The organism is Glycomyces sp. YM15 (assembly GCF_016918015.1).
In the GTDB taxonomy this organism is placed as follows: Bacteria; Actinomycetota; Actinomycetes; order Mycobacteriales; family Micromonosporaceae; genus Glycomyces.
The window spans coordinates 57,186-170,891 of sequence record NZ_JAERMK010000011.1 but is presented as its reverse complement, the minus strand read 5'-3'; the positions used below and the strand labels follow the sequence as shown (position 1 = coordinate 170,891).

General features: G+C 69.5%; 101 protein-coding genes, 1 tRNA gene and 1 pseudogene. 57 read left to right on the top strand and 46 right to left on the bottom strand.

The genetic code is table 11. From position 1 onward, the window contains the following. Positions 1-48: 48 nt before the first annotated feature. The 4 genes from JHY01_RS14145 to JHY01_RS14130 are packed head-to-tail and all read left to right on the top strand — an operon-like array spanning position 49 to position 3,397. Positions 49-1,725 (top strand): nitrite/sulfite reductase, encoded by a 1,677-nt coding sequence (locus tag JHY01_RS14145; protein WP_205326289.1) that lies wholly within the window; start codon positions 49-51, stop codon positions 1,723-1,725. Then, positions 1,722-1,925 (top strand): hypothetical protein, encoded by a 204-nt coding sequence (locus tag JHY01_RS14140; RefSeq protein ID WP_205326288.1) that lies wholly within the window; start codon positions 1,722-1,724, stop codon positions 1,923-1,925. Before JHY01_RS14145 ends, JHY01_RS14140 begins: the two co-directional genes overlap by 4 nt. Before the next feature lie 25 nt (positions 1,926-1,950). Beyond that, the gene (locus tag JHY01_RS14135; RefSeq protein ID WP_205326287.1) at positions 1,951-2,661 is read left to right on the top strand and encodes a phosphoadenylyl-sulfate reductase; all 711 of its coding nucleotides are present in this window, start codon (positions 1,951-1,953) and stop codon (positions 2,659-2,661) included. Beyond that, complete coding sequence (locus tag JHY01_RS14130) at positions 2,654-3,397, top strand: sirohydrochlorin chelatase (protein WP_205326286.1); 744 nt, start codon at positions 2,654-2,656, stop codon at positions 3,395-3,397. Before JHY01_RS14135 ends, JHY01_RS14130 begins: the two co-directional genes overlap by 8 nt. Before the next feature lie 68 nt (positions 3,398-3,465). Here JHY01_RS14130 and JHY01_RS14125 read toward each other — a convergent pair whose 3' ends face one another. Beyond that, complete coding sequence (locus JHY01_RS14125) at positions 3,466-3,915, bottom strand: hypothetical protein (protein ID WP_205326285.1); 450 nt, start codon at positions 3,913-3,915, stop codon at positions 3,466-3,468. A 32-nt stretch (positions 3,916-3,947) separates the two neighbouring features. Here JHY01_RS14125 and JHY01_RS14120 point away from each other — a divergent pair, with 32 nt between their 5' ends. Both JHY01_RS14120 and JHY01_RS14115 read left to right on the top strand, forming a co-directional pair. Then, a complete protein-coding gene (locus JHY01_RS14120; RefSeq protein ID WP_205326284.1) occupies positions 3,948-4,901 on the top strand; it encodes a diacylglycerol kinase family protein in 954 nt (317 codons plus the stop codon). A gap of 814 nt (positions 4,902-5,715) precedes the next feature. After that, positions 5,716-5,979: a WhiB family transcriptional regulator gene (locus JHY01_RS14115; protein ID WP_205326283.1), complete on the top strand. Its 264-nt coding sequence runs from the start codon at positions 5,716-5,718 to the stop codon at positions 5,977-5,979. A 214-nt stretch (positions 5,980-6,193) separates the two neighbouring features. Here the strand turns inward: JHY01_RS14115 and JHY01_RS14110 are convergent, their stop codons facing one another. After that, on the bottom strand, positions 6,194-6,649 hold the full coding sequence (locus JHY01_RS14110; protein WP_205326282.1) for a hypothetical protein: 456 nt from the start codon (positions 6,647-6,649) through the stop codon (positions 6,194-6,196). Between the two features lie 254 nt (positions 6,650-6,903). Between JHY01_RS14110 and JHY01_RS14105 the strand changes: the two genes are divergently transcribed. Beyond that, positions 6,904-7,041, top strand: a complete 138-nt coding sequence (locus tag JHY01_RS14105; RefSeq protein WP_205326281.1) for a hypothetical protein — start codon at positions 6,904-6,906, stop codon at positions 7,039-7,041. Between the two features lie 66 nt (positions 7,042-7,107). Here the strand turns inward: JHY01_RS14105 and sodN are convergent, their stop codons facing one another. Beyond that, complete coding sequence (sodN, locus tag JHY01_RS14100; RefSeq protein WP_205326280.1) at positions 7,108-7,518, bottom strand: superoxide dismutase, Ni; 411 nt, start codon at positions 7,516-7,518, stop codon at positions 7,108-7,110. Positions 7,519-7,707: 189 nt separating this feature from the next. Here sodN and JHY01_RS14095 point away from each other — a divergent pair, with 189 nt between their 5' ends. Together JHY01_RS14095 and JHY01_RS14090 are read left to right on the top strand one after the other, a co-directional pair. Continuing rightward, positions 7,708-8,670 carry a zinc-binding dehydrogenase gene (locus tag JHY01_RS14095; protein ID WP_205326326.1) on the top strand — a complete coding sequence of 321 codons (963 nt, stop codon included), beginning with the start codon at positions 7,708-7,710 and terminating at the stop codon, positions 8,668-8,670. Between the two features lie 133 nt (positions 8,671-8,803). Continuing rightward, a complete protein-coding gene (locus tag JHY01_RS14090) occupies positions 8,804-9,298 on the top strand; it encodes a hypothetical protein (protein WP_205326279.1) in 495 nt (164 codons plus the stop codon). 111 nt (positions 9,299-9,409) lie between these two features. Here the strand turns inward: JHY01_RS14090 and JHY01_RS14085 are convergent, their stop codons facing one another. From JHY01_RS14085 to JHY01_RS14065, 5 genes are all read right to left on the bottom strand, one after another. Continuing rightward, complete coding sequence (locus JHY01_RS14085) at positions 9,410-10,303, bottom strand: carbohydrate ABC transporter permease (protein WP_205326278.1); 894 nt, start codon at positions 10,301-10,303, stop codon at positions 9,410-9,412. Position 10,304: 1 nt separating this feature from the next. Further along, positions 10,305-11,243 (bottom strand): carbohydrate ABC transporter permease, encoded by a 939-nt coding sequence (locus tag JHY01_RS14080; RefSeq protein WP_205326277.1) that lies wholly within the window; start codon positions 11,241-11,243, stop codon positions 10,305-10,307. Between the two features lie 21 nt (positions 11,244-11,264). Then, the gene (locus JHY01_RS14075) at positions 11,265-12,593 is read right to left on the bottom strand and encodes an extracellular solute-binding protein (RefSeq protein ID WP_205326276.1); all 1,329 of its coding nucleotides are present in this window, start codon (positions 12,591-12,593) and stop codon (positions 11,265-11,267) included. Between the two features lie 231 nt (positions 12,594-12,824). Next, positions 12,825-16,556 (bottom strand): multifunctional oxoglutarate decarboxylase/oxoglutarate dehydrogenase thiamine pyrophosphate-binding subunit/dihydrolipoyllysine-residue succinyltransferase subunit, encoded by a 3,732-nt coding sequence (locus JHY01_RS14070; RefSeq protein ID WP_374199531.1) that lies wholly within the window; start codon positions 16,554-16,556, stop codon positions 12,825-12,827. A gap of 342 nt (positions 16,557-16,898) precedes the next feature. Beyond that, positions 16,899-17,252 carry an STAS domain-containing protein gene (locus tag JHY01_RS14065; protein WP_143015085.1) on the bottom strand — a complete coding sequence of 118 codons (354 nt, stop codon included), beginning with the start codon at positions 17,250-17,252 and terminating at the stop codon, positions 16,899-16,901. 283 nt (positions 17,253-17,535) lie between these two features. Here JHY01_RS14065 and JHY01_RS14060 point away from each other — a divergent pair, with 283 nt between their 5' ends. The 3 genes from JHY01_RS14060 (at position 17,536) to JHY01_RS14050 (ending at position 21,346) form a co-directional block, all read left to right on the top strand. Then, positions 17,536-18,255 (top strand): response regulator transcription factor, encoded by a 720-nt coding sequence (locus JHY01_RS14060; protein WP_205326275.1) that lies wholly within the window; start codon positions 17,536-17,538, stop codon positions 18,253-18,255. Further along, positions 18,252-19,751 (top strand): cell wall metabolism sensor histidine kinase WalK, encoded by a 1,500-nt coding sequence (locus tag JHY01_RS14055; protein ID WP_205326274.1) that lies wholly within the window; start codon positions 18,252-18,254, stop codon positions 19,749-19,751. The genes JHY01_RS14060 and JHY01_RS14055 overlap by 4 nt, the downstream gene beginning before the upstream one ends. 161 nt (positions 19,752-19,912) lie before the next feature. Further along, positions 19,913-21,346, top strand: coding sequence for a S1C family serine protease (locus JHY01_RS14050; protein ID WP_205326273.1), 1,434 nt, complete (start codon positions 19,913-19,915; stop codon positions 21,344-21,346). Between the two features lie 135 nt (positions 21,347-21,481). Here the strand turns inward: JHY01_RS14050 and JHY01_RS14045 are convergent, their stop codons facing one another. Further along, positions 21,482-22,135, bottom strand: coding sequence for a restriction endonuclease (locus tag JHY01_RS14045; protein WP_307814445.1), 654 nt, complete (start codon positions 22,133-22,135; stop codon positions 21,482-21,484). A gap of 346 nt (positions 22,136-22,481) precedes the next feature. On the opposite strand from JHY01_RS14045, the gene rsmI reads away from it, so the two are divergent. Continuing rightward, on the top strand, positions 22,482-23,333 hold the full coding sequence (gene rsmI, locus JHY01_RS14040; protein WP_205326271.1) for a 16S rRNA (cytidine(1402)-2'-O)-methyltransferase: 852 nt from the start codon (positions 22,482-22,484) through the stop codon (positions 23,331-23,333). Positions 23,334-23,407: 74 nt separating this feature from the next. Here rsmI and JHY01_RS14035 read toward each other — a convergent pair whose 3' ends face one another. Both JHY01_RS14035 and JHY01_RS14030 read right to left on the bottom strand, forming a co-directional pair. Continuing rightward, a complete protein-coding gene (locus JHY01_RS14035) occupies positions 23,408-24,511 on the bottom strand; it encodes an ABC transporter permease (RefSeq protein ID WP_205326270.1) in 1,104 nt (367 codons plus the stop codon). Beyond that, positions 24,508-25,425 carry an ABC transporter ATP-binding protein gene (locus JHY01_RS14030; RefSeq protein ID WP_205326269.1) on the bottom strand — a complete coding sequence of 306 codons (918 nt, stop codon included), beginning with the start codon at positions 25,423-25,425 and terminating at the stop codon, positions 24,508-24,510. Before JHY01_RS14030 ends, JHY01_RS14035 begins: the two co-directional genes overlap by 4 nt. Before the next feature lie 190 nt (positions 25,426-25,615). Here JHY01_RS14030 and JHY01_RS14025 point away from each other — a divergent pair, with 190 nt between their 5' ends. The 3 genes from JHY01_RS14025 (at position 25,616) to JHY01_RS14015 (ending at position 30,568) form a co-directional block, all read left to right on the top strand. Further along, positions 25,616-27,031, top strand: a complete 1,416-nt coding sequence (locus tag JHY01_RS14025) for an MFS transporter (RefSeq protein ID WP_205326268.1) — start codon at positions 25,616-25,618, stop codon at positions 27,029-27,031. A gap of 156 nt (positions 27,032-27,187) precedes the next feature. Next, a complete protein-coding gene (locus JHY01_RS14020; RefSeq protein WP_205326267.1) occupies positions 27,188-29,242 on the top strand; it encodes a molybdopterin oxidoreductase family protein in 2,055 nt (684 codons plus the stop codon). Positions 29,243-29,425: 183 nt separating this feature from the next. Then, a complete protein-coding gene (locus tag JHY01_RS14015) occupies positions 29,426-30,568 on the top strand; it encodes an alpha/beta hydrolase (RefSeq protein ID WP_205326266.1) in 1,143 nt (380 codons plus the stop codon). Between the two features lie 191 nt (positions 30,569-30,759). Here the strand turns inward: JHY01_RS14015 and JHY01_RS14010 are convergent, their stop codons facing one another. The 6 genes and pseudogenes from JHY01_RS14010 to JHY01_RS27760 form a co-directional block, all read right to left on the bottom strand. Beyond that, the gene (locus JHY01_RS14010) at positions 30,760-31,371 is read right to left on the bottom strand and encodes a DUF1349 domain-containing protein (RefSeq protein ID WP_205326265.1); all 612 of its coding nucleotides are present in this window, start codon (positions 31,369-31,371) and stop codon (positions 30,760-30,762) included. A gap of 106 nt (positions 31,372-31,477) precedes the next feature. After that, complete coding sequence (gene ispH, locus JHY01_RS14005) at positions 31,478-32,437, bottom strand: 4-hydroxy-3-methylbut-2-enyl diphosphate reductase (RefSeq protein WP_205326264.1); 960 nt, start codon at positions 32,435-32,437, stop codon at positions 31,478-31,480. Between the two features lie 34 nt (positions 32,438-32,471). After that, entirely contained in the window at positions 32,472-33,488 is a 1,017-nt protein-coding gene (locus JHY01_RS14000) for a polyprenyl synthetase family protein (protein ID WP_205326263.1), read from the bottom strand. Positions 33,489-33,581: 93 nt separating this feature from the next. Continuing rightward, entirely contained in the window at positions 33,582-35,009 is a 1,428-nt protein-coding gene (locus JHY01_RS13995; RefSeq protein WP_205326262.1) for a family 2B encapsulin nanocompartment shell protein, read from the bottom strand. A gap of 81 nt (positions 35,010-35,090) precedes the next feature. After that, entirely contained in the window at positions 35,091-35,498 is a 408-nt protein-coding gene (locus JHY01_RS27765) for a hypothetical protein (protein ID WP_307814441.1), read from the bottom strand. Between the two features lie 1,144 nt (positions 35,499-36,642). Further along, a pseudogene (locus tag JHY01_RS27760) lies at positions 36,643-38,868 on the bottom strand (germacradienol/geosmin synthase); the annotation flags it as partial. Positions 38,869-39,178: 310 nt separating this feature from the next. Between JHY01_RS27760 and JHY01_RS13985 the strand changes: the two are divergent. The 5 genes from JHY01_RS13985 (at position 39,179) to JHY01_RS13965 (ending at position 45,477) form a co-directional block, all read left to right on the top strand. After that, entirely contained in the window at positions 39,179-40,600 is a 1,422-nt protein-coding gene (locus JHY01_RS13985) for an FAD-dependent oxidoreductase (RefSeq protein WP_205326260.1), read from the top strand. Beyond that, complete coding sequence (nirB, locus tag JHY01_RS13980; RefSeq protein ID WP_205326259.1) at positions 40,597-43,074, top strand: nitrite reductase large subunit NirB; 2,478 nt, start codon at positions 40,597-40,599, stop codon at positions 43,072-43,074. The genes JHY01_RS13985 and nirB overlap by 4 nt, the downstream gene beginning before the upstream one ends. Positions 43,075-43,079: 5 nt before the next feature. Continuing rightward, entirely contained in the window at positions 43,080-43,421 is a 342-nt protein-coding gene (gene nirD, locus JHY01_RS13975) for a nitrite reductase small subunit NirD (RefSeq protein ID WP_205326258.1), read from the top strand. Further along, the gene (locus JHY01_RS13970) at positions 43,421-44,575 is read left to right on the top strand and encodes a uroporphyrinogen-III synthase (protein ID WP_205326257.1); all 1,155 of its coding nucleotides are present in this window, start codon (positions 43,421-43,423) and stop codon (positions 44,573-44,575) included. The genes nirD and JHY01_RS13970 overlap by 1 nt, the downstream gene beginning before the upstream one ends. Positions 44,576-44,736: 161 nt before the next feature. Further along, the gene (locus tag JHY01_RS13965) at positions 44,737-45,477 is read left to right on the top strand and encodes a DUF2127 domain-containing protein (protein ID WP_205326256.1); all 741 of its coding nucleotides are present in this window, start codon (positions 44,737-44,739) and stop codon (positions 45,475-45,477) included. A gap of 48 nt (positions 45,478-45,525) precedes the next feature. On the opposite strand, the gene JHY01_RS13960 is transcribed toward JHY01_RS13965, so the two are convergent. Then, entirely contained in the window at positions 45,526-46,608 is a 1,083-nt protein-coding gene (locus JHY01_RS13960) for an NAD-dependent epimerase/dehydratase family protein (protein WP_205326255.1), read from the bottom strand. A gap of 142 nt (positions 46,609-46,750) precedes the next feature. Between JHY01_RS13960 and JHY01_RS13955 the strand changes: the two genes are divergently transcribed. The 3 genes from JHY01_RS13955 (at position 46,751) to JHY01_RS13945 (ending at position 48,354) form a co-directional block, all read left to right on the top strand. Then, the gene (locus JHY01_RS13955; RefSeq protein WP_205326254.1) at positions 46,751-47,107 is read left to right on the top strand and encodes a hypothetical protein; all 357 of its coding nucleotides are present in this window, start codon (positions 46,751-46,753) and stop codon (positions 47,105-47,107) included. A 28-nt stretch (positions 47,108-47,135) separates the two neighbouring features. Beyond that, complete coding sequence (locus JHY01_RS13950) at positions 47,136-47,822, top strand: endonuclease V (protein WP_205326253.1); 687 nt, start codon at positions 47,136-47,138, stop codon at positions 47,820-47,822. Positions 47,823-47,904: 82 nt separating this feature from the next. Further along, positions 47,905-48,354, top strand: coding sequence for a hypothetical protein (locus JHY01_RS13945; protein ID WP_205326252.1), 450 nt, complete (start codon positions 47,905-47,907; stop codon positions 48,352-48,354). A 34-nt stretch (positions 48,355-48,388) separates the two neighbouring features. On the opposite strand, the gene JHY01_RS13940 is transcribed toward JHY01_RS13945, so the two are convergent. After that, a complete protein-coding gene (locus JHY01_RS13940) occupies positions 48,389-49,030 on the bottom strand; it encodes an MOSC domain-containing protein (RefSeq protein WP_307814439.1) in 642 nt (213 codons plus the stop codon). 178 nt (positions 49,031-49,208) lie between these two features. On the opposite strand from JHY01_RS13940, the gene JHY01_RS13935 reads away from it, so the two are divergent. Continuing rightward, positions 49,209-49,601, top strand: coding sequence for a type II toxin-antitoxin system VapC family toxin (locus JHY01_RS13935; RefSeq protein ID WP_307814438.1), 393 nt, complete (start codon positions 49,209-49,211; stop codon positions 49,599-49,601). A gap of 63 nt (positions 49,602-49,664) precedes the next feature. Next, entirely contained in the window at positions 49,665-50,417 is a 753-nt protein-coding gene (gene recO / locus JHY01_RS13930) for a DNA repair protein RecO (RefSeq protein WP_205326250.1), read from the top strand. 39 nt (positions 50,418-50,456) lie between these two features. Here the strand turns inward: recO and JHY01_RS13925 are convergent, their stop codons facing one another. Next, positions 50,457-51,212 (bottom strand): alpha/beta hydrolase, encoded by a 756-nt coding sequence (locus tag JHY01_RS13925; RefSeq protein ID WP_205326249.1) that lies wholly within the window; start codon positions 51,210-51,212, stop codon positions 50,457-50,459. Positions 51,213-51,372: 160 nt separating this feature from the next. Between JHY01_RS13925 and JHY01_RS13920 the strand changes: the two genes are divergently transcribed. Next, a complete protein-coding gene (locus JHY01_RS13920; protein ID WP_205326248.1) occupies positions 51,373-52,158 on the top strand; it encodes an isoprenyl transferase in 786 nt (261 codons plus the stop codon). A gap of 45 nt (positions 52,159-52,203) precedes the next feature. Here the strand turns inward: JHY01_RS13920 and JHY01_RS13915 are convergent, their stop codons facing one another. Beyond that, positions 52,204-53,058, bottom strand: coding sequence for an ion transporter (locus JHY01_RS13915; RefSeq protein WP_205326247.1), 855 nt, complete (start codon positions 53,056-53,058; stop codon positions 52,204-52,206). Positions 53,059-53,150: 92 nt separating this feature from the next. On the opposite strand from JHY01_RS13915, the gene JHY01_RS13910 reads away from it, so the two are divergent. From JHY01_RS13910 to JHY01_RS13870, 9 genes are all read left to right on the top strand, one after another. Next, complete coding sequence (locus tag JHY01_RS13910) at positions 53,151-54,176, top strand: permease (protein WP_205326246.1); 1,026 nt, start codon at positions 53,151-53,153, stop codon at positions 54,174-54,176. Further along, a complete protein-coding gene (locus tag JHY01_RS13905; protein ID WP_205326245.1) occupies positions 54,173-54,880 on the top strand; it encodes a TIGR03943 family protein in 708 nt (235 codons plus the stop codon). The genes JHY01_RS13910 and JHY01_RS13905 overlap by 4 nt, the downstream gene beginning before the upstream one ends. A gap of 130 nt (positions 54,881-55,010) precedes the next feature. Next, positions 55,011-56,054, top strand: coding sequence for a metal ABC transporter solute-binding protein, Zn/Mn family (locus tag JHY01_RS13900; protein ID WP_205326244.1), 1,044 nt, complete (start codon positions 55,011-55,013; stop codon positions 56,052-56,054). A 15-nt stretch (positions 56,055-56,069) separates the two neighbouring features. After that, a complete protein-coding gene (locus JHY01_RS13895; protein ID WP_205326243.1) occupies positions 56,070-56,834 on the top strand; it encodes a metal ABC transporter ATP-binding protein in 765 nt (254 codons plus the stop codon). A gap of 17 nt (positions 56,835-56,851) precedes the next feature. Further along, the gene (locus JHY01_RS13890; RefSeq protein WP_205326323.1) at positions 56,852-57,733 is read left to right on the top strand and encodes a metal ABC transporter permease; all 882 of its coding nucleotides are present in this window, start codon (positions 56,852-56,854) and stop codon (positions 57,731-57,733) included. Between the two features lie 62 nt (positions 57,734-57,795). Then, entirely contained in the window at positions 57,796-58,113 is a 318-nt protein-coding gene (locus tag JHY01_RS27370; protein ID WP_270109143.1) for a helix-turn-helix transcriptional regulator, read from the top strand. A 26-nt stretch (positions 58,114-58,139) separates the two neighbouring features. Continuing rightward, positions 58,140-58,523 (top strand): transcriptional repressor, encoded by a 384-nt coding sequence (locus JHY01_RS13880; RefSeq protein ID WP_205326322.1) that lies wholly within the window; start codon positions 58,140-58,142, stop codon positions 58,521-58,523. Between the two features lie 10 nt (positions 58,524-58,533). Then, the gene (locus JHY01_RS13875) at positions 58,534-58,908 is read left to right on the top strand and encodes an antibiotic biosynthesis monooxygenase (protein ID WP_205326241.1); all 375 of its coding nucleotides are present in this window, start codon (positions 58,534-58,536) and stop codon (positions 58,906-58,908) included. Between the two features lie 170 nt (positions 58,909-59,078). Next, on the top strand, positions 59,079-59,867 hold the full coding sequence (locus tag JHY01_RS13870) for a hypothetical protein (protein ID WP_205326240.1): 789 nt from the start codon (positions 59,079-59,081) through the stop codon (positions 59,865-59,867). Positions 59,868-60,179: 312 nt separating this feature from the next. Here the strand turns inward: JHY01_RS13870 and JHY01_RS13865 are convergent, their stop codons facing one another. Beyond that, positions 60,180-61,628 carry a hypothetical protein gene (locus tag JHY01_RS13865; RefSeq protein WP_205326239.1) on the bottom strand — a complete coding sequence of 483 codons (1,449 nt, stop codon included), beginning with the start codon at positions 61,626-61,628 and terminating at the stop codon, positions 60,180-60,182. Between the two features lie 15 nt (positions 61,629-61,643). Then, entirely contained in the window at positions 61,644-62,918 is a 1,275-nt protein-coding gene (locus tag JHY01_RS13860) for a hypothetical protein (protein ID WP_205326238.1), read from the bottom strand. Positions 62,919-63,156: 238 nt separating this feature from the next. Between JHY01_RS13860 and JHY01_RS13855 the strand changes: the two genes are divergently transcribed. The 3 genes from JHY01_RS13855 (at position 63,157) to JHY01_RS13845 (ending at position 69,579) form a co-directional block, all read left to right on the top strand. After that, a complete protein-coding gene (locus tag JHY01_RS13855) occupies positions 63,157-64,968 on the top strand; it encodes an HSP90 family protein (RefSeq protein ID WP_205326237.1) in 1,812 nt (603 codons plus the stop codon). Between the two features lie 54 nt (positions 64,969-65,022). After that, positions 65,023-68,004, top strand: coding sequence for a tetratricopeptide repeat protein (locus JHY01_RS13850; RefSeq protein ID WP_205326236.1), 2,982 nt, complete (start codon positions 65,023-65,025; stop codon positions 68,002-68,004). Between the two features lie 198 nt (positions 68,005-68,202). Next, positions 68,203-69,579, top strand: coding sequence for a glycine--tRNA ligase (locus JHY01_RS13845; RefSeq protein ID WP_205326235.1), 1,377 nt, complete (start codon positions 68,203-68,205; stop codon positions 69,577-69,579). A gap of 18 nt (positions 69,580-69,597) precedes the next feature. On the opposite strand, the gene JHY01_RS13840 is transcribed toward JHY01_RS13845, so the two are convergent. Further along, on the bottom strand, positions 69,598-70,476 hold the full coding sequence (locus JHY01_RS13840) for a hypothetical protein (RefSeq protein ID WP_205326234.1): 879 nt from the start codon (positions 70,474-70,476) through the stop codon (positions 69,598-69,600). Between the two features lie 199 nt (positions 70,477-70,675). On the opposite strand from JHY01_RS13840, the gene JHY01_RS13835 reads away from it, so the two are divergent. Then, the gene (locus tag JHY01_RS13835; protein WP_205326233.1) at positions 70,676-71,698 is read left to right on the top strand and encodes a hypothetical protein; all 1,023 of its coding nucleotides are present in this window, start codon (positions 70,676-70,678) and stop codon (positions 71,696-71,698) included. A gap of 12 nt (positions 71,699-71,710) precedes the next feature. On the opposite strand, the gene JHY01_RS13830 is transcribed toward JHY01_RS13835, so the two are convergent. The 4 genes from JHY01_RS13830 to rpmB all read right to left on the bottom strand — a co-directional run bounded on the left by JHY01_RS13830 (position 71,711) and on the right by rpmB (position 72,843). After that, on the bottom strand, positions 71,711-71,902 hold the full coding sequence (locus JHY01_RS13830; RefSeq protein ID WP_205326232.1) for a hypothetical protein: 192 nt from the start codon (positions 71,900-71,902) through the stop codon (positions 71,711-71,713). Positions 71,903-72,129: 227 nt separating this feature from the next. Next, positions 72,130-72,435, bottom strand: coding sequence for a 30S ribosomal protein S14 (gene rpsN / locus JHY01_RS13825; RefSeq protein ID WP_205326231.1), 306 nt, complete (start codon positions 72,433-72,435; stop codon positions 72,130-72,132). Next, on the bottom strand, positions 72,435-72,605 hold the full coding sequence (rpmG, locus tag JHY01_RS13820; RefSeq protein WP_205326230.1) for a 50S ribosomal protein L33: 171 nt from the start codon (positions 72,603-72,605) through the stop codon (positions 72,435-72,437). Before rpmG ends, rpsN begins: the two co-directional genes overlap by 1 nt. Before the next feature lies 1 nt (position 72,606). Beyond that, a complete protein-coding gene (rpmB, locus tag JHY01_RS13815) occupies positions 72,607-72,843 on the bottom strand; it encodes a 50S ribosomal protein L28 (RefSeq protein WP_205326229.1) in 237 nt (78 codons plus the stop codon). 63 nt (positions 72,844-72,906) lie between these two features. Here rpmB and JHY01_RS13810 point away from each other — a divergent pair, with 63 nt between their 5' ends. After that, positions 72,907-74,196: a GTP-binding protein gene (locus tag JHY01_RS13810; protein WP_205326228.1), complete on the top strand. Its 1,290-nt coding sequence runs from the start codon at positions 72,907-72,909 to the stop codon at positions 74,194-74,196. Then, the gene (locus tag JHY01_RS13805; protein WP_205326227.1) at positions 74,193-74,450 is read left to right on the top strand and encodes a type B 50S ribosomal protein L31; all 258 of its coding nucleotides are present in this window, start codon (positions 74,193-74,195) and stop codon (positions 74,448-74,450) included. Before JHY01_RS13810 ends, JHY01_RS13805 begins: the two co-directional genes overlap by 4 nt. 226 nt (positions 74,451-74,676) lie before the next feature. On the opposite strand, the gene dusB is transcribed toward JHY01_RS13805, so the two are convergent. The 3 genes from dusB to JHY01_RS13790 form a co-directional block, all read right to left on the bottom strand. After that, positions 74,677-75,834, bottom strand: a complete 1,158-nt coding sequence (gene dusB, locus JHY01_RS13800; RefSeq protein WP_307814436.1) for a tRNA dihydrouridine synthase DusB — start codon at positions 75,832-75,834, stop codon at positions 74,677-74,679. 56 nt (positions 75,835-75,890) lie between these two features. After that, positions 75,891-77,168, bottom strand: coding sequence for a hemolysin family protein (locus JHY01_RS13795; protein WP_205326226.1), 1,278 nt, complete (start codon positions 77,166-77,168; stop codon positions 75,891-75,893). A gap of 97 nt (positions 77,169-77,265) precedes the next feature. Further along, the gene (locus JHY01_RS13790; protein ID WP_205326225.1) at positions 77,266-80,103 is read right to left on the bottom strand and encodes a hypothetical protein; all 2,838 of its coding nucleotides are present in this window, start codon (positions 80,101-80,103) and stop codon (positions 77,266-77,268) included. Between the two features lie 322 nt (positions 80,104-80,425). On the opposite strand from JHY01_RS13790, the gene dnaG reads away from it, so the two are divergent. Continuing rightward, the gene (gene dnaG, locus JHY01_RS13785) at positions 80,426-82,288 is read left to right on the top strand and encodes a DNA primase (protein WP_205326224.1); all 1,863 of its coding nucleotides are present in this window, start codon (positions 80,426-80,428) and stop codon (positions 82,286-82,288) included. 142 nt (positions 82,289-82,430) lie between these two features. Then, positions 82,431-83,399: a DUF4190 domain-containing protein gene (locus JHY01_RS13780; RefSeq protein ID WP_205326223.1), complete on the top strand. Its 969-nt coding sequence runs from the start codon at positions 82,431-82,433 to the stop codon at positions 83,397-83,399. A gap of 1,448 nt (positions 83,400-84,847) precedes the next feature. Here the strand turns inward: JHY01_RS13780 and JHY01_RS28140 are convergent. Both JHY01_RS28140 and JHY01_RS13765 read right to left on the bottom strand, forming a co-directional pair. Then, on the bottom strand, positions 84,848-85,048 hold the full coding sequence (locus tag JHY01_RS28140) for a DUF397 domain-containing protein (protein WP_374199530.1): 201 nt from the start codon (positions 85,046-85,048) through the stop codon (positions 84,848-84,850). 70 nt (positions 85,049-85,118) lie between these two features. Continuing rightward, complete coding sequence (locus JHY01_RS13765) at positions 85,119-86,177, bottom strand: acyl-CoA desaturase (RefSeq protein WP_205326222.1); 1,059 nt, start codon at positions 86,175-86,177, stop codon at positions 85,119-85,121. 182 nt (positions 86,178-86,359) lie between these two features. On the opposite strand from JHY01_RS13765, the gene JHY01_RS13760 reads away from it, so the two are divergent. From JHY01_RS13760 to JHY01_RS13740, 5 genes are all read left to right on the top strand, one after another. Further along, complete coding sequence (locus JHY01_RS13760; protein WP_205326221.1) at positions 86,360-87,313, top strand: ABC transporter ATP-binding protein; 954 nt, start codon at positions 86,360-86,362, stop codon at positions 87,311-87,313. Then, a complete protein-coding gene (locus JHY01_RS13755; protein WP_205326220.1) occupies positions 87,310-88,149 on the top strand; it encodes an ABC transporter permease in 840 nt (279 codons plus the stop codon). The genes JHY01_RS13760 and JHY01_RS13755 overlap by 4 nt, the downstream gene beginning before the upstream one ends. A gap of 10 nt (positions 88,150-88,159) precedes the next feature. Beyond that, positions 88,160-88,957 carry an ABC transporter permease gene (locus JHY01_RS13750; RefSeq protein ID WP_205326219.1) on the top strand — a complete coding sequence of 266 codons (798 nt, stop codon included), beginning with the start codon at positions 88,160-88,162 and terminating at the stop codon, positions 88,955-88,957. A 122-nt stretch (positions 88,958-89,079) separates the two neighbouring features. Beyond that, positions 89,080-89,994 (top strand): M23 family metallopeptidase, encoded by a 915-nt coding sequence (locus JHY01_RS13745; RefSeq protein WP_205326218.1) that lies wholly within the window; start codon positions 89,080-89,082, stop codon positions 89,992-89,994. Between the two features lie 22 nt (positions 89,995-90,016). Beyond that, positions 90,017-90,865, top strand: coding sequence for a ThuA domain-containing protein (locus JHY01_RS13740; RefSeq protein WP_205326217.1), 849 nt, complete (start codon positions 90,017-90,019; stop codon positions 90,863-90,865). A gap of 257 nt (positions 90,866-91,122) precedes the next feature. On the opposite strand, the gene JHY01_RS13735 is transcribed toward JHY01_RS13740, so the two are convergent. Beyond that, positions 91,123-91,740 carry a pyridoxamine 5'-phosphate oxidase family protein gene (locus tag JHY01_RS13735; RefSeq protein WP_205326216.1) on the bottom strand — a complete coding sequence of 206 codons (618 nt, stop codon included), beginning with the start codon at positions 91,738-91,740 and terminating at the stop codon, positions 91,123-91,125. Between the two features lie 48 nt (positions 91,741-91,788). Between JHY01_RS13735 and JHY01_RS13730 the strand changes: the two genes are divergently transcribed. The 3 genes from JHY01_RS13730 (at position 91,789) to JHY01_RS13720 (ending at position 95,004) form a co-directional block, all read left to right on the top strand. Beyond that, positions 91,789-93,099: an aminotransferase class I/II-fold pyridoxal phosphate-dependent enzyme gene (locus JHY01_RS13730; RefSeq protein ID WP_205326215.1), complete on the top strand. Its 1,311-nt coding sequence runs from the start codon at positions 91,789-91,791 to the stop codon at positions 93,097-93,099. A gap of 124 nt (positions 93,100-93,223) precedes the next feature. After that, on the top strand, positions 93,224-94,525 hold the full coding sequence (locus JHY01_RS13725; protein ID WP_307814435.1) for an MFS transporter: 1,302 nt from the start codon (positions 93,224-93,226) through the stop codon (positions 94,523-94,525). A gap of 14 nt (positions 94,526-94,539) precedes the next feature. Continuing rightward, on the top strand, positions 94,540-95,004 hold the full coding sequence (locus JHY01_RS13720; RefSeq protein ID WP_205326214.1) for an SAM-dependent methyltransferase: 465 nt from the start codon (positions 94,540-94,542) through the stop codon (positions 95,002-95,004). Here JHY01_RS13720 and JHY01_RS13715 read toward each other — a convergent pair. The 9 genes from JHY01_RS13715 to JHY01_RS13675 all read right to left on the bottom strand — a co-directional run bounded on the left by JHY01_RS13715 (position 95,001) and on the right by JHY01_RS13675 (position 107,178). Beyond that, positions 95,001-95,768 (bottom strand): SDR family NAD(P)-dependent oxidoreductase, encoded by a 768-nt coding sequence (locus tag JHY01_RS13715; protein WP_205326213.1) that lies wholly within the window; start codon positions 95,766-95,768, stop codon positions 95,001-95,003. The two genes, JHY01_RS13720 and JHY01_RS13715, sit on opposite strands and share 4 nt — an antisense overlap. Before the next feature lie 195 nt (positions 95,769-95,963). Further along, entirely contained in the window at positions 95,964-97,724 is a 1,761-nt protein-coding gene (locus tag JHY01_RS13710; protein WP_205326212.1) for an IucA/IucC family siderophore biosynthesis protein, read from the bottom strand. Next, positions 97,721-98,305, bottom strand: a complete 585-nt coding sequence (locus JHY01_RS13705) for a GNAT family N-acetyltransferase (RefSeq protein WP_205326211.1) — start codon at positions 98,303-98,305, stop codon at positions 97,721-97,723. Before JHY01_RS13705 ends, JHY01_RS13710 begins: the two co-directional genes overlap by 4 nt. Beyond that, positions 98,305-99,636: a lysine N(6)-hydroxylase/L-ornithine N(5)-oxygenase family protein gene (locus tag JHY01_RS13700; RefSeq protein WP_205326210.1), complete on the bottom strand. Its 1,332-nt coding sequence runs from the start codon at positions 99,634-99,636 to the stop codon at positions 98,305-98,307. The genes JHY01_RS13705 and JHY01_RS13700 overlap by 1 nt, the downstream gene beginning before the upstream one ends. Then, positions 99,633-101,036: an aspartate aminotransferase family protein gene (locus JHY01_RS13695; protein ID WP_205326319.1), complete on the bottom strand. Its 1,404-nt coding sequence runs from the start codon at positions 101,034-101,036 to the stop codon at positions 99,633-99,635. The genes JHY01_RS13700 and JHY01_RS13695 overlap by 4 nt, the downstream gene beginning before the upstream one ends. A gap of 458 nt (positions 101,037-101,494) precedes the next feature. Next, on the bottom strand, positions 101,495-102,166 hold the full coding sequence (locus tag JHY01_RS13690) for a response regulator (protein ID WP_205326209.1): 672 nt from the start codon (positions 102,164-102,166) through the stop codon (positions 101,495-101,497). Beyond that, complete coding sequence (locus JHY01_RS13685; protein ID WP_205326208.1) at positions 102,163-103,749, bottom strand: sensor histidine kinase; 1,587 nt, start codon at positions 103,747-103,749, stop codon at positions 102,163-102,165. Before JHY01_RS13685 ends, JHY01_RS13690 begins: the two co-directional genes overlap by 4 nt. A gap of 66 nt (positions 103,750-103,815) precedes the next feature. Then, positions 103,816-105,390, bottom strand: coding sequence for a DASS family sodium-coupled anion symporter (locus tag JHY01_RS13680; protein ID WP_205326207.1), 1,575 nt, complete (start codon positions 105,388-105,390; stop codon positions 103,816-103,818). A 111-nt stretch (positions 105,391-105,501) separates the two neighbouring features. Beyond that, the gene (locus JHY01_RS13675) at positions 105,502-107,178 is read right to left on the bottom strand and encodes a DUF885 family protein (RefSeq protein ID WP_205326206.1); all 1,677 of its coding nucleotides are present in this window, start codon (positions 107,176-107,178) and stop codon (positions 105,502-105,504) included. A 50-nt stretch (positions 107,179-107,228) separates the two neighbouring features. Between JHY01_RS13675 and JHY01_RS13670 the strand changes: the two genes are divergently transcribed. From JHY01_RS13670 to JHY01_RS13660, 3 genes are read left to right on the top strand one after another with little or no spacing between them, the layout of a single operon-like run. After that, positions 107,229-107,654: a hypothetical protein gene (locus tag JHY01_RS13670; protein ID WP_205326205.1), complete on the top strand. Its 426-nt coding sequence runs from the start codon at positions 107,229-107,231 to the stop codon at positions 107,652-107,654. Next, positions 107,617-108,186: an NADAR family protein gene (locus tag JHY01_RS13665; RefSeq protein ID WP_205326204.1), complete on the top strand. Its 570-nt coding sequence runs from the start codon at positions 107,617-107,619 to the stop codon at positions 108,184-108,186. The genes JHY01_RS13670 and JHY01_RS13665 overlap by 38 nt, the downstream gene beginning before the upstream one ends. A gap of 10 nt (positions 108,187-108,196) precedes the next feature. After that, on the top strand, positions 108,197-108,769 hold the full coding sequence (locus JHY01_RS13660; protein WP_205326203.1) for an HD family hydrolase: 573 nt from the start codon (positions 108,197-108,199) through the stop codon (positions 108,767-108,769). A 175-nt stretch (positions 108,770-108,944) separates the two neighbouring features. Here the strand turns inward: JHY01_RS13660 and JHY01_RS13655 are convergent, their stop codons facing one another. Further along, on the bottom strand, positions 108,945-109,442 hold the full coding sequence (locus tag JHY01_RS13655) for a hypothetical protein (protein WP_205326202.1): 498 nt from the start codon (positions 109,440-109,442) through the stop codon (positions 108,945-108,947). Between the two features lie 142 nt (positions 109,443-109,584). Further along, on the bottom strand, positions 109,585-110,592 hold the full coding sequence (locus JHY01_RS13650; protein ID WP_205326201.1) for a hypothetical protein: 1,008 nt from the start codon (positions 110,590-110,592) through the stop codon (positions 109,585-109,587). A gap of 577 nt (positions 110,593-111,169) precedes the next feature. Between JHY01_RS13650 and JHY01_RS13645 the strand changes: the two genes are divergently transcribed. Beyond that, positions 111,170-112,765 (top strand): LamG domain-containing protein, encoded by a 1,596-nt coding sequence (locus tag JHY01_RS13645; protein WP_205326200.1) that lies wholly within the window; start codon positions 111,170-111,172, stop codon positions 112,763-112,765. A 195-nt stretch (positions 112,766-112,960) separates the two neighbouring features. On the opposite strand, the gene JHY01_RS13640 is transcribed toward JHY01_RS13645, so the two are convergent. After that, positions 112,961-113,036, bottom strand: a tRNA-Asn gene (locus JHY01_RS13640). Positions 113,037-113,285: 249 nt separating this feature from the next. Between JHY01_RS13640 and JHY01_RS13635 the strand changes: the two genes are divergently transcribed. Continuing rightward, positions 113,286-113,618 (top strand): hypothetical protein, encoded by a 333-nt coding sequence (locus JHY01_RS13635; protein WP_205326199.1) that lies wholly within the window; start codon positions 113,286-113,288, stop codon positions 113,616-113,618. The last annotated feature ends 88 nt before the right edge of the window (positions 113,619-113,706 follow it).

The following is a 113,706-nucleotide window of genomic DNA, read 5'->3' as shown; positions in this document are numbered from 1 at the left end:
AAATCCTTCCGGCTTTCCGCCGACGAACCACGCCACACCTGTGTCCGCATGAGGAGAACTGTGCCAACGCCAACGCGCAAACCGTCCCGCCCGAAGGGCCAAGGCCAGTGGGCCATGGGCCACCGGGAGCCGCTCAACAAGAACGAGCAGTCCAAGAAGGACGACAACCCGCTCAACGTGCGGCAGCGCATCGAGGGTGTCTACGCCCACCGCGGCTTCGACTCCATCGACCCCGCGGACCTGCGCGGGCGCTTCCGCTGGTGGGGCCTGTACACCCAGCGCAAGCCCGGCATCGCCGGCGGCAAGACCGGCATCCTCGAAGAGGAAGAGCTGGACGACAAGTACTTCATGATGCGCGTGCGCATGGACGGCGGCCAGCTCAACCTGGCGCAGCTGCGCACCATCGCCGGGATCTCCAAGGAGTTCGGGCGCGACACCGCCGACGTCACCGACCGTGAGAACGTCCAGTACCACTGGATCCGCGTCGAGGACGTCCCGGAGATCTGGCGCCGCCTCGAGGCGGTCGGCCTCGACACGCAGGAGGCCTGCGGCGACTGCCCGCGCGTCATCCTCGGCTCCCCGGTCGCGGGCGTCTCCACCGAAGAGGTCATCGACGCCACCCCGCAGATCCAGGAGATCTACGACCGCTTCATCGGCGACCGCAGCCTCTCCAACCTGCCGCGCAAGTTCAAGTCGACGATCGGCTGGCTGCCCGACAGCCCGTACGAGACGAACGACATCTCGCTCATCGGCGCCCACCACCCCGAACTCGGCCCCGGCTTCGACCTCTATGTGGGCGGCGGCCTCTCGACCAACCCGATGTTCGCCCCGCGCCTCGGCGTCTGGGTCTCCCAGGACGACATCGTCGACGTGTGGGTGAACGTGGTCCGCATCTTCCGCGACTGGGGCTACCGCCGCCTGCGCACCCGCGCGCGCCTGAAGTTCCTCGTCAAGGACTGGGGCCCGGAGAAGTTCCGCGAGGTCCTCGAGTCCGACGCGTACCTCGGCCGCAAGCTCCCCGACCTCGAGCAGCCGCCCGTGCCGGAGAAGCTCCTCGACCACATCGGCGTCCACAAGCAGAACGACGGCAACTACTACATCGGCGTCGCGCCGGTCGTCGGCCGCGTCTCCGGGACCATCCTCGACCAGCTCGCGGACATCGCCGAGAAGTACGGCTCGGACCGCGTGCGCGCCACCCCGCTGCAGAAGCTCCTGCTCCTCGACGTCCCCGAGGACAAGGTGCGCGACGCCGTCGCGGACCTGCGCGCCATCGGGCTCGAGGCCGAGCCGTCGAACTGGCGCCGCGCCACCATGGCCTGCACCGGCATCCAGTTCTGCAAGCTCGCCATCGTCGACACCAAGGACCGCGCCCGCGACCTCGTCGAGGAGCTCGAGAAGCGCGTCCCCGAACTCGACGTGCCGATCTCCATCCACGTCAACGGCTGCCCGAACGCCTGCGCCCGCACCCAGACCGCGGACATCGGCCTCAAAGGACAGCTGGTCACGAACGAGGACGGCGAGCAGGTCGAGGGCTTCCAGGTGCACCTCGGCGGCGGCCACGCCTCCGCGGCGAGCCTGGGCCGCAAGTCCCGCGGCCTCAAGGTCGCCTCGGCCGACCTCGGCGACTATGTGGAACGCCTCACCCGGCGCTACCTCGCCGCCAGGTCGGAAGGCGAGACCTTCGCCCAGTGGGTCCACCGGACCGACGATGCGGAATTGCAGTGACCGCCCGCGTCGTTCCCTACTACTGCCCCTACTGCGGCGAGGAAGACCTCAGGCCGTACGAGCCCGATGCCGACAGCGACGTCGACATCAAGGGCGGATGGCATTGCGCGGACTGCACCCGCGTCTTCGCCGTCAAATACCACGGGATGGCCGCCGCATCGGTTCACGCGGCGCCGCCCACGGGCCCGACGCCCGGATGAAGTACCCCCCGATCGGAGTAGCAGCATGAGCAGCACAGGGAAAGAGAGAGACCCCTTCGAACTCCGTGACCTCGCGACGGACGCGGGGGAGCGCCTGGAAGACGCCACGGCCCACCAGATCCTCGAGTGGGCGGTCGGCGAGTTCGGCGAGCGCTTCTGTGTGACCTCCTCGATGGCCGACGCCGCCGTGGTCCACCTCGCCAGCGAGGTCGCCCCCGGCATCGACGTCGTCTTCCTCGACACCGGTCTGCACTTCCCCGAGACCCTCGAAGTCCGCGACTTCGTGGCGTCCACGATGAACGTCAACGTCCGCTCGATCCAGCCCGACCAGTCGGTGCTGGCCCAGGACGCCGAGTTCGGGCCGCGCCTGTTCGCGCGCTCCCCCGACGAGTGCTGCTCGCTGCGCAAGGTGCTGCCGCTCAACGCGGCCCTGGCCGACTACGACGGCTGGGCCACGGGCCTGCGCCGGGACGAGGGCCCGAGCCGCGCCAACACGCGCGTCGTCGACTTCGACCTGTCCCGCCGCAAGGTCAAGGTCTCGCCGATCGCGAAGTGGACCGAGGCCGATCAGCAGGCGTACATCGAGCGCTACAACATCCCGGTCAACCCGCTGCTCAAAGACGGTTTCCGTTCGATCGGCTGCTGGCCCTGCACCCGGCGCACCGCGCCGGGCGAGGACCCGCGCGCCGGCCGCTGGGCCGCGTTCGACAAGACCGAATGCGGGCTGCATGTCTGACGGGCACGCGCTGGACACCGACGCGGCTTTCGCCGTGTCGGCTTCCGGCGCAGCCCCTTCGGGTCTGCCGCGACCGGTCGTCCTGGTCGCCCACGGCAGCCCCGACCCGCGCTCCCCGGAGGCCGTCCGCGCCATCGCGCGGGCGGCCCGGGCGCAGGCGGGCTTCCTGGAGTTCAACGAACCGCACCCGGTCGAGGTCTTGACCGCCCTGGCGGACAAGGGCTTCGGGGAGGCGTTGGCGCTGCCGCTGCTACTGACCGACGCCTACCACTCGCGCACCGACCTTCCTGAGGTCGCGAAGCGCGCGCAGGAGGAACGTCCCGGGTTCACGGTGCGCGTGGGTCGCCCGGTGGGGGACCTGTCGCTCGCGAAGGCCCTGGTCCGCGGGCTTCCCGAAGGCATCGACGGCCTCGTGGTGTGCGCCGCCGGAACCCGGGTCGACGAGGGCCGCGCCCATGTCGCCGCGGTCGCGGCCGAAGCCGGACGCCTGCTCGGCGTCCCCGCCGGACCGGGATTCGCGTCCGGTCCAGGACCGACCGCGGGCGAGACCGTCGAAGCGCTGCAAGCCGACGGGGCTCGCCGCATCGCCGCCGTCTGCTACTTCATCGCGCCGGGGCTGTTGTGCGACAAGGCGATCGAATCGGCCCGCGAAGCGGGTGCCGTCCACGTGGGCGAACCGCTCGGCACGGCACCGGAACTGATCGACCTGATCGCGAACCACGCGGCAGCCGCGTAAGGCGATCCGGCCGCCAGAGCACCTGGTCGTGGTCCGGGCGATCGCGGAGGCAGGCCCGCTGTGCCGGCCTATTCGCCTCCGCCGAGGGGCCGCCGATCGCCGAACCCGACCGCTCGCCGCGAGGGCCCGCTGAGGACCAGGCCCACGATCGCCGCCGCCAGCGCCCAGGCCGCGACGCCGATCACCGGATGCGCGGCCTCGCGGAGGTAGTACCCGACCGGGAGCCAAAGGAGCCCTTGGAAGACGGCCTGCGCGACGATGTCCTCCATCCGCAGCAGCCTGCGTCCGATGAACCAGTAGTAGAGGGCCCCGAGGAACGCGATCAGGGCGACGCCGACGGCACCGCCGACGGTCTCCACCTGGCCCGTCGCGATCTGTGTCAGGCCCCACACCCCCATGGCCGCGAGTCCCGTTGCGAGGAGCCGGAACAGGATCGCCGCGGCGGTCAAGGTCCAAGGACGGTCACCGGAATCGGGGGTTTCGGTGACCGCGCCCATGTCGGCATCGGTTTCGTTCACACGCCAACCGTATCGCGGGCTACGCTGCGCCTATGCGCGACCTGAAAGCAGCGCCACAGCGTGGTCTGCTCATCGTGAACCCGAAGGCCTCCACCGGCTCGCGCCGTCGCACGCGTTGGGTGAGGAAGAAGCTCGACGAAGTGCTCGATCTCGAGGTGGAAGTGACCCGCAGGCGCAACCACGGCGAGATCCTCGCGAAGCGCGGCGCGGACAAGGGCTACGACGTGGTGCTCAGCCTCGGCGGCGACGGCACCGTGAACGAGGTCGTCAACGGCCTCGTCGCCGACGGCCGGCCCGCCGGCGAGGCCCCGATCTTCGCGCCGATCCCCGCCGGTTCGACGAACGTCTTCGCGCGCGCCCTCGGGCTGCCTTGGGACCGGCGCCGGGCGTCGCTGGCGATCGTGTCCGCCATCGAGGAGCGGCGGGTGCGCACGGTGAGTCTGGGGCGGGCGACCGGCGAGGACGTCGACCGGCTCTTCACCTTCTGCGCGGGACTCGGCTGGGACGCGTCGATCATCAAGAAGGTGGAGTCGTACCGGAAGAAGCGGAACCTCGGCGCCCACTACGCCCGCGCGGTGATGGCGGAGCTGACTGAGCATGGCGTGGAAGGGGACACGATCGAGGTGGAACTCTCCTCCGGTGAGAAGGACCTCTCTGAAGGGATGGTCGTGGTGCAGAACTGCGCACCGTGGACCTATCTCGGTACCCTTCCGGTGAATCTCAACGCGCGGGCATCCTTTAATGCTGGACTTGATGTCCTGGTTCTGCGTAAACTTGGCCTGTCGGACGCCGCGAGGACCGCCGCTTCACTGCTGGTCGGTCGGGACGGGCCCGACGGCAAACACGCGGTGACGCATCACGATCTCTCCAGGATCAGACTGCACGCTTCGCTGCCGCAAGCCTTCCAGCTCGACGGGGACTATCTCGGAGAGCGGACCGATCTCGAACTCAGCTCGGTTCCGGAGGCGCTGCGGGTGGCCTGCTAACAACTTGGGAAAACCTCAAGGTGGGTGTTGACAAGTCGCCCTTGAGCAGGCAAGGTTGATTTCGCCATCCCTACCGGGACGGCACGAGACTTACAACCGAATATCGTATTTTCGGTGCGTATAGACCGGGCATTCGGTGGGTACTTACGTCATGGCGACGCTTGTTGACCATATGTGAGTTGAGCGCTGGCGAGACTTCCGTGAGTGGTAAGCAAGCCAACTTTGAGTACCAGTGTGTCAAACCGGTTCGACTCGCTGTCACCGACCCCGGCTTTTTCGGTTCGGGCGAGTGTGACGGAGGCCGCCACGAGGATCCGCGGTAGGGATTCCGGCGGTAACGTGGAAGGTGTTCCACGAGTCTTCTTCGAGGTACAGCGCGGTGAGTTCACTCACTACGGGCTGATTTCCGGAGTCGAACCCTTGACAAATCCCGAGCTTGTGAAAGTATTCACAAGATGGGTCGGGTCGAGGTGCGGACCTAGCAGTCGCCACTTGGGCGACCGACGCCGTAGGCGGGTGTGCTCCCCGATGCCCTGGCGTTCAGCAACGACGCTGATGCGAGAGTGCTCCGAACTCACGGTGACAACGATTCTCTTTGCCGGGAAACGGGTCCCGTACCGAGCGCTCACCTGTGTCGCCCGCGAAGGTGCGACCGTCACACCGGTTCTCCGTGACGGACGCGGCGCGATACTCACGCGAAGCGCGGCCTGAACGCCGCCGCGGCCCGCGACGGCTCGCGAAACGCCCGAACCGCAAGAGCTTTTCATAACACCGTGAAAGCAAAATGCTTGATGCTTAGCAAGGAGATGTTTTGATGGATTGGCGCCACGAGGCCATCTGCCGTGACGAGGACCCCGAGCTGTTCTTCCCGATCGGGGACACCGGGCCGGCACTGACGCAGATCGAGCAGGCCAAGAACGTCTGCCGGCGCTGCCCGGTGACCGAGGAGTGCCTGCGGTGGGCGCTCGAGTCCGGTCAGGACGCGGGCGTGTGGGGTGGCATGAGCGAGATCGAGCGCCGTGAGTTGAAGCGCCGCTCGGGTGCGCTGCGTACGCTGGCGACCCAGGTCGTCGGCTAGCGGTTCCTCGCAATCCCTTGATTTAGTCCATCCCTCGAATTTGCGACAACAGAAGCTTGGAAGGCCCGGCGGGTTCGCCGGGCCTTCAAGCTTGCCCGGGTGGCCGAAGAGGCCGCGGAACGGAGTGCGCGGTCTTGGCGAAGCTTGCGAGCCGTGATGCGGCACCGGACGACCCTTGTCAGGCGGGTCCGACATCGCAGGTTGAGCCGGGGCCCTAGTAGATCTGGTGGCGCTGGGTGTCCGCGTCGGCCTCTGAGGCCGGGCGGCGCTGGGAGATCGTGATGGTGGTGGTCTCACCGGCGGTCCAGTGGGCGTCGACCTCGTCGGTGAGGGCTCTGAGGACCTGCCACTGGTAGGAGCCGGAGTCGGGCAGGGGTTCGCCCTTGGGGCGGATCAACGTGATCTGGAGGGCCTCCTCGCCCACCGCGAGGCGGCAGTGGAGGGGCTGGTCGCTCGCCTTGCGGCGGAACGGGCGCGGGCGCCCGGGCTCAGTGGGGATCAGGAGCGCCACGGCGGCGTTGACCGCCGCCCGGAGGTCCTCGATCTCGTCGAGCGAGAACCCGAGCCTGGTCGCCACCGCAGCGGTCGCGGTCGGCAGGACCGACAGGTAGTCGCCCGTGGAGGGCACGTCGAGCAGCAGCACGTCCTCGCGCTCATCGCTCACCGGCATCGCCGCTTCCTGTGACTGAGGGGTCGAAGGACTTCCGCCCTCTGCTCTACAGGATAATCGGACGCCCTGAGAAACGGGTACCACCCTGCAGGAATCACGCGTCAGAGGCCGCCGGTATCCGCCCGCTCACGACGGGGCGCCCCAAATACGCGCCGACCGTCTGCTACCCCGCCCGGACCCTGACCTTCCCCGCCGACACCGCGGTCACCTGCTACAAGACCGGCTCCGACGGACGCTTCAGCAGCACCCGGGTCGTGAGGTTCGCCAGCACCTCCAACGCCCCCTTCGACCGGCGCTCGGTCGTCAACGGGAGACCCATGTACCGCATCTCGGGCGGGTTCCTCACCGGCTACTGGGTGTGGAACGGCAGCGTCACCGCCGACGGAAGCTGAACACGGCGGAGCGCCCGCCGCCGCTGGACGCGGTGACGGGCGCTTCACGTGGAGACCGAGCGGGCGCTAGGCCTGCTTGGTCTCCCAGAAGATCTTGGCGATCTCGTCGATCTTCGCGAGCAGCTCCTCGGCGACCTTCGGGTCGGCGGAGCCCTTGGAGCCCGAGGCCCCGGCCAGCTTCGTCGCCTCGTTCACGAGGGTGTGCAGCTGCGGGTACTTCTCGAAGTGCGGCGGCTTGAAGTAGTCCGTCCACAGCACCCACAGGTGCTCCTTGACCAGGTTCGAACGCTGCTCCTTGATGATCAAAGCGCGCGTGCGGAACTCAGGGTCCTCGTTGGCCTGGTACTTCTCGCAGATGGCCTTGACCGACTCCGCTTCAATGCGCGCCTGCGCCGGGTCGTAGACCCCGCACGGCAGATCGCAGTGAGCCGAAGCCGAGATCTGCGGCATGAGCCGCTTGAACAGAGGCTTCAACATTGCCCCTCCAGCTTCTTTCCAGTGGGTGTGATTCCATCGCCGACCCTACCTCTCCGGGCGCCGATTTCGGCCCGGCCCCTACAGTTAGAGACCCAGCACCGGTCCGCACGGAACACCATGCTGGACAGTGCAAACACCGTCGTCGCCGACTCCGGCCCGCAAGCGCCGCAAAGATGGAGGTCAATCCAGATGCTCGCCGCCTACGCCAGTGCAGTGAACCCCGACGACCCCTTCGCCGCCCTCTCGGTGGGTGAGATCGAACCTCCAGCCGTTCCCGAGGACTGGACGCGCGTCCGCGTCGCCGCCGCCTCGCTCAACCGCCACGACCTCTGGTCGCTCGCCGGCGTCGGCCTCCGCGCCGACCAGTGCCCGATGATCCTCGGCACTGACGCCGTGGGGCGCACCGAGAACGGCGACCACGTCGTGATCTATCCCGTCATCGCGGACGCCTCGCTCGCCGACGAGACCATGGACCCCAAGCGGACCCTGCTCTCGGAACTGCACCCCGGAACCCTCGCCGAGTCGGTCGCCGTTCCCGAACGGAACCTCGTGCCCGCTCCAAAAGGGTGGACCGCCGCCGAAGCCGCCTGCCTCCCGACCACCTTCCTCACCGCTTGGCGGATGCTCATCACCCGCGGACGCCTCCCCGCCGAGGGCGTCGTCCTCGTCCAGGGCACCGGCGGCGGCGTCGCCACGGCCGCGATCCTGCTCGCCCGAGCCCTCGGCGCGCGCGTCTACGCCACCGGCCGCAGCCCCGAGCGCCGCGAGAAGGCCGCCGAGATCGGCGCGATCCCGGTCGAGGCCGGAGACCGCCTGCCCGAACGCGCCGACATCGTCATCGACTCCGTCGGCGCACCGGTCATGGCGCACTCGATCAAGTCCCTCAAACCCGGCGGACGCCTCGTCAGCTGCGGCGTGACCGGCGGGCCCATCGCCGAGGTCGACATGCGGCACGTCTTCTTCAAGCAGCTCGAGATCCTCGGCTCGACCATGGGCACCCGGGACGAACTGGCGGAACTCATCCGGTTCTGCGCCGAACGGGAGATCAAACCCGTCATCGACTCCACCTACACGCTGGCGGACGCCGAGCGCGCGCTGCGGCGGCTCGACTCGGGCGAGGCCTTCGGCAAGGTCGTGATCACCACCGACTGAAACCCATCGTCGTAAGTACGACACTGGAGGCCCTTTCTGGCGGGTTCGCACTACGGGCGGGCCCGCCTGCGTTCACCCTGTAATGGATGTCACCACCGAATAGGTTCGGGGTTGCACAAGGGGGAGAGCGGCCATGTCGGTAATGGGTCGGGTCAAGGGCGGATTCAAGTCCGCCGCCGGGAGCACGTGGGTCGTCGCGAAAAAACTGCTCGTCAGAGTCGCGATCGCGACAGCCATCATGGTCGTCGCCATCGCGCTGGCCAGGCACGGGGAGAGCGCCGCGGCCGAGACCGGTGGCTTCGAGACCTCGGGAACCGACGCGCATCCGATCAGCGCGCAGCGCGCGGTCCTCTCGAAGGGCTGGACCGCCGAACAGCTCTTCCTCTGCAACTATCGCGTGGACGCCACCTTCGGCGTCTCGATCTTCACCGAGACCGACTGGAGTTCGCGGCGCCTCGCCCGGGTGCTCAACGGCACTGAGCTCGAAGGCTCCTGCACTGCGACCAAGGGCGAGAAGTCCCTGGGCTGCAAGGGCCTTGAATGGGAGACCGAGTGGATCCACGTCCGCCACGGCGACACGGTCGGCTACACGCCGGCATCCTGCCTCGTCAGTGACGGCATCTTCTAGCCGGCGGCACCGGACGGTAGAGGTTCGAGGAGGCGAAGCCGCAGCACTGTGCAAGGGGACGCGAAGCGGGGTCCGGCGATGTGCCGGACCCCGCTCGCTGCGTTCGCAGGCCTACTTCAGGCCGACGCCCGCGACGCCCTTCACGATCCGCTTCTGGAAGATCAGGAAGATGATGAGCAGCGGCGCGGCGCCGAGGACCGCGGAGGCCATGGTCTGGGCGTAGAACAGGCCGTAGCCCCCGGCGACGGCCTGGAGGCCGACCGGGAGGGTCATCATCGACGGGTCGGTCGCGATGAGCATCGGCCACAGGAAGTTGTTCCACGAGCCGATGAAGGTGAAGATGCCGACGGCGGCCATGATCGGGCCCGAGACCGGCAGGATCACGTTCCACAGGATCCGGAAGTGTCCGGCCCCGTCCAGCTTCGCGGCCTCCTCGTAGTCGCGGGGGATCCCGTCGAAGAAGCGCTTGAGGATGAACACCATGACGGGGGCGACGACCTGCGGAAGCGCGAGGCCCCAGTAGGTGCCGCCCATGTGGAGGGCGTTCACCAGGTCGAACAGCGGGATGATGAGCGCCTGTCCCGGCACCATCAGACCGGCGATGATCGCGCCGAAGACGATGTTCTTGGCCGGGAAGTCGAACCTGGAGAATCCATACGCGGCCAGGGTGCACAGCACCAGGGTCAGGACGGTCACGATCGTCGAGACGACGGTCGAGTTGAGCATCCAGGTGAGGTGGTCACCGCGCTCGAACAGCACCTTGTAGCCCTCGATCGACCATTCGCGGGGGATCCAGTGGATGTCCTGGCCGAGGCTGGCCTCCGTCTCCGACTTCAGCGAGGTGGACACGGCCCACACGAGCGGGAGGAGCCAGAACACGCCGAGGAGGCCCGCGGCGATGTACACGATGACGGCGCCGACCGTGGGCTTCTTGAAGCGGCGGCGCTTGAGGGCGGTCGGACGGCTCGTCTCGCCGGCCGACGACCTCTCTTGTACTGCGGTCATATCAGTCCTCCTTCCGGGAGAACAGCCGGAACTGGAAGATGGAGATGATCAGAATGAGCACGAAGAGCACATAGGACAGCGCCGACGCGTAGCCGATGCGGAAGCCCTCGAAGCCCGCGATGTAGATGTAGTGGATCGCCACTTCGGACTCGCGGTTCGGGCCGCCGCCGGTCATGATGTACATCTGGTCGAAGATTCGCAGGGACGCGATGAGCTGCAGCACGATCACCATGGCGGTGGTGCGGTTGAGCAGCGGCAGGGTGATGCGCCACAGCTGCTGCCACCAGTTCGCGCCGTCGATCGAGGACGCCTCGTAGACGGCCGGGTCGATCGTCTGGAGCGCGGCCAGGTAGAGCAGGAAGTTGAAGCCGAGGGTCCACCACACGGTCGTGATGACCACCGACCACATGGCGACGCCGTTCTCGCCCTGGACCCAGATCTGGTTGGTGTCCGGGTTCTGGAGGCCCAGGAGCTCCAGGTAGTGGTTGATCAGGCCGCCGTCGGGCTGGTACATCCAGACCCAGATCATGGTGACCACGGAGACCGGTACGACGAAGGGCGCGAAGAACGCCATCCGCAGGAACCAGCCGATGCGGCGGGCGCGGTTGACCAGCAGCGCGAAGATGATCGAGAGGATCACCAGCGGCGGGGTCGAGTAGAGCGTGAACTCGGCGGTGTTCCACAGCGCGTTCCAGGCGCGCTCGTCGCCGAAGGCCTCGAACCAGTTGTCCAGGCCGATCCACGAGGCGGCGCGGCCGGTCAGGCTCTTGTCGGTGAAGGAGTAGTACAGGCCCAGGAAGGTCGGCCAGACCAGGAACAGGGCGTAGAAGGCGACGAAGGGGAGGACGAACCACAGGCCGGTCCACGACTTCTTCGCGTTCGCAGCGGGGGGCCGCACCATTGCGGCGGGCACGGGTGGTGCCTCGGTTTTCACTGTCATCAGAAGTCCTAATGCAACGTTTCAGTCGACCGGGGAGGGCAGGGCGAGGAGGGTTTCGATCCGGTCCTTGATCTGGGCCAGAGCGTCCTCGGGGGTCGTCGCCAGCGCGTACACCTGGTTGAGGACCCCGCCGACCTCGTCGAAGAGGCGGGCGGCGGATCCGGAGAACCACACGTCGGGGTCGAACTGGACGTTCTGGACCACGCCGGAGTACTCCGCGTTCGGTTGCAGCGCCTGGTACTCGGCGCTCTCGGTGACGGGCAGGTAGGCCGGGGTGTGGCCGCCGCCCTCGCCCCAGCGGAAGCTGTTGTGGAGCATGTAGGCGGCGTACTCGAGGGTGGCCTCTCGGACCCCGGTGTCCCAGGTGTTGTGGCGGGGGAGGACGAACGCGTGGCAGTCGCCCTGCGTGTACCTGTGGCCGTTGAAGAACGAGGGCATCTCGGTCATCGAGAAGTCGAGGCCCTGGGCATCGTTGAAGGCCCTGAACCGGTTGATCTCCCAGTTGCCGACCTGCACGAGCCCGGCCGAGCCGACCTCGAAGTTGGCCGCGCACTGGCCGCCGTCCGCGAACGTCGGGCACAGGCCCTCTTCGGCCATCCTGTACATGATCTCGATGGCCGTGAGCGCCTTGTCGTCGTCCATCTCGTAGTCGCCGTCGCCGAAGGTCATCTCGCCTTCCTGCTGGCGGTACCAGGCCCAGAACTGGCGCCATCCGGCGAAGGTGTCGAGCGAGGTGCCGTACTCGCCGGTGACGTCCTTGACCGCCCGGAGCAGGTCGAAGTACGCTTCGACGCCGTCGGTCTCCAGGAGGGTGCCGTCGGGGTTGAGGACGCCGGCCTGCTCGCAGACGGTGCGGTTGTAGTAGTTCACCAGTGCGTGGGTGTCGAGCGGGATGGCGTAGAGCTCGCCGTCGGCGAAGGACTTCTCCCAGACGCCGCCGGAGAAGTCCTCCGCGGCCACGCCGTAGTCCTTGAGCTCGCCCTCGGTGATGGGGTCCATGAGCGTCGCGGGCGAGAGGCTCTTGAGCCGTGAGAGGTGGATCGTGGCGATGTCCGAGGCGTTGCCGCTCGAGGCGCCCATGACCAGCCGGGTGTAGAACGGGGTGCCCCAGCCGAAGGTGGTGGCCTCGAGGTCGATGCCGGGGTGCTCGGCCGAGAAGTTGCCGTGCATCTCGGTCATGACCGCGCCGTCGGCGCCCGCCAGGAGGTTCCACTGCTTGACGCGGGTCTTGTCGCTCAGGCCTCCGGTGATGGAGCCGCAGCCGGCCAGGCCTATGCCGGCGGCCGCCGCTGTGCCGGTGAGGAGTGCCCGTCTGGAAAGGGACCCAGGGGGCGAGGGATGATTCGGCATCAATGCATCACTCCAATGTGATTCTTTGTCGTGTGGGCCGGTCGGGGGGTGGGCCGTGGAGCAATTGTTATCGTTCTCATGAACCCGGGTCAAGGGCGGACATGCGAAGAGAACAATATTGCAATGTCCGTAAAGTTCCTTGACGCCGAAACGTTACCGGTAAAGTTACGGGAGTGAATAAAGCGGGAGAGGCCGGCCGGCCTCTCCCGCTTTCGTCGGCGTTCGTTGCGCTTACTGCGGCTGCGGCACCGCGACGTCGACCAGCGCCTGCTGCTCGACCTCGTGGACCTTCGGCGAGCCGGTGGACGGCGCGGCGGCGGCCGGGCGCGAGATGCGGCGCAGGTGGACCCCCCCGAGCTGCTCGAGCAGGTTGAGCGCGATGTGCGACCAGGCGCCCTGGTTCGCCGGCTCCTCCTGGACCCACGCGGTGTCGGTCGCGTTCGGGAACGCCTCGAGGGCGCTCTTCAGCTCCTCGGCGGGCAGCGGGTAGAGCTGCTCGACGCGGAGGATCGCGGTGTCGGTGACGCCGCGGTTCTCGCGGGCGGCGGCCAGGTCGTAGTAGACCTTGCCGGAGCACAGGAGCACCCGCTTGACGTCCTCGGCCCGGATGCGGCCGTTCGCGACCGCGGTGTCGCGCAGGACCGGCTGGAAGCGGCCGGTCGTGAACTCCTCGAGCGGGCTGACGGCGGCCTTGTGGCGCAGCAGCGACTTCGGCGTGAAGACCACGAGGGGCTTCTTGACCGGGTCGAGGGACTGGCGGCGCAGCAGGTGGAAGTAGTTCGACGGGCTCGTGGAGTTGACCACGCGCATGTTCTCGTCGGCGCACAGCTGCAGGAACCGCTCGATGCGGCCCGAGGTGTGGTCGGGGCCCGCGCCCTCGTGGCCGTGCGGCAGCAGCAGGGTCACGCCGGAGTGCTGGCCCCACTTGGCCTCGCCGGAGGAGATGAACTCGTCGGTGATGGTCTGGGCGCCGTCGACGAAGTCGCCGAACTGCGCCTCCCACAGGACCAGCATCTCGGGGTTCTCGACCGAGTAGCCGTACTCGAAGCCGAGCGCGGCGAACTCGGAGAGCAGCGAGTCGTAGACGAAGAACTTCGCGGCCTGCTCGCCGAGGTGCGCCAGCGGCGTGTACTCGGCGCCGGTGGCCTGGTCGACGACGACGGCGTGGCGCTGCACGAAGGTGCCGCGCCGCGAGTCCTGGCCGGCGAGACGGATCGGCTTGCCCTGCATGAGGAGCGAACCGAACGCGAGGGTCTCGGCGTAGGCCCAGTCGACGGTGCCCGAAGTGGACATCTCGCTGCGCTTCTCGAGGACCTTGCGGACCGCCTTGTGCGGGCCGAAGCCCTCCGGCAGCGTGGTGTGGGCCTTGCCGATCATCGCGATGGTCTCGGCGTCGACGGAGGTGTCGATGTCGGCGACCGGCTCGGGCTGGTGGCGCCACGGCAGCGGGCCGGTCTGCCCGGCCAGGGCCTCCTTGGTCTCGCGGAAGACCCGTTCGAGCTGGGCCTGGTAGTCCGCGAGCGCCTCCTCGGCGTCCTCCATCGTGATGTCGCCGCGGCCGATGAGCGCGCGGGTGTAGAGCTTGCGCACGGACTGCTTGCCGTCGATGACCTGGTACATCTGCGGGTTGGTCATCTTCGGGTCGTCGCCCTCGTTGTGGCCGCGGCGGCGGTAGCAGACCATGTCGATGACGACGTCCTTGTTGAACTGCTGCCGGTACGCGAAGGCGAGCTTCGCAACCTCGCACACGGCCTCGGGGTCGTCCCCGTTGACGTGGAAGATCGGCGCCTGGATCATGCGGGCGACGTCGGTGCAGTACAGCGAGGAGCGCGAGTGCGTCGGGGCGGTGGTGAAGCCGACCTGGTTGTTCACGACCACGTGCACGGTGCCGCCGGTGCGGTAACCGCGCAGCTGCGAGAGGTTCAGCGTCTCGGCCACGACGCCCTGGCCCGCGAAGGCCGCGTCGCCGTGGATCGCCACGGGCATGACGGTGAAACCGTCCTCGCCCAGGTTGAGGCGGTCCTGCTTGGCGCGGACGATGCCCTCGAGCACCGGGTTCACGGCCTCCAGGTGCGACGGGTTGGCCGCGACCGAGACGACGGTCTCGTTGCGCCCGTCGGGGGAGGTGAACTTGCCGGTGAGGCCGAGGTGGTACTTGACGTCGCCGGAGCCGCCGATGCTCTTGGGGTCGATGTGCCCCTCGAACTCGGTGAAGATCTTGGAGAGCTTCTTGCCGACGATGTTGGCGAGCACGTTGAGGCGGCCGCGGTGCGGCATGCCGATGACGACCTCGTCGATGTCGGCGGAAGCCGCCTCGTTGAGGACGCGGTCGAGCAGCGGGATGAGCGATTCGCCGCCTTCGAGGCTGAAGCGCTTCTGGCCCACGAACTTCGTCTGCAGGAACGTCTCGAAGGCCTCGGCGGCGTTGAGACGCCCGAGGATGTGCTTCTGCTCCTGGACCTTCGGCTTCTCGAACGGGACCTCGATGCGGCGCTGGATCCACGCGCGCTCTTCGGGGTCCTGGATGTGCATGTACTCCACGCCGACGCGGCGGCAGTAGGAGTCGCGGAGCACGCCGAGGATGTCGCGCAGTTTCATGCGCTGCTGGCCCGCGAAGCCGCCCACGGGGAAGGTCCGGTCGAGGTCCCACAGGGTGAGGCCGTGCGACAGGATGTCGAGGTCGGGGTGGCGGCGGATCTCGTAGTGCAGCGGGTTCGTGTCGGCCATGAGGTGGCCGCGCACCCGGTACGCGTGGATGAGCTCGATGACGCGGGCGTTCTTGTCGATCTGGCCCTCGTGGGTCTTCGACACGTCGCGGACCCAGCGGACCGGCTCGTAGGGGATGAGCAGCGAGCGGAAGACCTCGTCGAAGAAGCCGTCGCCGAGCAGCAGCTTGTGCAGCGTCGCCAGGAACTGGCCGGACTCGGCGCCCTGGATGATGCGGTGGTCGTAGGTCGAGGTGACCGTCATGATCCGGGAGACGCCCAGGTCGGAGAGGGTCTCGTCGGAGGCCCCGGCGAACTCCGCGGGCACCTCCATGGCGCCGACGCCGACGATGAGGCCCTGGCCCTTCATCAGGCGCGGCACGGAGTGGACGGTGCCGATCCCGCCGGGGTTGGTCAGCGTCAGCGTCGCCCCGGCGTGGTCCTCCATCGTCAGCTTGTTGTTGCGGGCCTTGCGGACCAGGTCCTCATACGCCTGCCAGAACTCGCGGAAGTCCATCGACTCGGTGTTCTTGATCGACGGCACGACGAGCGTGCGGGTCCCGTCGGGCTTGGCGAGGTCGATCGCGAGGCCGAGGTTGATGGACGAGGGGGTGACGAGCTGCGGCTTGCCGTCGACGATCTTGTACGACGCGTTCATCCCCGGGTGGGCCTTGACGGCCTGCACGAGGGCGTAGCCGATCAGGTGGGTGAAGGAGACCTTCCCGCCCTGGCCGCGCTTGAGGTGGTTGTTGATGACGATCCGGTTGTCGAACAGCAGCTTCGCCGGGACCGCGCGCACCGAGGTGGCCGTGGGGATCTCCAGGGACGCGTCCATGTTCTGGGCCACCTTGGCCGCGACGCCTTTGAGCGGCTTGGTGGTTCCGGGTTCGATCACAGTCGGGGTCGCCTTCTTCGCGGGTTCGGCCTCTTCGGCCTTTGACACGGGGGCCGCAGCGGGGGGTTCATTCGCCGGTGCGTCGGTGACGGACTCGACCGGCGCCGCTTTCGGCTCCGGCTTCGTCTCGGCCGCCGGGGCCGGCTCGGGCTTCACGGGCTCGGCGGCAGGGGCGGCCTCGGCCGCGGCCTTGCGCCCACCCTCGTCGGCGAACGCCGCGCCCGTCGGATCGCCGCCGAAGAACTCGCGCCAACCGGCGCTGACACTGTCGGGGTTTTCGCGGTAACGCTCATACATCTCGTTGACCAGCCATTCATTGGCACCGAAATCGGTCAACGGATTACCCGGAGTCGCACTCGACACGACTGAATCGCCTCTTCTTTGACGCTGCGTGGACGGAGACGGCAGTCCCCGGAATCAAGGGTAACCGGGGGGAGGAGAAAGTGTAGTACCGGTAACGCCGTTGCGGGGCCGGTCACTCAGACCGTTGCGAATGTGCTGCGCAGCAGGTCGTTACATATGCGAGTCTCGTTCGCCACAGCGTCGACCCGCACTTCGCGAGGGCCCGAATGTGCGGAGAAAAGCCCCCGGTGAGTGGCATTGGACCCCGGTGTCGAGCGCATGGTCGCGATACATGGCCGCAATGCACAGCCGCGCCCCGGCTCAGCCGGGGCGCGGACGAGGCATCGGGTCTCCCGAGCGGGCCTAACCGGCCGCGCTGCGCTCCTTGCTCGAGAACGTCTCGGTGGGTTCCTCGAGGAGTTCCTCGGCGCCGACGACGGTGAACAGGCGGGTGATGAAGCGGTTGGGGTTGACGACGGCCAGCGCGACGCCCATCTCGCGGGCGATGCGGTAGGCCACCACGATGGTGCCGATGCCGGTGGAGTCGAGGACCGTCACCTTGGCGACGTCGACGCGGATGGCGGTGGCCCCTCCGGCCTCGAGGGCGTTGGTGATCGTCTCGCGGATCTGCGGGGCGGTCGCGTAGTCGACTTCGCCGGCCAGCTCGACGGTGACGACCCCGGCATCGGTCGTGGCGGTCTCGATTGACAGCGTCATGAACTCACCTGATTCGGTAGGGTCCCGAGCACTTGACGTGCTCGGCTGCGACACAAAGTCTATCCGACGGGTCCGACGGAGAACAGTTCGCGCGGGCCGGTTTCCCGCATAGCCCCCCACACTTCGGATAAAGGTCACTCGAACGTGTTTCGCGTGGGTGCGCAGCGTCACCGCCGGTCGGTGCGGCCGGCCGCGGACCGCTTGGCACGCCTGAGCTCCGGGCGTATGCTTCACAACCACCCGTGACCTGCGGACCGCTGACCGCCGAACCTGTGAGAGGCCCATGCCGCTTTCGACCAGCCAGCCGAACGCCGAGACCGAGGCCACCCTGCTCGTCGTCGAGGACGAGGAGAACATCTGCGAGCTCCTGGCCACCTCACTGCGCTACGCGGGCTTCGCCGTCCACGCCGTCGGCACCGGTGACGAGGCCCTCCGCTCCATCGCCCGACACCGCCCCGACCTGGTCGTCCTCGACGTCAACCTCCCCGACTTCGACGGTTTCGAGGTTGTGCGCCGGATGCGTTCGGGCTCGGATCACACCCCCGTGCTCTTCCTCACCGCCCGCGACGACACCGCCGACACCGTCACCGGCCTCTCCGTGGGCGGCGACGACTACATCACCAAGCCGTTCGCGCTCGAAGAGGTCGTCGCCCGCATCCGCGCGGTGCTGCGCCGCTCCTCCGGCGAGCTGCCCCGCCCCTCGCGCCTCCAGTACGCCGACCTCGAACTCGACGAGGAGACGCACGAGGTCTGGCGCTCCGGGAAGGCCGTGCAGCTCTCGCCCACCGAGTTCAAACTGCTGCGCTACTTCATGATCAACGCCGGGCGGGTGCTGTCCAAGGCCCAGATCCTCGACCACGTGTGGCGCTACGACTTCCGCGGCGACGACGGCATCGTCGAGTCCTATGTGTCCTACCTGCGCCGCAAGATCGACACCGGCGAGCCCAAACTCATCCAGACCCTCCGGGGCATCGGCTACGTCCTGCGGGAGCAGCATCGTTGAGCGCACCTCGCGTACTCGAGGGCGTCCGTGACAAGTGGGACCGGACGCCGCTGAGGGTCCGGCTCACGGCGGCCGTGCTCGTCCTCGTGGCGGGCTCCCTCATCCTCATCAGCGTCTCCACGATCCTCGCGCTGCACTCCTACTTCCTCGGCACCGTCGACGACGAGCTGGAGACCCAGTTGACGAGCTGGAGCCCCGACACGTGGGACCCCCAGAAGGAGGACGACGACGACACGCCGGGGCTGCGGCCCCAGCAGTACCTCTTCAGCATGGTGTCCGCGACGGGGAACCGCCTCGACCGGCCGAGCGACCGCGACGACTACCCCGTGTTCGACTACGCGCAGCTCAGCGCGGCCGACGGCGAGGCGTTCACCGCGCTGAGCCCTGACGGCGTCACGCGCTGGCGGGTGCTGGGCCTGCTGGGCTCCGAGGTGGGCAGCAGGAACGCCGACTACGAGCCCGAGGAGCACAACCTCGACCCGGACACGTACTACGTGCTGTCGTACAAGCTCTCGCACTTCGACAAGACCGTGGCCGGACTGGTGTGGGTCGACCTGCTCATCGGCGCCGGCGTGCTCGCCGGGCTGGCCGCGATCGGCGTGGGCCTGGTGCGCGCGAGCCTCTCGCCGCTGCGGCAGATCGAGAACACCGCGGCGATGATCGCCGCCGGGAACTACTCGCGGCGCGTGCCCGACCACGACCCGAGCACCGAGGTCGGCCGGGTGGGCCGGGCCATCAACTCGATGCTCACCAAAGTAGAGGGTGCGATCCGCGCCCGCGAATGGTCCGAGCAGCGCGCGCACGACTCCGAGGAGCGGATGCGCGAGTTCATCGCCGACGCCTCCCATGAGCTGCGCACGCCCTTGACGAGCGTGCGCGGTTACGCGGAGCTGGTGCGCACCAACCCGCAGATGCCCGAGGCCGACCGGCAGCAGTACATCGGGCAGATCGAGGAGGCCGCCAAGCGCATGGGCCTGCTCGTGGGCGACCTGCTGCACCTCGCCCGGCTCGGGCAGGAGCGGCCGGTCGAGACCGAGCCGGTGGACCTCGCCGTACTCGGGCACGAGGCCGTCGCCGCGCACGCCGTGATGGCCGAGGACCACGAGTTCAGCTTCACCTGCTCCCCTGGAGCCTCCACTGTGGTCGCCGCAGACCGGGCCCGGATGCGGCAGGTGCTCGACAACCTCCTGTCGAACGCGGTGCGGCACACCCCGGCCGGCACGAACATCGACGTCGAAGTGGCCGCCGAGGACGCGGCGGTGCGGCTCACCGTCGCCGACGACGGCCCCGGCATGACCGCCGAGACCGCCGAACGCGTCTTCGAGCGGTTCTTCCGCTCCGACTCCGTCAGCCACCCCGGCTCGGGACTCGGCCTCGCGATCGTGGCCGCGATCGTGAAGGCCCACGGCGGCACCGTCCAGGTCGCCTCCGAACCCGGCGAAGGCACGGTGTTCACCGTGATCCTCACCGCCGAGCCTCAGACCGCCGACGAATGAAACTTGGAAAGCTTTAAAGCACGTCGATGTCCCGACCGCCCGACGCAGCGGCCGCGACCCCTCTGACCAGCGCGCCCGCCACCGGACGCGACGCGGATCATTAAAGGGTTTTAAGGCGTTTTACCAGCGGGCCGAGAGCTGGGCCCGGCATGCTGCCTTACATGAGCAGCACTGAGAGCACCAAGGGCCCCGAGGGGACCGAACCGCAGGGCCCCGACGGGCCTCGCACCCCCGACGCCGCACCCGAGCCGACGGCCGAACCCGCCGCCCCGGCCGCCGGGCAGCAGGCCGCGAGCCTGCCGCCGAACACCGCGCCCGGCGCGGGCGACACCGCCGTCATCGGCGCACCGTCCGCGAACCCGGCTCCCGCGGCCCCCCAATCGGCCTACGAGCCCCACCCGGCCGGCGCCGCGCCACGGCCGACCGAGCACACCCAGGTCCTCCAGGGCGCGCCCGCGCCGGCCCCCGCCGGGGCCCCGCACATGACCGCGCCCGGTTGGCAGCCCGGGGCGCCCGTCCCGCCGATGTACCAGCATTCCGGAGCGCCCGCGGGCCCGCCGCCGCGGCCCCGCGGCCGCGGGAAGCTCGTGGCCGGAGCGCTCGCGCTCGCCTTGATCGCGGGCGGCGCCGGCGGCGTCGCCGGATGGTTCATCGGCAACGGCGACGGCGGCACCACCAACGTGCAGTCCGTCTCCATGGACGCCGGAACGGGCATGACCTACACGGAGATCGTGGCCAAGGTCAGGCCCTCGGTCGTCACGATCGTCACCGATGCCGCCGAAGGCTCGGGCGTCGTCTACTCCAAGGACGGCTACATCGTCACCAACAACCACGTCGTGGACGGCGCGCAGAGCGTCGAGGTCCGCTTCTCCGACGGCACCACCGCCGACGCGTCCATCGTGGCCACCGACTCGACCCAGGACCTCGCCGTCATCCAGGTCTCCGGCGTGGACGACCTGACGCCCGTCACCTTCGCCGACTCCAGCGCCGTGCAGGTCGGCGACGTGGCCGTCGCGATCGGCTCGCCGCTCGGCCTCGAAGGCACCGTGACCACCGGCATCGTCTCGGCGCTCGACCGCTCGATGACCGTCTCCGGCGAGCAGGGCCAGGGCTTCGGGCAGCAGAACAGCTCGACCCTGAGCGGGCTCATCCAGACCGACGCGGCCATCAACTCCGGCAACTCCGGCGGCGCCCTCGTCAACGGCGACGGCGAGCTCATCGGCATCAACACCGCCATCGCCACCACCGACTCCGGCTCGATCGGCCTCGGCTTCTCGATCCCGTCGAACACCGTGAAGGACACGGTCGAGCAGCTGATCCAGAACGGCTCGGTCGAGCAGGGCTACCTCGGCGTCTCGGTGGCCGACACCGACGGCAACGGGGCCATGATCCTCAGCGTCGAACCCGACTCCCCGGCCGCGGCCGCCGGGCTGCAGGAGGGCGACGTGATCACCGCGATCGACGGGAACCCCGTCACCAGCGCGTCCGAAGTGGTCGCCGCCGTCCAAGGCACCTCCGCGGGCACCGAGATCGCCATCACCTACACGCGCGACCAGCAGGAGGCCGAGACCACGGCCACCCTGGACGCCTCATAAGCGCACCGGCGGGCACGAACGCGGCCCCGAGCCTGAGGCTCGGGGCCGTGAACGTGCTCAGGGGCCGCTGAGCACGCGTCTGCGGATGCCATGGCGCCGTGTCGCGATCACAGCGCCACGACGATCAAGGGCCGCTCACTGCGCCGCGGTGCTCCCGCTCGACTCGAGCGCGGCCGGGACCGGACGCAGCTGCGGCGGGGCGACACCGGTGTCGATCCACTCCGCGAGGCGGTCGCGGTCGACGATGAGGACGCCCAGCTGCGCCGCGACGGCCTCGTTCCGAGCCGCGTGGTGCATCCAGTGCAGGTTCGCGTTCGTGATGAGGACGCCCGCGTCGCAGTCCCAGCGGGCCTTGATCTCGCCCCCGAGGATCTGGACGTGGCGGTTGCCGTTGCGCCGCCGCATCGTCTTGTCGTCCTTCTTGGCGCGCACGATGATGCGCTGGCCGTTGTTGAAGGTGACGACGAAGTTGCAGCCGAGGTCGTTCTTCCGGTGGCCGAACTTCTTGACGCGCTTGGCGTCCAGGCCGACCAGGAGCTGACCGGCCATGGCGTCGAAGGCCGGGATGTTCATCTTGTCGACGCTGCGCATGAGGGTGTGTCGTTCGGCGGCGACCGCTCGGTCGCGGTGCTCCTGCCCGCGGCTGCGGAACAGGATCCAACCCGCGAGTGCGGTGCCGACCAGCAGGATCGCGATCGACGCGAACCAGGCCCAGTGGTCCGCTATGAATCCGAGAACGAAATAACCGGCGATGAGAGCGGCGATTCCCGCTCCGGCTCTGAGGATCACGGACAAGGCGGCCTCCACTGGGTTCAGAGGGCGTGCGTTCTTAGCGTTATGTCGCCTGTGATGTGGCCGTGCGTATGGCTCGCAAGCGTCGCCATGACTCTGCGAATTTATGGCTCGCAAGCGTCGCCATGACTCTGCGAATTTATGGCTCGCAAGCGTCGCCATGACTCTGCAAACCTATGGCTCGCAAGCGTCGCCATGACTAGGAGTATCCGTTACCGTTCGCTCACGCGTAAGGTGTATGTCCGGTACCCGACAGCTTGGCGCGGCATCTTGCATGTGCGGCCCGTCGCGACACGCTCACCGAGCCGGTGCCCCGCCGCAGGCGGTGGGGGATACTGGCCGGATGTCGACATCTTCAACGGGCGTTTTGGTGCTTCTCGGTGCGCCCCTGGGAAATCCAGAGGACGCCTCGTCTCGGCTCCGGACCGAGCTGGCCCGTGCCGACGTCATCGCCGCAGAGGATACCCGGCGGCTCCGGCGGCTCCTCAGTGAACTGGATGTCGTTCCCACTGCATCGATCACGTCGTATTTCGAGGCGAACGAGGCGGGTCGAACGACGACCCTTATCGAACAATTGTACGACGGAAAGCGGGTCGCCGTCATCACCGACGGCGGCATGCCTTCCGTCTCAGACCCGGGATTCCGCCTGGTCAAAGCCGCGATCGACGCCGGCATCACCGTGACCTGCGCGCCCGGGGCGAGCGCGGTGACGACCGCGCTGGCGCTCTCGGGGATGCCCTGCGACCGGTTCTGCTTCGAGGGCTTCGCGCCGCGCAAGGACGGCGAGCGGCGGCGCCTGTTCACCGAACTTTCAGAAGAGAAGCGCACGATGGTCTTCTTCGAGTCCCCGCGGCGCGTCCAGGACACCTTGCGCGCCATGGCTTCCGCTTTCGGTGACGACCGCCCGGCGGCACTGTGCCGCGAACTCACCAAGACCCACGAGGAGATCCGCCGAGGCGGCCTCGCCGAACTCGCCGAAGGCGCCGAGGCCGACCCGCCGCGCGGGGAGATCACCCTCGTCATCTCGGGCTGGACCGGACCGGACGCGAGCGAGGCCACCCCGGAGGCGATGGCCGCCGCCGTGGCGGCGCTCGAGGCGACCGGCGCCGACCGCAAACTCGCCATGAAGGAAGTCGCCGTCCGCTACGGCGTCAGCAGGAGGGACGTCTACGACGCGGTCCTCAAGTCCGACTGACGGCTACGCGTCGGGACGGATCACCTTGATCTCGCAATGCGCCGCAGGCACGGTCGACTGAATACCGACACGCCTCAGAGCTCGTCGAACTTGAAGGTCTTCCACGAGACGAGGGCGACGATCGCGGCGAACGCGGCGAGGAACCCGATCTGCGGCAGGACCGCCGACGGCGGCTCGCCGTAGACCACCACCGACTGCAGGGCCTCGTTCAAGTACCGCATCGGCGACAGGTACGAGATCGCCTGCACCCACTCGGGCGAGAGCGCCAGCGGGTAGAACGCGCCCGACACGAACGCCATCGGCATCGTCACCAGATTGCTCAACCCGGCCGCGGCCGGGCTCGTCTGCGCTATGCCGCCGATGACCACGCCGATCGCCAGGAACGCGAGCGTCCCGAGCAGCACCAGCGGCACCGCGAACCACGTCCACGCCGACAACTGCAGCCCGAAGCCCAGAGCCGCCACCGCGAGGAACACCGCGGTCTGGCCGACCGCGACCACGAGGTTCACCGACACCTTCGCGCCCAGGAACGTGCGCACCGACGCGGGCGTCAGCCGCAGCCGCCGCAGCAGCTTGTCCCGCTTCCAGTCCACGATCGTGCCGGCCGCGCCGAACACGCCCGAGATCGCGACGCCCCAGGCCAGGATGCCCGGCGCGAGGTACTGGATCGGCCGCAGCGCCCCGCCGTCGGCCTCCTCGACCTCGGTCTCCAGCACCGGCTCGCCCGGGGCCGCGGCCGAGAGGACCTCGACGTTCACGTCGTCGACGAGCGCCGAGAGCTTCCCCTCCGCGATCGCGCCCGAAGTCGAGTTCGTCGCCGACGGATAGATCCGCACGGTCGCGCCGTCCTGGACGACCGCCGCGTCGGCGTCGCCGTCGCGCATCATCGCCAGCGCCTCGTCCAGATCAAAGGCCTCGACGACGGTGAACGCGTCCGGGTCCGCGCCGTCGAGCACCGCCACGTCGCCGACCGCGACGATCCGGGAGGCCGCGGTGTCGCCCGAGCCGAACACGCTCGCGAGCAGCACCATGAACATCAGCGGGAGCAGGATCGTGAAGAAGATCTGGCTGCGGTCGCGGATCCAGCCGCGCCCCAGCGCCTTGAACAGGCTCAGGTACGCCCGGCTCCCCGAGCGTTCGGCGCGCTCGGCGCGCACTTCGGCCGTATCGAGGCTCATCCGCGCCACTCCCGTCCGGTCACGTGCAAGAAGACGTCTTCGAGGTTCGCCGTGCGCACCGACAGGCCCTCCAGGGCCCCGTCGGAGGCCAGCGCGGTCAGGAGCCCCCGCGGGTCGCGGGTCTCGAAGACCACCGCGGTCTCGTCGGCGTTCACGGTCTCACCGGCCGCGAGCTCGCGGACGCGCTCGCCGCTGAGCTGCCCCGCGGCGACGGTCACCTTGGTGGGCGCGTCGAGATCGCGCACGAATCCGGCAGGGGTGCCGACGGCCCGGATCTTCCCGGCGTCCATGATGGCGACCCGGTCGCAGAGCGCCTCGGCCTCCTCCATGTAGTGCGTCGTGAGCACCACGGTGCGGCCTTCGGCGTTGATGGACCGCATGAGGTCCCACAGGTTGCGCCGCGCCTGCGGGTCGAGCGCCGCGGTCGGCTCGTCGAGGAACACCAGCTCAGGGTCGCCCACGAGGGCGCACGCGATGGAGAGCCGCTGCTGCTGGCCGCCCGAGAGCTTCTCGCACCGCACGTTCGCGTGCTCGGCGAGGCCCACCAGGTCGAGCATCTCGGCCGCGCGGGACTTCGTCGCCCCGTACAGCTCCGCGAACGTCTCGATCTGCTCGCGGGCGGTCAGGAACTCGAAGAACGCGGAGGCCTGGAGCTGCACGCCGAGGCGGCCGGTCAGCTCGGGGGAGTGCGGCCACGGCGAGCGGCCCAGCAGGCGCACGGTCCCCGAATCGGGCTTGCGCAGGCCCTCGACGATCTCGAGCGTCGTGGTCTTCCCGGCCCCGTTGGGGCCGAGGATGCCGAAGAACTCGCCGCGCTCGACGCGGAAGCTCACGCCGTCGACCGCTCGGATCTCACCGGTCCTGCGGCCGCGGTAGGTCTTGCGGAGGTCGGCGACCTCGATGGCGGCGTCCATGGTCGTTAACGCTATGCCATCAGTCTTTGTGACCGGGTTCTCGCCTTACGGGTGTACGCGACCGGGCCGCGTACACCCGCCGCGGCAGCGCACCTTTCACACCCTCCGTAACAGAACCGTGAGCCGAACTTCATCGTCGAGGAACAGTCGCCGCACGTCCAGGCAATGACGCTCCGTGAATGTAGGGCGCATGACAACGACTCTGACGCAATCGACGGCTGAAAAGCCGACCGGCGCCCGCAAGGGCTGGATCAGCGACTGGCGTCCCGACGACGAGGCCTTCTGGCAGTCGACGGGGCGCAAGGTCGCCAGGCGCAACCTGCTGTGGTCCGTCGTGGCCGAGCACCTGGGCTTCTCGGTGTGGGTGATGTTCTCCATCGTCGCCCCCTACCTGGCGGCGTCCGGGTTCGAGTTCACCACCAGCCAGCTGTTCTGGCTCACCGCGGTGCCCAACCTCGTGGGTTCGTTCCTGCGCATCCCCTACACCGCCGCCGTGGCGATCTTCGGCGGCCGCAACTGGACCATCATCTCGGCAGCGCTGCTGGTCATCCCGACGTCCCTGCTGGCGTACTGCGTGATGAACCCGGGCACGCCGTACTGGCTGTTCATCGTGGCGGGTGTGACCGCCGGCTTCGGCGGCGGCAACTTCGCCTCCTCGATGGCCAACATCTCCTTCTTCTACCCGGAGCGCTACCGCGGCACCGCCCTCGGCGTCAACGCCGCCGGCGGCAACATCGGCGTCCCGGCCGTCCAGTTCATCGGCCCGTTCGCGCTGGCCGTGGGCATCTTCGGCGTCTCGCAGGGCACCACCGAGACCGGCACGGCCATCTACCTGCACAACGTGCCGCTGATGTGGATGGTCCTGGGGCTCTTCGCCGCCCTCATGGCCTGGCGCTACATGGACAACCTCGCGGTCTCGCGCACTCCCATCAAGGAGCAGCTCCCCGCGCTCGCCCGCAAGCACACCTGGATCATGAGCGTGCTCTACATCGGCACCTTCGGGTCCTTCATCGGCTACTCGTTCGCGTTCCCGCTGGTCATCAAGATCGAGTTCCCCGAGTTCCAGTCCCTGTGGCTGGCCGCCCTCGGCCCGCTGGTCGGCTCGCTCTCCCGTCCCGTCGGCGGTTACCTGGCCGACAAATGGGCGGGTGCGCCGATCACCAGCCTCTCGTTCATCCTCATGGGCGGCGGCGTCCTCGGCGCCATCGGCGGGATCAACCTGAACTCGTTCCCGCTGTTCTTCATCTCCTTCATGGTGCTGTTCCTCATGAGCGGTGTCGCCAACGGCTCGACTTACCGGTCCATCCCGGCGATCTTCCAGGCCGAGGCCACCGCGACCGCCGGCCGCGAGACCAACGAGGCCGAGGTCGTGCAGGCCAAGAAGCTGACCGCGGCCGCCCTCGGCTGGATCTCGGCCATCGGCGCCTTCGGCGGATTCCTCATCAACCAGGGCTTCCGGATCTCCAACGAGCAGACCGGCTCAGTCGTGATCGCCATGTACGTCTTCCTCGGCGGCTACGTGCTCTTCCTGGGCATGAACTGGTGGTTCTACCAGCGCAAGGTCTTCGTCGACCGCGCCCCGAGCCTCGCCTACGCCAAGGTCTGACCCCGGTCCGACCGCCAGCCCCTCGACTGAGACACCGTCGTCGCCAGGTCGTTAGCCATGGCCCGCAATCGTCACTTCGTGACGATTGCGGGCCACTTAGCATTCCGGAAACATTGCTCACGTGACGCCGAAACGACTCCCGGTCACACTCGCCGCATGACCGTTCGCGCCGCACTCCCCGTCGTCCGCACCGCCGACACCCACTGCCCGTACTGCGCGCTCCAGTGCGGGATGCGGCTGGAGGAGGACGCCGAAGGCAAGGTCACCGCCGCCCCCCGCGGCGGCGGCATGTGCAAGAAGGGCTGGACCTCGCCCGAGCTCCTCGACCACCCCGAACGGCTCACCACGCCCCTCCTGCGGGGCGAGCCCGTCTCCTGGGAGACCGCCCTCGACCACGTCGCCGACCGCATCCGCGCGGTCCAGGCCGAGCACGGGAAGGACGCCGTCGGCGTCTTCGGCGGCGGCGGCCTCACCAACGAGAAGGTCTACCAGCTCGGCAAATGGACCCGCCTCGCCCTGGGCAGCAAGCACATCGACTACAACGGCCGCTTCTGCATGTCCTCGGCGGCCGGGGCCCTCAACCGCTCCTTCGGCATCGACCGCGGCCTCCCGTTCCCGAAGGAAGACCTGCAGGACGCCGACGTGATCGTCCTCGTCGGCGCCAACCCGGCCGAGACCATGCCGCCGCTCATGAGATTCCTGACTCAAAGCGAGCTCATCGTCATCGACCCCCGCCGCACCGCCACCGCCGAGCAGGCCCAGCTGCACCTCCAGCCCGCCCCCGGCACCGACCTCGCGCTGGCGAACGGGCTCCTGCACATCGCGATCGAGCAGGGCTACCTCGACCACGACTACATCAACGCCCACACGAACGGCTTCGACGAGGTCCGCCAGACCGTCGCCGGCTACTGGCCCGCGTTCGTCGAGCGCATCACCGGCGTCTCCGTCCCGGACCTGTACGCCGCCGCGCGCCTCATGGCCGGCAAGAAGACGGCGATTCTCACCGCACGCGGCTCCGAGCAGCACGCGAAGGGCGTCGACACCGTCACCGCCTGGATCAACCTCGCCCTCGCCCTCGGCCTCCCCGGCAAGCCCAGCTCCGGCTACGGCTGCATCACCGGCCAGGGCAACGGCCAGGGCGGCCGCGAGCACGGCCAGAAGGCCGACCAGCTCCCGGGCTACCGCATGATCACCGACCCGGCCGCGCGTGAGCACGTCGCCGCGGTCTGGGGCGTCGACCCGGAGACCCTGCCGGGCGCGGGCGTCTCCGCCGTCGAACTGCTGCGCAAGTGCGGCGACGAGGTCAAGATGCTGTTCGTGCTCGGTTCCAACCCGGTCGTCTCGGCCCCGCGCGCGGCCCGCGTCGCCGACCGCCTCAAGGACCTCGACTGCCTCGTCTCGTTCGACTTCGTCATGTCCGAGACCGCCCGCCTCGCCGAAGTGGTCCTCCCGGTCACGCAGTGGGCCGAGGAAGACGGCACCATGACCAACCTCGAGGGCCGCATCATCCGCCGCAAGTCGCTGCGCGGCGCCCCCGACGGCGTCCACTCCGACCTGTGGATCATGAAGGAGCTCGCCGCGCGACTCGACGCCCCCGGCGCCTACTCCACCGACCCCGAGGCGATCTTCGAGGAGCTCGGCCGCGCCTCCGCCGGCGGCAAGGCCGACTACTCAGGCGTCTCCTATGAGCGCCTTGAGGACCGCACCTTCCAGTGGCCGGTCCCCGGCCCCGACCACGACGGCACGCCGCGCATGTTCGCCGACTTCAAGTTCCCCACCCCGGACGGGCGCGCCAAGTTCATCGCCGTCGACCACCGCCACCCGGCCGAACGCCGCGACCGCTCGTACCCGCTGTACCTCACCACCGGCCGGGTCCTCACCCAGTACCAGTCGGGTGCGCAGACGCGCCTCATCGAGTCCCTCGACGGGCCTGACAGCGAGCAGTTCCTGCAGATCCACCCCGACACCGCCGTGCGCCACGGCATCGGCGAAGGCGACTGGGTCCGCGTCACCTCCCGGCGCGGCTCTTACACGGCCCCGGCGCGACTGACCACCGACATCCGGCCCGACACGGTCTTCAGCCCGTTCCACTTCCCCGGCGCGGGCAACGCCAACGCCGCCGTCTCGGACGTGCTCGACCCGATCAGCCGCATGCCCGAGTTCAAGGTCTGCGCCGTCAAGATCGCCCCGGCCGCGAAGCCCGCGCTGTAACCCGAAGCGGCCGAACCCCGACCCGCGCCCCTGACGAAAGTCAGTGGTGAAGCCGCCGAATACCGGTCTGAAGACCTACCCGAGTTCGGCCGAAATACCCAGGGCGGCAGCGTTTTCGAGAGCCAGAGTTGATGGAGCGGGCCCGACAGGGCCCGCGCCACCGACACCGATTGGACCTTGACGTTGCGACGCAATGCGAAGCGCATCCTCCTCGGCGCGACCGCCCTCGCGGTCACCGCCGGAGCGACCGTAGCCGCCATCTCCACCGCGCAGGCCGAAACCACCGAGCCGACCACCGTCGCACCGGCGCTGGCGATTCCCGAGCCGGGCGGCGAGTTCGCCACCGGCACCGCGCAGCTCCACCTCGTCGACGAGGACCGAGCCGACGTGTGGGTCCCCGAGGAGGAACGGGAGCTCATGGTCACCATGTGGTACCCGACCGCTGAGACTGAAGGCGCGACCGCGCCGTACATGACCGCCGAGGAAGGCGCGCTGTTCGGCGCGCAGCTCCAACTGCCCGGTGCGCTCCTCGCCTCGGTCGAGACGAACTCGGTGGCGGGCGCCGAGCCGCTCGCCGACGACGGCTCACTGCCGCTCGTGGTGCTCTCGCCGGGATTCTCGTTCCCGCGCGCCACCCTCACCGGCATGGCCGAAGAGCTTGCGAGCCAGGGCTATGCGGTGGCCGCCGTCGGCCACGCCTACGAAGCGCCGATCACCTTCCCCGACGGCCGCACGACCGAGTGCCTGACCTGCCGGCAAGAGGACCTCGACGTCCGCGCACTGGTGCCGAACCGGGCCGAGGACCTCTCGTTCGTCCTCGACGAACTCACCGGCGACGACCCGGTCTGGGAGGACGCGGGCGTCATCGACGCCGACCGCGTCGTCGTGGGCGGCCACTCGATCGGCGGCGCGAGCGGCCACCGCGCGATGCTCGCCGATGAGCGCTTCGACGCCGGGTTCAACCTCGACGGCACCTTCTTCGCGCTCGACCCGCACAAGCTCGACCGCCCGTTCCTGATGGTCGGCGGTGGCGACGACCACGGCTCGCCCGGCCAGGACGAGACCTGGGACAAGGCCTGGAAGAAGCTCGACGGCTGGAAGCGCTGGATCACCGTCTCCGGCACCACCCACAGCTCGATGACGGACTTCGGACCGCTGGGCGAGCAGGCCGGACTGAACCAGGACGACCTCGACGGCAACCGCGGCAACGAGATCGCCCGCGCCCTCGTCACCGAGTTCGCGGGCACCCACCTGCGCGGCGAGGAGGCTCCGGTGCTCGAGGGCCCGAACGAGGACTGGCCGGAGCTGGTCTTCCACAACCCCTGAGCAGCACCACCGATAAGCCCGGCCGCGCACCACTCGGCCGGGCTTCACCACTCGGCCGGATGCGCGTCGATACGCGCCGACAAATCGGAACACCCGCCGCTTCTGCTGCGCCTCCTGAACGCGGAATCCGGATAGGTCCATCGGCGCCGGACCGCGCCGTCACCGTGCGGTATTGCGGTGGAGCCCCAGGGTCAGGAGCCGTTGCGGAGGTCGGCGAGGGTCTCCTGCTTGAAGGCGATCTCGGTGAATCGGACGGTGCAGCCCTGGCCTTCGGGGGCTTGGACGCCGAAGCCGGCCTTGACCGGGGTGTCGACGCCGAACCCGAAGCAGCGCACGAACTCCCAGCGTTCGCCGTCGGCGGAGGCGTGGAAGGCGAAGCCCGCGCCGATGCGGCTGACGCGCATCCAGACCGTGTCGCCCTCGACGTTCCAGGCGTTGGCGTCGTCGGAGACGCCGCGGGTGACGACCGAGACGACCATGCCCTGCTCGTCGGGCGAGTACTCGAAGCACAGCTTCGACCAGTGTGCCTCGTCGGCGAGGAGGAAGAGGGTCCCGGCGTCGTATCTGCCGTTGAAGTCGACGGTGATGCGGGCGCTGAACTGCCAGTCGCCCTCCGGCGGCAGGCCGAGGAGGCGGGCGCCGTCGGCCGGGGCGTGGAGGGCGGGCGCGGGGGCGTAGACGTACCAGTCGGTGCCTGCGGCGGCGGTCGCTTCGAGCCCGGTGTCGGTGACCTGCCAGCTCGGCGGTTCGAGGGCGTCTTCCCAGTCGAGGGGGAAGGGGAGGGCGGGGAGTTCGACGGTCATGCGGTCAGCTTATCGGCGGGCGGGAGCGGTGCCAGTGCATTGTTCGACGGTTGGGAGCAGAAGGGGCCCGCGATCGTCAAGGGGGACGGCGAGAGTGGCGACGCCGTCAGCGGCCGCGGTTCGGGGCGGCGGGCCGGAGTCGCTGGGGGAGTAGGAACTCCTGGGTCTCACGGGTGTGGACTCGTTCGACGATCTCGATCGGGCCCAGTTCTGCCAGGGACCGCACGACTTCGTCCACCAGCCTCGGCGGTGCTGAAGCGCCCGCGGTGACGGCCACGGTCGCGACCTCTTCGAGCCATCTCGGGTCGACGGCGTTCGCGTCCTCGATCAGGTGCGCCTCGACGCCCGCGGTTCGCGCGAGTTCCACCAGGCGGTTCGAGTTGGAGGAGTTCGCCGAGCCGACCACCAGCACCACGTCGGCCTCCTCCACGACCGCGGCGACCGCAGCTTGGCGGTTGCTCGTGGCGTAGCAGATGTCATCGGCCCCTTGGCCTTTGATGGCGGGAAAGCGCTGCTGCAGGGCTTCGGCGATGGTCTCGACCTCGGTGACCGCGAGGGTCGTCTGGCTCAGGTACGTGAGCCGCGCCGGATCGGGGACCCGGAGCGTCGCCACCGCATCGGCGCTTTCGACCAGGAGGGTCCGCTCCGGGGCGACGCCGAGCGTGCCGACGACCTCTTCGTGGCCTTCGTGTCCGATGAGGATCACCGTGTCGCCGTTGTCGGCCGCGCGCCTGGCCTCGGCGTGGACCTTCGACACGAGCGGGCAGGTCGCGTCGACCGCGTCGAGACCGCGTGCGGCCGCCTCGCGTTCGACCGCCGGGGCCACGCCGTGGGCGCTGAAGACCACGAGCGCGTCGTCGGGGACCTCGTCGAGCTCGCCGACGAAGACCGCGCCGCGCGACTCCAGGTCCGCCACCACGTGCGCGTTGTGGACGATCTGGTTGCGCACGTACACGGGCGGGCCGTGCTCGTCGAGGAGGCGTTCGACGATCTCGATCGCCCGCTCCACGCCGGCGCAGAACGACCGCGGCGCGGGGAGGAGCACGCGACGAAGTCGGCGGGTCATCTGGGGCGCTCCCCTCGGTGAAGCCTGCGAGCCATCAATGAGCCCTGTGGACCGTGCTCGCGGCCAGCCCCGAGAGTTCCTCCACGGCCTCCGCCCGGAGGCCTTCCACGCTGAGACTGCCGGTGGCCGCCTCGGTGAGCAGCTCGGCCGAGCGCAGGCTCGCCCGCCTGCCGCCGCAGGCCTCGACGAGGTCGGCGGCGCGGCGGAGCTCGGACTCGGTGAGCTGCCCGCCGGCGCCGTAGATCGCGGCGAGCTCGGACGCGTCGGGGTGCCCGGAGTCGAGCGCCGCGGTCACCGGGAGCGACTTCTTGCGGTTGCGCAGGTCCGAGTAGACGGCCTTGCCGGTGACCGCCGGGTCGCCCCAGATTCCCAGCAGGTCGTCCACGTGCTGGAACGCCAACCCGAGGCGGTACCCGAAGTCCCGCAGCGCCTCGACCTGCCGCGGGGTGCCGCCGCCGAAGAGCGCCCCGAGCGCGGTCGCGCAGCCCATGAGCGAGGCCGTCTTCGCCTCGGACATCGCGACGCACTCGGCGAGCTCGACCCGGTCGCGGCTCTCGAACCGCGTGTCCGCGAGCTGCCCTTCGATGAGGGCCCGCACGGTCTGCGCGAGGAGGCTCGTGCCCGCCGGGACCCGGTCGCCCCCGGATTCGGCGATGACCTCGAACGCCAGTGCATGGAGGGCGTCGCCGACGAGGATCGCGTCGTTGACGCCGTAGACCTTCCACGCGGTCGGGCGGTGCCGCCGCAGGCTGTCGCGATCGATGATGTCGTCGTGGATGAGGGAGAAGTTGTGGACCATCTCGACGGCCACAGCTGCCGGGACGGCCTGCCGCCAGCCCTCCTCGCCGCCGACCGCCTTGGCGGCCAGCAGGGTCAGGACCGGCCGCAGGGCCTTGCCGGAGTTGGCCTGGACGGGCGAGCCTGAGGCGTCGGTCCAGCCGAAGTGGTAGGCCGCGATGCGCGCGGCGGGGGCCGGGAGCCGGGCGGCGGCGGCGCGGAGTCCGGCGTCGACGGCCTCGCGGGCGGCGGTGTGATCGGTCAGGACGGTCATGCGGGGCCTCCCTGGGCGGCGGGGTCTGCGGGGATCGCGTGCGTCGCGGGGCCCGGGCGGCCGCCCAAGTGCGGGGGCGGCCGCCCGGGATTCTCAGCGTCCGATCTCGACGTGCTCGAGGATGCCGAGCGCGTCCGGGACCAGGACCGCGACGGAGTAGTAGGCGCTCACGAGGTACGACATGACGGCCTTCTCGTCGATGCCCATGAACCGCACGGAGAGCCCGGGCTCGTACTCGTCGGGCAGGCCGGTCTGGTGCAGGCCGACGACGCCCTGGTCGGCTTCGCCGGTGCGCATGCAGAGGATCGAGGTGGTGCGCGCCCCGCTGATCGGGATCTTGTTGCACGGCAGGATCGGGATGCCCCGCCACGCCGGGATGTGGTGCCCGTGGAAGTCCACCGTGCTCGGGTAGATGCCGCGCTTGGTGCATTCGCGGCCGAACGCGGCGATGGCCTTCGGGTGGGCGAGGAGGAACTCGGGCTTGCGGCGGCGGCTGATGAGCTCGTCCATGTCGTCCGGGGTGGGCGGGCCCGAGCGGGTGGGGATGCGCTGGCTCAGCGCCGCGTTGTGCAGGAGTCCGAACTCCTTGTTGTTCACCATCTGGTCCTCCTGCTGCTCGCGCAGGGCTTCCACGGTGAGCCGCAGCTGCTGCTCCATCTGGTTCATCGGCTTGTTGTAGAGGTCCGCGACGCGGGTGTGGACGCGCAGCACCGTCTGCGCCACCGACAGCTCGTATTCGCGGGGCGTGAGCTCGTAGTCGACGAACGTGCGCGGCAGGTCCGGTTCGCCGGTGTGGCCGGCGGCGATGGCGATCGCCGACTCGCCGTGCCGGTTCGTGTTCGCCGAGCGGACGGCCTCCCTGAACTGCTCCAGGTGCGACGCGAGCGCCGGGATGCGCTCCACGAGCTCGGCGACCGTGGCGGCCGAGAGGGTGAGCACGGTGACCGGGGTCGCCGCTATGACGTCGTGGTCCCACACGGGATCGTCTTCGGTGAGGACTTCGTCGCCGAAGTGGTCGCCGTCGACCATGAGCCCGAGCGAGGCCTGGTCCCCGAAGGGCCCGGAGCCGAACTGCTCGACGCGGCCGTGCGCGATGAGGTGCAGCCCGTCGACGGGCCGGCCCTGCTGCGCCAGGTGCTCGCCGGCCTGGACCTCGCGCTGCTCGAAGCGGTCGGCCAGCGCGGTCAGGACTGCCTCGTCGTCGATGCCGCGCAGGTGCGCGATCTCGCCGAGCTCGGTGGGGATGACACGGACGGCGTCGCCCTCGCTGGTGAATTCGACGCGCCCGTCCCCGACGGTGTGGGTCAGCCGCCGGTTGACGCGGAACGCGCCGCCCTGGGTCTGCACCCACGGGAGGATCTTCAGGAGCCACCGGGAGGTGATCTCCTGCATCTGCGGTGCCGACTTGGTGGTGCTGGCGAGATTTCGGGCGGCGGCGGTGCTGAGGCTGGTCTGGGGCTGCTGTCCGTTCGAGGTCTGCTGGGGGGCGGCCGAGGTGTCGTCGACGACGGAGTCGGTCATGCTCGCACTTCCTCACGTTGAGGTGGTTAAGGCTCGTCCAGCATCATATTGCCTTATATGGCGTGAACGCCCATAATTCACTCAGAAGAGTGCTTCATGATCATAATTCTCATCTATACTGTCGAAACGCTCGATCGCGGTCTCGTACGCGACCGGATCGGTCGCCCCGCTCCGGCTGAACGGGTACTCGAGCTGGTAGGTCGCGAACAGCATGAGCGCCACCATCCCGGAGATGAGCCCCACCAGCACGAACTGGTACTTCCTGGTCGGCGTCCCGAGCGTCAGCATCACCGCGAACACCAGCACCGCTCCCGGCACCAGCACCGTCCACATCGCCGCGCTCAGGCCGCTCTGCGCCGCGAACAGCCGCTCGGTCCGATACTCGGAGATCGCCAGGATGCCGCTCTGCGTAGCGTCGAGCCGCGCCTGCACGACCTCCTCATCGCTCAGCGACCCGGCCACCGGCGCCCGCATCTCGTCGAGCAGCATCAGGCCCTCCGACGAGACCGGCTCCTGGTCGCGCATCGCGGACCATTCCTCGCCGATGACCTCGTTCGTGTAAGCACGCACCGCCGCGCGCACCTCGTCGCGCTGCTCGGGATCGAGCGCCGCCGCCGACCAGTACACGTCGACCAGCTCGTTCGCCTCCCGGTAGGTCACCTGCCCGGCCTCGTTCTTGTTCTCCCAAGCGGTGATCAGCACGAACGCCAGCACGATGGCGTAGAGGACCGTCAGCAGCTCGAAGATCGTCGTGCCCAGCTCGTTGTTGTGTGCGCGGTCCGTGGGCGGCGCGAATCGCTGCAGCAGCGCGACGATCACGCACGCGACGGCCACCACCGAAAGAGTGAACAACAGTCCTTGCAGCCATATGGGCATTGAACTCACCAGACTCCGTGAAGCAGAATATGAGGTATGAATCGTGATGAACAACGCAGAAGGCCACGGAGGGATACGTGCGGCGCCTAGTGGCCTTGGTCATCGCGGCGGCGACCCTGACGCTGCTGTCCGGCTTGGCCTTCGCCTCCGGGCCCTCCTCCGACGGGCCCGAGCCCGAGCACTTCGCGATCCAGGCGGTCCCGCTGGTCCAGATCTGCATCGAGCTGCCGGTCGTCGACCTGCCCGACCTGCCGCCCCTCCTGGAATGCCCCACATCCCCGACCGAGACGACGGAGCCGCCGTCGAGCCCGCCGCCTCCGCCTCCGCCGTCGTCCCCGACCGCACCCGCCGAACCGACTCCGCCCGCTTCGACGACGCCCGCGCCCACCGAACCCGAACCGCCGACACCCGTCGAGCCCTCCTCCACGACCGCCGCCGAGGCGGAGCACTCGACGCCGTCGTCCGAACCGGCATTGTCGTCTGGACCGGCACCGTCGAGCGAACCGGTACTGTCGTCCGAACCGGCACCGTCGAGCGACGACGACGCACCGCCCGACCCCGGGCCACTGCCCGAGGCCTTCGAGGTCGACGAGGCGGCGGCCGCCGCCGCCACCGAGGACGAGGACTCCTCGACGTTTAAGAAGCGCATGCTGGTCACCATGTTCGCGTTCGCGCTGGCGATCGGTGCGGGAGCCGCGGCCTCGGGCCGCGCGTCCAGGTAGTCCCGCCAGGACGGCGGCCGCAGCCCAGCGGCCGCCGTCGCGGGCGGTTCGAACGCTGCAGGGGGCTCGGTTTCCGGTTCGCGGTCGAGGAATCTCGCCACGCCGTGGGCTGCCGTCGACTCCGACCCGAAGCCGAACCGCCGCTCCAACGTCGAGGGCCGGTACCGGTCGGTTCCGTCCAGGTGCCACTTGTGGATGGCCGCGACCCAGTTCTTCAGGTCGTTCACGTAGGCCGCGAGCGCGGTGCGCGCCTCGTCGTCGAGTCCGTACTCGTCGATCACGGCGGGCAGGTCGTTCGCCTCGACCAGCTGGAACTGCTCGATCCGGGCGTCCGCGAGGGCCGCGGTGATCCGCACCGCCTCGTCCTTGCCGACGCCGAGGTACTCCTCGACGACGACGACGCCGTTGAGGAGCTGCCCCTCGTACTCGACCTCCTTCTGGTACGAGCACACGTCGTTGAGCAGGCACACCGCGTCCATTGCGCTCACCTCCATCCACTGGATGGGGCGCGACTTCCACACCGCGTCCGGGATCGTGCGGCCGCGTTTCAAGCGCGCCAGGGACATCGTGAGGTCGGAGCCGAACGAATCGCGTCGCATCTCCACGTAGTCGACCGGGTCGGGTACGCGGTTCTGCGACTCGGTGTGCACCTCCCACAGCCAGCCTTCGAGCATCAGTTCGACCGCGCGCTTGAACTCGGCGCGGGCGCGCTCCTCGAAACCGGCCGCCGTGCGCCGCCACAGGTCCGCGAGCCCGAGCTCGAGCGAGTTCGCCGGGACGGGCATGCGGCCCAGGTCCGGCGGCATGAATTCGAGCAGCCTGCGGTGCTGGGCGATGGCCGCGCCGAGGTTCCGGCCGCGGCCGAACACCGCGGGGTAGTAGTCGTCGCCGTAGGTGCCCCACGCGAGCCAGTCCGCGGAGGCGTTGAGCTCGCCCTGCGTCGCTTCAGGGTCGATCCCGGCCGAGCACAGCGCGAAGTCGAAGCCGAGGAACTGGCGGCGGTTCCACAGGCCCGAGCCGGGCACGGCCGGGTCGGGGGCGAGGAATCCCATCGCGCCGGCCCAGTCGACCGCGTGGCGGCGGGCCTCGTCGAGGTTCGGGTTGAGCCGCAGCGTGAACGGTTGATAGAACTCGGGCAGGTCGACGGGGCCGACCTTCCGGAACGGCTCGCGCGTGTGCTGCTTCAGCCCCGACACGGAGATCCGGGCCGCCCCCGTCCCGATCCCGTTGGGACCGCCGAGGACCCGCTGCGCCGCGTCGTTCATATAGCGGCTGGAGCGCATGTGCCATTCGTGCCCGCCGGCCTGCCAGTCCTGGAGTCCTTTGGCGTACAGAGCGATCGCGGCCTGCTCGGTGGGGGAGAGCCGCCGGTCGGCGGCGAGGACCGGGAGTTCGGTGAGGACCGTGTTCTCGAACTGGTGGAGCCGCGAGGTGAGGAGGTCGTTCACCAGGTTCGCGGCCTGCTGCGTCTCCATGCCGAGGAACCGCTCGAAGACGAGCACGGCATTGGCGTTCTCGCCCTCGTCGGTGACCTCGCGTTCGTAGGAGAACAGGTCGTTGCGCAGGTGCACGGCGTCGCTGAAGGTGTCGCGCAGGACCTGGAGCGGCCGTTCGCGCGCGACCGTGTCGGGCACTTCGGCGCCGACGGCGTACTCGACGATGCCCGCCGACCACGGTGCGCCGCCGACCTTGCGGCGCATCTCGATGTACTCGATCGGGTTCGCGACCCGCTCGGCGGTGATGTTCGTGAGCTCCCACAGGGACTCGAACAGCAGGTTGACGGTGCTCTCGAGGAAGCGCCTGCGCCAGCCCGTCGACATCGACGGCGCGGTGCGACGCCACAGGTCGATCAGCCCGAGCTCGACCGGGTTCTCCGGTTCCGGCGTCTCGCCGAGGCCGACCGGCATGAACAGCGGGATCCGGTCGAGGTACGCCTTGGCGCCCTGCATGTCCCGGGTGCGCTTGAACGCGTCGAGGAAGTGGTCGTCGAAGAAGAACACCCACACGTACCAATCGGTGACCAGGTCGAGTGCGGGCGCGTCGCAGTCGGGGTGCGTGTACGCGCACAGCAGCCCGTAGTCGTGCCGGTCGAGTTCGGCCTCGTCCCAGATGACGCCGCCGCCCTCGGCCGGCGCGTCGAGCATCCCCATCGCCTTGGCCCACACGCGCGCGTGGGCGCGGGCGCCCTCGACGTTCGAGTTCAGGCGCGCCGGATAGGGGAGATAGAACACGGGTAGCTCGAACGGGTGATTTTTTGCCATATCACTCCTTGGGGGCGAAACCGTATTTTTGCAACGCGATTCACTGTAAGGCCTCAAGGGGACGATGGCTACCCCCAGTCGGGTGGCGTTCACGAGCTGTCGGTCCGCAGCGGGCGAAGCGTGCGGACTACTTAGCACACGCGAAACATTCACCGCTCGATCGCGTAACAGGTCCGGGCGAATCTAGACGCCAGTCGGGGACTGACAGCGTCGTCGCCACGACAGCGCGCGGCGGGCGGGCTTGCGGGAATCGCAAGAAGCGAGCCCACCGCCGTCTACGCAGTCAGTCCAGCACCGGGAGGTCCAGCGCGTGAAGGTCGCGATCGTCGGTTACGGCATGGCCGGGGCCCGCATCGCCCGCGAACTCGGGCGTCGCGGGGTCGAGGTCACCGTGTTCGGTGACGAACCCCAGGCCGCTTACAACCGCATCCTGCTCTCGAGCATGATCGCGGGCAAGCAGACCGAGGACGAGATCGCCCTGCCGGTCCCGCCCGAGAACGTCGAAGTGCGCCTCGGGGAGGCGGTCGAGACCGTGGACCTCGAGCACAAGACGGTCAACGGCGTCGCCTTCGACAAGCTGGTCCTGGCGACCGGCGCGGAGGCCTTCGTACCCCCCATCCCCGGGCTGCTGCCGCTGCCCACCGGCGCCTACGTGCTCCGCACGATCGATGACGCCCGCTCGATCCTCGACGAGGCCGCCAACCGCGCCAGCGCCATCGTGCTCGGCGGCGGGCTCCTCGGCCTCGAGGCCGCGCGCGGGCTCGCCAAGCGCGGGATGGACGTCACCGTGGTCCACGCGGCCGGACACCTGATGGACCGGCAGCTCGATCCCTTGGGCGCCAGAGTCCTCGCCGACTCCTACGCCGAGGTCGGCGTCCAGTCGATCGTCGACGCGCAGACCACGCGCGTCATCCACGGCGACGACGGCCTCACCCTCGTGCTCGCGGACGGCCGCACCATCACCGGCCAGCTCATGGTCGTCTCGTGCGGGATCCGCCCCAACGCGGACCTGGCCCGCTCGATCGGGATCGACTGCGGTCGCGCGGTGAAGATCGACGACCAGTGCCGCACCTCCCATCCGGACGTGTTCGCGGTCGGCGACTGCGCCGAGCACCGCGGCATCCCCTACGGACTGGTGGGCCCGGCGTGGGAGCAGTCCGACGTCGTGGTCGACCTGCTCTCCGGTGTGAACCCGGACGCGGCCTACGAAGGGTCGCGCCTGGTGACCCGCCTGAAGGCCTCCGGGATCGAGCTCGCCGCCATGGGCGAGGTCGAAGGCGACGAGGTCGTCTCGTTCGCGGACCCGACGCGAGGCACTTACGCCCGCTTGGTCATCGACGCCGAAGGCCGCCTCGCGGGCGCGGTCATGCTCGGCGACAACCCCATGGTGGGCCAGGTGGTCCAGTTGTTCGACACCGGTGACCCGGTGCCGCACGACCGCCGCACCCTCCTGATGGGCCGCCCCGGCGAGTCCGTGTCGGTGGCCCCCGATACTCCGGCTTCCATGTCCGACGAGGTCGTGGTCTGCCGCTGCAACAACGTCACGAAAGGGGAGCTCGGCTCCGCGTTCCTCAGTGGAGCGCGCACGCCCGAGGCCCTGTCGGAGGCCACGCAGGCCTCGACCGGCTGCGGCACCTGTGCCGAGGACGTCGCGGGTCTGTGCAAGTGGCTGAACAGCACCGTCGCTGGAATCGGTCAGGCTGCCGAGCAATTGAATGAGGTGTCAGCATGAGCAAGTTGGTAGTCATCGGCGACGGCATGGTCGGCCGCCGGTTCCTGGAGGCGGTCACCCAGCGCGACCCGTCGTGGGAGGTCACGGTCCTCTGCGAGGAGCCCCGCCCGGCCTACGACCGGGTGCGCCTGTCGGCGTTCTTCGACGGGGTCAGCGCCGAGGAGCTCTCGCTCGCCTCGGACCTGCCGAACGTCGAGGTGAAGCTGGGCGAGCCGGCCGTCTCGATCGCCCGGACCAGCAAGGTCGTGTACACCGACTCCGGCGAGTACCCGTACGACAAGCTCGTGTTCGCCACCGGTTCTTACGCGTTCGTGCCGCCGATGGAAGGCGCCGATCTCGAGGGCGTGTTCGTGTACCGCACGATCGACGACCTCGAGGCCATCAAGGCGCACTCCGAGGGCAAGCGCCACGGCGTGGTCATCGGCGGCGGCCTGCTCGGCCTCGAAGCCGCGAACGCGTTGAAGCTCCTGGGCCTCGAGACGCAGATCGTGGAGTTCGCCCCTTGGCTCATGGCCCGCCAGCTCGACGAAGCGGGCGGCGGCATCCTCAAACAGCACATCGAGAAGCTCGGCATCGGCGTCGACTGCGCGACGGGCGGCACGAAGATCTCAGCGGCCTCCGGCCGCCTGCGGATGGAGACCAACCGCGAAGGCGTCGCGTACGACACCGACCTGATCATCTTCGCGGCGGGCGTGCGCCCCCGCGACCAGCTCGCCCGCGAATGCGGCATCGAGGTGGGTGAGCGCGGCGGCATCATCACCGACCTCTCTTGTGTCACTTCCGATCCCGACGTGTACGCGATCGGCGAGGTCGCGGCGATGGAAGGCATGTGCTACGGCCTCGTGGCCCCCGGCTACTCGATGGCCGAAGTGGTCGCGGACCGCCTCGCGGGCGGCGAGGCGACCTTCCCGGGCGCCGACATGTCGACGAAGCTGAAGCTCCTCGGTGTCGACGTCGCCCAGTTCGGCGCGATGGAGGGCCCCCTCTCCACCACCTACCTGGACCCGGCGCACGGCACGTACGCCAAGCTGATCCTCTCCGACGACGCGCAGACGCTCCTGGGCGGCATGCTCGTCGGCGACGCCGAGCCCTACCCGCTGCTGCGCGCCTCCGTGGGCGGCAAGGTCCCCGGCAAGCTGGCCGATCTCCTCGGCGGCGGCGAGATCGAGGGCGCCCTGCCCGACGGCGCGCAGGTCTGCTCCTGCAACGCGGTCACCAAGGGCGACATCATGGGCGCCATCCACGAGCAGGGCTGCAAGGACGTCGGCGAACTCAAGGCCTGCACGAAGGCCGGCACCTCCTGCGGCTCGTGCGTCCCGATGCTCAAGCAGCTGCTGAAGGAAGGCGGCGTCGAGGTCTCCAACGCGGTGTGCGAGCACTTCACCCAGTCCCGGGCGGAGCTGTTCGACATCGTCAAGGTCACCGGCATCACCACCTTCTCGGAGCTCATCGCCCGCTACGGGACCGGCATCGGCTGCGACCTGTGCAAACCCACCGTGGCGTCGATCCTCGCGAGCCTCTCGAACGGGCACATCCTCGAAGGCGAGCAGGCGTCCCTCCAGGACACCAACGACCACTTCCTGGCGAACATGCAGCGCAACGGCACCTACTCGGTGGTCCCGCGCATCCCCGGCGGCGAGATCACCCCGGACAAGCTCATCGTCATCGGCGAGGTCGCCAAGGAGTTCGACCTCTACACCAAGATCACCGGCGGCCAGCGCATCGACATGTTCGGCGCGCGCGTCGAGGACCTGCCGAAGATCTGGCGCAAGCTCGTGGACGCCGGGTTCGAGTCCGGCCACGCCTACGGCAAGGCCCTGCGCACCGTCAAGTCCTGCGTCGGCACCGACTGGTGCCGCTACGGCGTCCAGGACTCGGTGAAGATGGCCATCGACCTGGAGCTGCGCTACCGCGGCCTGCGGAGCCCGCACAAGCTCAAGTCGGCCGTGTCCGGCTGCGCGCGCGAGTGCGCCGAGGCTCGCGGCAAGGACTTCGGGATCATCGCCACCGAGCACGGCTGGAACCTGTACGTGGGCGGCAACGGCGGCTTCACGCCCCGCCACGCCGACCTGCTGCTGTCCGACGTGGACTCCGAGACGCTGGTGCGGACCATCGACCGGTTCCTGATGTTCTACATCTCGACCGCCGACCGCCTCCAGCGCACCTCGAAGTGGGTCGAAGGCCTCGAAGGCGGCATCGACTACCTCCGCGAGGTCATCGTCGACGACAAGCTCGGCATCTGCGGCGAGCTCGACGCGCTCATGGAGAAGCACGTCGAGAACTACGCCGACGAGTGGAAGGGCGTCATCGACGACCCCGAGAAGCTCCAGCGGTTCGTGTCCTTCGTCAACGCACCCGAAGCGCCGGACCCGAAGATCGAGTTCGAGGAGGTCCGCGGCCAGAAGTTCCCGGCCGGGTCCACCGAGCGCTCGCACAGCACGCCCGTCGCCCTCGGCACGCCTGTAAGGAAGTGATTGCAATGCAAGCAATCTGCGAGTTCGATCGCATCATCCCCGGCCGCGGGGTGGCCGCCCTCCTGGAGGACGGCACCCAGGTCGCGGTGTTCCGCCTCGCCGACGACAGCCTCTACGCCGTGTCCAACCTGGACCCGTTCATGGACGCGAACGTCATGAGCCGGGGCCTGGTCGGCGACCGCGGCGGCGAGCCGATCGTCACCAGCCCCCTGCTCAAGCAGGCGTTCTCGCTCAAGACCGGCGTCTGCCTCGACGACGAGACGGTGGCCCTCGAGGTCTTCGCCGTCGAAGTCCACGACGGCGAGGTCCGCGTCGGCGTCAACTCGGAAGTGAAAGCGAGCGCCTGATGGTCGCAGCCCCAGCCCCTTCCCGTGAAGCCGCCGCCGACTCGGCGCTCGCACCGCTGACCGGCTACACCGTGGCCGTCACCGCGCAGCGCCGCGCCGACGAGCTGGCGACCCTGCTCGAGCGCCGCGGCGCCCGGACGGTGGTCGCCCCGACGCTGCGCATCGTCCCGCTCCCGGACGACGAGGCGCTGCGGGCGGCCACAGTGGAGCTCATCCGCGAGGCCCCCGACCTGGTGGTGGCGACCACCGGGATCGGCTTCCGCGGCTGGCTCGAAGCGGCCGAGGGCTGGGGCATGGGCGACGACCTGCTCACCGTGCTGGGCCGCGCGCGCATCCTGTGCCGCGGCCCCAAGGCCCTCGGCGCGGTGCGCGCGGCCGGTCTCACCGAAGAGTGGACCGCGCCGAGCGAGACCGGCGACGAGGTCGTCGAGTACCTGCGCGAACGCGGGGTGGGCGGCCAACGGGTCGCGATCCAGCTCCACGGCGACCCCGCCGAGGACTTCATCCAGACCGTCCGCGACGGCGGCGGCGCGGCCGTCGCCGTCCCGGTCTACCGCTGGACCCTGCCCACCGACATCACGCCCGTGCAGCGCCTCGTGGACGCCATCTGCGCCCGCCGCATCGACGCCGTGACCTTCACGTCGGCGCCCGCCGCGAACGCGCTGCTGCGCATCGCCGGCGACCAGGCCGCCGACATGCTGGAGGCGTTCCGCGCCTCCGCCGAGGACAACGGCGTCCTCTCCGTCTCGGTCGGCCCCATCACCGCCGCGCCGCTCACCCGCCTCGGCGTCGAATCGGTGCAGCCGCAGCGGGCCCGCCTCGGCGCGCTCGTGCGCACCGTCGCCTCGGCCCTGCCCAAGCGCTCCCGCAAGCTCCAGCTCGCGACGGGGCACAGCATCGAGCTGCGCGGCCACATGGTCCTCCTCGACGACCAGCCGTTCCAGCTCCCGCCCGCCCCGATGGCCGTCATACGAGCGCTGGCCTCCGCGAACGGCAAGGTCCTCTCGCGCGCTGAACTGCTCGGCCATCTGCCGCGCGGTGCCGACGGCCACGCCGTCGAGATGGCGGTGACCCGCCTGCGGGACGCCGTGCATCTCCGGTCCTGTGTGGAGACCGTGATCAAACGCGGTTACCGCTTGAACCTCGAAGTCTAGAATCGCTGCTCGCGCCGCCCTGGCCTCCGGGTCGGGGCGGCGTCAGCGTCTTCGCGCACCACACCGGCCATTGAGGATGGGTGGCGGGAGCGGGCACGACTCCGTACGATGAGGTTCCTGAGACCGTCAACGCCCGCAACGAGCCGTCATTGGAGGCCGCCATGGCATACCCGCCGGCGCCGCAGTATCCGCAGTCGCCCCCGCCGGGGCCGAAGACCAGGCCGGGGTCGGTCACCGTCGTCGTGTGGACCCAGATCCTCACGGCCGTGATGCTCGTGGCCAGCGGCATCGCCATGTTCTCGGTGATGTCGGCCGTCGAGGACACCGTCACCGAGCAGCTGCTCAGCGACCCCGAGCTGGCGGACTCGGGCCTCACCGCCGACAATGTCAGCTCGCTCATGACCTTCACGTTCGCGCTGATCGCGGGCGTGTACGTGGTCATGGCCGTCTTCTACCTGGTCCTGGCCCTCCTGGTGAACAAGGGCAAGCGCCCGGCGCGGATCCTCAGCTGGATCCTCTCGGGCATCGGCCTGCTGTGCTGCGGCATCGGCGGTCTCGTCGGCCAGCTCGGCTCGATGACCGCGAACGTCAACGGCCAGGAGTACCAGGACGAGGCCACGCAGGCCATTGAGGACGCGACGCCCGCATGGGTCACCGCGATCGACTGGATCACGCTCATCCTGCTCATCGTCGGCTCGCTGGTGATCATCATCCTGCTCGCCGTCCCGGCCTCGAACGAGTTCTTCCGCAAGGACGAGCCGCCGATGGGCCCGTACATGGGCCAGCCGCCCTACGGTCAGCAGCCGCCGCCTGGACCGCAGCAGCCGGGCCCGGGTCAGCCTCCGTACGGACAGCAGCCGCCGCCCGGGCCGCAGCAGCCTCCCGGCCCGCCGCAGCAGTAAGCGAACGAACGGCCCCACCGCGGTCTCGCACCGCAGTGGGGCCGTTCGCTATCCGTCGTACGCCGGGGTCTCCGGCCGCGGCACCGAGAATCGGCGCCGCGCGTCGAGTTCGGCCAGGTCTTCGCGCGCCGGCCTGTCGTGCCAGGCGGCCAGCACCTCGCCTTCCTTCTGCCGCGAGAGGCCCGCTTTCAGCCGCGGCTCGGCGGCGTTCGCGTCCCACCAGCGCCGCACGGTGTCGCCGAGGCCGGAGGCGCGGAACCCGGCGGCGACCGCCGGACCGGTGGGCCGGGTCTGGAAGCCGTCGTAGTCCGGCGTGGGCACCCACATGCCGAGCGAATCGGGTCCGGACCAGGGGTTGAGGCCCTGTCGCAGCAGGAACTCCTGCGGGACCCAGGTCAAATCCGGTGGTGCGGCGAGGACGCCGTGGTCGACGAGGGCGTCGCCGATCGACTCGAGGAACGCGCCGAATCCGAGCGGTTCGCCGATGGCGTCGACCGTGCCGCGCTCGCCGGACTCGGCGGCGTCGAGCAGCCATGCGGCGTAGTCCTCGACGTCGATCCACTGCACGGGCCGGTCGCGCGGGCCGGGAGCCAGCACCTCGCCGCCCTCGGCGAAACGCAGCGGCCAGTAGCCGAGGCGGTCGTTGCGGTCCCCTGGGCCGACGATGAGACCGGGCCGGGTGATGAACGCCTTGTCTCCCAAGCGCTCCCGCACCAACTGCTCGCACGCGACCTTGCTGGCGCCGTAGGCCTCGATGGCCGGGTCGGTGGCGTCGGCGGCGGTCGGCCCATGGAGCTCGCCGCTCATCACGTCGAAATGCTTGTAGACGGAGATCGTGGAGACGAACGACCAGTGCGCCGCGCCGTCGGCGAGGGCGTCGAGGACCGGGCCGAGGTGCGCGGGGATGCGAGCGACGTCGAATACGGCGTCGAACGACTTGCCGCGCAACGCATCGAGGCCTTCGCCGATGGCGCGGTCGAGCTTCACGAACTCGGTTCCCTCCGGCGCTTCCCCGGTGACGCCGCGGGAGGCGACGGTGACCTTGTGGCCGCGCGCGACGGCGTGTTTCGCGATGGTCTGCGACAGGAACACGGTCCCGCCGAGGACGAGGATCTGCTTCTCGGTGCTCATCACCCGAGCATGGTCCCCTGGCCGGGCGGCGGGCAAGGGGCGTTCGCCCTGAGCGGATCGGGCAGGGGGCGGTGCGGGCGGTGCGGAGGCTCGCACCGACCGAATATGGTGGGAGGCAGAGGACCAGCGCGAGGAGGACGCCATGACCGACGACCTGTTCGACGACGACGGGACGTTCGGCGACGGATTCTTCTCGTCCCTGGCGGCGAGCCCGGACGACCCGGCATCGGCCTACGCGTTCGACGACGCCTCGGATGACGGAGCGGGGGAGGACGACTTCCACTTCCTCTACGAGGTCGAAGGCGACGGCAGTTTCGAGACCGACGCGGAGGATTTCGACGACGGGACCTTCGACCACGACTACGACTACGACCCGGGCTTCGACGCCGACGCCGAAATCGATCTCGAACCGGATTTCGATCCCGACCACGACTTCGACCACGAGGGCGACCACGAGTTCGGTCCCGATCTCGGCCGCGGTTTCGGACCGGGTGTCTGAGGCCGATTCGTCTCGTTAGGCTTCCGGAGTGAGCGATCAACCCCGAGCCGCCTATGCCCGCCTGCCCAGCGACGAGGCCGAAGCGGTCGCCATGCAGACCGAGCTGGCCGGATGCGTGGTCGTCGCCGACGACGACTCTCCAATAGAGACGATCGCCGGACTCGACATCGCCTATGACAAGCACGGCGACACCGCCATCGCGACCGCGGTCGTGCTGCGGCGCGGCGACCTGGACGTGCTCGACCGGTCCGTCGTGCGCGGCGCCTCCGACTTCCCGTACGTACCCGGCCTCCTCGCCTTCCGCGAGCTCCCGCTGCTGCTCAAGGCGATCGAAGCGCTCTCGGTGACTCCCGACCTGTACGTGTGCGACGGGTACGGGCTCACGCACCCGCGCCGGTTCGGCCTCGCCTGCCACCTCGGCGTCGTCCTCGACGCACCCGCGATCGGCGTCGCCAAGAACCCGCCGCACCTCCCCGTGGAGGCCCCCGGGCCCGAACGCGGCGCGTGGACCGCCATCACCGCGAGCGGCGAGACCGTCGGCTGCGCGCTGCGCACCCAGGACGGCGTCAAACCCGTCTACGTCTCGGTCGGCCACCGCAGCACCCTCTCCACCGCCCGGGACCTCGTACTCGAACTCGCTCCGACCTACCGGCTCCCCGAACCGATCCGCGCCGCGGACCAGTTGGGTCGCAGGCGACTCGCGGCGACCGAATGACCACGAGGTAGGGCCGTCCTCACCCCGAGCGGGGGCGCTCGCAGGATGGATCCGGCTCCCGAACGCCAATACCGTCGACGGCATGGAACCACCCGAAACCGTCAAGAACGCCGCCCTCTTGTGGGCCACCGCGATCACCGCGGGGATCGTCGAGACCGTGCTCGCCGTCAGCGAGATCGCCCGCGATGCCGGTCTCGACTCCGGGGTCTGGCTGAACGTCGGCGTCCGCTCCGCCGTCTACATCGGCGCCTTCGTCCTCGTCGCCTTCTTCGCCCGCGGCCGCCGCCCGGCGCGCATCGGCCTCGCCCTGCTGCTGTCCGTCGTCGGCCTCGCCGCGATGGTCGTCCCCAGCGCGATGCACCTGGCCGACGGCGAACCGCTCATCGCGGCCGTCGGCGGCGACGGCGAGTTCGCCATCGCCTTCTTCGTCGTCAGGCTCCTCCACATCACCGCAGTCCTGCTCGCCACGGGCCTCATGTTCAGCCCCGCCGCGACCGCCTACTTCCGGGGGCCCGCCCTCGCGACCGCCTAGAACGACGGCGCCCCGGCCGCAAGGCCGGGGCATGCTACGTCCGGAGCAGCCAGTCCTTCTCGGACTGCGACACCTCGGGCACCTCGAGGATCCGCGGGATCAGCTCCCGCTCACCCATGGCCGCCCTGAACAGCATCGACACTGTGATCTCGTGATCGGGTCGGTGCACCACTTCGAGTTCCGCCCCCGCCTCGACGTACCCGGGCTCGTTCACCCGCAGGTACGGGCCCGGCCGGGCCTCCTTCGTGAACGTCTTCAACCAGCCGCGCTCGGCGATCCAGCCCCGGAACGTCCCGCACGGGATGCGGGCGCTGGTCACCTCGAGCACCAGCCCACCGGGCCCGGCCCAGCGTTCGCCGATCAGCGCCGCGTTCACGTCGTATCCGGTCGTCGTCAGGTTCTCCCCGAACGCACCCGCGCCGAATTCTCTACCTGTCAACTGATTGAAATGCCCATAATCCTCGGTGCCGTAGACATAGACCGCCTGGTCAGTGCCGCCGTGGCTCTGCACATCCCCGACGCGGTCGCCTTCGAGCCCGACCGACCCGTCGCCCTTCGGCCCCGGCGAGGTCACCCGCACCGGCCCTTCGACCGGCAGCTTCTCGATATACGTGGCCGCAAGGCCCTTCCACGGGTTCTCGCGCGGACGGCCCACGTTCACCGAAAGTATCTTCACGCGCCGGAGCCTAACGGCGGCAAGGGGAGCGGACAAGCCGATAATCGAGGGAGACATCGAGCGACGTCGACAAGTTTCCGCACTACGAGGTCGAAGGCGACCCCGTCAAGGACCTCATCGAGGAGCGGGAACAAGAACGCCGAGAGCTGTTCGGTGAGATCGCGGAGGACGGTCGGGCGTGATCTATCTTGACGCCTCGGCTTTGCTGACCCTGGTCGTGAAGCGCGATGGACACGAGGAGCTTTCCGACTTTATCGGCGGCTATCCGAGTGTTCCCATGGCAACGAGTTCGATCGGTCTCATCGAGACCGTTCGCAACACCAGGCGGTACGGGCAGTTTCCAAGGCTGATGGCCGAGCTCGAACTGATGTGCGGCGAACTCGCCGTCAACGACGAGATCCGGGATCTCGCGGCAGACCTCCCCGGGAACATCCGCGCCCTCGACGCGATCCATGTCGCGACCGCACTGACGGTCTCGGAGTTCCTGACCGCCATGGTCAGCTACGACCGTCGCATGCTTGACATCGCGAAGGAGCAGGGCCTCCCGATCGCCTCCCCCGGAATGAACTGAATGCGAGATCGCCCCGGTCCCTCGGACCGGGGCGTCGTCGTACCCCCGGGCTAAGCTTCTGACGTGGGGGTCAGCACCAGGAAACTGTTCCGCGACGACGCGGTCGTTCTGCGCACCTTCAAACTCGGCGAGGCCGACGCGATCGTGTCCCTCCTCGGCCGCCAGAAGGGCCGCTACCGCGCCATGGCCAAAGGCCTGCGCCGCACCTCCTCCAAATTCGGGGCCAGGCTCGCCCCCTTCAGCCACGTCGACCTCCAGCTCATCGAAGGCCGCGCCGAGCTCCACACCGTCACCCAGGCCGTCGGCCTGCACCTCTCCGGCGGCGCCATCGCCGCCGACTGGCCCGCCTACACCGCCGCGTGCGTCATCGCCGAGGCCGCCGAACGGCTCGTCCCCGAGGACCACCAGCCCGACCTCGACGTCTTCCAGCTCACCCTCGGCGCGTTCCGGGCGCTGGCCGAGACCGACCTGCCCGCCGTGCTCGTCATGGACTCGTACCTGCTGCGCGGCATGAAGTCCGCCGGCTGGGCGCCCTCGCTCAACGAATGCGCCAGCTGCGGCAAGGACGGCGAGCACCGCGCCTTCGCCGTCGCGGCCGGCGGTGCGGTCTGCGGCGACTGCCGGCCCGGCGGTGCGACGGTGCCGAAACCGGCCTCGCTCGAGCTCATGCGCGCGTTGGAGGCGGGGGACTGGGCGAACGCGACGGCCTCGGACCCGCGCCAGCGCTCCGAGGCTGCCGGGCTCATCGCGGCCCACTTCCAGTGGCATTCGGAGCGGCCGCTGAAGACCCTGAAGTACGTGCCGCACCAGTCCTGACCGGCCTGCGCGGTACGTGCGGTGCGAGTCCCGGCGGATCTACGCGGTGCGCGAGAGGAACGCGACGCTGACCCCGAGCATCCGGTCGCGGTTCGCCAACGTCCCGAAACCGTGAGCCATGCCCTCGACCCGGTGCTCCTCGAGCCGGTCGCCCCAGACCTCGCGGTAGGGGTCGATGAGTTCGGCCCGCATCAGCCCGTCCTCGGTGCCGCCCGCGAGGAGCACGGGCCCCAGGTGGCGCTTTGCCGCGGCGAACTGGTCGACGCCCGGGAGGTCGTCGAGGAAGGTCTCGCCGAACGCGATGCCGTTGTAGTCGGCGCGGCCGTGCTCGCGGATCTGGTCGCGGAACCCTTCGCTCTCCCAGAACGGCAGGTTGAGCCGGCCGCCGGCAGGGGCCCAGAGCGCGAGGGACCGCAGCGGCCGGTCGCCGGCGGCGAGGACCGCGACCAGGGCGCCCATGCTGTAGCCGAGCACGGAGATCCGCTCGGGGTCGATCGCGCGGTTGCGTTCGAGCTGCGTGAGTACGGCATTGAGCTGGGAGGCCTGATCGGAGACGCTGAAGTCGGCGGGGTCGCCGTCGGACTCGCCGAACGCGGCGAAGTCGAAGCGGTAGGAGGCGATGCCCTGGGCGGCGAGCAGGCGGGAGAGCAGGACGAACTCGTTGCCGCCGCCGATGCGGTTGCCGCCGAAGCCGTGGCAGAGGACGACGGCGGGTGCCGGGGCGGGGTTCGGGTGGGGGAGGTGGAGGACGCCGCGGAGGGTGCGGCCGGCGTGCTCGACGTTGAGAGGTTCCACGGGCCGAACGTAACAGAGCTCATACGGAGGCGCTACGGCGCGAAGGCGAGCGAGGCGCGGATCGGCGGTGAGGGCTTCCCGGGGCGGGCGTGCGCGGGGCCTCGCTCGGGTCCGGATTAGTATCGAGGCCCCGCTGACGACTTGGCCGCCTGGAGGTCCTGTGAGCCGCACGTACGAGCCGCCGAAGCCGCACCCGTCGGGGGCGGTCCCTCCCGACCTGCCGCGCGAGCTCGTTCCCCGGCACGTGGCGCTCGTGATGGACGGCAACGGCCGCTGGGCCAAGGAGCGCGGCCTCAAACGCACCGAGGGCCACACCATGGGCGAGGCCTCGCTCTTCGACACCATCGAGGGCGCGATCGAGATGGGCATCTCCACGGTCTCGGCCTACGCCTTCTCGACCGAGAACTGGCGCCGCAGCCCCGACGAGGTGCGCTGGCTCATGGGCTTCAACCGCGACGTCATCCACCGCCGCCGCGACGAGCTGCACGCCATGGGCGTGCGCATCCGCTGGGCCGGGCGCCGCCCGAAGCTGTGGAAGAGCGTCATCGACGAACTCCAAGTGGCCGAGGAGATGTCGAAGCGCAACGACAAGATCACGCTCCAGTTCTGCGTGAACTACGGCGGCCGCGCCGAGATCGCCGACGCCGCCGCCGCGCTCGCCCGCGACGTGAAGGCCGGGAGGCTCAACCCCGACCGCATCACCGAGAAGACCTTCGCGAAGTACCTGTACAACCCGGACCTGCCGGACGTCGACCTGTTCCTGCGCCCCTCAGGGGAGCAGCGGACCTCGAACTTCCTGCCGTGGCAGTCGGCGTACGCCGAGATGGTGTACCTCGACGTGCTCTGGCCCGACTTCGACCGTCGCCACCTCTGGCACGCCTGCGAGATCTACGCCGGCCGCGACCGCCGCTTCGGAGGAGCCGAGCCGAATCCCGTGCAGGCGTAAGCGAAAGACGAAGCCAGGGCACGGCGGAGCCGAACCCCGTGCCCACTACCTGAACGGCGAGAACTCCCTGGCCCGCTCCTGGTTCGCCGCCAGTTTGTCGACGGTGGCCTGCAGCTGCTCGATCCGCGCGATCAGCAGCGCGGTGTCGGCGGAGACCTGGCCGTCCTCGTCGTCCAGCTTCTGCGCCTCCTCCATCGAGGCCAGCACGACGCCGATCATGATGTTCACCAGGATGAACGCGCCGAACAGGATGAACACGATGTAGTACGGCAGCGTCCAGACGTTCTCGTCCATGCTGTCGCGGATGACGTTGCCCATGTCGTCGAACGCCACCAGCTGGAACAGGTTCAGCAGCGCCTTGCCCACGGTGCCGAAGTGGTCGCCGTCGGTCTTCTCGAACATGATCCAGCCGAGCATCGCCCACAGGTACATGACCAGGCCCGTCAGCGCGAACACGCCCGCGGACTTCGGCAGGGCCTTCCCGGCCGCCACCAGGATGATCCGCATCGACGGCATCCCCCGGAGGATCCGCACCACTCTGGCCAGCCGCAGCATCCGCAGGATCGTGATGTTCTCGCGCACGCCCGGCAGGAACGAGGCCGCCACGATCACGAAGTCGAAGATGTTCCAGCCGTCGCGGAAGTACCGCCAGGGCCGCCGCCCGAACGACGCGATCCCGGCCAGGACCTCGAATACGAAGAACCCCAGGCACACGTGGTCCACCCGGTCCAAGAAGCCGCCCTCTGCGGCGAGGGCGCCCCCGAACGTCATCGCGCCCAGCGCTGCGCCGTTCACGACGATGACGGTCATCGACAGCAGCTGGAACCGCCTGTGGGCCAAGAGCATTCGGAACGCGGCGGGAATGCGGCCGGGGTCCGTACCTAGGGTGGGAACTCGCACCGCACAAGAGTAATGAAGCGGCACACTCATGTACTGATCGGTACGGCAAGGCGGCCGTTCGTCCACCCGCGGCCATGCCGCACAATGGCAGCGTGAGCGCCGAACTCGCCAAGACCGAGCACACCTCCGAGTCCCCAGCCGAGACGTCGGTCACTCCCGCGCCTCCGAAACGTCGCGGGCTCACCTCGATCGAGGCCCTCGCGCTCCTGCTCATCTTCGGTCTCACCGCCCGTCCGGGCCTCACCGACCTCTTCGCCGCCCCCGCCCTGCAGGCCTGGTCCGCCCGGTTCGTGGCGGTCTGCGTGCAGGCCTTCCCGTTCCTCGTCCTCGGCGTCGTCCTCTCCGCCGCGATCAGCGCGTTCGTGCCCGCCGGGTTCTTCCACAGGGTCGTCCCCAAGCGCTCGGTCCTCGCCGTCCCCGTCGCCGGGGTCGCCGGGGCCGTCCTGCCCGGCTGCGAATGCGCCTCCGTGCCCGTCGCCGGGGCCCTCGTGCGCCGCGGCGTCGCCCCCGCCGCCGCGTTCACCTTCATGCTCGCCTCCCCGGCGATCAACCCGATCGTGGTCGTCTCCACCTTCGTCGCCTTCCCCGGCAACCCCGAGATGGTCGTCGCCCGCGTGGGCGCCTCCCTGGCCGCCGCGATCGCGATCGGCTGGCTCTGGGTCCGCCTCGGCAAGACCGAATGGCTCAACCTGCCGAAGCATCACCACCACGACGGCGGCAAATGGGCCGCGTTCTGGTCCTCGATCCGCCACGACTTCCTCCACGCCGGCGGCTACCTCGTCATCGGCGCGGCCATCGCCGCGAGCCTCAACACGCTCGTGCCCGAGACCTGGCTCCAGCCGATCGCCGACAACCCCGTGCTCGGGGTCCTCGCGTTGGCGGTCCTGGCGGTGCTCGTCTCGATCTGCTCGGAGTCGGACGCGTTCGTGGCCGCCTCGCTGACCCAGTTCTCGCCCACCGCGAAGCTGGCGTTCATGGTCGTGGGCCCGTTCATCGACGTGAAGCTCGCGGCCATGCAGGCCGGGACCTTCGGCCGCCGGTTCGCCCTCCGCTTCGGTCCGACCGCGTTCGTCGCGGCCGTGCTCGCGGCCGTCCTGATGGGAGCACTGCTGCTGTGAGACGCGACGCGCAGGCGGTCATCCTGCTCCTGGTCGGCGGCGGCATGCTCCGCCTGGCCTGGACCGGGGACTACCTCAACTACGTGAAGCCGTACGCGTTCTGGCTCATCGTCCCGGCCGGGGTCATCCTCGTCGCGGTCGCCGCCATCACGGGCCTGAGCGCTTGGCAGGCAAGGAGAGAATCCGACGACGGGCACGGCCACGGGGAGCCGAGGGTCGCCTGGCTGCTGCTGGCGCCCGTGGTCGGGATGCTGCTCGTGGCCCCGGACGCGCTCGGCTCCTACGAGGCCGAGCGCACCGGCACCGTCGTCGGCGCCGAGGAGAACCGCTCGAGCTACCCGGAGCTGCCCGACGACGTCGACCCGGTGCCGATCACCCTCCTCGACTACGCCGCGCGGGCGATCTTCGACGAGGGCCAGACCCTCGAGGGCCACCGCATCCAGTTGCGCGGCTTCATCCTCTACGAAGGGGACGAACCGCAGCTCGCGCGCATGGTCGTCGCCTGCTGCGCGGCCGACGCCCGGCCCGTCAAGATCGGCTTCGAGGGTGACCTGCCCGCGAACCTGGAGCCCGACCAGTGGGTCGAGGTCGTCGGCGAGTACACGCCGCGCCAGGGGCGCGACGAGATCAACGGCGAGCTGGTGCCGTACATCGAGGTCGAGTCGGTCACGCCGATCCCGACACCCGACAACGAGTACCAGTGACCCCGATCATCCAATCGTGTCGCCGATAGGGTGAACACCGAGCGTTCGCGCTGGTCGCGAGGGTTGCTCTCATCCGGGGCGCACATATTAGATGTTGACAATGATTGTCATGATTGGGCAAGCTTCCAGCATGCGCCGTTCCCGATTCATTCTCGTGCCCATCGCCGGCTTCGCCGCGGCCGCCGCCCTCGCCGCCTGCGGCTCCGGCTCCGCCGACCCCGCCGCCGACGGCGAGATCAACGTCGTCACCGCCTTCTATCCCCTCACCTTCGCCACCGAGCGCGTCGGCGGCGACCACGTCGCCGTCACCAACCTCACCCCCGCCGGCCAGGAGCCCCACGACCTCGAGCTCGCGCCCTCCGACATCGCCGCGATCGAAGAGGCGGACTTCGTCGTCTACCTCAAGGGCTTCATCCCCGAGCTCGACGCCGCCGTCGAGGAGTACGCCCCCGACAAGTCCCTCGACGTGCTCACCGCCGTCGAGACCAGCCAGTACGACTACACGCAGGCCATCGACGAAGCCGAAGGGCACGCCGAGGAGGACGAGCACGCGGACGAGCGCTCCGAGGAGCCCACCGCGTCCGAGGAAGCCACCGAGGACGAGCACGCCGAGGAAGCAGGCCACGAGCACGAGGAAGCGCCCGAAGGCACCGACCCGCACGTCTGGCTCGACCCGACCCGCTACGGCCAGATCGGCACCGCCATCGCCGAGTCCCTCGCGGGCATCGACGACGCGAACGAGGCCGACTACACCGCGAACGCCGAGGTCTTCAACACCGAGCTGACCGAGCTCGACGCCGAGTACACCGACGCCCTCGCCACCCGCACCAGCGACGCGATCGTCACCTCTCACTCCGCGTTCGGCTATCTCACCGACCGCTACGGGCTGACCCAGATCGCGATCTCCGGCCTGAGCCCCGACCAGGAGCCCGACTCCCAGCACATGGCCGAGGTCGCCGAATACGTCGAGACCAACGGCATCACCACGATCTTCTTCGAGACCCTCGTCTCCCCCGAGATCGCCGACACGCTCGCCGCCGAGACCGGCGCGAACACCGCCGTCCTCAACCCGCTCGAAGGCCTCACCGCCGAGCAGGAGGACGCCGGCGACGACTACTTCACTGTGATGCGCGAGAACCTCGCCGAGTTGCAGACCGCTCTCGGTGCGGCGTAAGGCAGCATTACACGAATGCCCGTTCTCAACGTCCGCGGTGCGACCGTCTCCTACGGCGGTCGCGCCGTCGTCCGCGGCGTGGACCTCGCCGTCGAACCCGGAGAAGCGGTGGCCCTCATGGGCGCCAACGGATCCGGGAAATCCACGCTCATCAAGGCCGTCGCCGGGCTCGTCCCGCTCGCGGGCGGCTCGATCGCGCTCTTCGGCACCCCGCAGAAGCGCTTCCGCGCCTGGAAGCGCATCGGCTACGTGCCCCAGCGCACCGGCGCCGCCTCCGGCGTCCCCTCGACCGCCGCCGAAGTCGTCTCCCAAGGCCGACTCGCCCACCGGTTCCTCGGCATGCCCCCGAACCGCGCCGACCGCGAATCCGTGACCCGCAGCCTCGCCGAAGTCGGCCTCGCCGACCACGCCCACTGCTCCGTCGACACCCTCTCGGGCGGCCAGCAGCAGCGCGTCCTCATCGCCCGCGCCCTCGCCACCGACCCCGAGCTGCTCATCATGGACGAACCCACCGTGGGCGTCGACGCCGAGACCCAGGCCGCCCTCGCGACCGTGGTGGCGGACCGGATCGACGCGGGATGCGCGGTCCTCCTCGTCACCCACGAACTCGGCCCGCTCACCGACCGGCTCGACCGCGCCGTGGTCCTCGCCGACGGCAAGGTCGTCCACGACGGCGCCCCGCCGCGCCCCGTCGGCGAACACGCCGACCCGCACCACGACCACGCGCACCCGCACGCCAACGGCGACAGCGCCGACGAAGCCATCTGGGGCGGCAAATGAACCTCGACCTCTCGATCCTGGACTACTTCCAGTACGAGTTCATGCAGCGCGCCCTCATCAGCGCCCTCGTGGTCGGCCTCTGCGCCCCCGCCGTCGGCGTCTTCCTCGTCCAGAAGCGCCTCGCGCTCATCGGGGACGGCCTCGGCCACATCGCCCTCACCGGCGTCGCCATCGGGTTCCTCACGGGTGCGTCCCCCATGTGGACGACCCTCGCGGTCACCGTCGCCGCCTCGATCGTCATGGAGATCCTCCGCAGCCACTCCAAGACCTCCGGCGACGTCGCCCTCGCCATGATGTTCTACGGCGGCATCGCCGGCGGCGTCTACCTCACCGGCATCGCCTCGGACAAGGGCGTCGCGAACCTCCAGCAGTACCTGTTCGGCTCGCTCCTCACCGCCGGCTGGGACGAGGTCTGGGCCATCGCGATCGGCGGCGCCGTCGTCGCCGCCCTCATGCTCGTGCTCCGGCCCTGGCTCGCCGCGATCTGCGCCGACGAGCAGTACGCGCGCGTCTCCGGCCTGCCCGTCGCCGCGCTCAACCTGCTGCTGCTGATCACCACCGCCGTCACCGTCTCGGTCTCGATGCGCGCGGTCGGCCTCCTCCTCGTGAGCGCCCTCCTCGTGATCCCGGTCGTCACCGTCCAGCAGTTCACGCGGTCCTTCAAAGCCACCATGTTCACCGCGATGGGCGCCGGGTTCCTCATCGCGGGCGCCGGCGTCCTCGCCTCCGCCGCGAAAGACGTCCCGCCCGGCTCCACGATCGTGCTCATCGGCGTCGCCGTCTTCGTCGTCACCGCGGTCCTGGCCGCCCTCGTGCGCCGCGTCCGCCGGGTCCGCCGGGCCCATCTCCCTCCCGAAGGCGAGCCGCTCGAAGTCGAACTGCCCGCCGCGAACGCATGACCGGAGCGGGACCCGAGCCACCTGAGCCCCAGAACGGACCCGGGACGCGATATTTTTGCGGGGTGCGGACCGAGAGCGAGCTAGCCGAAGAATCCACCCCTGCCGACTACGAAGCGGCGGGGGAGCTGCTGCGCGCCCTCGCCGCGCCACTGCGCATCGCGATCGTCATGGAGCTGGCCGCCGGGCCGAAGTACGTGCACCAGATCGTCGAGACCCTGCGCGTCACCCAGCCCCTCGTCTCCCAACATTTGCGGGTGCTCCGGGGAGCGGGTATCGTGCGCGGCACCAGGTCGGGGCGCGAGATCTCCTATTCGCTGATCGACGACCACATCGCGCACATCGTCACCGACGCCGTCCACCACGCCCGAGAGGAACGCTAGTGGCCACCAAGCCTCCGGCCGAGAACATGGCCCGCTCCACCAAGCAGCGGACCGCGATCCTCGAACTGCTCGAGCACGACGACGCGTTCCGCTCCGCCCAGGACCTCCACGCGATCCTGCGCGAGGCCGGGTCCAAGATCGGCCTCACCACCGTCTACCGGACCCTCCAGGCCTTCGCCGAGGCCGACATCGTCGACGTCATGCGCCTGCCCGGCGGCGACCACCTCTACCGCCTCTGCTCGGCCGAAGAGCACCACCACCACCTCGTCTGCCGCTCGTGCGGGCGCACGGTCGAAGTCGCCGGGCCCACGGTCGAGCGCTGGGCCAACAAGGTCGCGGCCGACCACGGCTTCACCGACGTCGGACACACGCTCGAACTCCACGGCCTCTGCGCCGAGTGCTCCAAGTAGGCTGGGCGCCGTGCTGGTTGTTTATCGTTTCGCCGTAACCGAAGGCGAGACGGAGACCTTCGCCCGCGACGCCGAAGGCGCGCTCGCGGCGCTGGCCTCCTGCGAGGGCTACGAACGCGGCGGCCTGGGCCGCGCGCTCGACTCGTTCACCGACGGCGAGGACGCCACCTGGATGCTCTGGACCGAATGGAGCGACGTCGGCTCCTACCGACGGGCGCTCTCCAACTTCCAGGTGAAGATGTCCACCCCGCTCCTCTCCCGCGCGCTCCCCGAGGCCTCCGGCTTCGAAGTCCTCGCCGAATGCGCGCCGGGCGGCGAGCCCAGGCGCACCGATTCGGACCGCACGGACGACCCCGACGAAGCCCGCCGAGAGGCCGCCCGATGACCGACCGGCCGCCACCCGAACAGGTGAATTCCGAAGGGCCCGGACAGGACCGCGAAACGGACACCGCGACGCCCACACCGGCGGCCGCTCCCGACGCCGCGTCGCCCGAGCCGGACGCCCCTTCGTCACCCGAGCCCGAGCCGATGTCAGTCCCGGTCGAACCCATTCCCATGGAACCCACCCCGCCGCTGCCGACAGCGGTCGCCGAACCGGCACCCGAACCCGAGCCGCCGCAGTCGCACGAGACGATCGAGGCCGAGCCCCACACCTCCGTCGACGCCGTCGCCGAACCGAGCGCTCCGGCGCAGATCGCCCCCGAGCCCTTCGGGCCGTCCCCCGAACAGGGAGCCCCGATCCCGTTGGAACCCGAGCCGTCTGTCCAGGAACCGGTCTCGCCCGAATCCGGCGCGCCGGTCGCGCTCGCGGCCGAGACCGACCAGACGCTCGCGCTCCCTCCCACCACGAAGGAAGTCGAGCCCCCGCCCGTCCCCTCGACCCCGCCGCCGCCCACCGGCGTCCCGGTCCCGTTCGCGGCCCCGCCGACCGGGCACTCCCGCTACTTCGGGTTGAAGCTCGGACTCGGCATCGGCGGCGGCGCGCTGGCCGCCATCGGCGTCGTGGTCGCCGTCGTGGTCGCGCTCATCGTGTTCACGAACTCGATCACGGACAAGGTCGAGGGCACGGCTGAGGAGTTCATCGGCGCGGTCGCCGAGGACGACTGGGACACCGCCTACTCGATGCTCTGCGCGGACTACCGCCAGCGCCCCGCCGAGGACTACATCAACGAGTGGGACGCCTGGGACGTCGAAGGCGCCGAGGTCCAGCCCATGAACGCCGCCACCGGGAACGTCACCGTCGAATTCGACGACGGCTCCGCGATCGAGCTCGTCATCGCCGTCGAGCAGACCACCCGGACGCTCGACACGAGCGTCTGCGGCTGGCGGTCCGTGACGGTCTAGCGCCAAAACCGTTCGGTTCAGGCGTGGTCGGGGTGTCGGATCGGGCCCGAGCGGGCACCGTACCCGGGCCATAAGGTTCACCAAGCTGCGTGACACCGCCGAAGGCGGTAGGTCCGCCCCACGGTCCGCAGGCCCGGAAGGTGGCCCGGCCCCGGCCGGTGCCCGTAGCCGGGAACGGTGCCCGTACGCAAACCTGGCGCCTTCGGCGCCGTCACGCAGCCTGGGGAACCTTGGGTCCTGGTCACCGGGAACCGCAGGACACCGGCACCAGGGTTGACGACCCGAACACGCCCAAACTAATCGGCATCGGGTCTAGCGCCCGCCGCTGCCGTAAGGCGGTTGCTGCGGCGGATATTGCTGCTGTCGAGGCGGGTGCGGCGGTTGCGGCTGCGGGTACCCGCCTTGTGGCCCGTACGGGCCGGGCTGGTGCGGGGCCTGGTACTGCCGCTGCGGAGGGCCTTGCGGTGCTTGGTGTCCCGGCTGGGGCGCGTGGCCCTGCGATGCTTGGTATCCCGATTGCTGCGCGTAACCCTGCGGCTGGTGGCCGGGCTGCATCGGGCCTGCCGGAGGCTGGCCCGGCAGCGGTTGCCCTTGCACCCCAGGCTCATACGAGATCACGGTCTGCTGACCGGGTGCCCAGGAGCGCACGCCGCGCTGGAACACCAGGATGAACGCGGTCACCGCGAGGACGGTGAACACACCTCCGGCGACGGTCGCGACCATGAACACGGTGAACGAATCGGAGTCGGCGTCTACCGCGTTGAGGCTCGACGCGAGCACCCACATCGCGCCCGCGACGGCTATGAGCCCCACCCAGATCGGTGTGTGGACGCGCGCCCAGAAGCGTCCGCGCTGGAGGCCGACCGCGGAGATGATCGCCAGCGTCCCGAGGCCCGCGAAGCCGGATGCGCCGAGTACGCCGAGCAGCATGAGGTCGGTTTCCATGAAGTGGTCGAACGGGCTCGACGCGCTCTCCCAGACTTCGAGGCCGTCCTCGAATTCCAACTGCGCGAAGCGCAGGCCGACCCAGATCCAGACCAGCGGCAGCAGCGCGACGAACCACAGAGCGAGCTGCACGAAGGTGACCGAACCCGGTTTCGTCTCAGGGCGTTCGGGCACGACCTCGACGAGGACGCCTCTCGCGCCGGGTACCGGGACGCCGATCGACTCGACCTCGCCCCGTTGGACGCGGTGCATGAGGATCCACTCGCGCGCCGACTTCGAGCTCAGCAGGACGGTGAGGGTCGTGTAGAGCCCGCCGAGGACCACCCCGATGAGCACCGGTACCGGCGTCACCTCGATGACGCTCAGCCCGAACACGATCGCGAAGGCGGCGATCGCGAGACCGAGGATGGCGCTCACCAGCGCCCAGATCCACGCCCAGCGCTTGCCGCGCGTGATCTGGACGGGCGTGATCATCGACTGGATCGTCGAGTACACGGCGAAGGCCAGGCCGATGAGTGAGATCGGGTCCTCGTACTCGACCATGCTCATGACCGAGAACAGGTCGCCGATCGCGGCGAGGGCCGCGAAGATCCACAGGATCACCTGGATGCCGAGGATGCTGCGAGGCTTGGCCATCGTCAGCTCGAGCGGCGGCAGCTGACCGGGGCCCTGCTGTCCAAGACCGTGCCGGCCGATCGGGGTGTCGATGGGGCCGTACGCGCCGCCGGGGCCGGCCGGCTGCGGGCCGCCGTGAGGGCCGCCGGGCTGCATTCCGACGCGGTCGGGAGGGGGCGGCGGGAGCTGGTTGTAGGACATTGCCTGCCTTGGGGATCAGTACTGGGGCGGGTACGGGGGCTGCTGCTGGTGCCCCTGCTGCGGGCCGTACGGACCGGGCTGCTGCGGGGCCTGCGGCTGTCCCATGGGGACCATCATGATGAGCGGAGCCGAAGGGCTGGGCGGGGTCCAGGCTTTGACGCCGGGCGTCAGCATCGATATGAAGGAGGCGACCGCCAGGACGGCCATCGCCACGGTCGCGATCAGGATGATTCTCATCGGGTTGGGGCCGATCGGGGGATAGAGCCGGTAATAGCCGTAGAAGTGGGTCGCGGCGTAGCCGATCGCGGCTGCGGCGAGCGGCGTCCAGATGAGTCCGAACACCCTCCCGCCGTGCTTGCCCTTGAGGATCAGCAGGCCGGTGATGACGGCGCACACCAGGAACGCCAGATAGGCGACCATGAAATGTCCGAACTGGGGGAACGCTCCGTAGAAGAGTCGTCCGTACAGGCCCTGGCCTCCGTCGAAGCCGTTCTCCTCGGCCCGTCGCATGGATTCGAGCGTGTCGCCGACGATCTGGTACGACTCCCAGGCGAGCAGCGCCGAGAGGAGGCCCAACAGGACAGCGGAGAAGGTGGCGGCGCCCGGCCGGGTCTCCGGCCGCGGCTGTGCCGTCGGTGCCTGCCGGGCCATGCCGCCCATCGCGATCCCGGGTGCGCCGTTCATGCCGTCCGTGGCCATGCCGGGCATCTGCACCTCACCTCTCTGGATGCGGTGCATGAGGATCCACTGCCGCGCGGATTTGGAGCACAAGAGGCCCAGGAGCGGACCGTAGAGGGCCGCGAGCACCATGCCGATGGTGAACGTGATCCAGCCGCCGTTGTCGAACCACCAGATGCCCCAGGCGATCGCGGCGATAGACAGGACGAGGCCGAGGATCGCGCTGATGAGCGACCAGATCCACGCCCAGCGCTTGCCGCGCGAGAGGTGCACGCCGCTGGCGAGCGACTGGATCGTGGAGTACACGGCGAACGCGAGGCCGATGAGGCTGAACGGGTTGAAGAATTCGACCATGCTGATGGCTGAGAACAGGTCGCCGATCGCGCTGATGGCCAAGAGGATATAGAGGATGACCTGGATGCCGGTGATCGTGCCGGGCTTGTTCATGGCCAACTGCCCGGGGCCCTGCTGCCCGGAACCGTGTTGCCGGGGCGCGTACTGTGCCGGGCCGTACGCGCCGCCGGGGCCCGTCCGCTGCGGCCCGGGCTGCGGCGGTGGGGCGGGCTGGTACTGGAGGTGCATCCGGTCCGGGGGCGGGGGCGGCATGGTCATGGGGGCGCGTTCCTCTTGCTGCGGGGCTTCGGTAGCGGTCACCTTACCGGACCGTCCCCATATGGGCGGTGCCCAATCGGGCGGTCCGCGCCGGTTGGTACTGGTTCGTGCATGTCGGCAGGGCCGAAGGCGGCCCGCGTGCCCGTTCGTCCTGAGGGTCCTTTTCACGCGTTCCCGGGATGCGCGGTTTGCTAGTCTGACTGACGCCGAACGACCTCCGAGTGAAGCAGGACGCGCTGTGGCTGAGACAACGCCCACTTCCCATACCTTCCAAGTGGACCTGCGCGGCCTGGTGGACCTGTTGTCCCACCACCTGTACTCCTCGCCGAAGGTCTATGTGCGCGAGCTGCTGCAGAACGCGGTGGACGCCGTCACCGCCCGCGCCCAGATCGAGCCCGGTTTCGCCCCTGAAGCCCAGCAGGTCGCGATCGTCTCGGACGGCAGGCGCCTGCGGATCACCGATCCCGGTGTGGGCCTGACGCTTCCAGAGGTCCACAAGCTCCTCGCGACCATCGGCGGGTCCTCCAAACGGGACGAGGAGATCGAGGGTGCGCGGCGGGACTTCCTGGGCCAGTTCGGGATCGGCCTGCTGGCGTGCTTCACCGTGGCCTCGGTCATAACGGTGACCTCGCGTTCGGCGAAGGACCCGGCGGCGCCGGTGGTCCGGTGGGCCGCCCGCGACGACGGCTCGTACACCGTGACGGAGGTGCCGCTCACCGAGCACCCCGAGCCGGGCACCACGGTCGAGCTCGAGGCCCGCCGCGGCGAGGACTGGTTGCAGCCCAAGCGGGTCGCGGACCTCGCCCGCGGGTACGGCTCGCTGCTGCCGGTGCGGATCACGGTCTCCGACGGCGGCACGCCGGTCGAGATCTCGGACACGCCGCCGCTGTGGGAACGGGAGCACCCGAATCCGACGGCCCGCCGCCTCGCGTTGAACACCTACTGCGAGCAGGTGCTCGGCTTCCCGCCGCTCGACGTGATCGACCTCGACGTGCCGCTCGCGGGCATCAAGGGCGTCGCGTTCGTCCTCCCGCACGCCACGTCGCCCTCGACCCGCCCGGCCCACCGCGTGCACCTCAAGCGGATGCTGCTGACCGACACCGCGGACAACCTGGTGCCCGAGTGGGCGTTCTTCGTGCGCTGCGTGATCGACACGGATGCGCTGCGGCCCACGGCGTCCCGAGAGTCCCTCTACGACGACGAGGCGCTCGCGGTCGCCCGGGACGCGATCGGCGCGCAGGTGCGCGAGTGGATCTCCCGCCTCGCCGCCGAGGACCCGACCCGCCTTTCGGCCTTCCTCGCCGTGCACGAGCTCGGCGTGAAGGCCCTCGCCCGCCACGACCTGGACCTGCTCGCGGCGATGCTGCCGTGGCTGCGGTTCGAGACCACCGCGGGGCACACGAACCTCCCCGACTTCGCCCGCGCCTACCAGCCCCTCTACCTGGCGTCCAGTGTGGACGAATACCGCCAGGTCGCGCAGATCGCCGCCGCGCAGGGCATCGGCGTCGTCAACGGCGGCTACACCTACGACGCGGAGCTGGTGCAGGCACTGCCGCGACTCGACCCGCAGGTCAAGGTCGAGCAACTGCAGCCCGGGGTCATCTCGGCGAGCCTCGACCCGGTCGACACCGGCACCGAGCTCGGCCTGCGCTCCTTCCTCAACGCCGCGCGGGCCCGCCTCGACGCGGTCGACGTCGACGTCGTCGTCCGCGAGTTCAACCCCGTCTCGGTGCCCGCGCTGCTCCTCGACGACCGCGAGTCCCGGCGCGAACGGCAGCGGGCCGAGGCGGAGGCCGAAGCGGACGACCTGTGGGGCGGTATCCTCGCCTCCATCAAGCAGCACGCGCCGCGCGCGCAGCTCGTCCTCAACCATCGCAACCCCACCGTCCGCCGCGTCAGTGCGATCGGCGACCCGCAGCTCGCGGGCACCGCGGTGGAGTCCCTGTACGGTCAGGCGCTGCTGATGAGCCACCGGCCGCTGCGCAGCGCCGACACCGCACTCCTCAACCGTTCCTTCATGAACCTGCTGGAACACATCACCCAGGACTGAGCCGTCCCCATCTCGAATCGGCTCATTCCTCACATAGGACATTTAAGGACTGGTATGGCCACTCCCGACCCCGACGAGATCTGGCGACTGCTCAACGAGGCCCGCTTCGAAGAGGCCAGTGAGGCGAAGGTCGCGGCCCTCGAACGAGCGGTCGAGGCCGCCGACGCCGTCGGCGACCCCGAGCTCCAGAACTACGCCCTCAACGGACTGGTCGACGCCTACGAGTTCTCCCGCGACTCGACCCGCATGCTGGTCCCCTTCGCACGGCTCCTGCGCAACTTCGACTCCCAGCCCGCGCACTTCGACGCCTACCTGACGCGCTCCCTGTACTGGACGTTCAAGTGGATCGTCGACACCATGATCGAGCAGCCCGACGTGCCGCTCGAATCCATCGAGCACTGGCTCGAGGAGATGCGCCGCCGCTACGGCGAGGCCGGCTACTCCATGCACGCCCCGGCCGCCTACGAGATGCAGCTCGCCTACCACGTGGGCGACTACGACCGGGTCGCCGCCGCGATCGAGGCCCTCGGCGAAGCCGAGGAGGACGAGATGTCCGACTGCACCGCCTGCCAGTACACCTCCCTGGCCACCATCGTGTTCTACGCCGAAGAGGACGCCGCCGACGCCGCCATGGAAATGCTCGAACCGGTCCTCTCCGGCGAGCAGACCTGCGCCCACGAACCCCACTACGGGCTCGCGCTCTCCCTCCTGCCCCTGGTCGAACTCGGCCGCATCGACGAAGCCCGCGGCAACCACCTCCGCGGCTACCAGATGTGCAAGGGCAAGGAGGACATGGTCGCCATGATCGCCCTCCACGTCGAGTTCTGCGCCCTCACCGGCAACGAGCACCGCGCCGTCGAGATCCTCGCCGACCACGCCCGCTTCTACGACCTCGACCTCGGCGTGCGCGACCGCCAGCGCCTCATGGAGGTCACCGTCCTCACCTGCCGCCGCCTCGCCGCGCTCGGCTTCGCCGACACCGCGATGCCCGGCCCGGGCGGCACCGAGTGGACGGCGGCGCGCCTGCACGACTGGGCCGAGGCCGAGCGGGCCGCGATCTGCGCCCGCTTCGACGCCCGCAACGGCAACGACCACCACTCCCGGATGTCCGCCTGCGTCGTCGAGTCCACGCCCTACGACAAACCGGTCCACCTGGGCCTCAAGGAACCCAGGCCCCGGCAGCCGGTCGAGGCGCCCGCCCCCGAGCAGGCCCAGGGCCCCGACCTCGACGCCGCGATCGACGCCGCCTACGCCGCCTACGACGCCTGCTCGCCCGACACCTGGAAGGCCTGGCTCCGCGTCGGCGCCCTCGCCGACGCACTCGGCATCGAGCTCATCGCCGAGCACCGCGCCGAGATCGCCCACGCCAGATCCGCGCAGGCCGACGACCCCGCCACCGTGGTCGAAGGCCTCACCCGCGCCATCGAGCTCTTCGGGGAGGCGGGCCAGCCCGGCCGCGCCCTCGTCGCCGAGTCCTTCCTCCTCATCCACCGCTCCGAGGCCGAACCCGAAGCCGTCCGCGACGGCGCCGACCGCATCACCGCGACCGCCCGCGCACTCAAAGCCGAGCAGCGCATCGACGACCGCAGCTTCCACACCAGCCAGGTCCTCGCCATGCGCGCCGAATACCTCGCCTCCGCCGCCAGGCCCGACGCGCTCCCCGCCGACCTCGACGAGCGCGCCCGCGCCCTCGAAGCCGAACTCGCCGCCTGGACCGGGCAGCGATACGCGCTCATCCGCCGCTGCGACCTCCTCGACCTCCGCGCCCGCCTCGCCTCCGACCCGGCCGCGAAGACCGCGCTCCTCACCGCCCAGATCGACCTCGCCCGCGAGGCCGACGCCGGGTGGGCACTCGCCCGGGCCAGCGCCGACCTCGCCGACCAGGTCGGCCTCACCGGCGACTTCGAAGCGGCCCTCGCCATCTGCCGCGACGGCCTCGCCGCCCTCGGCGGCGAACCCTCCCACACCGTCGCCGCGAAGCTCCACCTCCAGGCCGCCGAGTTCACCATGCGCGCCGCCGACCACGCCGCCACGTACGAGCACGCGCTGGCCGCCTCGATCCACTGCGACGCCGCCGGCATGACCGTCCCGGCCGCCGTCGCCCGCCACCTCATGGGCGTGGCCCTCGTCGAGCTCGACCGCCGCGCCGAAGCCGTCCCGCTCCTCGAAGCCGCCCTCGAAGACCTCCCCGACCAGGAACTGTGGCGGGTCTGCAACGTGCGGTTCAACCTCGCCGAGTCCTACGACCGCCAAGGGGACACCAGGCAGGGCGTCGAGCACGGACTCGCGGCCCTCGCCCTCATGGAGTCGGCCGAGGAGGACTACCTCGTCAACCTGTACGCCGACACGCTGTTCCTCACCGGTGAGCTGCTCGAGAAGCTCGGCGAGCACGACCACGCCCTCGAGGTCTACTCCCGCGCGATCGAAGCCGCAGACACCGTCGGCGACCTCGCCTCCTGGACCCGCGTCAGCCGCGCCCGCGCCTGGCTCCTGCGCACCATCATGGGCGACGGCGCCTTCGGCGAGGGACTCCAGACGATGGCGCAGATCGCCGCGCGACTCCACACCGTGCGCGCCGACCCGGCATCGACCGACACGCTCCGCGAGGCCGCCCGTTTCGAACTCGGCGAGACCTACCGCCAGCACGCCCAGTTGACCTTCCAGTTCTTGGAGAGCCAGGCCGGGGAGCAGGGCCTGCGCCGGGACGAGGCCGAGCCGGTGCTGGACCTCCAGCGCCGCGCGCTGGCCGTGTTCCGGGAAGGCCCGCTGCTGCTCGAGCGGGCGAGCCTGACCGCGCACCAGACGATGTGGCTGCTCTCGGAGCTCGGCGACACGCAGGGTGCGATCACGGTGGGGGAGGACGCCTTGACCTGGCTCACCGCACCGGAGTCCGCCGAGGCCCGGGAGGGGTTCGAACAGCACCTCGCGGACCTGCGGCAGGAGCACAGCGCTGATTTACGGCTCGCAGGCTTCGCCGAGGGCGAGACCCGACCGCCGCGGTGCGAACCTGTGACCGGCCGCGGTGTGTTGATGTGACCGCGGCGAATCCCGGGACCGCTGCGAGGTACGCTTGCTCACTGGCGGACCGCACTTGACGTGCGTCTCGGGCACAGACTCAGCATCAAAACTGGGTTGACCGAGTAACCGCCGCCTGGGCAATCTGCTCAGAGGATCTCAACCGAGAGCAAACATCCGCAGTCTCACCGACCGCCAGCCGGATCGAGAGGAATCATCGTGTCCCAAGACCGCACCGAAGCGCTCATCAGCCTGTCCAAACGCCGCGGCTTCGTCTTCCCCAGTTCTGAGATCTACGGAGGCACCCGCTCCGCTTGGGACTACGGCCCGCTCGGCGTGGAGCTGAAGGAGAACATCCGCCGCGAATGGTGGAACGCGATGGTGCGCGAGCGCGACGACGTGGTCGGCCTCGACTCCGCCGTCGTCCTCAACCCGCAGGTGTGGGTCGCCTCCGGCCACCTCGAGGAGTTCACGGACCCGCTCACCGAGTGCCAGTCCTGCCACAAGCGCTACCGCGCCGACCACCTCATCGAGGCCTACCAGGAGAAGCACGACGGCCGCGAGCCCGAGAACGGCCTCGCCGACCTCACCTGCCCGCACTGCGGCGCCCGCGGCTCCTTCACCGAACCGCGCATGTTCAACGGGATGATGAAGACCTTCCTCGGCGCCACCGAGGACACCGAGAACACGCACTACCTGCGTCCCGAGACCGCCCAGGGCATCTTCGTGAACTTCACGAACGTCATGACCGCGTCCCGCCGCAAGCCCCCGTTCGGCATCGCGCAGACCGGCAAGTCCTTCCGCAACGAGATCACGCCGGGCAACTTCATCTTCCGCACCCGCGAGTTCGAGCAGATGGAGATGGAGTTCTTCGTCGAGCCGGGCACGGACGAGGAATGGCACGAGTACTGGCTCCAGACCCGCTGGGACTGGTACGTCGACCTCGGCCTCAAGGAAGAGAACCTGCGGCGCTACGAGCACCCGAAGGACAAGCTCTCCCACTACTCGAAGCGCACCGTCGACATCGAGTACAGGTTCAACTTCGCCGGCAGCGAGTTCGGCGAGCTCGAGGGCATCGCCAACCGCACCGACTTCGACCTCTCGACCCACTCGAAGCACTCGGGCGCGGACCTCTCGTACTTCGACCAGGCCAAGGGCGAACGCTGGACCCCGTACGTGATCGAGCCCGCGGCGGGCCTGACCCGCTCGGTGCTGGCGTTCCTCATCGAGGCCTACGACGTCGACGAGGCCCCGAACACCAAGGGCGGCGTCGACAAGCGCACCGTGCTCCGCTTCGACCCGCGCCTGGCCCCGGTCAAGGCCGCGGTCCTGCCGCTGAGCCGCAACGAGGACCTCTCGCCGAAGGCGAAGGACCTGGCCGCGACCCTGCGCAAGCGCTGGAACGTCGACTTCGACGACGCCGGCGCGATCGGCCGCCGCTACCGCCGCGCCGACGAGATCGGCACGCCCTACTGCATCACCGTCGACTTCGACACGCTCGAAGACCAGGCCGTGACGATCCGCGACCGCGACACGATGAAGCAGGAGCGCGTCGCCATCGACCAGGTGGAACAGTTCCTTCTGCAGCGGCTCTGACTGCTCGAACGAATGTGACTAGAACCTGCTGGGGCCGATCTCGATCCGATCGAGATCGGCCCCTTCCGGTATCCAGTCGGCCGGCACGTCCACATACTGCGCCGACTCGCCCGCCGGGAAGGTCCGGAACCCGCCCGAATAGAGGTCGTAGCCGCTGTCCGCGGGGAACCCGCCGAGGAGCCTCCCCACACCGTCGCGGAACAGCACCGCGATCTGCACATCAGCCTCCTCGGACGCCTCGGCCCGGAAGTGCACCCGGTACCCGTCCGGGCTCGCCAGCGGCTCCAGCCCGGTGAACGAGAAGGTCGGCAGCGCGTCCGTGCTGAACCAGACCTCGTCGTCCCAGAACTCCGAGGGGTACAGGATCGTCGGATCCAGCGGCTCCAGCGTCAGATCCTCCACGTCGTACTCGCCCGCGCCTACGGTCATCACGTAGCCGAACGCCGCGGTCGAATGCGGCGGAAGCCAACCGAGGTACATCGTGTCCAGGTTCACCGGGTACCCGCGATCGGTCGTCATCTGGATCGACAGCGAACCGGGGACCAGCTCGCCGTCGTGCGGGTTGTCTACCACGACCGCCACGAGCACGTACTCCTCGCCGTCATCGCGGGTGACCCTGCTGAAGCCGTGCTCGACGATCTCGAGCTCCACCTCTTCCTCGACGAACGCCGCCTCGTCGTCGTAGGTCTCGGGCTCCGGCGAGGGCAACTCGTCGACCGCGGCGATCTTCGCGTCGGGTCCCGGACGGTGCTCGACCGCGGCCACCAGCGCGACCACCGAGACCACGAGCGCGATCACGAACGGCAGGCGCGGCAGCGGCTCGGCCCGCATATGCGCATGGGTCGCCAAGTCCCGCAACGCACGTGCGAGGCGCTTGAGCCACCGTTCCGAAGGCATGGGGTTCCTAGCCGAGACCGCTACACTTCCAAAGCAACGGTAGCAGTCGAGTCACAGGAGCGAGGGTGTCCGAATCCGCCTCCCCGCAGCGGTGGGGCGAGGAGCACATGATCGACCTGGGCGCCGTCGGCGAACCCGGGCCGGCCTCCGAACCCGCCCGTCGCCGACCCGCCGATTCCCGCGGATCCCCAACGCCGCCTTGGCATACGCGGCCATCGCCATCGCGCTGGCCGCCGCCGTCATCACGGTCGTCAAGTGGTCCCCGCTGCACCGGCCGCTCGCCGAGTCCACTGTCGCCGCCTTCCTCGAAGCGGTCCGCGACGGCGATGTGGAGGCCGCGCTCGCCTACACCGACCAGGAGGACGCCGAAGGCGCGTTCCTGGTGCCCGAGGCGCTCGACTCCCGTTGGGAGATCACCGAAGTCGCGCAGGTCGAGTACACCGACGACGGCGACGGCATCGCCACGGCCGAGGTGTACGCCGAGATCGAGGGCCCCGACGGCTCCCGTATCGGGCACCGGTACCACGTGACGATCGACCACGGCGACGCGGAGATCACGGGTGCGCTCAACGAGACCGAAGCCTGGGGCTCGTTCGACCACCTCGACCTCAACGGCGTCGAGATTCCCATCGACCTGCAGGCCGAACCGGAATACATCATGCTCCTGCCCGGCTACTACGAGTTCTACCCCGATATGCCGTCCACGATGGAGTTCGAGACCGAGGGCTCGATGCTGGTGCTCGGAGACAAGTTCCTCTCGCCCGAGGCCGGCGTCGTCGACGACTGGATGCCCTCGCCCTGGCTGCTGGTCTCCCAGGAAGGCGAGGACGAGGTGAACGCGGCCCTGCAGGCGTTCCTCGACGACTGCGCCGCCGATCCCGCGGCGGAAGCCTGCCCGTTCGCGTTCCCGCACGACCCGAACCGCGACCTCGCGCTCGCTCCCGGCACCCACTGGGAGGTCACGGCCTATCCCGAGGCGCGCGCGGAGCGGCTCTGGTACGAGCACGGCCTGGGCTTCCGCCTCGACTCCTCCCTGCCGGGGGAGGCGCGGGCGCAGGTGGAGATCACCGAGGACGGCGAGACTCGCGAGGCGCTGGTGAGCTGCCTCGTCTGGGTGAGCGGGCTCTATGCGGCCTTCGACTTCGAGGCCGGCTTCTCGATCCACGCCGGTGACGGCATGTACGAGGACCGCTGCCGCGCCGTCATCGAGGTCGACGCGTAGCGGCGCCGCGGGTCATTCGCTGTGGATGACGCAGCCGCAGTCGATCCAGTCGTGTTCGACCTTCTCGGTGTGCGTGATGGAGTAGTTCGCCTTGCTCTCCGACGCCCACAGGGCGGCGGGGCTGGCGGGCACGTCGGCGGCGGGCTCGGCGAGCGGTTCGGGCTCACCGGTCTCGGCGGGGGCGGTCTCCAATTGCTGGGCCATCGCTTCTCCACTCATGTACGGCTCGCAGACCTCGCTGAGCCGCTCCTTCGTTCTTCGAGTCAAACGCAGGAGGAGCTCACATGGTTCCGGGCTTGAGAGCAGCCTCACAACGGACTCGCAACGCCCACGATAGCGCCCTCTTGCGACAGGCGTATAACGCTTTCATTCCATGGAGTCGCAAGAGGGCGCCGACCAGCTGCGGTGTTTGACCGATGTGTGGCGAATTACTACCAGGAAGCCTTGCGCAAACCGGGCAATTCGCCACGGTGCGCCATCTCCCTGAGTCGGACACGCGACAGTCCGAACTTCCGGTTGAACCCGCGCGGGCGGCCGTCAACGGCGTCCCGGTTGCGCAGCCGGGTGGCCGAGGAGTCGCGCGGCAGCTTCTGGAGCTTCACCACGGCCGCCGCCCGCGCCTCGGCATCGGTGTCCGGGTGCGCGATCAGCCGCTTCAGCTCGGCGCGCTGCTCGCGGTGGCGCTCGACGAGGGCCTCGCGCTTGTGCTGCTTGGCGATCATGCTCTTCTTGGCCATTACCGGTCCTCCCTGAATTCCACGTGCTTGCGCACGACCGGGTCGTACTTCTTGAGGACCAGGCGGTCCGGGTCGTTGCGGCGGTTCTTGCGGGTCACGTACGTGTAGCCGGTCCCCGCGGTCGACCGCAGCTTGATCACGGGCCGGATGTCGGTGCTCTTGCTCGCCATCTCAGACCTTCTTCCCCTCGGCCCGCAGCCGCGCCACGACGGCCTCGATCCCATCGCGGTCGATCACCTTGATGCCCTTGGCGGACACCCGGAGTCGCACGTGCCTGCCCTCGCTGGGCAGGTAGTACCGCTTGTTCTGCAGGTTGACGTTCCATTTTCGCCGGGTCTTGTGCTTCGACCACGGCACGTTGTTGCCGAAGCCGGGTCCGGCGCCGGTCACCTCGCATGTTCTGGACACGGTGGTCCTCCTCTCGCGAGGACCAGTATAATGACAATCGTTTTCAAATAGATCGGAGGCCTCATGAGCCAGGACGCCCAACCGAGTCGATTCACGGCGCGCGAGCCTCGCCGAGGCCGTGCCTCAGTCGCACCGGCCGACCTGCGACCGGCGCTGACACTCCTGACCGGCTTCGCCCCCAAGGCGACCCGCGAGGCCGCCGACCTGCTCACCCTCGCCGACCCGAGCCTCCTCGTCGTCACCTACGACCTCGCCGAACTCCTCGACACCGGCACCGTCCGCCGCATCGTGCGCGACGGGAGAGGGGACCTCGAAGACGAGCGCGTGACCCTCGAACACGGCTGCATCAACTGCACGATCCGCGAAGACCTGCTCCCCGCCCTCGTGCGCCTCGCCCGCTCCCGGCCCGCCAGCGACCTCGCCCTCCTCCTCCCGCCCTCCATGGAGCCCGAGTCCGTCACCACCGCCTGCGGCTGGTGCCATGTCGACGGCGAACCCGTCTCCGAGGTCATCCGCATCGACTCCGTCGTCGCCGTCTGCGACCCCGGCAGCCTCCTCGAGACCCTCGACTCCGACCAGGACCTCGCCGACCGCAAACTGCAGGCCGCCGACGACGACACCCGGTCCGTCTCCGAAGTCGCCGCACGCCAGATCGAATTCGCCGACACCGTGCTCCTCTGGGCGCCCGACTCCGAACTCGACTACGAGCACACCCGCCTCGCCGTCCTGCTCCAGCGCCTCAACCCCTGGGCCCGCCACCTCGTCCTGGACGTCTCGGAACCGGCCTGGCTCTCCGCCCGCATCCGCCGCAGCGGCCGCTTCGACCCCGAAGCGCCCGAACCGCACGGCCGCGGCCTCGAGGGCTACGCCGTGGGAGCCCATGAGCCCGAACCCGACTGCGGCGTCGTCGCCTCCGTCTTCCGCGCCCGCCGGCCTTTCCACCCCGAGCGCTTCCACCAGGCCCTCCCGACCCTCGCCGGCCGGACCCTGCGCGGTCGCGGCCACCTGTGGCTCGCCGGGCAGCCCGACACCGTCGTGGCCTGGGAGTCCAGCGGCGGCGGCGTCTCGATGGGGGACATGGGGCTGTGGCTCGCGGCCACCCCCGATGAGAAGTGGGAGGAGTCGAGTCCCGAACGGCGCGTCAACGCCGATCTGCACTGGGACGCCGACTTCGGCGACCGCGAGATTCAGCTGGCGTTCGTGGGTATCCACTTCGAGGCCGACGAGATCGCCGCCGTGCTCGACGCGTGCCTCCTCACCGACGACGAAGTCGCCGAAGGCGTCGCCGCATGGCGGGAATACCCCGACCCCTTCGAGGGTTGTTTCGAAAGCAAGGAGAGGAACCAGGAATGAAGCAAGGTATTCACCCGAAGTACGACTACGTCGTCTTCCGCGACCGCGCCGCGGACTTCGCCTTCCTCACTCGGTCCACGGTCGGTTCGGCCGAGACCGTCGAGTGGGAGGACGGCAAGACCTACCCGGTGATCGACGTCCAGATCTCCTCGGCCTCGCACCCGTTCTGGACCGGCAAGAGCCGTGTTCTGGACGACGAGGGCCGAGTCGCCAAGTTCTACAAGAAGTACGGCAAGACGGCCCCCGCCGAGTAGCAGGGGCGCAAGACGAAAGGGGGACCTCCCGGCACCGGAGGTCCCCCTTTTCGATGCCCGGACCGGGCGCACGCGGTCCCATCAGCACGGATCCCCAGACCAGTGGCTCCTGTGCCGAGGTCACCACGTACGCCTTCGGGAAGACGTTCACCCTCCCCGAACCGATCGCCGCCGAAACTGACGCCGCGAGATTCGGGCCGGTGCCCGCCAGGCGGCGAAGCCGGACTCAGCCGCCTGAGGAGTCGATCTCGGCGCCTTCGGGGACGGTGAGGTCGTCGCGGTTGTCGAGCCAGCCGTCCGGGAGGGTCACCTTGCCTGGGCTGTTGGTGCGGCCGCGCGGCTTGCCGATGGTCGACTCGGGGAACGGCGCGGCGGCGTCGAGCTTGCCGAGGAGGTCTTCGAGCTCGTTCAGGTGGGAGACCATCGAGAGCTCGCGGCGCAGCTCGCCGCCGACCGGGAAGCCCTTGAGGTACCAGGCCACGTGCTTGCGGAACTCGCGGCAGCCGTGCTCCTCGGCGTCGATGTTCCGCCGGGCCTCGTACGATTCGGCGCCCGCGATCCACTCGACCAGCAGCTCCGCGTGCCGGTACATGACCTTCGCGACCTCCCCGAGAGAAGGCATGATGCGCCGCTCACGGCCGTTGAAGGCCGCTTCCAGGTCGCCGAACAGCCAAGGCCTGCCGAGGCAGCCGCGGCCGACCACGACGCCGTCGCAGCCGGTCTGCTCGACCATGCGCAGCGCGTCGTCGGCCTCCCAGATGTCCCCGTTGCCCAGCACCGGCAGATCCAGGTGCGCTTTCAGCGTCGCGATCGCGTCCCAGTCGGCGGTGCCCGAGTACCGCTCGGCCGCGGTGCGTCCGTGCAGCGCCACCCACGCGACGCCCGCGTCCTGGGCGATCTTGCCCGCTTCGAGGTAGGTCAGGTGGTCATCGTCGATGCCCTTGCGCATCTTCACGGTGACGGGGATGCCCCCGGCGGCGTCGACCGCCGCGGTCACGATCTCGCGGAACAGCTTCCGCTTCCACGGCAGCGCCGAGCCGCCGCCCCGCCGGGTCACCTTCGGGACGGGGCAGCCGAAGTTGAGGTCGATGTGGTCGGCGAGGTCCTCGTCCGCGACCATCCGCACGGCCTTGCGCATCCCGGCCGGGTCGACGCCGTAGAGCTGCAGGCTGCGGGTCGTCTCCTCGGGATCGAACTCGATCAGCCGCATGGTCTTGGGGTTGCGCTCGGTGAGCGCCACGGTCGTGATCATCTCGCACACGTAGATCCCCGCGCCCTGCTCTCTGCAGAGCTTGCGGAACGGAAGGTTCGTGATCCCGGCCATGGGTGCCAGCACCACCGGCGGGTCGACCGGGGCGCCTGCGAGCGCGAGCTGCTTCGTCACCGGTCCATTATTCCAGCGGTCCGGCCCCGCCGCCCCGCCCGGTGACGCGCCGCACCTCAGTCCTCGGCCGCCAGGCGGCGGATCCGCACGGACGTGATCGCGTGCTGCTCGACCTCGGCGACCTCGAATTCCCAGCCCGAGACGCGTACTTTGTCGCCCGGGACCTCCGGGAGCCGCCCGAGGCGCGCCAGCATGAGGCCCGCGACCGTGGTGAAGCTCCCTTCCGGCGGGTCGATCAGCTCGATGCCGAGGTCTTCCAGGTCGTGGATCGGGAAGGTCCCGGGCACGGTCATCTCGCCGTCGGCGCGGTGCTGCACGCCCATCACGTCGCGGTCGGTCTCGTCGTAGATCTCGCCCACGAACTCCTCGAGGAGGTCTTCGAGGGTCACGATGCCGTCGATGCCGCCGTGCTCGTCGACGACCACCGCGAACTGCTCGTGGTCGGTCTTGAAACGCCGCAGCGCCTCGGAGACCCGCAGCGAATCGGGGAACACCACGACCGGGCGCATCGCCGCGACCAGGTTCGTCGAGTCGTCGAGGAGGTCGCGCAGGTGCACGACGCCGAGCACGTCGTCCAGGCCGGTCTCGCCCGTGACCGGCGCCCGCGAGTGACCCGCGGCCGCGAGCGCCGACCGCGCCTCCGCGACGTCCATATCGGACGGCAACTGCAACACGGCGCGGCGCGGGACCAGCACCTCGCGCAGCCGCCTGGCGTGGATCTCCAAGGCGCCGACGATGATCTCCCGCTGCTCGGGGTTCAGGGCCCGCTGCCCGGACACGAGTTCCCGGAGCTCGGAAGGGCTCATCTGCTCGCCGTCGGTCTCGTTGCCGCCGCCGAAGACCCGCACCACCAGGTTGGTGGACTTGCTGAGCAGCCACACCACCGGGCGCGCCGCGGCCGAGAGGAAGTCGAGCGGCTTGGCCGCCATCAGCGACCACGGCAGCGCGTACTGCATCGCCAGCCGCTTCGGGGCGAGCTCGCCGAACACCAGCGTGAAGAACGTGAGCACCACCGTGACCAGGCCGACCGCCACCGCGTCGGCCGCTCCGCCGAGGAAGCTCAGCAGGGGCGCGATCGGTTCGGCCAGCGACACGGCCGCCGTCGCCGAGGCCAGGAACCCGGCGAGGGTGATGCCGATCTGGATCGTGGCGAGGAACCGGTTCGGGTCGCGAGCGAGGCGCACGAGGGTGCGCGCGCCCTTGCCCTGCTCGCGCTCGAGCGTGCGCAGCTGGCCCTCGCGCAGGGACACCAGCGCCATCTCGCTGCCCGCGAAGAGCGCGTTCAGCAGCACCAGCACGCCCACCAGCGCGAGGTTCCATCCGTAGCCGTCCATGACCTGCCCGTCTGTGAGAGTCGTATCAGCACAAGGTAACCGATATGACGAGGGCCGCCCGGCGGTGCGCCGGGCGGCCCTCGATCGGGTCGTCGTCTTATTCGAGGTCCACGGTCACCGAGGCGCCCCAAGGGTTGCCGGCGACCTCGTAGGCCCCGGCGTAGGAGAACCCGTCGCCGCCGACGGTGCCGCCGCCGGGGATGGTGGCCTGACCGTCGAGGTACGAGTGGAGCTTCTGGCCCGTGAAGTCCGAGACCAGGACCACCGCTGCGGTCCCGTCGTAGCCCTTCGCGTTGAGCGCGGGCGTCTCTGAGGCGCAGATCGGGTCGGCCATGCGCGAGTCGGCGAGTTCCTTCGTCACTTCGCCGCCCGAGACCCAGCTGATGGTGGCCTCGCCGCGGCTGGTCGCGATGAACGCGCCGCTCTGGGCGCCCACGACCAGGCAGGTCGGGTTCGCGCCGACCTCGGTCGCGGCGGTCTCCTTGAGGGAGCCGTCGAGTTCGTGCACGGTGCCGTCGGCGGTCGCGACAGCCGAGGCGTCCTCGGTCGCGGCCACGTCGGCGACGCCGCCGTCGAAGCCGGTCGCTTCCCCGGCGGTCGCGTCGAACGCGAACTCGGTGCCGTCGTAGTGCTGTGCCGCAAGGCCTTCGAGCGTCGAGGCGAGGTCGACGACCGCGACCTGGCCGGCGCTCAAGTCGCCCACGATCGCGTAACCGGCGGTCGCGACCTGGTCGCGTCCGGCCCCGCCTTCGACGTCGCTGCGTGCGGCGCTGAGCGAGCCGCCCGAGTTCGACCAGGCGTCGACCGAGGTCGGTGCGGTGAACGGGAGTTCGACGGTGCCCACGATCGCGGCGCTGCCGAAGTGCCCCGGGTTCGGCAGGCCGGGGTAGGACTGCGACCAGCTGGACTGGTACGAGCCCTTCTTGTCGCCCAAGGCGATCACGACGAGCGAACCGGTCTGCGTCTCGGGCGTCCACGTGGTCACGAGCGCGAGCTCGTTGCCGTCGGTGAGCGCCACGTCCGTCGGGACCTGCCCGTCCGGCAGCTGGAGGCAGGTGCCGCCCTGCGCGCCGCTGATGCCCGCGGTGGCGATGATGCCGGACGAGAACGCGATCACGGAGTGCGCGTTGACCTCGGCGCTCTGCTCGGGCCGTGCGAGGGCCACGGGCTTGCCGAGTTCGCCGCCGAGCCCGGCGACGCAGTCGGCGGTCGCGCCTTCCTGCAGTTCGAGTTCGGGTCGGCCCTCGTCGGTGAAGCGTCCGCCCGCGCGGGGCGTGAGGCCGAGCGAGGCGTCGGTCGATTCGACGACGGTGACGTGGTCGATGCCGGTGAGCCCGGATTCGTCGGTGAGGTAGCCGAGCTGGCCCTGGATGCTGCGGTCGGCGTCGCCGAACAGCGGTTCGCCGGCGAGGACGTCGCCGCTCGCGGCCGCGAGCTCTTCGGCGCCGTTCTCGCCCGCTTCGCCGTAGCGCCAGGTGAACCATTCGGCGGTGCCCGCGGCGGCGGCGAGCTCGGTGTACCGCTCGGGGGAGAGGGCCTCAGCGCCGCCGGTCTCGCCCGAGGCGTCGCCTTCGCCGTCGCCCGGTTCGGTCGGTTCACGCGGCGGTTCGGCGCCGAGCATGAGGACGATGCCGATGATGAGGCCCAGGGTGATGAGGCCGCCGATGCCGTAGATGGCGTAGCGGACGCCGCGGTGCGTCGGCGGGGCGACGCGCGCGTTGCTCGGTGCGGGCTCGGCCGGGGCCTCGGGCTGCTCGGTCGCTTCGCCGGTGCGCTGCGCGGGAACGGCTTCGGGTGCCGGTGCTTGCCGCGTTCCCTGGTCGGCGTACGCCGACTCGGGGAACTGCTGGTCGCTGTAGGGTGCCGCACCGCCGTACGCGGACTGCGGCGCGGCGGGGAAGCCGTCCTGCTGCGCGGCGTACGGGTCCGATTGCTGCTGTTGCGGTTCGGGAGCGGACCCGAACGCGTCGGCGCCCGAGCCGTACGCCGCGCCGCTGCGCTGCTCCCCGTAGGAGCCCTGCTGCGGCACTGGCGGGAACGGCTCGCCCTGCTGCTGTTGGGACTGATATTCCTCGCGGGCCTGCTGGGCCTCGGCTTGGATCCGGTCGGCCTGGTACGGGTCGGACTGGTAGAGGTCCTGACCGCCGGCTTCGCCGCGGTACTGGTTGTGGCCGTAGACGTCCGCCTCGTACGGGTCGGAGCGCAGCTCGGGGAACTCGAGGCTGCCGCCCTCTTGGGCGGGCTGGCGCGGCGCGTCGTAGGTCGGCGGGTCGAACCCCGGGGCCTGGGGTGCGGCGTTCCGCTCGGGGAAGTACTGCTGCTCCGGGGCGGGGGCCGTCGCGGCCGGCGGGGGCTCGCCCGCGGCAGTCCAGGCGGCGCCGCCGCTCGAGAGGCCCCAGCCGGTCTGCGACTGCTGGTGCATCCAGTCCTGGCTCGATTTCGGCGGCCAGTCGGGTGCGTCGTCGGTGGAGCCCCAGTCGCCTTGCGGCGCAGGCGCTTGCCGCGCCGGGTCCTGGTAGCCCGCGTCCCGGTGGTCCGACTGGTCCGGAGCGCCGGCCTGCGGTGCCTGGCGCTGCGCGCCCCCGAACGGCGTCTCGCCGTACGGCGGGTTCCCGCGCTGCGGTCCCGGCTGCTGCGGCACCTCCGGGGTCGCGTCGTCGAACGCGCCCCATTCGCTGCGGCGTGCCTCGGGGTCGAGCTCTTCGAACGGTCCGGCCTGCTGCTGCGGCGACGCGGCGAAGAGGCCTCCGCTCTGCGGGGGACGCAGGAACCGGTCGGCCGCCGACTGCTCGTCGTCCGGGGTGTCGGGGTCCGGCGCGGTGGAAGGCAGGTGGCCCACTCCGCGCGCGGTGATCCGGGGCGGATTGGTGGGTGTGGCCGCCGGTTCACTGGTGGGAGGCCAGGAGGGCGGCTGCTCGGGCGATGGGTCCGGCATGATAGGCGACTCTAGCGGATCGGACCGCGCTCGCGTGAGGCGTGGTCGGGAAAGGTGCTAACGAGAACCATGGTACAGCGGGCCGTCGTACGGGTCCTGATCTGCGCCAACGGTTTCCGCGAGGCGGCGTCGTGACGTGACCTTCGCGACGCGTCCATGGTGGCCGATCCCTCACCGGCGGTTTCTTTCCGAGGTCGGGAGACTACCGAGCGCTCGGGTCCCCGGCGGGCCGATCGACTTCGGGGCTCACACCCGGCGGCGTCTGCGAGCGGGTTGTCAGGGGGACCAGGCAGAATGGTGGAGCAGCGAAAAGAGGTGAACAGTGGCGGGGCGAATCCGGGACGCCGATATCCAGCTGGTGCGCGAGCGCGTGGATATCGCCGATGTCATCGGCGAGCGCGTCACCCTGCGCAACGCCGGTGGCGGCAATCTCAAGGGCCTGTGCCCGTTCCACGACGAGCGCTCACCGAGTTTCAACGTCACGCCCGCGCGGGGCGTCTACCACTGCTTCGGCTGCGGCGTCGGCGGTGACGCCATCACGTTCCTCACCGAGCTCGACGGCCTCACCTTCGTCGAGGCGGTCGAGCGCCTGGCCGCCCGCGCCGGCCTCAAGCTCACCTACGAGGACGTCGACGGCCGCGTGCAGCGCGGCCCCTCGGGAGCACCCGGCCTCAAGCAGCGCCTGCTCGACGCCCACACCGCCGCCGCGGAGTTCTACACCAAGCAGCTGCTCAGCCCCGAAGCGCTGACCGCCCGCCAGTTCCTCACCGCCCGCGGCTTCGACCGCGACGCGGCCGCCACGTTCGGCTGCGGCTACGCCCCCGACTCCTGGGACGCCCTCGCGAAGCACTTGCGCGCCAAGGGTTTCACCGCCGAGGAGCTGAACACGGCCGGCCTCGCCAAGCCTTCGCGCACCGGCAACCTCATCGACCGCTTCCGCCGCCGACTCGTCTGGCCCATCCGGGACTCGTCCGGCTCGGTCATCGGCTTCGGCGCCCGCAAGCTCTTCGACGACGACCAGGGTCCCAAGTACCTCAACACGCCCGAGACGCCGCTGTACAAGAAGTCTCAGGTGCTCTACGGGATCGACCTGGCCCGCAAGGAGATCGCCAAGACCGGCCGGGTCGTCATCGTCGAGGGCTACACCGACGTCATGGCCTGCCACCTCGCGGGCGTCCCCATGGCCGTCGCCACCTGCGGCACCGCGTTCGGGCCCGAGCACATCCGCATCCTGCGGCGCTTCCTGTTCGACTCCGAGTCGGCCGATGGCCGCATCATCTTCACCTTCGACGGCGACGAGGCCGGGCAGCGCGCGGCGCTCAAGGCCTTCGACGAGGAGCAGCGCTTCGTCTCGCAGACGTACATCGCGGTCACCCCCGGCGGGCAGGACCCGTGCGAGCTGCGCCAGAGCGCGGGCGACGCGGCCGTGCGCGAGCTCATCGAGCGGCACACGCCTCTCGTCCAGTTCGCCCTCGAACGCGCGATCGTCAAGCATGATTTGGACACGGCCGAGGGCCGCCTGCACGCCACGCGCGCCATCGCACCCCTCTTGGCCCGGGTCAAGGACCGCGGGCTGGTCGAGGAGTACATCGGCGTCTACGCAGGGCGCCTCGGCAAGGAGAAGGCCGAACTGCGCCGCGCCGTCCAGGGTGCGGCCACCGGTCAGCAGCCGGAGGCTCCCGCAGGTCCCAGGCGCGAGCCTCGCGCCGACTCCACGCAGTTGCGTGCGCAGCGCGAGGTCCTGAAGGTCGCCCTCCAGCAGCCGCAGATCGCCGGTCCCTACTTCGACGCGGTCGACGCCACGCCGTACACCGACCCGAACTACCGGGCGGTGCGCGAGGCCATCGCCGCCGCCGGTGGTGCCGCGAAGGCGGCCGCGGGCCCGAACTGGATCGCCGCGGTCCAGAACGCCTGCACCGAGCTCGCCGCCGGAGCCATGGTGAGCGAGCTGGCGGTGGAGGAGTTGCGCCTCGCGGGGGAGCCGGACGGCCTCTACGTGCGCACCATCCTCGCCCGCATCCAGCGGCCAGTGGTCGAAGCCGAGGTCGCCGACCTGAAGCGCCGCCTCCAGCGCATCAACCCCAGCACTGACAAGGACGAGTACATGAGGCTCTTTGGCCAGCTCATGGGCCTGGAGCAGCACGTGCGGTCCCTGCGGGACCAGGCCGCCAACGCGTTCGAGTAGGGCCCGGGCGCGCGGTCCGGGAACCGGGCGGTATCCGAGACAGCCTCTCCTTCTCGTGTTGTGATGCAGGTAATAGGCATGTCGTTCAACGGTCGAGTGTCCCACCGCAGCGTGTTCGGCAGCCGCATCTGGAGGGGGAGCCATGTCCCAGCCGCCTGCCTCACCGTCGCCCGGGCCGTTCCAGCCGAACGAACCGAACGAGCCGCCGTCGTATGAGGCGCCTCCCGGGCCGTTCCAACCGAACGAGCCGAACGAGCCGCCGTCGTATGAGGCGCCTCCGGGGCCGCCGCCGTATTACCCGCCGCCGCCCGGCCCGCCGGCGGGTGGTCCAGGAGCGCCATCGAAGACCATCGCGATCCTGGCCCTCGTCTTCGGTGGTGCGGCGCTGCTGTTCGGCTTCATACCCGTTGCCGGGATCTTCATCGGCGGGCTCTTCGCCGTGACCGGCATCGTGCTCGGCATCGTCGGGATCTTCAAGTCCCACCGGCTGATGTCGATCATCGGCATCGGCCTCGCCGTACTGGGTCTGATCGTCACGGTGATCGTCACGATCGCCGTCGGCAAGGCGGCCGAGGACATCATCGAGGACTGGCCGACGGACTACTGGTCCGAGACCGAGACTGATGATGGGGACGAGGGCGAAGGCGGTCCCGGCCAGGGCGATGCGCCGAAGGACCAGGTCGTGGACGGGACCGACCCGAACGCCCCGCTCCCGGCGGGCAGCGAGGTCACCACCGGGAACTGGACCGTGGTCATCAGCGACGTGGTGCCCGACGCGACTGCTCAGGTGCTGGATGCCGACGAGTTCAACACGCCCCCGCCTGAGGGGTACCAGTTCTTCATGTTCACGGTCGATGCGACCTACCAGGGCGAGGAGTCCAGTACCGCTTGGGCCGACCTGCTGTTCGGAGTCTTCGTCGAGGATAGCGTTTACACCGAGGCCTGCGGGTTCATCCCCGATGACCTCTTTTACGCGCCTGAGGTGTTCACGGGCGGGACGGCTACGGGCAACCTCTGCCTGGCCGTGCCGACTGCAGGGATCGAGACCGCCGCGATAGGCGTCGAGGACTATTGCGCCGCGGGCCCGCGCTACTTCGTCGCCGCGGAGTGAGTTGGCTGGGCGGTTGTCCAGCGGCTTTCCGCCGGGGTGCGGGTTGCGGTCAAACCGGGCAGCGACGGAGGGGTGGGTGGCGGGGCTGGCGGGGTGGCGCGCCTCGGGTCGGATTCGGTTGGGACGCAGTCGATCAGGCTGGGTGTGGGGTGGGGAACATGAGGAGGTTCTCCACCTGTGGGTGATGACAGTCGGGGGCTGTATGGGGGACAATTGAGGTACGTACAGGGACAGGAAACTGGTACAGGTGTCGGGGTAGGTGTAAGCAGACTACGACAAGCCTCTGGCCGATCCGACAAACCGACTTGTTTCGAGGCGACGACCCGGTAAGCCAGGGTGCTCCTCCGCTGGAGGCGTCCGATCTCACCCCCGTGCCATCGCCCGCAGCTGTCCGCGCCCCCGATGGGCCGTGACTGGGTGGACGATCCTTGTTGGGATCACCCCAACCAGCAGGCGATGCCGTACACGACGGCACTCGCGATTCGAGCAAGACCCGTCAGCGTGAGGGGCGAAGCCAGACCGAGCATTACAGGACTCGGCCCGGGCAGCACCAGCACGTCCATGGCGAGCACCACCCCGTCCCGGCAGCGCCGCGCCCGCAAGCCCGCGCGCCTGCAGGACGGACCCGAGGAACAGGAAGCCAGCCTTGGGAGGCGAAACCGCCACCACCGGCATCCACCCGGCATCCACCCGGCATCAGCCCGTCACGCCACCGGCATCCACCGGGCGGCCGCACCACTTCCTCAGGGACGGCAGGCACCAGCACCCGCCCCGGCAGGAACAATGCGGCCAGACGAGGATCGACTACGAGACCACGAGCGGAGGTGAAACGACCATGCAGTATGCGGCACTGCCCCCAAAGCGGCACAACGAAAGCCACCATGATCGCGGACCGTTCCCCGCGCCCACCTGCACCCGAACGGCCACCGCCCCGGCCCGCACCACCAGCGCCACCACCACCGCCACCGGCGTCGTCAGCGACACGAGCGCACCGCTCCAGCAACAGCAGCAACAGCAGCAACGGCTGCAGGGGCAACGGCTCGATTCCGGCCGGGGCCTCAAACGCGGTGAGGGCCCCAGTGCGCCGCGAACCGCCGCCGGGGCCCTAGCGCGGCCAGGACCCCAAGTCCCGCCCGGGTCCCGTATCCGGCCCGAGCCGCTATCGCTGCGAGGGCACCGACTCCTGCCAGGACCCCGAGTCCGGCCTCAGTGACGGCAACGCACCCGAATCCCGCCGCTCCAGTCGCTGATCGCTTGACCGCGACCGGCAACCAGCCCGCACGGCGGCATCACCGCCGGATTTGATCCTCACCGTTCTGTCGCTTCGCTCTGACCGCGCGATCTGAGCGTTCACTCCGGAATGGACGAGCTGTACTACGTTGCGCTCCAGGTTCTCTCCGTCTGTACACGGCCCCCTTGATGCAGCAGCGCAGTGAAGTCGGCGGTCTTCAGGTCGAAGATCGGGGAGCCTTCGCCAAGCTCGCTGTCCCGGACCTGGAAGCCGGAACCTGCGGACCTGGTCTCGACACACCGCTGTCCTCGGCGCCCTGGCTACGGGAGGCCTTGCGCCACGGGCTGACCGCCAGCTCGACGCAGTTGGTATTTGCGCCCTGACTTCGGCTGGACTTGCGCCAACCACCTTGGCTCATCGCTGGATGGCATGGCGGCAGAGCAATCGGGCCCGGATCGCATCGCGATCCGGGCCCGATTCTCGTTCGTTTATGCGGCGCTTGCGGACTGCGGGTTGCGCAGCGGCTCGCCGTGGGCGTGGAGTTCGCCGAGGGCTTCCCGCCAGGACTGGATCAGGCCGGTCGCGTGGTAGGGGATGTTCTTCTCCGCGCAGAACTCTTCGACGATCGGCTGCGCCTTGGCGAGGTTCACCGAGGGCATGGCCGGGAAGAGGTGGTGCTCGATCTGGTAGTTCAGGCCGCCGAGGGCGAAGTTGGTGAACCAGCCGCCCTTGACGTTGCGGGAGGTCAGCACCTGCTTGCGGAGGAAGTCAAGCTCGGTCTCGCCGACGAAGGTCGGCATGCCCTTGTGGTTCGGCGCGAAGACCGAGCCCATGTACAGGCCCCACACGGCCTTGTGCACCAAGAGGAAGAGGACGGCCTTGCCGGGGGAGAGCACGATGAACAGGGCGCTGAGGTAGGCGGCCCAGTGGATCGCGAGGAACAGGGCTTCCCAGCCGCGGTTCTTCAGGCCCGGCTTGAGGACCGATTTGATGCCCGACCAGTTGAGGTTGAGGCCTTCGAGGGTGAGGATGGGGAAGAACAGCTGCGCCTGGTACTTGCCGAACCAGGTGGTGATGCCCTGCGCGAAGCCGGCCTGACGCTTCGACCAGACGAAGAGTCCCGGGGAGACGTCGGGGTCGAGCTCCTCGTGGTTGGGGTTGGCGTGGTGGCGGTTGTGCTTGTCGTTCCACCAGCCGTAGCCCATGCCGTTGGCGAGGTTGCCGGTGAACCAGCCCATGCGCTCGGAGGTGGCGCGGCTGCGGATGACCTGGCGGTGCGCGAGGTCGTGGCCGAGGAACGCCACCTGGGTGCTCACGAGGGCCATGAACACGGCCGTGAACATCTGGAGCCAGGAGTCGCCGATCAGAGCGAACGCCGTCCAACCGCCGACGAAGACGGCCGCCATGAGCGCGAAGCGGATCACGTAGTACGCGGGGCGGCGGGCCATGAGCCCGGCCTGGTTGATCCGCTTGCCGAGCTCGGCGAAGTCGCTGCCGGTCCGCGGCTTCTCGGGGGCCTGCGGCGACCTGTCGGCGATGAGCGTCATGGAAAGGTCCGTTCTGTCGGGAAACTTCGACTCCTTCATCCTTCCTCCTGCGGAGCCACTTGTAACTACCGCTGACCCGTCAATCGGGGTAGGGCAAGCACTACCCCTACTGGCCGGTATTTATGAAGGATTCGCTTCAAAATGCGTTGCGGTCTGTCAGACCCCGGGCTTAGGGTTGCCCCATGCCAAATGACAACGAGATCCTGGTGCGCGCCGAGGACCTGCGAAAAAGCTACGGCGAGCACGAGGCCGTGCGCGGCGTGGACTTCGAGATCCGGCGCGGCGAGGCCTTCGGCTTCCTCGGCGCGAACGGGGCGGGGAAGTCCACCACGATGCGGATGATCGGCTGCGTCTCCCAGCCCACCGGCGGGGAGTTGGAGGTCTTCGGCCGCGACCCCCACACCCAGGGCGCCGAGATCCGCGCCCGACTCGGCGTCGTACCCCAGGACAACACCCTCGACGGCATGCTCACCGTCTTCGAGAACCTCGTCGTCTACGCCGGCTATTTCGGCATCAAGAAGAAGGTCGCCAAGGCCAAGGCCGCCGAGCTGCTCGAGTTCGTGCAGCTCTCCTCCCGCTCCAAGGACCAGGTGAACGAGCTCTCCGGCGGTATGCAGCGGCGGCTCGCCATCGCCCGCTCGCTCATCAACGAACCCGAGCTCGTGATCCTCGACGAGCCCACCACCGGCCTCGACCCGCAGGCCCGGCACCTGGTGTGGGAACGGCTGTTCCAGCTCAAGCAGCGCGGCGTCTCGATCCTCCTCACCACCCACTACATGGACGAGGCCGAGCAGCTCTGCGACCGGCTCGTCGTGATGGACGAGGGCCGCATCATCGCCTCCGGCTCCCCCCGGGAGCTCATCGACACCCATGTCACCAAGGAGGTCGTCGAGCTGCGCTTCGGCGCCGCCCACACCACCGAACTCGCCGAACTCGCCTTGACCCTGAGCGGGATCGGCGCCCAGATCGAGGCCCTGCCGGACAAGATCCTGGTCTACACCGACGACGCCGACGACACGAGCGGCGCGCTCGAGGTCCGCGACATCCATCCCACCTCGACCCTCGCCCGCCGCGCCACCCTCGAGGACGTCTTCCTGCGCCTCACCGGCCGCGCCCTCGTGGAGGACGAAGCGTGACCGCTCTCGACAGCGCCTCCACCGAGAGCGCCTCCCTCGGCGTCGACCGCACCGCACCCACCGCGGCCCAGGCCGCCTGGCGCGCCTTCAACCTCCAACTGGCCCTGTACAAGCACGTCTGGCACGGCACCGTCTTCACCTCGGTGCTCCTGCCGATCCTGTACATGGTCTCGATCGGCATCGGCGTCGGCGCCTATATCGACTCGTCCTCCGTCGGCGGCCTGACCTACGCCGAGTTCATCGCCCCCGGCCTGATCTGCTCGGTCGCCGTCATGATGCTCGGCAACGACATGGTCTTCCCCGTCTTCGGCGGCTACGCCGACTGGGGCGGCGGCTACCTCGCGCAGCGCGCCACCCCGCTGCGCCCCGTCGACATGCTCAACGGGCACCTCGCCTACGCGGCCGTGTTCCGGCCCTTCACCAACTGCACGATCGTCGCCGTCGTCCTGGCGCTCTTCGGGGTCTACACCACCTCCTGGTGGGCCGCGTTCGCGGTCATCGCCGCCGCGCTCGTCTCGGCCTCGCTCGCGCCCTGGCTCCACTTCTGGGCCTCGAGCCTGAAGAACGACGCGAACCTCAACATGATCTTCCGGTTCGCCGTCATGCCCATCTCCCTGTTCTCCGGAGTGTTCTTCCCGGCCAGCGAGATGCCCGGCTTCCTCCAACCGCTCGTATGGGCCTCGCCCCTCTGGCACGGAACCGAACTGGCCCGCGCCGCCACCGCGGACGTCGCCCCGGCTCTGCCGCCGTTCGCCCACATCGCCTACCTGGCCGCGCTGGCCGTCGCCGGGTGGTTCGCCGCCCGCTGGCGGATCCAGAAGCGCCTGAACTTCTAGGAGCCCCCACATGTCGGTCATCGCCTACGGCGCCGCACGCGCCTCCCTGAAGTCCTCGGGCGCCCTGCTCAACCGCAACTGGGTCGCCATGCGCCGCGCCTGGATCCTGGTGATCTCGGGCGCGGTCGAGTCCCTGCTCTTCCTGTTCGCCTTCGGATTCGGCGTCGGCGCCCTCGTCGGCGACATCACGCTCCCCGACGGCACCACCGTCTCCTACACCGCCTATGTCGCGCCCGCGATCCTCGCGAACGCGGCCATGATGGGCGTGCTCGCCGAGACCTCCATCAACGTGTTCGCCAAGTTCAAGTGGATGAAGGTCTACGACGGCATCCTCGCGACCCCGTTGCGGCCCTGGGACGTCGCCCTCGGCGAGGTCTGGTGGGCGCTCATCCGCGGCGGCACCTACATCGGCGCGTTCGTGGTCGTCATGGGGCTCTTCGGCCTCCTCGACTCCTGGTGGTCGCTGCTGGCGGTGCCCGCGTGCGTGTTCATCGCGCTGGCCTTCGCCGGGATCGGCCTGACCCTCGCCACGGTCTTCCGCGACTGGCCGGACTTCGACTGGATGAACGCGGTCGTGTTCGCCATGTTCCTGTTCGGCGGCACCTTCACCCCGGTCGAGGCCTACCCCGCGTTCGCGCAGCCGATCGTCTACGTCATGCCGCTCTACCACGGCATCGAGCTGGTGCGGGGCCTCAGCCTCGGGCAGCTCGGCCCGATGATGCTCGTGCACGTCGCCTACCTGATGGCGCTGTGCGTGACGGGGATGTGGATCGCGCAGAAGCGGTTGGCGAAGGCCTTGTACAAATAGAACCAAGGTCAAGCAGCAGGCCGCGCTCCTCACATCGAAGAGCGCGGCCGTCTTCGTCCCTTAAGAAGAAATTCTTCAGATGTGACCTTCACAACGAAGAATTTCTTCGATACCGTCCTGTTATGGAACAGCGCCCCCACCTCCGACCGCGCCAACGGCGCGTCGCGCTCCTCGTCACCGCACTCCTCGCCGCAGTCGCCGCAGCCTTCGCTCCGGCCATGGCGGCGAGCGCCGACGAGATCACCATCCAAGCGGTGAATCACAAGAGTCCCTTCAACTGCAACAAGACCTTCTGGGCCAACAACTGGATCGACTCCCCGGCCCACAGTCCTCAGAACACCATCGACTGGCAGACCTACGGGTCCGACGCCATCAACGGCGAGAACGTGCGCGCCACCGCCGGCGGCACCGCCTACTTCTACAACGCCGGCAGCACCAGCTACGGCAAGTGGGTCCAGATCGTCCACTCCGACGGCTCCCGCACCCGCTACGCGCACCTGGCGACCATGGTCGGCTCCGTCGGCACCTCCCGGTCCGTCTCGCAGGGCACGGTCATCGGCACCGTCGGCTCCACCGGCGGCTCCACCGCCCCGCACCTGCACTACGAGCAGCGCAACGCCTCCGGCAGCGTCGTCACCCCCGTCGTCGAGGGCGTCCAGGTCCCCTACGGGTCCAAGAAGGCCATCACCTCCTCCAACGGCTGCTCGGGCGGGAACCCGTACACGCCCGGGGAGATCTGCGGATCCGGCTACAGCCAGATCAACACCCACGCCCTCGGCTCCGTCGGCCGGATCTACCTCATGTACAACGCCTCCAACGGCTACAACTGCGTGGTCACCCTGAAGTACACGAAGGTCGGCACCCCCAGCCCCGTCTCGGCGACCCTCCAGGCCGAAGGCGGCACCGTCGGCTCGGACTCGGGCAGCTTCTCCTACTACGCGGGCCCGGTGAAGAGGTACGCGCCGAACACCTGCGTCAAGTGGGGCGGCTCGGTCGGGTCCACGACCTGGACGAGCGGCTGGAGCCATTGCGGCTGAGGCCGAACGCTAGGCTGGGCGTGTGAGAACCCTGCTGCGACTGTGCATGATCGTCGCGCTGGCCTGCGCGCCCGCCTTCGCCCCCTCGGCGGCCTTCGCCGCCGGGGGGCCGCAGGTCCTGGTCGTCACGACCGGGAACGAGGCGCAGGACGTGGCCGACTACGCGCTGGAGCGCCTCCAGATGGAGGCGCGGCGCTGGAACTTCACGCTCATCGAGGGCACCGCCGACGACGTGCGGCGCCTCGGCGCGTACGACGTGATCATGTTCCTCAACACCGGCGGCGACTTCCTCGACGATGAACAGCAGGACGCGGTCGAGACGTTCGTCGAGCAGGGCGGCGGGCTCGTCACCACCAACACCGCGATCGAGAGCGAACCGGACTGGGCCTGGTACCACGAGACGCTGGGCGCGACCGCGCTGCCGCGTCCGGACGGGGCGACGGAGGAGGCCATCACCTTCAACTCCGGGTCGCAGGTCACCGAGGGCCTGGACGAGGAGCTCAAGCTCACCGAGCGGTGGTACTCCTTCGATCCCGCACCGGCGCAACCGGGTGCAACCGTGCTGGCGCAGCTCGGCTCGGGCCAGGCGGTGGCCTGGGTGAACGAGGAGCTGCCGGTCTTCTACGCCTCGCCCGGCGGCCAGGGGAAGACCTGGGGCGACCGGGACTTCCTGAAGCTCATCCGCCAGGCGATCTGGTGGGGTGCAGGGGAAGACGGCGCCATGGTGCAGAACTCGGACGACGCCGCCCCGGCCTGGCCGTACACGCTGACCTTCGTCCTGTTCGTGGTCGCGGTCGCCGGCGGCGGCTCGATCGCCGTGTGGCGCTTGGACAAGGCCGAGTCCGAGAAGGAAGCAGCGCTCGAAGGCTAGAGGCCGCACCGCGAGCAGCGATCGGGCGGGCCGTCTCGAACTTCGGCCCGCCCGATCCTTTCAGCGATGCGCGCGGTGCACCTCCTACGCCAGACGGCGCCGGACCGGCTCGAAGGGAAGTTCCCACGACCCACGCTCTGGACGGTCATGTCGTCGAGAGGCCGAGCCCGATCCGGCACCGCGCGGATCGCAGTTTAGGGGATCCTCGAGCACTCGCGCCAGCCGGTGTCCGGCTCGCCCGGGCGCTCGAGCACCCTTCAGAGCCGCCCCACCACCGTCGTGGTCACGGCGGCGACGCCGTTGTCGAACGGCAGGTCCTCGTCCTCGGGCTCTTCGACCGGCGGGCCCGAACGCTGCTTGACGGAGACCTCCTCGAGCGGGATGGCCAGGAGCGCGGACATCGCGTTCTCCTTGTCGTTGGCCTCCCGCGACCGCTCCGAGCGGCCCTCGCCCATCCGGTCGATGAGGGCCTTGAACACGCCCCAGCGCTCGTCCGCGTCGGTGACCAGCCGCGCGTTCGCGTGCACGACGACGGAGCGGTAGTTCATGGAGTGGTGGAACCAGCTCTTGGAGTAGACGAGCCCGTCGACGATCGTCGCGGTGGCGCTCACCGCGAAGGCTTCGCGCCCGCCCAGTCCCATGCTCGATCCCGTGGAGCCGTGCACGAACAGCGTGTCCCCGACGCGCACATGGAAGGTCGGCAGCACCCGCGGCGCGCCGTCGGGTCCGACGAAGGCGAGGTCGACGAACAGCGCCTCGTCCAGCACCCGGTAAGCCGCCTCGCGCTCGTACGTGACCCGCTCGCGGGAGCGCTTGGGGGTGGTCCGATCGGTCTGGGTGAACCGGCCGCTGTGGGGGCATTCGAGGACGGACATCGGGGTGGCTCCTATCGTCGATTTTTGTACTGGTACAATGATCGAGTTATGTCGGTACAGTATCAGATCACCGGATCGGCGGCAACCGAGATCGCCGCCAGCATCGAGTCCGGCGTGCGCTCCGGACAGCTCGCGCCCGGCCGCACCCTGCCCCCCGTCCGCAAACTCGCCGCCGACCTCGGCGTCGCCCCCGGCACCGTCGCCTCCGCCTACCGGCGCCTGCGCGAACGCGGCGTCGTGGAGACCGGCGGCCGCGCGGGGACCGTCGTCCGCCAGCGCTCCGCTTTCACACCCACCGGAACCCTCACGGTCCCTTCGGGAGTGCTCGACCTCGTCTCCGGCGAACCCGACCCCGACCTGCTGCCCGACCTCGCCTCCCTCAAACCGCGCGTCGAGGTCTCGCCCGGCAACTACCGCGACGGCGGGCCGTGCCCCGACCTGCTCGACCTCGCCCGCGACCGCTTCGCCGCGGACGGTGTCCACGGCGACCTCACCGTCACCTCCGGTGCGCTCGACGCCTTCGAGCGCGGCCTCGCGGCCCGGCTCGAACCCGGCGACACCGTCGCCGTGGAAGAACCCACCTGGTCGAACGGCCGCGACCTGCTGCTCACGGCCGGATACCAGGTCAGCCCTGTCACGATCGACGGCGAAGGGCCCCTGCCCGACGAGCTCGAAGCCGTCCTCGCCGCGGGCGCGAAGGCCTTCGTCCTCACTTCGAGGGGCCAGAACCCCACGGGTGCGGCGGTGTCCGCCGCACGCGCCGCGGCGCTGCGCGAGGTCATCGCCCGCCACCCGCACGTGTTCGTGATCGAGGACGACCACTGGGCCGAGCTCTCGCAGACCCCGCTCCACCTCGTGGCCGACGCCGCCGAGCGGTGGCTCTTCGTGCGCTCGACCTCCAAGCCGTACGGCCCGAACCTGCGCTGCGCGCTCGTCGCGGCCGACCCCGACACCAAAGCCCGCATCCAGGGCCGCATGGCCATGGGCCACGGCTGGGTCTCGTGCATCCTGCAGCACTTCGTGATCGCGGCCTGGACCGACGAAGCCGTGGAGGAGCAGGTCGCCCACGCGGGTCGCGTCTACGCCGAACGGCAAGGGGCCCTTCGCGAAGCGCTCGCCGCACGCGGCATCAACGCGTGGGGCCGCTCCGGCCTGAACCTGTGGGTCCCCGTGGCCGACGAGACCGCGGCGGTCGTGGCCCTGCGCGACGCCGGATTCGCCGTCGCGCCCGGCCGCGCCTACTCCTTCCACGGCCACCAGGGCATCCGCATCAGCACCACCCGGCTCGACCCGAAACTCGCCGAAGCGGTGGCCGAGGCCGTCGCCCAGGCGTCCGGACCGGCGTCGCCGCCAATCTGAGCGACGGCTCGCGCTCGACCGCCCACCGGCGCCGAGCAGGGCCGGTCCGTCCCCGCATCCCCCGGGGGCCGGACACGCCGGCCGGACCCACCGATCCGGCCGACAACTCCAGAAAGGAACCCTCGTGACCGCCCACCAGCCTTCCCCCGAAGCCGCCGCCGCCGACCCGCTGGAGCGCACCGCCCCGCTTCAGCAGCGCGTCCTGCGCACCCTCTTCCTCACCCAGATCCTCGGCGGCCTCGCCGTCGGCATCGGCATCGCCGTGGGCGCCCTGCTCGTCGAGGAGATGACCGGATCGGCGACGTTCACCGGCCTCGCCCAGAGCCTCTTCGTGGGCGGCTCCGCGCTCGTCGTCGTCCCGGCCGTGCGCATCACCGAGCGCTTCGGCCGCCGCGGCGGCCTCGCCTTCGGCTACGGGTGCGCGGTCCTCGGCACGGGCGTCGTCATCACCGCGATCAACCTCGGCAGCGCGCCGCTCGCCGTCACCGGCTACTTCCTGCTCGGCGCGGCCTCGTTCGCCGGGCTCCAGTCCCGCTACGCCGCAGCGGACCTCGCCCCCGCCGCACGCCGCGGCTCCCACCTCTCGCTCATCGTGTGGGCCACCACGATCGGCTCGGTCGCCGGCCCCTCGCTCGCCGGACTCGCCGAGCGGACCTGGAGCGGCTGGTTCGGCGGCCCCGCCTACATCGGCTCGATGGTCGCCATCGGGATCCTGTGCCTCCTCACGGCCGCGGTCATCCTCGTGTTCCTGCGGCCCGACCCGCTGCTCACCGCCCGCGAGATCAGCGGCGAGACCGACGCGCCGAAACGCTCCATCGCCGACGGCTACCGCACCGCGAAGGCCAACCCGGCCGTCCGCACCGGCGTCGTCGCCGCCGCACTGGGCCACTTCGTGATGGTCGGCGTCATGGCCATGACCGCCGTGCACATCAAGCACGGCATGGCCGACCCGACGGAGGCCCTCAGCGTCGTCGGCGTCATCCTCGGCCTGCACATCGGCGGCATGTACGCGTTCGCGCCGATCATCGGCCGCCTCGTCGACAAGTACGGCGCGCGCCCGATCCTGATGGCGGGCACCGTGACCCTCGTCGCCGCGTGCACCGTCTCGGGCTCCTCGCCCGGCAGCGACCACGTGCGCCTCTCGATCGGCCTGGTCCTGCTCGGCGTCGGCTGGTCGGCCATGACCGTCGGTTCGGCCGCCCTCGTCACCGGCGCGATCACCCCGGCCGAGCGCCCGTCCACGCAGGGCTTCTCCGACCTCGTGATGGGCCTGGCCGCCATGGCCGCGGGCCTCGCCTCGGGCCCGATCGTCGAATACGCCAGCTACGGCATCCTGTGCGTATCGTGTGCGGTGGTCGCCCTGCTGGTCTTCCCGTTCTTGATGGGCAAGCTCACCGGCCCGACCCCCGTCGAAGAAGCCGCCTGAACCCTGGAGCAGCGATGCACGTCGAGATGCAGCCCGTCGGACATGTCGAAGGCGGCCGCACCGAATGGTTCGAGGACGCCTGGGACGGCGTCGAAGCGGTCATCCGCCTCGACGCGGACCGCTTCGCGCCCACCGTGACCCAAGGCCTCGCCGACTTCTCCCACCTCGAAGTCGTCTTCCTCTTCGACCGCATCGAGGAGCACGAGATCAACCTCGAACCGCGGCCGGCCCGCGGCAACCCCGCGTGGCCCCCGATCGGGGTCTTCGCACACCGCGGCCCCTTCCGCCCCAACCGGATCGGCGTCTCCCGCTGCCGCCTGCTCGGCGTCGACGGGCTCGCGATCCGGGTGAGCGACCTCGACGCGCTGGCGGGCACGCCGGTGCTCGACGTCAAGCCGTACCTGCGCGAGTTCGCGCCGAGGCATGAAGTGGCCCAACCGGAGTGGGCCGACGATCTGATGCGCGCGTACTACGGCTAGTAGCCGTAGGCGCTGGGGGCGTTCTGGCCGCCGTCGACCGGGACCACCGCGCCGTTGATCGCCTTCGCCTTGTCCGAGAGGAGGAAGGCGATCACCTCGGCCACATCGCGCGGGTCGAGCAGTTCGCGGTTCGGGAACTCCTCCAGGAACGCCTCGTAGCGCCCCGGGTCCGCCAGGCGCAGGCGGTCCCAGTTGCGGTCGGGGATGAGCATCGAGCCGGGCGCGACGGCGTTGACGCGCACGCCCTTCGGGCCCAGTTCGCGGCCGAGCACCGTGGCGGCGTGGTTGAGCGCGGCCTTGGTCGAGCCGTACGCGAGGCCGGGGGAGGGCTTGGTGCCGGAGATCGAGGAGACCAGGACCGCCGCGCCGCCGGTGCGCCGCAGCTGCGGCAGGGCGGCTTTCAGGGCGGTCATCGCGCTGGTCACGTTGACGCTCAGGGAGTACGCCCAGTCGTCCGGCTCGGTGTCGAGGATGCTGCGGCCGCGCGAGCCGCCGACGTTGGCGACCAGGCCTTTGAGGTCGCCGAGCCGCCGCTGGGCCTCGTACACGAACTCGACCATCAGCTCGGTGTCGTTGACATCGAGCGCTCTGGTGGCGACCGGGACGTCGTGCTCGGCTCGCAGCTTCTCGGCGAACTCGTTCAGCGGGGCGGCGTTCCGCGCGCAGAGCGCCAGCGCCGCGCCTTCGGCGGCGAGCACCGAGGCCGTGGCCATACCCAGTCCGTGGCTGGCACCGGTGATGAGAACAGGGCTGTTCAGTTGCATAACATCCATAATGACCTGCCCCGGCAAGCCCCCGCACCCGCCGGGTGGCCGGAATCCCTCGCACGAGCCCCCATCCCCAGACGACCGGATGATCGTCGCCTGGCGGGATCGCAGCAGCGCCGGGTGGCCGGAATCTGCAACGGGGCCGGTCCTCGCCGACCGGCCCCGGGCCATCGCCGCCGCGGTGCGCTTCGGTCAGCGCCAGGCGGCCAGGGGGTTGTCGAGCCTGCCGGCGTAGATCAGGCTCTCCTCTTGGTTCTCGAGGTCGACCATCTGCTGGTTGTTCTTGAGCTGCAAGCGGTTCAGGCACGAGAGCGGGAAGCTGTCCTCGAACAGCGGGAAGCGCGCGAACGCTTCGGCCAGCTCCGGGTGCGCGGCCTGGTAGTCCCGCAGCGCCTCGGCGGCCACGCGCCAGAACTCGTCCTCGCTGAGCACGCCGTCCAGGTGCAGGTGCCCGGCGAGGAACCGCAGGAAGCAGTCCAGGACATCGGTCAGGATCGACAGGGCCCGCACGTCGTCGGGCACGTCGGCCCGGATGCGCGCGATCGCCTCGGGCACCGGCGTGGCGGCCTCGAGGACCGCGCACTCCTCACCGATGTCCTTGAAGAACGCGCGTTCCACGGCGCCGTCCTTGAGCACGAGGATCACGTTCTCGCCGTGGGGCATGAACACCAGCCCGTACCGGTACAGGCAGTGCGCGACCGGCACGAGGTAGGCGTCGAGGTAGCCGCGCAGCCAGTCGGCCGGGCGCAGTCCGGAGCGGCGGATGAGGGCCGACGCGAGCGGTTTCCCGTCGGCGTCCACGTGCAGCAGCGAGGCCATGGTCGCGACCTGCTCGCCCTTGGCGAGCTTCGGCACCGGGCTCTCGCGCCACAGGGCCGCGAGCATCTTCCGGTACGGCGAGCCCTTCGGCGCGCCCGCCGTGTAGGCCGGGTGCCGGTAGCCGACGGCCGCCCGCTCGCGCAGGATCGTCACGCCGTGCCGCTTCAGCGTCGGGTCGCCGTGCACCAGGTCGGCCACGTAGTCGCTGATCGCGGGCGTGACCTCCATGTACTCGGTCGAGAGCCCGCGCATGAAGCCCATGTTGAGCACCGAGAGCGCGGTCTTCACGTAGTCGGCCTCGGGCCTGCTGCGGTTGAAGAACGTGCGGATCGACTGCTGCGCCTGGAACTCGTCGTGGCCCTCGCCGAGCGGGACGAGCCGTCCGGCGGCGATCTCGGGCGCGAAGGTCACGGAGATCTTGTTGCGCCACTGCCACGGATGCACCGGGATCAGGTACACGTCCTCATAGGAGAGTCCTTGGTCGGTGAGCATCGACGCGAAGTACTCCCGCGAGTCCGCGTCGAGCTGCGTGTCGAGGAGCCAACCGAAGTCGAGTTCGGGCGAGGCCGCGAACATCGCGTGCTCGCGCCGGGCCGCCAGCCACATGAGGCGCACGCCCGCGCCGGCCTCGGGCGCGTAGGCCCGGTAGTCCTCCGAGGTGAATCCGAGCCGGCCCGACCCGGCCACGAAGCACGGGTGCCCGCCGGTCATGCCCGCCTCGATCGCCTGGAACCCCGCGTCCGCCAGGGCCGCCGAGCCGGGCTGGCCCTCGCCGAGCTGGTACGCCCCGCGGTTGATGGTCGCGGCGACCTCTTCGAGGTACACCGGCAGCACCGTGTCGCTCAAGCCGAGCTCGCCCTTGAACGCGAGGAAGAACGCGGCCGCGTCCAGTTCGAGCCCGTCGCCGGTGCCGTCGGTCCGCTCGATCGAGGCGGGGTCGACCACCCAGTGGTCGAGCTTGAAGCGGCGCGCGGTGAACCGGTACCGCTCCGTCCCCGCCGCGAGCGTGTATGCCGCGCCGTCCTTCACCGGGACGAGCAGACGCTCATGGGCGAACTCGCCGATGGCCTTGGCCAGGAGGTTCCTCGTGGCCTGCCGCCACAGTTCCGGGGTGAGGTGGTCGATGGCGCTCACGCGGGCACTCCTCTCGCGGCGGACCGCTCGAAATCGATTCGGGTGCAGAAGCTCAGCAGGCCCTGCTTGTCCTTGAGGTCCACGCTTCGCTCGGGCTTGAAGCCGACGAACTCGTTGAGGCGGTGGATGGCCTCGTTGCCCACGTCCGGCTCGACCACGACCCGCTGCGCTTCGAAGCCGTCGAACAGCAGGTGCATCACCGTGGCCATGACGCCTTTGGTGAACCCGGGGATCGGCTTCTCGGTCGGGGCGGTGAGCACGTGCATGCCGATGTCACCGGGGGCGGGGTCGTAGACCTCGGCGAGTTCGGACCGCGCCGGGTCGTAGACCTCGACGAGGAACCGGGCCCGGTAGTGGTAGAGCCCCATGTAGGCGAAGTGTCCGGGGTCGACCTCGATGGCCTCGTGCTCGGCGAGCACGTCGGCCACGGAGGCGTCCTGCATCATCCAGTACTTCGCCTTCGGGTGCGTCACCCACTCGTGCAAGAGCGGGGAGTCGGTGGGCGGGTCGACCGGGCGCAGGCCGAAGTCGCCCAGTTGCGGGTGCAGGTGGTAGAACGTGCTGGGGGCCTTCAAGGTCATCACTCCGGTGCTCCGAATTCCTGGAAGCCGATGCGGCGCTCGATGGGGTAGACCTCCCGGCCGGTCAGGGACCGGATGATCCAGGAGTTGCGGTAGGCCGCCATGCCGAGGTCGGGCGAGACGAAGCCGTGGGTGGCGAGTTCGGCGTTCTGGACGAAGATCTCCCCGCGGTGTTCGGAATCGCTGTCGTCGGCGGCGTCGACGCTGTAGTCGCGGCGGGCCTCCAGGCGTCCGGTCGCGTCGAAGCGCAGCCGGTCGCGGACCTCGTTCATGAACTCGGGGACGCGGTAACTGTAGCCGGTCGCCAGGACGAGCCCCTCGGTCTGGAGTTCGAAGGACCGGTCCTGCTCGTGCTGGCGCACGCTCAGCCTGACGCTCCCTCCGCCGGCGTCCTTCTCCGCAGCGCTCTTTTCAACCGTGCAGTTGGTGAACAGCCGCGTCGGCACGGAGCCGCGCTCGAAGCGCTTCTGGTAGAGCAGGTCGAAGATCTCGTTGATGAGGTCGGCGTTGATGCCCTTGTACAGGTTCTTGTGGGCGGCGTTGAGCTCGTCGCGCTTGGCCGAGGGCAGTCCGTGGAAGTAGTCCACGTACTCGGGGCTGGTCATCTCCAGCGTGAGCTTCGTGTACTCGAGCGGGAAGAAGCGGGGCGAACGGGTCACCCAGTTCAGCTCGTAGCCGCCCTCCTCGATATCAGTGAGGAGGTCCCGGTAGATCTCGGCGGCGCTCTGGCCGCTGCCGACCACGGTGATCGAGCCGCACTCCCGCAACCGATCTCGATGCTCCATATAGGATGACGCGTGGCACACGGTCGGGCTCTCCAGATCGCGGCAGGAGGGCGGAATCCAAGGGGGCGTGCCGGTCCCGAGCACGAGCCGCCGCGCGTAGTCGACGGTCACCCCGCCGGGCCCCTCCGACCGGACCGCGTAGACGCCGTCCTCCCAGGTCACGGAGGTGACGTTCCGTTCGAACCGCAGATTGTCGAGCTTCTCGGCCGCCCACCGCAGGTAGTCCTGGAACTCGGTGCGCAGCTGGAAGAACGACTCGCGGATATAGAACGGGTAGATCCGCCCGCGCTCCTTGAGGTAGTTGAGGAACGAGTACGCCGAAGTCGGGTCGGCGAGGGTCGCGAGGTCGGCCATGAACGGCACCTGCATGGTGGTGCCCTCGATGAGCATCCCCGGGTGCCAGTCCACGTTCGGCTTGCGTTCCAGGAAGAGCCCGTCGAGGTCCTCGATCGGCGCGGTCAGCGCCGCGAGCCCGAGATTGAACGGACCGAGGCCGATCCCGATGAAGTCGCGGACCACCGTGCCGCCCGATGCGCTGGTGCTCATGCCGTCTCCCGCGCCTTCTTGCCGTGGCGCGCCAGCGCCTCGAGTACCGGGACGATGTCGGCGAGCCCGGTATCCGGGTTCAGCAGCGTCAGTTTGAGGGCGATGCGCCCCTCCACTCTCGTGGCCGCGACCATGCCCTCGCCGGAGGCCGCGAGCGATTCGCGGGCGATGCGGTGCGCGTCGTCGTCCGCTCCGGCGAGCCGGAACAGCACGGTGGAGAGCTGCGAAGGCGGTGCGGCGACCTCGAACCGCGGGTCCGAGGCGATCCAGTCCCAGGTCTGGTCGGCGAGCGCGCAGACCCGGTCGAACATGTCGCCCAACGCGTCGGGCCCCAAGGTGCGCAAGGTCATCCACAGCTTCAATGCGTCGAAGCGGCGCGTCGTCTGGAGGCTCTTGTCGACCTGATTGGGGAGGGCGCCCTCGGCCGGGTTGAGGTAGTCGGCGTGGTGGGTGACGTGCCGCAGTGAGGCCCGGTCGCGCACGATGAGCGCGGAGGAGCTGACCGGCTGGAAGAAAGACTTGTGGTAGTCCACGGTGACCGAATCGGCGTGCTCGATGCCGCCGAGGAGCCCCCGGTGCTTCCGCGAGACGAGGATCCCGCAGCCGTAGGCGGCGTCCACGTGGAACCAGACCCGGTGCGCCGCGGTGATCTCCGCGATCGGGCCGAGCGGGTCGACGGAGCCGAAGTCGGTGGTCCCGGCGGTGGCGACGACCGCGGCGGGGACGAGGCCCTGCGCGCGGCAGGTCTCGATGGCCGCGTCGAGGGCGGCGGGGTTCATGCGGAACCAGTCGTCGGCGGGCACGGTGATCACGGCGTCCTCGCCCAGGCCCAGGAGTCGGGCGGCCTTGACGACGGAGAAGTGCGAGTGCGGGGAGGCGAAGAGCCGCAGGCGGGGGAGTGCTTCGACTCCGCGCATGGGGGTGCCGGTCTCGAGTCGGTGCTTGTGGAGCACGTGCTCGACGGCCTCGTCGCGGGCGAGCAGGAGCGCGTGCAGGTTCGATTGCGTCCCACCGGAGGTGAACACGCCGTCGGCGTCCGGTCCGAGGCCGATGCGCCGGGCGGTCCAGTCGATGAGGCGCTGCTCGATGAAGGTGCCGCCCGCGCTCTGGTCCCAGGTGTCGACCGAGGTGTTGACGGCGGCGAGCACGGTCTCGGCGGCGACGGCCGGGAGCGCGACCGGGCAGTTGAGGTGTGCGAGGTAGCGGGGGTGGTGGAACCAGACCGCGTCCTTCAAGTAGAGCTCGCCGATCTCGTGGAACGCGTCCTCGAAGGACTCCAGGGGCCGGTCGAGGTCGACCGCCGCGATCGCCGGGCCGAGGTCGGCGGGGGCGGCGCCGGTCCACGGCCGTGTCACGGACTCGAACCGATCGGCAAGGCGGCCTGCGACATCGGTGATCATGCCGCGATAGGCGGCGGCCGATTCGCGGCCCAGGAGGGCCGGCGGGTCGGAGCCGGCGAGTGGCGCGGGAGCCGGACGGAGGTCGGCGCTTGTCAGCACGGAGGGTCACCTTTCGAAGCGGTACAGCGCCGAGAGACGGTCTCTCGGAATGCCGGGGAACTGTAGGTTAGGCTAACCTAAATCACGACCGCGCAGAAGGGTCGATCCCGAATGGTGACGTTCTCCACGAATGCTTGCGAAAGCATCCCGCCCAAGGCGTTTGCGCGAGACGCCGCACGGCTTCAAGTCCCTTGCGGACTACGGGAAGCCACTGCGCCGCAACCAGATGAAGCAGACAGCGAATGAAGATCGAGTTGCGGCGGCGCCCGGGGGGAGCCACCGCCGCACTCATATCGTGCAATACCGGGCCTAAACTGTCAGTCACCAATCCGACAGCGGATGGTCCGCGGGCGACCCGCTCAACCGAGCAGCCGGTAGCAGTGCTCCGGACGCCCCGCCCCGCCGTAGCGCGGACGCCGCTCCACCACACCGCGGTCCGCCAGCAGCTCCAGATACCGTCGCGCGGTCACCCGCGCGATGCCCGCCGCCTCGGCCACCTCGCCCGCCGACCGCTCACCGGCCGCGGACTCGAGCGCCTCCACCACCACCGCCAGCGTGTCGTGACTGAGCCCCTTCGGCAGCGGCCCGCCCGCGCTGGTGCGCAACGCCGCGAACGCCTGATCCACCTCGTGCTGCGCCGTCTTGCCGCTCGCACCGAGCCGCTCCCGGTACGCCGCATAGCCTTCGAGCTTCTCACGGAACGCCGCGAACGTGAACGGCTTGATCAGGTACAGCACGACCCCGTGCGCCACCGCCGCCCGCACCGTCTGGGTGTCGCTCGCCGAGGTCACCGCGATCACGTCCACATCGACCCCCTTCGCCCGCAGCGCCCGGCACACGTCCAGGCCCGTCATGTCGGGCAGGCGGAAGTCCAGCAGCACCAGGTCGATCCCGCCGCGCTGCACCGCCTCCAGCGCCTCCCGTCCGCTGTGGACCATCCCGGCGGCGCGGAAGCCCGGCACTCGCTCGACGTACTGCACATGCGCCTCGGCCAGCAACCGCTCGTCCTCGACGATCAGCGTCTCGATCACCGCACCGCACCCCCTCGCGGCAGTCGCACGGTGAACTCCGTGCGCGGCACCCGATCCACCGCCACGGTCCCCCCGTAGCGATCGATCACCTGCCGCACCAGCGCCAGACCCAGCCCCCGGCCGTGCAGCGCACCGCCGGTCTTCGTCGACCAGCCGCGCTCGAACAGGTCCGCCGGCCGATCGGTCGCCGGACCCGGACCCGAATCGGCCACGCGCAGCGTCAACCCGGCCTCGTCCTCGACCAGCGACACCTCCACCCGCCGCGGCGGCTCCCCGGCCAGAGCGGCGTCCATCGCATTGTCGATCAGATTGCCCGCCACCGTGATCAGATCGCTCGGCTCGATGCCGGCCGCGCTGCCCGCGGTCTCGTCGGCGATGACCAGGTCGATGCCCCGCTCCCGACCCTGATACGCCTTGCCGAGCAGCAGCGCCGCCAAGGCGGGCTCGGTCACCCGCGCCATGATGCGGTCGACCAGTTCCTGCGAGGACGCGAGCTCGCCGGTGGCGAACTCGACCGCCTCCTCGCCTCTGCCGAGTTCGATCATCGTGACCATGGCGTGGAGCCGGTTGGCCGACTCGTGCGCCTGGGCGCGCAGCGCTTCGGCGAAGCCTCGCACTGAGTCCAGTTCCCCCGAGAGCGCCCGCAGCTCGCTCTCGTCGCGGAGGGTCGCCACGGTGCCCAGCCTGCGGCCCTCCTTGAGGGCGGGGCGCTGGTTGACGACGCAGAGGCGGTCGCCCACGACGTGCAGTTCGTCCTCGGCGTCGCGGCCGGAGGCGAGCAGGTCGGCGAGGGTCTCCTTGAGTCCGAGCCTGCGGACCGGTCGCCCTTCGTAGTCCGAGGGGAGGTCGAGGAGTCGTACGGCCTCGTCGTTGGCGAGTACGAGGCGGGCGTTGTCGATGACGACGAGGCCTTCGCGCACGGAGTGGAGGATCGCGTCGTGGTGCTCGTACATGCGGGTGAGGTCGGCCGGCTCCAGCCCGTGGGTCTGGCGGTGGAGGCGGCGGCCGATCGCCCAGGTCCCGGCGGCGGAGATCGCCAGCAGCAGCGAGGCCAGCGCGGCGAACCGGGGCAGGCGCCGCTCGAGTTCGTCGCCGATGTTCTCCTGGAGGATGCCGACGGCCACGAGTGCGGTGATCGCGCCGTTCGCGTCCTCGATCGGGGCGACGGCCCGCACGGACGGGCCGAGGGTGCCGGTGTAGATCTCGGTGTAGGTGGCTCCGGCGAGGGCCGGGGCGATGGTGCCGATGTAGTCCTCGCCGATGACCGCGGGGTTGGGGTGGGTGTAGCGGGTCCGGTCGGTGTCCATGAAGACCACGAAGTCGACGCCGGTGGCGGCGCGGACGGGGTCGGCGACGCCGCGCAGGGCCGGGCCCGGGTCGTCGGCCTCCAGTGCCTCGCGCACCTCGGGCAGCGCCGCGAGCGCGACCGCGAGGTCGCGGACCTCCGCCGTCGCCTTGGTCTCGGCGCCGCGGCGCGCCTCCAGGTAGATCAGCGCCGCGCCGAGGAGCAGCAGGACGGCGACGACGCACGCTTGCAGCGTCAGGATCTGCCGGGCCACCGACCCCCGTCTCGGTCTCCCCATCACCGTCTCATTCTTGCAGCTCATGGGCGCGGCCCGGAGGCCGCGCCCATGAACGCGCCGCGTGGGTCAGAGGCTGAGGCCGAACACCGGGGCGGCGATGAGGTAGACGGCGGCGGTGATGAGGACGACCCCGATGAGGTTGAGCCAGATCCCCGCCCGCACCATCTGGCCGATGGTGACGTGGCCGGAGCCGAACACGATCGCGTTCGGCGGCGTGCCGACGGGGAACATGAACGAGCAGGTCGCGGCGAATGCGGCCGGGATGAGCAGCAGCATCGGTTCGACGCCGATGCCGAGCGCCACGCCGCCGAGCACCGGCAGGAACGTCGCCGCGGTGGCGGTGTTGCTCGTCAGCTCGGTCAGCAGGAGGACGATCAGGCTGACCGCCGCGACCAGCAGGACCGTCGGCAGGACGCCGAGGCCGCCGACCTGCGTGCCGATGTACTCGCTCAGGCCGGTGGCCTTGACCGCGGCGGCGATCGCGAGGCCGCCGCCGAAGAGCAGCAGCACGCCCCACGGGATCCCGTTCTGGACGGTCTTCCAGTCCAGCGTGAACTCGCCCTTCCTGGCGTCCGTCGGGATGAGGAACAGGACGATGGCCGCGCCGATCGCGATGTTGGCGTCGTCGAGGCCCGCCGCGAACGGCAGCACGGAGGTGACCGCCTCGGAGGTGATCTGGGCCTTGAAGATCCACAGCAGCGCGGTGACGACGAAGACGACCAGCACGATCCACTCGCCGCGGGACATCTTGCCGAGCTGCTTGAGGTGGTCGTTGATGACGGACTTGCCGCCGGCGATCTGCTCGAGCTTGACCGGGAAGATGACGCGGGTCATCAGGATCCAGGTGACGAACAGGAAGACCGCCGAGAGCGGGACGCCGACGAGCATCCAGTCGGCGAAGCTGATGGCCAGCCCGTACTCCTGCTCGACGAACCCGGCCAGGATGAGATTGGGCGGGCTGCCGATGAGGGTGGAGAGGCCGCCGATGGTGGCGGCGAAGGCGATCGAGAGCATGAGGGTGACGCCGAACTGCTTGACGGCCGGGTCGGACGTGCCGTCCTCGCCGTCTTCACCGGGAACGTCCTTGGCGGCCATCGCCATGACGCTCAGGCCGATCGGCAGCATCATCATGGTGGTGGCGGTGTTGGAGACCCACATGCTCAGGAACGCGGTGGCGATCATGACGCCGAGGATGAGGCGCCGGGGCTTGGTGCCGATCAGCCGCATCGTCAGCAGGGCGATGCGCAGGTGGAGGTTCCACTTCTGCATCGCCAGCGCGATCATGAACCCGCCCATGAACAGGAACACGGTGGGGTTGGCATAGGGGGCGGTCGCCTCGTCGACGGTCAGGACGCCGGCCAGGGGCAGCGCGACGATCGGGAGGAGGGCGGTCGCCGACAGCGGCAGCGCCTCGGTCATCCACCACACGGCCACCAGGATCACGATCGCGGCGGTGGCGCGGCCCTCCTGGGTCAGCCCGGGGTCGGCCGGGATGGCGAAGTAGGCCAGTAGGGCGAGGACCGGTCCGAGGGCGCGGCCGATCCAGAGACGGGACGTGGGCAGGTGCTGCTTGTCGGCGCCTGGACGGGGGCCCGCCGATTCGCGGATCTTCTCCGCGGTGCGGGGTGAGGGCAGGGCCATGATTTCTCCTTCGAAACCTCGAGTTCAACCGGCCGTAATGGGGTCGTCCTCGAAGGGTGTCAGGAGTCACAAGTCCTTCCGGGGTTTCGGTCGTATTGGTCTCGATGAATATCAGGTCGACTCGGCGATCCAGTCCTCCACGACGCCGGTCATGGTCGCCAGCGGGATCGACCCGTTGGAGAGGATCCGGTCGTGGAAGTGCCGAAGGTCGAACGCGCCTCCCAGCGCCTCCCGCGCCCGGTCTCGCAGCGCGCCGATGTGCCTGCGCCCGATCATGTAGGCCAGCGCCTGGCCCGGCCACGCGATGTAGCGGTCGATCTCGTTGGCGATGTTCACCTCTGACAGCGCCGTGTTGTCCCGCATGAAGGCGACCGCGCGCTCGCGCGGCCACCCGAACACGTGCATCCCGGTGTCGACCACCAGCCGGCACGCCCGCCACGCGTCGAACGAGACCATGCCGAGCCGCTGCAGATCCCCGCTGTAGAGCCCGATCTCGTCGCAGAGCCGCTCGGTGTAGAGGCCCCAGCCCTCGCCGAACGCGGTGACGTACGCGAACCGCCGGAACTGCGGCAGCCCTTCGAGCGTCTGCCCCAGCGCGAACTGGAGGTGGTGCCCGGGAACGGATTCGTGGAACGCGAGCGCCTCGTACTCGAACCGGGCCCGGCTCGAGGGCTCGTACGTGTTCACCCAGTGCGTGCCCGGCCGGGACCCGTCGGCGGCGGGCACCGTGTAGTAGGCCAGGGTCGCGCCCTTCGCCGCCGCCTCCGGGATCACCGCCACTGAGCACGGCGCGATGTCGTAGTCGAGGAACGCCTCCGGCAGCGCGGCCTCGGCCCGCCGCAGGGCGAGCGTGACGTCGGAGAGGATCTGGTCCGAGGTCTCGTACCGCAGCGACAGGTCGTTCCGGAGCCGGTCGATGACCTCGGCGGCGTCGGACGTGCCGAGCGCCCGCGCCCCGATCTCCGCGAACTCCTCGCGCAGCCGGGCGACCTCGTCGAGCCCGATCCGGTGCACCGCTTCGGGACTCAGATCGGTGGTGGTGAACTGCCGCGAGGCCGCCGCGTACCCGTCCGATCCGCCGGGGACGAAGCAGACCCCGACGTGGTCGTCGAGACGCGAGTGCGGGAGGAACTCCTCCTGGAGCGCCTCCCGCCACCGGCTGAGGGCGGGCCGGACGCGCTCGGACACGAGCGCCGCGGCCGCGGCCTTCCACTCATCGAGGTCGACGCCCGTGGGCGAGAGTCCGACGAGCGGATCGTCCGCCACCGCCGTCCCCAGGTAGTCGTCGAGCTGCTCGATGACCGCGAGTACGCCGCGCCGGGTCTGGTGCCGCCCTTCGGAGGCGGCGAGCCGGTACCGCTCCAGGACCGCGTCGAAGTAGTCGCCGAGCGCCCCGAGCCGGACGAGGTAGTCGCGGCTCCGCGGCTCGGAGTTCAGGCTCATGCGCGGCAGCGAGGAGAGCATCGTGGAGACGGGGCCGGTGATCGTGTTGGAGAGCCCGACCTCCCCGAGGGCCGCTGCGATGCTCGAGGTCTGGTCGGCGGTGAGCCGCGCGAGCATCGAGTGCGTGATCCGGTCCTGCCCTTCGAGCGCGCCCGCGTCGATCGCGGCGAGCCCCTCGCCGATCTCGGCGTGGTGCGCGAGGCGGACCCGGTCGCCGTCCCGGCTCGGATCCGGCAGCCGGTCGTCGTATCCCGGGACCCCGTAGAAGCTGGCCGAGGTGGGGTTGTCGGCCAGATGAAAGTCGAAGTACCGCTGCGCCAGCGCAGCGAGCTGAGGATCGCCCATGAACCCGACCCTACTTCGACGCCATAGGCTGTCGAGGGGAGCCGTAGTCGATGCGCGAGGAGCATGCCGATGGGCGCGAAGGCCGCCATTGTCTATATCGGAGAAGGACTTCCGCGAGACGCGCTGCGGAACGCGCCGCCGTTCGACCCGGCCGCGTCCGCCGCTCGCTCAGTCTGGCGCCCGACGACGGCATCATGGAGGACCTGGGCGAGCGGTACCCGTTCGAGACCGAGTTCTGGAACGGCGACCGTTCGATCCACGACTACGCCCCCGATTACCCGCTCCCGTTCCACCCGCTCGAGCTCGGGGACACGGCCCTCGGCGCATGGTTCGGCTTCCATCTCGAAGGCCCGCCGGACACGGCGGTGGACGCGTCGTCGATCGCGATGCCGTGTTACCGCCGGACGGAGTGCGCACGGGTGTGGCATGGTGAGCGGCATGTCTGCAGCTCTCGTTCTGCCGAGCAGCGTCGATGAGGCGGTAGCGCTGACGTCGGCCGGCCATTCGTTCAAGTACGTGCATTTCTGGGGCCACTCGCCCAACGCCGACGGCAGCGCCGGTCGCGGCTGCCTGAGCCAGTGGTGGCCGGCGGTGTTCACCGAGGACGGCCATCGCTTCGCCTCTGCCGAGCACTACATGATGGCGCACAAGGCATGGCTGTTCGGCGACGACGCCTCCGCCAGGAGGATCCTCGCCGCGGGCCACCCGGGCGAAGCCCAGGCGCTCGGCCGCAAAGTCCGCGGCTTCGACCAGAAGGTCTGGGAGGCAGAGCGTTTCGGCATCGTCGTACGCGGCAGCCTCGCCAAGTTCAGCCGCCACGGCGACCTCCTGGCCTACCTCCTCGGCACGAAGCGCCGCGTCCTCGTCGAGGCCAGTCCCCGTGACCGCATCTGGGGCATCGGGCTCGGCGAGACCGATCCCCTCGCGGCCTCCCCGGAGACCTGGAAGGGCCTCAACCTCCTCGGTTTCGCACTTATGGAAGCCCGCACCCGACTCGCCGCCTCCTGAAGGACCGACCATGACCGATCTCGCCGGCGCCGCCGGATACCTCCTCGAAGCCGGGATGCTCAAGCGCGCCCGCCGCTCCGGCTGGTGGGTCGCCGGGGTCCGCGACCCCGAGAGCATCGCCGAGCACAGCTGGCGGGCGGCGATGACCGGCATGGTCATCGCGAGCCTCGAAGGGGCCGACCCCGCCCGCACCGCGATGCTCCTCGTCCTGCACGACACGCCCGAGACCCGCATCGGCGACATCCCGAAGCTCGGCCGCGACTACCTCACCGCCGCCGACGCCGCAGCGGTCGCCGCCGACCAGACCGCTGAATGCCCCGATCGGGTGAAGACGACAATCCGCGACGCCATCGCCGAATTCGAAACCGGTGAGACCCCGGAAGCGATCTGCGCCAGGGACGCCGACAAGCTCGAATGCCTGATCCAAGCCGTCGAATACCGCCACCAAGGCGTCGCGACCGTCCAACCCTGGATCGACAGCAACCTCGCGGCCCTCCGAACCGAAACCGCCCGCAACCTCGCCCAGGAGGTCCTGCAAGCCGACCCCCACGCCTGGGAGCGAACCCGCGACACCGAATCGTGAAGCGAAAAAGCCCGGATCGGCTTTCGCCGTCCGGACTGTTCCCACCGTCTCAAAGTGGCTCCCCTCCTCAAGGCCTATGCGCGTCTATCTCAGCAGGTAGCAGCCATGCGCAACCGCCTGTCGGTCCTAACAACGGGGCAACCCGACTCCATCCCGCCCACAGCTGGAGACTCGTTCAGTCGGAGTTATCGAGGATGAGGGCACCGATTTCGGGGTCGCAGTCCTCGACGATGGGCCGGTACTCGTCGGTTCTAAGCCAGTAGAGGATGTAGTAGTCAAAGAGGTCGGTGACGTGGTCCGGATCGTCGGGGCCGCGGTAGGGAGCGACGTACCGAATGATCTGAAGTTCTTGCCGCAGTACTTCAGCTGATTCGGGGTAGTTTTCGAGCAGCGGTCGGAGTACGGAGCCGCAGTACTCAAGGAGCAGAACTCCGTCGCTCGTGGCGAGCGGCATGCTTTCTCGCTCCATGGCGTCATCGAGTTCGTCGACCAGCGCCTTGCGGATGAGCGGCCGTGCGGCATCGGAGTGGCGCCATAGAAGGTCGGCCACCCTGCCCATCGACCAGACCCGATCACTGTAGCCCTGATACGCCTCGATCTGCGCACTCAGTCTCGCCTCGGCGATCAGCTCTGCGGCGAGATTGCGTGGTCGTTTCGGAGTGTCTGGGGGCATGGCAGGTCCGTCCAGGGAGCGGGATACGAAAGGGCGCAAACGAGTCTATCCCCGCAGGTAGGGACCCTGAGGAATCGCCTAGCGGCCCTAACAACCCGGGAACCCGACTCCGTGATGACCGAAGACTGAGGCTCGGATCGGGTCAACTCATCTCCATAACTGGCGGGTGCTCCGGGTCGAGACCGCAGTGGAAGATCTGGAGGTCGTAGCCGCGACCGAGGTAGACGTCGACGGAGGCGTATCGTCTCGTGTCCTCTGCTGCGCCGTCGCGGTCCTCCAATGGCGTCCAGTGCGACGTCGAAGGACCCATTTCTCCGGAGGTTGCGCTCAGCAGCGGTCTTGCCTCCGCTCCGCACTCGCAGCGGACGTCGTAGGCATCGATAATCATCCACGCTGCTCCGTGGCCGTTCGCCTTCCAGCCCGGTGCCAGCGCGTTGTCGTGGTACTCGAAGGTATCCACTTGATCAGAGGTCGCCTTGATCTCATCCCTGAGCTCTGGGGACAGAAGATTCATATCCGGATACTCAGTGACCTCTTCGGGGGCGAGCACACATGGGCTCGGCACGTATTCCTCGAAGCCGACCTGCGTGGATCCTGCCGGGTACATGGGCTTGAACACGGATTGGGTGGTGTCTCGCCACAGGAGTTGGACCGCGGGCCAGTAATCCTCAGTGTCTGGATGGTCATACGGGCACCACAGGACCTGGAGAAGGTCGAAGCGCTCGCTGAACGGTAGGCCTGCCACATCGCGTGTGAACAACTGGGCCACGGGGAGGAGCGGTGCATTTGCTGTGCGAGACTCGTCCCGCCAGGGGTTGCCGCGCTCGGGTTCGCGGAGAGCGTCCAAGAACGCTCGTTCCTCTGTGGTGAACAAGTCCGGCGTTCCTGCCCGTGGCCTGCTCCATGCCAGGTTCATGATTCGCCGGTACTCGAAGACTTCGTCCAACGTCTTCAGCGAGTCCCACTCGTGAGAGGCTGAACATGTCGGCCAGGGCTCGTCGCTGGGCCACAACGGCCCGCCGATAGAGGATTGCTCTGCGGTCGGGTTGCCGTGCCGAGGATGCAGCCGCACAGCAGTTCGGTCCAACGTGGCAAGCTCGGGGAACATGGCGGCGAGATCGAACGAGCGGTCGGGCCTGGTGAAGGGCATCGGGATTCCAACGGTTGGGGTGCATGAACCTCTCGGAAACTAGCACCGCCATACGACAAGAAGCCAAACGCTGGTGCCCTGCAGGTCAAGGTCTCCCACAGGGCCGAAGTTGAACATGTTCAGCAATGAGATACGCTCCTTCGTGGAGGCTGGGCATGTTCAACTTCATGCCCTGAGCTCGAACCGGAGGCCGAAAACGAATCTCACTTCAAGCTGCCATGTCACCCCCCGCCCGTGCTGATCGTGCCGGCTAAGCGGCTATGGCTCGCCCTTGCGTCTAGGTCGAAGCGTGAGCCTGCTTCCTCGCCTGGCCTGGCCTGCGCGGTGATCCCTTCTGGATCAGGCTCATCCCGTTCTTTAGAACAAGATCAAAGCTCGCGACTCTCCCTCAGGTCTGAAAAGGAAATCAACACAAATGTCCATAACCCAAAGACACCTGCCATGGCGTCTCCTCATCGCCGGGCTGGTTGGACTGATCGCATCGGCAGGTCTTGCGGCCCCTGCGTCGGCTGCTCCGCAGGCCCCGATCATCACCAGCGAAGACTTCCCCGAAGGGCCGGGGGACGTGCCTGTTCCCATGGTCGGGGAAATCGGTGCCTTCAACATCACCACCGCCGACGCCGACATTGAGTCGTATCTGGTCGACTTCATGAAGGACGACAAGGGGCGCATCAAGGTGGTGTTGGATTCCCTGAGCGCTCCGCTTGAGCTGTCGTACATGCCGATAACGGAAGGATCCGATGTCCTCACCGTGCGGGCGATCAACACTGCCGGGGAAGCGAAGGAAGCCACGTACATCTTCAGCGTCTCCGCCAAGGATCCCGTCGGTGCCTGGGCTCTCGACGAGCCCGCGGGCTCGTCGGCGGTCATGGAAGCGAACGGGGACAACCTCGGCACCGTTCTGCCTGGCGTGACCTTGGGCGTGGATGGTCCCGGCGGAGCGACGGCCGCGACCTTCGACGGCTCCAAGCACGCCTACATCGACACTGCCGACAAGGGCCTGCTGCGGTCTGATGAGGGCTTCGCGGTCTCCGCCTGGGTCCGGATCGCCGATCTCAGTCGGGACCAGGTCGCAGTGAGCCTCGCGGACAAGGAGGAGTCCGGGTTCGCACTCGGCTATCGCTCACTGTCGGCTTCATCCGGCGAGTGGTCCTTCTGGACCACCGATGCTGAGTCCGCTCCCTCGGCCGAGTGGCGGGTCTCGGGTGGATCGGTGCGGGCCGGGACCTCGGACGAGTGGGTGCACCTCGTGGGCGTCTACAACCAGGTCGATCAGTCGATGAGCCTGTACGTCAACGGCACGGCGGTCGGCTCGACCGTCCGCGGGACGGTCTGGAACGCCACATGTGACGTGCAGATCGGCCGCGCTCGCGCTGCAGGTGAGTGGTCTATGCAGTGGAACGGCGACATCGCGGAGGCAAAGGTGTTCGACCGCTATGTCGCCGCCGGCGAGGCGGCAGCGATCGGCGTGCACCGCCTCTTCCAGCGCCAGGGATACTGGCAGTTCAGCTCCGCACCCGAAGCGCTCAGCCCCGAGTACACCGGAGGCCAGGACGTCCGGCTTCACGGCGATGCCGCGATCCTGGTCGAAGAGGACCCGTTCTTCGGACCGTTCCCCATCTCCGGTGCGGGGCACCTCCTTCTCGACGGTGACGGCGACTTCGCCGCTCTCGGTACGGTCCCGGTGGACACATCCGGATCTTTTTCTATGACGGCGCTGGTCCTCCCGGCCCAACTGAGCCAGGACATGACGGTCTTCTCCATCTCCGGCGAGCACCGCCCATTGGCTGAAGTCAGGTACGACGCAGCTGACGGCGCCTGGGAACTGGTCCTTGCGAAGTCGGACTCCTCCGACGCCGAAACCGTGTCCGTCACCAGTCCTAGGAGCCCGGATACCTGGTCAGCGCAGGGGATCGCCGTCGTATTCGACGGAGCCCTCGGTGAGTGGACGCTGTACGTCGGCGGAAGCCAGAACGGCGTCTCCATCTCGGATGAGGAGATCGAATCATGGACGGCCACGTCCGGCATTGAGATCGGCCGGACCTCGGCCGACGACGCCGGCACTGCCTACTTCAACGGCGGCATCGACGAGTTCCGCGTCTATTCGGGCGCGATCAGCGACTACTACCTGAACGCGCTGTCGATGGCCGGAACCGAGATGCCGAACCTCTGACCGGACGCACAGCAAGGTCGGACGCGGTCCGCAGGCTGGGTCCGGGAGCACCTCCCGGGCTCGGCCCGCCTCCTCCCAGAATCGTGGGCGTCTCGGCGCTGCGGGGATCAGGCCATCGGCAGGCGTACGGCATGTCCTGAAACGAAAGAGCCCGGATCGGCTTTCGCCGTCCGGGCCGTTCCCACTGTCTCAAGGTGGCTCCCCAACTTGGACTCGAACCAAGAACCTGCCGATTAACAGTCGGCTGCTCTGCCAATTGAGCTATTGGGGAAGGGGTTCGAGCTCGGCTTTCACCGTGCGAACCGGATATGACAGTACAGGATCGGCTCGGGCGGGTGCCAGCGGGGTCGGTGTGGCCTTGGTCCAATCCGGGCCCGAAACGTGGCGGCGCGTTTCCATCATGGGCCGCCTGGGCACCCCTGCATGGGGCAGAATGGCCGCTATATGCGGCAACGCACAGTGAACTGCAGAGCACAGTGAAACCGGAACGGCGTTCGGCCCGCGGGCCGGGGAGGCAAATATGCGGAAGTGGTATCTCGTAGCAGGGTTCGCGGTCGGCTACGTCCTGGGAGCGAAGGCCGGTCGGGAACGCTACGACCAGATCGTCGACTACGCCAGGCGCGTGACCGGGAACGACACGGTCCAGCAGGTCGCCTCGACGGTGCGCACGCAGGCGAACAAGGCCGCGAACGCGGCCCAGGACAAGATCAAGGGCACCAAGTTCGGCGAGATCGTCGAGAACTTCACCACGAACGCGGACGAACCCCCGAAAGCCGAGCCATGGGACTCCGCCGGGGTGACCACGCCGGTCCGCAGCGACCGGGCCCTGCGCGGGGACGCTCCCGGGTTCTGAATCCTTTAGCGCGCACAGCGCGGCGGGGGGGGGGGGGGGGGCGGCCCCCCCCCCGGGGGGGGGGGGGTTTTGGGGTGGGGTTGTGAGG

What these genes read in the sequence shown, in the direction of transcription:
- JHY01_RS13685 (WP_205326208.1), bottom strand. Translation starts at nt 103,749, where the DNA reads ATGGGGAGACCGAGACGGGGGTCGGTGGCCCGGCAGATCCTGACGCTG.
- JHY01_RS14060 (WP_205326275.1), top strand. Translation starts at nt 17,536, where the DNA reads ATGCCGCTTTCGACCAGCCAGCCGAACGCCGAGACCGAGGCCACCCTG.
- JHY01_RS13880 (WP_205326322.1), top strand. Translation starts at nt 58,140, where the DNA reads ATGGCCCGCTCCACCAAGCAGCGGACCGCGATCCTCGAACTGCTCGAG.
- JHY01_RS13860 (WP_205326238.1), bottom strand. Translation starts at nt 62,918, where the DNA reads ATGACCATGCCGCCCCCGCCCCCGGACCGGATGCACCTCCAGTACCAG.
- JHY01_RS14020 (WP_205326267.1), top strand. Translation starts at nt 27,188, where the DNA reads ATGACCGTTCGCGCCGCACTCCCCGTCGTCCGCACCGCCGACACCCAC.
- JHY01_RS13965 (WP_205326256.1), top strand. Translation starts at nt 44,737, where the DNA reads ATGGCATACCCGCCGGCGCCGCAGTATCCGCAGTCGCCCCCGCCGGGG.
- JHY01_RS13660 (WP_205326203.1), top strand. Translation starts at nt 108,197, where the DNA reads ATGACCGATCTCGCCGGCGCCGCCGGATACCTCCTCGAAGCCGGGATG.
- JHY01_RS13665 (WP_205326204.1), top strand. Translation starts at nt 107,617, where the DNA reads ATGTCTGCAGCTCTCGTTCTGCCGAGCAGCGTCGATGAGGCGGTAGCG.
- JHY01_RS13790 (WP_205326225.1), bottom strand. Translation starts at nt 80,103, where the DNA reads ATGCCGGACCCATCGCCCGAGCAGCCGCCCTCCTGGCCTCCCACCAGT.
- JHY01_RS13695 (WP_205326319.1), bottom strand. Translation starts at nt 101,036, where the DNA reads ATGATCACCGATGTCGCAGGCCGCCTTGCCGATCGGTTCGAGTCCGTG.
- sodN (WP_205326280.1), bottom strand. Translation starts at nt 7,518, where the DNA reads ATGTTGAAGCCTCTGTTCAAGCGGCTCATGCCGCAGATCTCGGCTTCG.
- JHY01_RS13865 (WP_205326239.1), bottom strand. Translation starts at nt 61,628, where the DNA reads ATGTCCTACAACCAGCTCCCGCCGCCCCCTCCCGACCGCGTCGGAATG.
- JHY01_RS13850 (WP_205326236.1), top strand. Translation starts at nt 65,023, where the DNA reads ATGGCCACTCCCGACCCCGACGAGATCTGGCGACTGCTCAACGAGGCC.
- JHY01_RS14110 (WP_205326282.1), bottom strand. Translation starts at nt 6,649, where the DNA reads ATGCCGGTGAGCGATGAGCGCGAGGACGTGCTGCTGCTCGACGTGCCC.
- JHY01_RS13900 (WP_205326244.1), top strand. Translation starts at nt 55,011, where the DNA reads ATGCGCCGTTCCCGATTCATTCTCGTGCCCATCGCCGGCTTCGCCGCG.
- JHY01_RS13645 (WP_205326200.1), top strand. Translation starts at nt 111,170, where the DNA reads ATGGTCGGGGAAATCGGTGCCTTCAACATCACCACCGCCGACGCCGAC.
- JHY01_RS13840 (WP_205326234.1), bottom strand. Translation starts at nt 70,476, where the DNA reads ATGCCTTCGGAACGGTGGCTCAAGCGCCTCGCACGTGCGTTGCGGGAC.
- JHY01_RS14075 (WP_205326276.1), bottom strand. Translation starts at nt 12,593, where the DNA reads ATGCCGAATCATCCCTCGCCCCCTGGGTCCCTTTCCAGACGGGCACTC.
- JHY01_RS13705 (WP_205326211.1), bottom strand. Translation starts at nt 98,305, where the DNA reads ATGACCTTGAAGGCCCCCAGCACGTTCTACCACCTGCACCCGCAACTG.
- JHY01_RS14135 (WP_205326287.1), top strand. Translation starts at nt 1,951, where the DNA reads ATGAGCAGCACAGGGAAAGAGAGAGACCCCTTCGAACTCCGTGACCTC.
- JHY01_RS13895 (WP_205326243.1), top strand. Translation starts at nt 56,070, where the DNA reads ATGCCCGTTCTCAACGTCCGCGGTGCGACCGTCTCCTACGGCGGTCGC.
- JHY01_RS14085 (WP_205326278.1), bottom strand. Translation starts at nt 10,303, where the DNA reads ATGACCGCAGTACAAGAGAGGTCGTCGGCCGGCGAGACGAGCCGTCCG.
- JHY01_RS13735 (WP_205326216.1), bottom strand. Translation starts at nt 91,740, where the DNA reads ATGTCCGTCCTCGAATGCCCCCACAGCGGCCGGTTCACCCAGACCGAT.
- JHY01_RS13650 (WP_205326201.1), bottom strand. Translation starts at nt 110,592, where the DNA reads ATGCCCTTCACCAGGCCCGACCGCTCGTTCGATCTCGCCGCCATGTTC.
- JHY01_RS14095 (WP_205326326.1), top strand. Translation starts at nt 7,708, where the DNA reads ATGCTCGCCGCCTACGCCAGTGCAGTGAACCCCGACGACCCCTTCGCC.
- JHY01_RS13810 (WP_205326228.1), top strand. Translation starts at nt 72,907, where the DNA reads ATGAGCCAGGACGCCCAACCGAGTCGATTCACGGCGCGCGAGCCTCGC.
- nirD (WP_205326258.1), top strand. Translation starts at nt 43,080, where the DNA reads ATGCAAGCAATCTGCGAGTTCGATCGCATCATCCCCGGCCGCGGGGTG.
- JHY01_RS14065 (WP_143015085.1), bottom strand. Translation starts at nt 17,252, where the DNA reads ATGACGCTGTCAATCGAGACCGCCACGACCGATGCCGGGGTCGTCACC.
- JHY01_RS13675 (WP_205326206.1), bottom strand. Translation starts at nt 107,178, where the DNA reads ATGGGCGATCCTCAGCTCGCTGCGCTGGCGCAGCGGTACTTCGACTTT.
- rpmG (WP_205326230.1), bottom strand. Translation starts at nt 72,605, where the DNA reads ATGGCGAGCAAGAGCACCGACATCCGGCCCGTGATCAAGCTGCGGTCG.
- JHY01_RS13635 (WP_205326199.1), top strand. Translation starts at nt 113,286, where the DNA reads ATGCGGAAGTGGTATCTCGTAGCAGGGTTCGCGGTCGGCTACGTCCTG.
- JHY01_RS13680 (WP_205326207.1), bottom strand. Translation starts at nt 105,390, where the DNA reads ATGGCCCTGCCCTCACCCCGCACCGCGGAGAAGATCCGCGAATCGGCG.
- JHY01_RS14145 (WP_205326289.1), top strand. Translation starts at nt 49, where the DNA reads ATGAGGAGAACTGTGCCAACGCCAACGCGCAAACCGTCCCGCCCGAAG.
- JHY01_RS13995 (WP_205326262.1), bottom strand. Translation starts at nt 35,009, where the DNA reads ATGACCGACTCCGTCGTCGACGACACCTCGGCCGCCCCCCAGCAGACC.
- JHY01_RS13780 (WP_205326223.1), top strand. Translation starts at nt 82,431, where the DNA reads ATGTCCCAGCCGCCTGCCTCACCGTCGCCCGGGCCGTTCCAGCCGAAC.
- JHY01_RS13720 (WP_205326214.1), top strand. Translation starts at nt 94,540, where the DNA reads ATGCACGTCGAGATGCAGCCCGTCGGACATGTCGAAGGCGGCCGCACC.
- JHY01_RS28140 (WP_374199530.1), bottom strand. Translation starts at nt 85,048, where the DNA reads ATGAGCCAAGGTGGTTGGCGCAAGTCCAGCCGAAGTCAGGGCGCAAAT.
- rpsN (WP_205326231.1), bottom strand. Translation starts at nt 72,435, where the DNA reads ATGGCCAAGAAGAGCATGATCGCCAAGCAGCACAAGCGCGAGGCCCTC.
- JHY01_RS13760 (WP_205326221.1), top strand. Translation starts at nt 86,360, where the DNA reads ATGCCAAATGACAACGAGATCCTGGTGCGCGCCGAGGACCTGCGAAAA.
- JHY01_RS13715 (WP_205326213.1), bottom strand. Translation starts at nt 95,768, where the DNA reads ATGCAACTGAACAGCCCTGTTCTCATCACCGGTGCCAGCCACGGACTG.
- JHY01_RS13700 (WP_205326210.1), bottom strand. Translation starts at nt 99,636, where the DNA reads ATGAGCACCAGCGCATCGGGCGGCACGGTGGTCCGCGACTTCATCGGG.
- rsmI (WP_205326271.1), top strand. Translation starts at nt 22,482, where the DNA reads ATGTCGACATCTTCAACGGGCGTTTTGGTGCTTCTCGGTGCGCCCCTG.
- JHY01_RS13745 (WP_205326218.1), top strand. Translation starts at nt 89,080, where the DNA reads ATGGAACAGCGCCCCCACCTCCGACCGCGCCAACGGCGCGTCGCGCTC.
- JHY01_RS14130 (WP_205326286.1), top strand. Translation starts at nt 2,654, where the DNA reads ATGTCTGACGGGCACGCGCTGGACACCGACGCGGCTTTCGCCGTGTCG.
- JHY01_RS13670 (WP_205326205.1), top strand. Translation starts at nt 107,229, where the DNA reads ATGCGCGAGGAGCATGCCGATGGGCGCGAAGGCCGCCATTGTCTATAT.
- JHY01_RS13830 (WP_205326232.1), bottom strand. Translation starts at nt 71,902, where the DNA reads ATGGCCCAGCAATTGGAGACCGCCCCCGCCGAGACCGGTGAGCCCGAA.
- ispH (WP_205326264.1), bottom strand. Translation starts at nt 32,437, where the DNA reads ATGACCCGCCGACTTCGTCGCGTGCTCCTCCCCGCGCCGCGGTCGTTC.
- JHY01_RS14025 (WP_205326268.1), top strand. Translation starts at nt 25,616, where the DNA reads ATGACAACGACTCTGACGCAATCGACGGCTGAAAAGCCGACCGGCGCC.
- JHY01_RS13870 (WP_205326240.1), top strand. Translation starts at nt 59,079, where the DNA reads ATGGAACCCACCCCGCCGCTGCCGACAGCGGTCGCCGAACCGGCACCC.
- JHY01_RS14035 (WP_205326270.1), bottom strand. Translation starts at nt 24,511, where the DNA reads ATGAGCCTCGATACGGCCGAAGTGCGCGCCGAGCGCGCCGAACGCTCG.
- JHY01_RS14080 (WP_205326277.1), bottom strand. Translation starts at nt 11,243, where the DNA reads ATGACAGTGAAAACCGAGGCACCACCCGTGCCCGCCGCAATGGTGCGG.
- JHY01_RS13805 (WP_205326227.1), top strand. Translation starts at nt 74,193, where the DNA reads ATGAAGCAAGGTATTCACCCGAAGTACGACTACGTCGTCTTCCGCGAC.
- JHY01_RS13960 (WP_205326255.1), bottom strand. Translation starts at nt 46,608, where the DNA reads ATGAGCACCGAGAAGCAGATCCTCGTCCTCGGCGGGACCGTGTTCCTG.
- JHY01_RS14010 (WP_205326265.1), bottom strand. Translation starts at nt 31,371, where the DNA reads ATGACCGTCGAACTCCCCGCCCTCCCCTTCCCCCTCGACTGGGAAGAC.
- JHY01_RS14115 (WP_205326283.1), top strand. Translation starts at nt 5,716, where the DNA reads ATGGATTGGCGCCACGAGGCCATCTGCCGTGACGAGGACCCCGAGCTG.
- JHY01_RS14050 (WP_205326273.1), top strand. Translation starts at nt 19,913, where the DNA reads ATGAGCAGCACTGAGAGCACCAAGGGCCCCGAGGGGACCGAACCGCAG.
- JHY01_RS14000 (WP_205326263.1), bottom strand. Translation starts at nt 33,488, where the DNA reads ATGACCGTCCTGACCGATCACACCGCCGCCCGCGAGGCCGTCGACGCC.
- JHY01_RS13955 (WP_205326254.1), top strand. Translation starts at nt 46,751, where the DNA reads ATGACCGACGACCTGTTCGACGACGACGGGACGTTCGGCGACGGATTC.
- JHY01_RS13730 (WP_205326215.1), top strand. Translation starts at nt 91,789, where the DNA reads ATGTCGGTACAGTATCAGATCACCGGATCGGCGGCAACCGAGATCGCC.
- JHY01_RS14120 (WP_205326284.1), top strand. Translation starts at nt 3,948, where the DNA reads ATGCGCGACCTGAAAGCAGCGCCACAGCGTGGTCTGCTCATCGTGAAC.
- JHY01_RS13750 (WP_205326219.1), top strand. Translation starts at nt 88,160, where the DNA reads ATGTCGGTCATCGCCTACGGCGCCGCACGCGCCTCCCTGAAGTCCTCG.
- JHY01_RS14090 (WP_205326279.1), top strand. Translation starts at nt 8,804, where the DNA reads ATGTCGGTAATGGGTCGGGTCAAGGGCGGATTCAAGTCCGCCGCCGGG.
- JHY01_RS13970 (WP_205326257.1), top strand. Translation starts at nt 43,421, where the DNA reads ATGGTCGCAGCCCCAGCCCCTTCCCGTGAAGCCGCCGCCGACTCGGCG.
- nirB (WP_205326259.1), top strand. Translation starts at nt 40,597, where the DNA reads ATGAGCAAGTTGGTAGTCATCGGCGACGGCATGGTCGGCCGCCGGTTC.
- JHY01_RS13765 (WP_205326222.1), bottom strand. Translation starts at nt 86,177, where the DNA reads ATGACGCTCATCGCCGACAGGTCGCCGCAGGCCCCCGAGAAGCCGCGG.
- JHY01_RS27765 (WP_307814441.1), bottom strand. Translation starts at nt 35,498, where the DNA reads ATGCTGCTCGACGAGATGCGGGCGCCGGTGGCCGGGTCGCTGAGCGAT.
- JHY01_RS14030 (WP_205326269.1), bottom strand. Translation starts at nt 25,425, where the DNA reads ATGGACGCCGCCATCGAGGTCGCCGACCTCCGCAAGACCTACCGCGGC.
- JHY01_RS13655 (WP_205326202.1), bottom strand. Translation starts at nt 109,442, where the DNA reads ATGCCCCCAGACACTCCGAAACGACCACGCAATCTCGCCGCAGAGCTG.
- JHY01_RS13795 (WP_205326226.1), bottom strand. Translation starts at nt 77,168, where the DNA reads ATGGACGGCTACGGATGGAACCTCGCGCTGGTGGGCGTGCTGGTGCTG.
- JHY01_RS13945 (WP_205326252.1), top strand. Translation starts at nt 47,905, where the DNA reads ATGGAACCACCCGAAACCGTCAAGAACGCCGCCCTCTTGTGGGCCACC.